This is a genomic window from Niallia oryzisoli (assembly GCF_043641075.1).
Classification (GTDB): Bacteria; Bacillota; Bacilli; order Bacillales; family Cytobacillaceae; genus Bacillus_BD; species Bacillus_BD oryzisoli_A.
In genome coordinates, this window is the sequence record NZ_JBHZRC010000002.1 from 233,126 (window position 1) to 348,468 (window position 115,343).

At 37.8% G+C, this 115,343-nt stretch carries 110 protein-coding genes and 3 pseudogenes (1 of these 113 cut by a window edge); 28 read left to right on the forward strand and 85 right to left on the reverse strand.

What is annotated here, in order from left to right; translation table 11 throughout:
* The first annotated feature begins 275 nt into the window (after window positions 1–275).
* Window positions 276–983 (forward strand): hypothetical protein, encoded by a 708-nt coding sequence (locus tag ACHUFV_RS10665; protein ID WP_394233884.1) that lies wholly within the window; start codon window positions 276–278, stop codon window positions 981–983.
* Between the two features lie 59 nt (window positions 984–1,042).
* On the opposite strand, the gene ACHUFV_RS10670 is transcribed toward ACHUFV_RS10665, so the two are convergent.
* The 5 genes from ACHUFV_RS10670 to ACHUFV_RS10690 form a co-directional block, all read right to left on the reverse strand.
* The gene (locus ACHUFV_RS10670; protein ID WP_394233885.1) at window positions 1,043–2,290 is read right to left on the reverse strand and encodes an L-lactate MFS transporter; all 1,248 of its coding nucleotides are present in this window, start codon (window positions 2,288–2,290) and stop codon (window positions 1,043–1,045) included.
* Window positions 2,291–2,426: 136 nt separating this feature from the next.
* Complete coding sequence (locus tag ACHUFV_RS10675) at window positions 2,427–3,209, reverse strand: LytR/AlgR family response regulator transcription factor (protein WP_394234457.1); 783 nt, start codon at window positions 3,207–3,209, stop codon at window positions 2,427–2,429.
* Between the two features lie 132 nt (window positions 3,210–3,341).
* Entirely contained in the window at window positions 3,342–5,000 is a 1,659-nt protein-coding gene (locus tag ACHUFV_RS10680) for a LytS/YhcK type 5TM receptor domain-containing protein (RefSeq protein ID WP_394233887.1), read from the reverse strand.
* Window positions 5,001–5,193: 193 nt separating this feature from the next.
* The gene (locus tag ACHUFV_RS10685; protein WP_394233888.1) at window positions 5,194–5,664 is read right to left on the reverse strand and encodes a tRNA (cytidine(34)-2'-O)-methyltransferase; all 471 of its coding nucleotides are present in this window, start codon (window positions 5,662–5,664) and stop codon (window positions 5,194–5,196) included.
* A gap of 121 nt (window positions 5,665–5,785) precedes the next feature.
* Entirely contained in the window at window positions 5,786–6,496 is a 711-nt protein-coding gene (locus ACHUFV_RS10690; RefSeq protein WP_394233890.1) for a DUF421 domain-containing protein, read from the reverse strand.
* 302 nt (window positions 6,497–6,798) lie between these two features.
* Here ACHUFV_RS10690 and ACHUFV_RS10695 point away from each other — a divergent pair, with 302 nt between their 5' ends.
* Complete coding sequence (locus tag ACHUFV_RS10695; protein ID WP_394233892.1) at window positions 6,799–7,137, forward strand: YmaF family protein; 339 nt, start codon at window positions 6,799–6,801, stop codon at window positions 7,135–7,137.
* 144 nt (window positions 7,138–7,281) lie between these two features.
* Here ACHUFV_RS10695 and modB read toward each other — a convergent pair whose 3' ends face one another.
* The 3 genes from modB to ACHUFV_RS10710 all read right to left on the reverse strand — a co-directional run bounded on the left by modB (window position 7,282) and on the right by ACHUFV_RS10710 (window position 9,944).
* On the reverse strand, window positions 7,282–7,962 hold the full coding sequence (modB, locus tag ACHUFV_RS10700; RefSeq protein ID WP_394233894.1) for a molybdate ABC transporter permease subunit: 681 nt from the start codon (window positions 7,960–7,962) through the stop codon (window positions 7,282–7,284).
* Window positions 7,940–8,749 carry a molybdate ABC transporter substrate-binding protein gene (modA, locus tag ACHUFV_RS10705; RefSeq protein WP_394233896.1) on the reverse strand — a complete coding sequence of 270 codons (810 nt, stop codon included), beginning with the start codon at window positions 8,747–8,749 and terminating at the stop codon, window positions 7,940–7,942. Before modA ends, modB begins: the two co-directional genes overlap by 23 nt.
* Window positions 8,750–8,837: 88 nt before the next feature.
* Complete coding sequence (locus ACHUFV_RS10710; protein ID WP_394233898.1) at window positions 8,838–9,944, reverse strand: ABC transporter ATP-binding protein; 1,107 nt, start codon at window positions 9,942–9,944, stop codon at window positions 8,838–8,840.
* A gap of 267 nt (window positions 9,945–10,211) precedes the next feature.
* On the opposite strand from ACHUFV_RS10710, the gene ACHUFV_RS10715 reads away from it, so the two are divergent.
* On the forward strand, window positions 10,212–11,987 hold the full coding sequence (locus ACHUFV_RS10715) for a GMC family oxidoreductase (protein ID WP_394233900.1): 1,776 nt from the start codon (window positions 10,212–10,214) through the stop codon (window positions 11,985–11,987).
* Window positions 11,988–12,111: 124 nt separating this feature from the next.
* Here the strand turns inward: ACHUFV_RS10715 and ACHUFV_RS10720 are convergent, their stop codons facing one another.
* Window positions 12,112–13,431 carry a GntP family permease gene (locus ACHUFV_RS10720; protein ID WP_394233902.1) on the reverse strand — a complete coding sequence of 440 codons (1,320 nt, stop codon included), beginning with the start codon at window positions 13,429–13,431 and terminating at the stop codon, window positions 12,112–12,114.
* 342 nt (window positions 13,432–13,773) lie between these two features.
* Between ACHUFV_RS10720 and ACHUFV_RS10725 the strand changes: the two genes are divergently transcribed.
* Window positions 13,774–14,643 carry an amidohydrolase family protein gene (locus ACHUFV_RS10725; protein WP_394233904.1) on the forward strand — a complete coding sequence of 290 codons (870 nt, stop codon included), beginning with the start codon at window positions 13,774–13,776 and terminating at the stop codon, window positions 14,641–14,643.
* A gap of 112 nt (window positions 14,644–14,755) precedes the next feature.
* Here ACHUFV_RS10725 and ACHUFV_RS10730 read toward each other — a convergent pair whose 3' ends face one another.
* Genes ACHUFV_RS10730 through ACHUFV_RS10740 form a run of 3 tightly spaced genes read right to left on the reverse strand, consistent with a single transcriptional unit; the run spans window position 14,756 to window position 18,634 of the window.
* Window positions 14,756–15,844 (reverse strand): GerAB/ArcD/ProY family transporter, encoded by a 1,089-nt coding sequence (locus tag ACHUFV_RS10730; protein ID WP_394233905.1) that lies wholly within the window; start codon window positions 15,842–15,844, stop codon window positions 14,756–14,758.
* Complete coding sequence (locus tag ACHUFV_RS10735) at window positions 15,844–17,058, reverse strand: Ger(x)C family spore germination protein (protein ID WP_394233907.1); 1,215 nt, start codon at window positions 17,056–17,058, stop codon at window positions 15,844–15,846. Before ACHUFV_RS10735 ends, ACHUFV_RS10730 begins: the two co-directional genes overlap by 1 nt.
* 19 nt (window positions 17,059–17,077) lie before the next feature.
* Entirely contained in the window at window positions 17,078–18,634 is a 1,557-nt protein-coding gene (locus tag ACHUFV_RS10740) for a spore germination protein (RefSeq protein WP_394233909.1), read from the reverse strand.
* 167 nt (window positions 18,635–18,801) lie between these two features.
* On the opposite strand from ACHUFV_RS10740, the gene ACHUFV_RS10745 reads away from it, so the two are divergent.
* Window positions 18,802–18,969 carry a hypothetical protein gene (locus ACHUFV_RS10745; RefSeq protein WP_394233911.1) on the forward strand — a complete coding sequence of 56 codons (168 nt, stop codon included), beginning with the start codon at window positions 18,802–18,804 and terminating at the stop codon, window positions 18,967–18,969.
* Between the two features lie 107 nt (window positions 18,970–19,076).
* Here the strand turns inward: ACHUFV_RS10745 and ACHUFV_RS10750 are convergent, their stop codons facing one another.
* A complete protein-coding gene (locus ACHUFV_RS10750; protein ID WP_394233913.1) occupies window positions 19,077–20,099 on the reverse strand; it encodes a DUF3231 family protein in 1,023 nt (340 codons plus the stop codon).
* A 176-nt stretch (window positions 20,100–20,275) separates the two neighbouring features.
* On the opposite strand from ACHUFV_RS10750, the gene ACHUFV_RS10755 reads away from it, so the two are divergent.
* Window positions 20,276–21,352: a LysM peptidoglycan-binding domain-containing protein gene (locus tag ACHUFV_RS10755; RefSeq protein ID WP_394233915.1), complete on the forward strand. Its 1,077-nt coding sequence runs from the start codon at window positions 20,276–20,278 to the stop codon at window positions 21,350–21,352.
* Between the two features lie 182 nt (window positions 21,353–21,534).
* Here ACHUFV_RS10755 and bphC read toward each other — a convergent pair whose 3' ends face one another.
* The 5 genes from bphC to ACHUFV_RS10780 form a co-directional block, all read right to left on the reverse strand.
* On the reverse strand, window positions 21,535–22,416 hold the full coding sequence (gene bphC, locus ACHUFV_RS10760; RefSeq protein WP_394233916.1) for a biphenyl-2,3-diol 1,2-dioxygenase: 882 nt from the start codon (window positions 22,414–22,416) through the stop codon (window positions 21,535–21,537).
* A 62-nt stretch (window positions 22,417–22,478) separates the two neighbouring features.
* Complete coding sequence (locus ACHUFV_RS10765) at window positions 22,479–22,808, reverse strand: non-heme iron oxygenase ferredoxin subunit (protein ID WP_394233918.1); 330 nt, start codon at window positions 22,806–22,808, stop codon at window positions 22,479–22,481.
* 79 nt (window positions 22,809–22,887) lie between these two features.
* Entirely contained in the window at window positions 22,888–24,066 is a 1,179-nt protein-coding gene (locus ACHUFV_RS10770; protein ID WP_394233920.1) for an acyl-CoA dehydrogenase family protein, read from the reverse strand.
* Between the two features lie 101 nt (window positions 24,067–24,167).
* The gene (locus tag ACHUFV_RS10775; protein ID WP_394233921.1) at window positions 24,168–25,016 is read right to left on the reverse strand and encodes an alpha/beta fold hydrolase; all 849 of its coding nucleotides are present in this window, start codon (window positions 25,014–25,016) and stop codon (window positions 24,168–24,170) included.
* Between the two features lie 218 nt (window positions 25,017–25,234).
* Window positions 25,235–27,115 (reverse strand): XylR N-terminal domain-containing protein, encoded by a 1,881-nt coding sequence (locus ACHUFV_RS10780; protein ID WP_394233923.1) that lies wholly within the window; start codon window positions 27,113–27,115, stop codon window positions 25,235–25,237.
* A gap of 274 nt (window positions 27,116–27,389) precedes the next feature.
* Here ACHUFV_RS10780 and ACHUFV_RS10785 point away from each other — a divergent pair, with 274 nt between their 5' ends.
* Window positions 27,390–28,400, forward strand: a complete 1,011-nt coding sequence (locus ACHUFV_RS10785; RefSeq protein WP_394233925.1) for a DUF3993 domain-containing protein — start codon at window positions 27,390–27,392, stop codon at window positions 28,398–28,400.
* 328 nt (window positions 28,401–28,728) lie between these two features.
* Here ACHUFV_RS10785 and ACHUFV_RS10790 read toward each other — a convergent pair whose 3' ends face one another.
* A complete protein-coding gene (locus ACHUFV_RS10790) occupies window positions 28,729–29,187 on the reverse strand; it encodes a hypothetical protein (protein ID WP_394233927.1) in 459 nt (152 codons plus the stop codon).
* A 4-nt stretch (window positions 29,188–29,191) separates the two neighbouring features.
* Complete coding sequence (locus tag ACHUFV_RS10795; protein ID WP_394233928.1) at window positions 29,192–29,980, reverse strand: hypothetical protein; 789 nt, start codon at window positions 29,978–29,980, stop codon at window positions 29,192–29,194.
* Window positions 29,981–30,214: 234 nt separating this feature from the next.
* On the opposite strand from ACHUFV_RS10795, the gene ACHUFV_RS10800 reads away from it, so the two are divergent.
* The 3 genes from ACHUFV_RS10800 (at window position 30,215) to ACHUFV_RS10810 (ending at window position 32,420) form a co-directional block, all read left to right on the forward strand.
* Entirely contained in the window at window positions 30,215–30,703 is a 489-nt protein-coding gene (locus ACHUFV_RS10800; protein ID WP_394233930.1) for a hypothetical protein, read from the forward strand.
* 157 nt (window positions 30,704–30,860) lie between these two features.
* Window positions 30,861–31,859: a DUF3231 family protein gene (locus ACHUFV_RS10805; protein WP_394233932.1), complete on the forward strand. Its 999-nt coding sequence runs from the start codon at window positions 30,861–30,863 to the stop codon at window positions 31,857–31,859.
* Between the two features lie 114 nt (window positions 31,860–31,973).
* On the forward strand, window positions 31,974–32,420 hold the full coding sequence (locus tag ACHUFV_RS10810; RefSeq protein WP_394233933.1) for a hypothetical protein: 447 nt from the start codon (window positions 31,974–31,976) through the stop codon (window positions 32,418–32,420).
* Between the two features lie 243 nt (window positions 32,421–32,663).
* Here ACHUFV_RS10810 and ACHUFV_RS10815 read toward each other — a convergent pair whose 3' ends face one another.
* From ACHUFV_RS10815 to ACHUFV_RS10870, 12 genes are all read right to left on the reverse strand, one after another.
* Window positions 32,664–33,143, reverse strand: a complete 480-nt coding sequence (locus ACHUFV_RS10815) for a DUF2231 domain-containing protein (protein ID WP_394233935.1) — start codon at window positions 33,141–33,143, stop codon at window positions 32,664–32,666.
* Between the two features lie 13 nt (window positions 33,144–33,156).
* Window positions 33,157–33,495, reverse strand: coding sequence for a hypothetical protein (locus ACHUFV_RS10820; protein WP_394233937.1), 339 nt, complete (start codon window positions 33,493–33,495; stop codon window positions 33,157–33,159).
* Window positions 33,496–34,352: 857 nt separating this feature from the next.
* Window positions 34,353–34,796, reverse strand: coding sequence for a GNAT family N-acetyltransferase (locus ACHUFV_RS10825; RefSeq protein ID WP_394233939.1), 444 nt, complete (start codon window positions 34,794–34,796; stop codon window positions 34,353–34,355).
* A gap of 305 nt (window positions 34,797–35,101) precedes the next feature.
* Window positions 35,102–36,331, reverse strand: a complete 1,230-nt coding sequence (gene pobA / locus ACHUFV_RS10830) for a 4-hydroxybenzoate 3-monooxygenase (RefSeq protein ID WP_394233941.1) — start codon at window positions 36,329–36,331, stop codon at window positions 35,102–35,104.
* A gap of 134 nt (window positions 36,332–36,465) precedes the next feature.
* Window positions 36,466–37,281 (reverse strand): AmmeMemoRadiSam system protein B, encoded by an 816-nt coding sequence (gene amrB / locus ACHUFV_RS10835; RefSeq protein ID WP_394233943.1) that lies wholly within the window; start codon window positions 37,279–37,281, stop codon window positions 36,466–36,468.
* 48 nt (window positions 37,282–37,329) lie between these two features.
* On the reverse strand, window positions 37,330–38,034 hold the full coding sequence (locus tag ACHUFV_RS10840; protein WP_394234459.1) for an ABC transporter ATP-binding protein: 705 nt from the start codon (window positions 38,032–38,034) through the stop codon (window positions 37,330–37,332).
* Window positions 38,027–38,782: an ABC transporter ATP-binding protein gene (locus tag ACHUFV_RS10845; protein ID WP_394233945.1), complete on the reverse strand. Its 756-nt coding sequence runs from the start codon at window positions 38,780–38,782 to the stop codon at window positions 38,027–38,029. Before ACHUFV_RS10845 ends, ACHUFV_RS10840 begins: the two co-directional genes overlap by 8 nt.
* Complete coding sequence (locus ACHUFV_RS10850) at window positions 38,779–39,753, reverse strand: branched-chain amino acid ABC transporter permease (RefSeq protein WP_394233947.1); 975 nt, start codon at window positions 39,751–39,753, stop codon at window positions 38,779–38,781. The genes ACHUFV_RS10845 and ACHUFV_RS10850 overlap by 4 nt, the downstream gene beginning before the upstream one ends.
* Window positions 39,750–40,619 carry a branched-chain amino acid ABC transporter permease gene (locus tag ACHUFV_RS10855; RefSeq protein ID WP_394233949.1) on the reverse strand — a complete coding sequence of 290 codons (870 nt, stop codon included), beginning with the start codon at window positions 40,617–40,619 and terminating at the stop codon, window positions 39,750–39,752. The genes ACHUFV_RS10850 and ACHUFV_RS10855 overlap by 4 nt, the downstream gene beginning before the upstream one ends.
* A gap of 79 nt (window positions 40,620–40,698) precedes the next feature.
* Window positions 40,699–41,892 (reverse strand): ABC transporter substrate-binding protein, encoded by a 1,194-nt coding sequence (locus ACHUFV_RS10860; protein WP_394233950.1) that lies wholly within the window; start codon window positions 41,890–41,892, stop codon window positions 40,699–40,701.
* Between the two features lie 11 nt (window positions 41,893–41,903).
* Complete coding sequence (locus tag ACHUFV_RS10865; RefSeq protein WP_394233952.1) at window positions 41,904–42,851, reverse strand: alpha/beta hydrolase; 948 nt, start codon at window positions 42,849–42,851, stop codon at window positions 41,904–41,906.
* A gap of 105 nt (window positions 42,852–42,956) precedes the next feature.
* On the reverse strand, window positions 42,957–43,364 hold the full coding sequence (locus ACHUFV_RS10870; RefSeq protein WP_394233954.1) for a RidA family protein: 408 nt from the start codon (window positions 43,362–43,364) through the stop codon (window positions 42,957–42,959).
* A 247-nt stretch (window positions 43,365–43,611) separates the two neighbouring features.
* Between ACHUFV_RS10870 and ACHUFV_RS10875 the strand changes: the two genes are divergently transcribed.
* Window positions 43,612–44,418 (forward strand): IclR family transcriptional regulator, encoded by an 807-nt coding sequence (locus ACHUFV_RS10875; RefSeq protein WP_394233956.1) that lies wholly within the window; start codon window positions 43,612–43,614, stop codon window positions 44,416–44,418.
* A gap of 118 nt (window positions 44,419–44,536) precedes the next feature.
* Here the strand turns inward: ACHUFV_RS10875 and pdxR are convergent, their stop codons facing one another.
* Window positions 44,537–45,931 carry a MocR-like pyridoxine biosynthesis transcription factor PdxR gene (pdxR, locus tag ACHUFV_RS10880; RefSeq protein WP_394233958.1) on the reverse strand — a complete coding sequence of 465 codons (1,395 nt, stop codon included), beginning with the start codon at window positions 45,929–45,931 and terminating at the stop codon, window positions 44,537–44,539.
* A 231-nt stretch (window positions 45,932–46,162) separates the two neighbouring features.
* Between pdxR and ACHUFV_RS10885 the strand changes: the two genes are divergently transcribed.
* A complete protein-coding gene (locus ACHUFV_RS10885; protein ID WP_394233960.1) occupies window positions 46,163–46,942 on the forward strand; it encodes an enoyl-CoA hydratase/isomerase family protein in 780 nt (259 codons plus the stop codon).
* Window positions 46,943–47,396: 454 nt separating this feature from the next.
* On the opposite strand, the gene ACHUFV_RS10890 is transcribed toward ACHUFV_RS10885, so the two are convergent.
* The gene (locus ACHUFV_RS10890; protein WP_394233962.1) at window positions 47,397–48,311 is read right to left on the reverse strand and encodes a LysR family transcriptional regulator; all 915 of its coding nucleotides are present in this window, start codon (window positions 48,309–48,311) and stop codon (window positions 47,397–47,399) included.
* 204 nt (window positions 48,312–48,515) lie between these two features.
* Between ACHUFV_RS10890 and ACHUFV_RS10895 the strand changes: the two genes are divergently transcribed.
* Together ACHUFV_RS10895 and ACHUFV_RS10900 are read left to right on the forward strand one after the other, a co-directional pair.
* The gene (locus ACHUFV_RS10895) at window positions 48,516–49,778 is read left to right on the forward strand and encodes an MFS transporter (protein ID WP_394233964.1); all 1,263 of its coding nucleotides are present in this window, start codon (window positions 48,516–48,518) and stop codon (window positions 49,776–49,778) included.
* Window positions 49,779–49,957: 179 nt separating this feature from the next.
* Window positions 49,958–50,209 (forward strand): NINE protein, encoded by a 252-nt coding sequence (locus ACHUFV_RS10900; RefSeq protein WP_394233966.1) that lies wholly within the window; start codon window positions 49,958–49,960, stop codon window positions 50,207–50,209.
* Window positions 50,210–50,292: 83 nt separating this feature from the next.
* Here ACHUFV_RS10900 and coaD read toward each other — a convergent pair whose 3' ends face one another.
* The 8 genes from coaD to pdhA form a co-directional block, all read right to left on the reverse strand.
* Entirely contained in the window at window positions 50,293–50,781 is a 489-nt protein-coding gene (gene coaD, locus ACHUFV_RS10905; protein WP_394233968.1) for a pantetheine-phosphate adenylyltransferase, read from the reverse strand.
* A gap of 30 nt (window positions 50,782–50,811) precedes the next feature.
* Window positions 50,812–50,982 carry a hypothetical protein gene (locus ACHUFV_RS10910; RefSeq protein WP_394233970.1) on the reverse strand — a complete coding sequence of 57 codons (171 nt, stop codon included), beginning with the start codon at window positions 50,980–50,982 and terminating at the stop codon, window positions 50,812–50,814.
* A gap of 569 nt (window positions 50,983–51,551) precedes the next feature.
* On the reverse strand, window positions 51,552–52,928 hold the full coding sequence (locus tag ACHUFV_RS10915; RefSeq protein WP_394233972.1) for an amino acid permease: 1,377 nt from the start codon (window positions 52,926–52,928) through the stop codon (window positions 51,552–51,554).
* Window positions 52,929–53,239: 311 nt separating this feature from the next.
* On the reverse strand, window positions 53,240–54,379 hold the full coding sequence (locus ACHUFV_RS10920; protein ID WP_394233974.1) for a Leu/Phe/Val dehydrogenase: 1,140 nt from the start codon (window positions 54,377–54,379) through the stop codon (window positions 53,240–53,242).
* A 193-nt stretch (window positions 54,380–54,572) separates the two neighbouring features.
* Window positions 54,573–56,012: a dihydrolipoyl dehydrogenase gene (gene lpdA / locus ACHUFV_RS10925; protein ID WP_394233976.1), complete on the reverse strand. Its 1,440-nt coding sequence runs from the start codon at window positions 56,010–56,012 to the stop codon at window positions 54,573–54,575.
* On the reverse strand, window positions 56,013–57,287 hold the full coding sequence (locus ACHUFV_RS10930) for a dihydrolipoamide acetyltransferase family protein (protein WP_394233978.1): 1,275 nt from the start codon (window positions 57,285–57,287) through the stop codon (window positions 56,013–56,015).
* Window positions 57,288–57,317: 30 nt separating this feature from the next.
* Complete coding sequence (locus ACHUFV_RS10935) at window positions 57,318–58,301, reverse strand: alpha-ketoacid dehydrogenase subunit beta (RefSeq protein ID WP_394233980.1); 984 nt, start codon at window positions 58,299–58,301, stop codon at window positions 57,318–57,320.
* Window positions 58,301–59,404: a pyruvate dehydrogenase (acetyl-transferring) E1 component subunit alpha gene (pdhA, locus tag ACHUFV_RS10940; RefSeq protein WP_394234461.1), complete on the reverse strand. Its 1,104-nt coding sequence runs from the start codon at window positions 59,402–59,404 to the stop codon at window positions 58,301–58,303. Before pdhA ends, ACHUFV_RS10935 begins: the two co-directional genes overlap by 1 nt.
* Window positions 59,405–59,667: 263 nt before the next feature.
* Between pdhA and ACHUFV_RS10945 the strand changes: the two genes are divergently transcribed.
* Entirely contained in the window at window positions 59,668–60,117 is a 450-nt protein-coding gene (locus ACHUFV_RS10945) for an Lrp/AsnC family transcriptional regulator (protein WP_394233982.1), read from the forward strand.
* 151 nt (window positions 60,118–60,268) lie between these two features.
* Here ACHUFV_RS10945 and ACHUFV_RS10950 read toward each other — a convergent pair whose 3' ends face one another.
* The 3 genes from ACHUFV_RS10950 to ACHUFV_RS10960 all read right to left on the reverse strand — a co-directional run bounded on the left by ACHUFV_RS10950 (window position 60,269) and on the right by ACHUFV_RS10960 (window position 63,390).
* Window positions 60,269–61,039 (reverse strand): IclR family transcriptional regulator, encoded by a 771-nt coding sequence (locus ACHUFV_RS10950; RefSeq protein ID WP_394233984.1) that lies wholly within the window; start codon window positions 61,037–61,039, stop codon window positions 60,269–60,271.
* A gap of 6 nt (window positions 61,040–61,045) precedes the next feature.
* Window positions 61,046–61,837: an IclR family transcriptional regulator gene (locus ACHUFV_RS10955; protein ID WP_394233985.1), complete on the reverse strand. Its 792-nt coding sequence runs from the start codon at window positions 61,835–61,837 to the stop codon at window positions 61,046–61,048.
* A gap of 170 nt (window positions 61,838–62,007) precedes the next feature.
* Window positions 62,008–63,390 (reverse strand): MFS transporter, encoded by a 1,383-nt coding sequence (locus ACHUFV_RS10960; RefSeq protein WP_394233987.1) that lies wholly within the window; start codon window positions 63,388–63,390, stop codon window positions 62,008–62,010.
* A gap of 278 nt (window positions 63,391–63,668) precedes the next feature.
* Between ACHUFV_RS10960 and ACHUFV_RS10965 the strand changes: the two genes are divergently transcribed.
* A complete protein-coding gene (locus ACHUFV_RS10965; RefSeq protein WP_394233989.1) occupies window positions 63,669–64,877 on the forward strand; it encodes a 4-hydroxybenzoate 3-monooxygenase in 1,209 nt (402 codons plus the stop codon).
* Between the two features lie 191 nt (window positions 64,878–65,068).
* Here the strand turns inward: ACHUFV_RS10965 and ACHUFV_RS10970 are convergent, their stop codons facing one another.
* From ACHUFV_RS10970 to ACHUFV_RS10995, 6 genes are all read right to left on the reverse strand, one after another.
* The gene (locus ACHUFV_RS10970; RefSeq protein ID WP_394233991.1) at window positions 65,069–65,917 is read right to left on the reverse strand and encodes a sialate O-acetylesterase; all 849 of its coding nucleotides are present in this window, start codon (window positions 65,915–65,917) and stop codon (window positions 65,069–65,071) included.
* A gap of 248 nt (window positions 65,918–66,165) precedes the next feature.
* Window positions 66,166–66,588, reverse strand: a complete 423-nt coding sequence (locus ACHUFV_RS10975; protein WP_394233993.1) for a VOC family protein — start codon at window positions 66,586–66,588, stop codon at window positions 66,166–66,168.
* A 367-nt stretch (window positions 66,589–66,955) separates the two neighbouring features.
* On the reverse strand, window positions 66,956–67,105 hold the full coding sequence (locus ACHUFV_RS10980) for a hypothetical protein (RefSeq protein WP_394233994.1): 150 nt from the start codon (window positions 67,103–67,105) through the stop codon (window positions 66,956–66,958).
* A 233-nt stretch (window positions 67,106–67,338) separates the two neighbouring features.
* Window positions 67,339–67,761, reverse strand: a complete 423-nt coding sequence (locus tag ACHUFV_RS10985; RefSeq protein WP_394233995.1) for a hypothetical protein — start codon at window positions 67,759–67,761, stop codon at window positions 67,339–67,341.
* A 414-nt stretch (window positions 67,762–68,175) separates the two neighbouring features.
* On the reverse strand, window positions 68,176–69,288 hold the full coding sequence (locus ACHUFV_RS10990) for a DUF4179 domain-containing protein (protein WP_394233997.1): 1,113 nt from the start codon (window positions 69,286–69,288) through the stop codon (window positions 68,176–68,178).
* Entirely contained in the window at window positions 69,285–69,851 is a 567-nt protein-coding gene (locus ACHUFV_RS10995) for a sigma-70 family RNA polymerase sigma factor (protein WP_394233999.1), read from the reverse strand. The genes ACHUFV_RS10990 and ACHUFV_RS10995 overlap by 4 nt, the downstream gene beginning before the upstream one ends.
* Before the next feature lie 314 nt (window positions 69,852–70,165).
* Between ACHUFV_RS10995 and ACHUFV_RS11000 the strand changes: the two genes are divergently transcribed.
* Both ACHUFV_RS11000 and ACHUFV_RS11005 read left to right on the forward strand, forming a co-directional pair.
* Complete coding sequence (locus ACHUFV_RS11000) at window positions 70,166–70,534, forward strand: hypothetical protein (RefSeq protein WP_394234000.1); 369 nt, start codon at window positions 70,166–70,168, stop codon at window positions 70,532–70,534.
* 125 nt (window positions 70,535–70,659) lie between these two features.
* Window positions 70,660–71,163, forward strand: coding sequence for a DinB family protein (locus ACHUFV_RS11005; RefSeq protein ID WP_394234002.1), 504 nt, complete (start codon window positions 70,660–70,662; stop codon window positions 71,161–71,163).
* A 79-nt stretch (window positions 71,164–71,242) separates the two neighbouring features.
* Here ACHUFV_RS11005 and ACHUFV_RS11010 read toward each other — a convergent pair whose 3' ends face one another.
* The 5 genes from ACHUFV_RS11010 to ACHUFV_RS11030 form a co-directional block, all read right to left on the reverse strand.
* Window positions 71,243–72,070 (reverse strand): ABC transporter permease, encoded by an 828-nt coding sequence (locus ACHUFV_RS11010; protein WP_394234004.1) that lies wholly within the window; start codon window positions 72,068–72,070, stop codon window positions 71,243–71,245.
* A 3-nt stretch (window positions 72,071–72,073) separates the two neighbouring features.
* Window positions 72,074–72,973, reverse strand: a complete 900-nt coding sequence (locus ACHUFV_RS11015; RefSeq protein ID WP_394234006.1) for an ABC transporter ATP-binding protein — start codon at window positions 72,971–72,973, stop codon at window positions 72,074–72,076.
* A 197-nt stretch (window positions 72,974–73,170) separates the two neighbouring features.
* Window positions 73,171–73,842: a GNAT family N-acetyltransferase gene (locus ACHUFV_RS11020; RefSeq protein WP_394234008.1), complete on the reverse strand. Its 672-nt coding sequence runs from the start codon at window positions 73,840–73,842 to the stop codon at window positions 73,171–73,173.
* A 266-nt stretch (window positions 73,843–74,108) separates the two neighbouring features.
* Window positions 74,109–74,774, reverse strand: a complete 666-nt coding sequence (locus tag ACHUFV_RS11025; RefSeq protein WP_394234010.1) for a GNAT family N-acetyltransferase — start codon at window positions 74,772–74,774, stop codon at window positions 74,109–74,111.
* Window positions 74,775–74,794: 20 nt separating this feature from the next.
* Window positions 74,795–75,655, reverse strand: a complete 861-nt coding sequence (locus ACHUFV_RS11030; protein ID WP_394234012.1) for a carbon-nitrogen hydrolase family protein — start codon at window positions 75,653–75,655, stop codon at window positions 74,795–74,797.
* A 259-nt stretch (window positions 75,656–75,914) separates the two neighbouring features.
* Here ACHUFV_RS11030 and ACHUFV_RS11035 point away from each other — a divergent pair, with 259 nt between their 5' ends.
* Entirely contained in the window at window positions 75,915–76,922 is a 1,008-nt protein-coding gene (locus tag ACHUFV_RS11035; protein WP_394234014.1) for a DUF3231 family protein, read from the forward strand.
* Between the two features lie 163 nt (window positions 76,923–77,085).
* On the opposite strand, the gene ACHUFV_RS11040 is transcribed toward ACHUFV_RS11035, so the two are convergent.
* Window positions 77,086–77,529 (reverse strand): carboxymuconolactone decarboxylase family protein, encoded by a 444-nt coding sequence (locus tag ACHUFV_RS11040; RefSeq protein ID WP_394234016.1) that lies wholly within the window; start codon window positions 77,527–77,529, stop codon window positions 77,086–77,088.
* A 369-nt stretch (window positions 77,530–77,898) separates the two neighbouring features.
* Here ACHUFV_RS11040 and ACHUFV_RS11045 point away from each other — a divergent pair, with 369 nt between their 5' ends.
* Window positions 77,899–78,390, forward strand: a complete 492-nt coding sequence (locus tag ACHUFV_RS11045) for an RrF2 family transcriptional regulator (RefSeq protein WP_394234018.1) — start codon at window positions 77,899–77,901, stop codon at window positions 78,388–78,390.
* A 214-nt stretch (window positions 78,391–78,604) separates the two neighbouring features.
* On the opposite strand, the gene ACHUFV_RS11050 is transcribed toward ACHUFV_RS11045, so the two are convergent.
* The 3 genes from ACHUFV_RS11050 to ACHUFV_RS11060 form a co-directional block, all read right to left on the reverse strand.
* Window positions 78,605–78,820 (reverse strand): Fur-regulated basic protein FbpA, encoded by a 216-nt coding sequence (locus ACHUFV_RS11050; RefSeq protein WP_394234020.1) that lies wholly within the window; start codon window positions 78,818–78,820, stop codon window positions 78,605–78,607.
* Between the two features lie 438 nt (window positions 78,821–79,258).
* On the reverse strand, window positions 79,259–79,663 hold the full coding sequence (locus tag ACHUFV_RS11055) for an OsmC family protein (RefSeq protein WP_394234021.1): 405 nt from the start codon (window positions 79,661–79,663) through the stop codon (window positions 79,259–79,261).
* Window positions 79,664–79,787: 124 nt separating this feature from the next.
* A complete protein-coding gene (locus ACHUFV_RS11060) occupies window positions 79,788–80,240 on the reverse strand; it encodes a hypothetical protein (RefSeq protein ID WP_394234023.1) in 453 nt (150 codons plus the stop codon).
* A gap of 397 nt (window positions 80,241–80,637) precedes the next feature.
* On the opposite strand from ACHUFV_RS11060, the gene ACHUFV_RS11065 reads away from it, so the two are divergent.
* On the forward strand, window positions 80,638–81,174 hold the full coding sequence (locus tag ACHUFV_RS11065) for a DUF1259 domain-containing protein (protein WP_394234025.1): 537 nt from the start codon (window positions 80,638–80,640) through the stop codon (window positions 81,172–81,174).
* Between the two features lie 56 nt (window positions 81,175–81,230).
* Here ACHUFV_RS11065 and ACHUFV_RS11070 read toward each other — a convergent pair whose 3' ends face one another.
* From ACHUFV_RS11070 to ACHUFV_RS11080, 3 genes are read right to left on the reverse strand one after another with little or no spacing between them, the layout of a single operon-like run.
* Complete coding sequence (locus ACHUFV_RS11070; RefSeq protein ID WP_394234027.1) at window positions 81,231–82,049, reverse strand: hypothetical protein; 819 nt, start codon at window positions 82,047–82,049, stop codon at window positions 81,231–81,233.
* On the reverse strand, window positions 82,042–84,528 hold the full coding sequence (locus ACHUFV_RS11075) for an FtsX-like permease family protein (RefSeq protein ID WP_394234029.1): 2,487 nt from the start codon (window positions 84,526–84,528) through the stop codon (window positions 82,042–82,044). The genes ACHUFV_RS11070 and ACHUFV_RS11075 overlap by 8 nt, the downstream gene beginning before the upstream one ends.
* Window positions 84,500–85,216, reverse strand: a complete 717-nt coding sequence (locus ACHUFV_RS11080; RefSeq protein ID WP_394234031.1) for an ABC transporter ATP-binding protein — start codon at window positions 85,214–85,216, stop codon at window positions 84,500–84,502. Before ACHUFV_RS11080 ends, ACHUFV_RS11075 begins: the two co-directional genes overlap by 29 nt.
* Window positions 85,217–85,636: 420 nt before the next feature.
* Here ACHUFV_RS11080 and ACHUFV_RS11085 point away from each other — a divergent pair, with 420 nt between their 5' ends.
* Window positions 85,637–85,885 (forward strand): PepSY domain-containing protein, encoded by a 249-nt coding sequence (locus ACHUFV_RS11085; protein WP_394234033.1) that lies wholly within the window; start codon window positions 85,637–85,639, stop codon window positions 85,883–85,885.
* A 155-nt stretch (window positions 85,886–86,040) separates the two neighbouring features.
* Here ACHUFV_RS11085 and ACHUFV_RS11090 read toward each other — a convergent pair whose 3' ends face one another.
* The 11 genes and pseudogenes from ACHUFV_RS11090 to ACHUFV_RS11140 form a co-directional block, all read right to left on the reverse strand.
* Complete coding sequence (locus ACHUFV_RS11090; protein WP_394234035.1) at window positions 86,041–87,321, reverse strand: alpha/beta hydrolase family protein; 1,281 nt, start codon at window positions 87,319–87,321, stop codon at window positions 86,041–86,043.
* 312 nt (window positions 87,322–87,633) lie between these two features.
* The gene (locus tag ACHUFV_RS11095) at window positions 87,634–88,284 is read right to left on the reverse strand and encodes a response regulator transcription factor (protein ID WP_394234037.1); all 651 of its coding nucleotides are present in this window, start codon (window positions 88,282–88,284) and stop codon (window positions 87,634–87,636) included.
* On the reverse strand, window positions 88,284–89,732 hold the full coding sequence (locus ACHUFV_RS11100; RefSeq protein ID WP_394234039.1) for a PAS domain-containing sensor histidine kinase: 1,449 nt from the start codon (window positions 89,730–89,732) through the stop codon (window positions 88,284–88,286). Before ACHUFV_RS11100 ends, ACHUFV_RS11095 begins: the two co-directional genes overlap by 1 nt.
* Before the next feature lie 371 nt (window positions 89,733–90,103).
* Window positions 90,104–91,573, reverse strand: a complete 1,470-nt coding sequence (locus tag ACHUFV_RS11105) for a PAS domain-containing sensor histidine kinase (protein WP_394234041.1) — start codon at window positions 91,571–91,573, stop codon at window positions 90,104–90,106.
* 493 nt (window positions 91,574–92,066) lie between these two features.
* Entirely contained in the window at window positions 92,067–92,423 is a 357-nt protein-coding gene (locus tag ACHUFV_RS11110) for a VOC family protein (RefSeq protein WP_394234043.1), read from the reverse strand.
* A 280-nt stretch (window positions 92,424–92,703) separates the two neighbouring features.
* Window positions 92,704–94,872: a transglycosylase domain-containing protein gene (locus ACHUFV_RS11115; protein WP_394234045.1), complete on the reverse strand. Its 2,169-nt coding sequence runs from the start codon at window positions 94,870–94,872 to the stop codon at window positions 92,704–92,706.
* Window positions 94,873–94,934: 62 nt separating this feature from the next.
* Window positions 94,935–95,171, reverse strand: a complete 237-nt coding sequence (locus ACHUFV_RS11120) for a hypothetical protein (RefSeq protein WP_394234047.1) — start codon at window positions 95,169–95,171, stop codon at window positions 94,935–94,937.
* Between the two features lie 805 nt (window positions 95,172–95,976).
* Window positions 95,977–96,950, reverse strand: a pseudogene (locus ACHUFV_RS11125) (Rpn family recombination-promoting nuclease/putative transposase).
* A 393-nt stretch (window positions 96,951–97,343) separates the two neighbouring features.
* Window positions 97,344–98,030 carry a cell wall hydrolase gene (locus tag ACHUFV_RS11130; protein WP_394234048.1) on the reverse strand — a complete coding sequence of 229 codons (687 nt, stop codon included), beginning with the start codon at window positions 98,028–98,030 and terminating at the stop codon, window positions 97,344–97,346.
* 318 nt (window positions 98,031–98,348) lie between these two features.
* Window positions 98,349–98,771 carry a DUF1801 domain-containing protein gene (locus ACHUFV_RS11135; protein ID WP_394234050.1) on the reverse strand — a complete coding sequence of 141 codons (423 nt, stop codon included), beginning with the start codon at window positions 98,769–98,771 and terminating at the stop codon, window positions 98,349–98,351.
* Between the two features lie 545 nt (window positions 98,772–99,316).
* Window positions 99,317–99,742: a MaoC family dehydratase gene (locus tag ACHUFV_RS11140; RefSeq protein WP_394234052.1), complete on the reverse strand. Its 426-nt coding sequence runs from the start codon at window positions 99,740–99,742 to the stop codon at window positions 99,317–99,319.
* A 240-nt stretch (window positions 99,743–99,982) separates the two neighbouring features.
* Between ACHUFV_RS11140 and ACHUFV_RS11145 the strand changes: the two genes are divergently transcribed.
* Window positions 99,983–100,273, forward strand: a complete 291-nt coding sequence (locus ACHUFV_RS11145) for a hypothetical protein (protein ID WP_394234054.1) — start codon at window positions 99,983–99,985, stop codon at window positions 100,271–100,273.
* A 212-nt stretch (window positions 100,274–100,485) separates the two neighbouring features.
* Window positions 100,486–100,650, forward strand: a complete 165-nt coding sequence (locus ACHUFV_RS11150; RefSeq protein ID WP_394234056.1) for a hypothetical protein — start codon at window positions 100,486–100,488, stop codon at window positions 100,648–100,650.
* Window positions 100,651–100,820: 170 nt separating this feature from the next.
* Here ACHUFV_RS11150 and ACHUFV_RS11155 read toward each other — a convergent pair.
* Together ACHUFV_RS11155 and ACHUFV_RS11160 are read right to left on the reverse strand one after the other, a co-directional pair.
* Window positions 100,821–101,528: pseudogene (locus ACHUFV_RS11155) on the reverse strand (FAD-dependent oxidoreductase).
* A gap of 131 nt (window positions 101,529–101,659) precedes the next feature.
* A complete protein-coding gene (locus ACHUFV_RS11160; RefSeq protein WP_394234058.1) occupies window positions 101,660–102,139 on the reverse strand; it encodes a GyrI-like domain-containing protein in 480 nt (159 codons plus the stop codon).
* A gap of 106 nt (window positions 102,140–102,245) precedes the next feature.
* Here ACHUFV_RS11160 and ACHUFV_RS11165 point away from each other — a divergent pair, with 106 nt between their 5' ends.
* Window positions 102,246–103,202, forward strand: coding sequence for a helix-turn-helix transcriptional regulator (locus ACHUFV_RS11165; RefSeq protein ID WP_394234060.1), 957 nt, complete (start codon window positions 102,246–102,248; stop codon window positions 103,200–103,202).
* A gap of 230 nt (window positions 103,203–103,432) precedes the next feature.
* On the opposite strand, the gene ACHUFV_RS11170 is transcribed toward ACHUFV_RS11165, so the two are convergent.
* Window positions 103,433–104,062 carry an excalibur calcium-binding domain-containing protein gene (locus ACHUFV_RS11170; protein WP_394234062.1) on the reverse strand — a complete coding sequence of 210 codons (630 nt, stop codon included), beginning with the start codon at window positions 104,060–104,062 and terminating at the stop codon, window positions 103,433–103,435.
* Between the two features lie 237 nt (window positions 104,063–104,299).
* On the opposite strand from ACHUFV_RS11170, the gene ACHUFV_RS11175 reads away from it, so the two are divergent.
* Window positions 104,300–105,085 carry a CPBP family intramembrane glutamic endopeptidase gene (locus tag ACHUFV_RS11175; RefSeq protein ID WP_394234064.1) on the forward strand — a complete coding sequence of 262 codons (786 nt, stop codon included), beginning with the start codon at window positions 104,300–104,302 and terminating at the stop codon, window positions 105,083–105,085.
* A 261-nt stretch (window positions 105,086–105,346) separates the two neighbouring features.
* The gene (locus tag ACHUFV_RS11180; RefSeq protein ID WP_394234066.1) at window positions 105,347–106,102 is read left to right on the forward strand and encodes a SurA N-terminal domain-containing protein; all 756 of its coding nucleotides are present in this window, start codon (window positions 105,347–105,349) and stop codon (window positions 106,100–106,102) included.
* A 442-nt stretch (window positions 106,103–106,544) separates the two neighbouring features.
* Here ACHUFV_RS11180 and ACHUFV_RS11185 read toward each other — a convergent pair whose 3' ends face one another.
* Window positions 106,545–106,730, reverse strand: coding sequence for a Spo0E family sporulation regulatory protein-aspartic acid phosphatase (locus tag ACHUFV_RS11185; RefSeq protein WP_394234068.1), 186 nt, complete (start codon window positions 106,728–106,730; stop codon window positions 106,545–106,547).
* A gap of 207 nt (window positions 106,731–106,937) precedes the next feature.
* Between ACHUFV_RS11185 and ACHUFV_RS11190 the strand changes: the two are divergent.
* Window positions 106,938–107,156 (forward strand): annotated as a pseudogene (locus ACHUFV_RS11190) (4-hydroxyphenylacetate 3-hydroxylase C-terminal domain-containing protein); the annotation flags it as partial.
* A 152-nt stretch (window positions 107,157–107,308) separates the two neighbouring features.
* On the opposite strand, the gene ACHUFV_RS11195 reads toward ACHUFV_RS11190, so the two are convergent.
* The 7 genes from ACHUFV_RS11195 to ACHUFV_RS11225 all read right to left on the reverse strand — a co-directional run.
* On the reverse strand, window positions 107,309–107,509 hold the full coding sequence (locus ACHUFV_RS11195) for a hypothetical protein (protein WP_394234070.1): 201 nt from the start codon (window positions 107,507–107,509) through the stop codon (window positions 107,309–107,311).
* A 752-nt stretch (window positions 107,510–108,261) separates the two neighbouring features.
* Window positions 108,262–108,582, reverse strand: coding sequence for a hypothetical protein (locus ACHUFV_RS11200; protein WP_394234072.1), 321 nt, complete (start codon window positions 108,580–108,582; stop codon window positions 108,262–108,264).
* Window positions 108,583–108,812: 230 nt separating this feature from the next.
* Entirely contained in the window at window positions 108,813–109,988 is a 1,176-nt protein-coding gene (tnpB, locus tag ACHUFV_RS11205) for an IS200/IS605 family element RNA-guided endonuclease TnpB (RefSeq protein ID WP_394234074.1), read from the reverse strand.
* A gap of 263 nt (window positions 109,989–110,251) precedes the next feature.
* Window positions 110,252–111,832 carry an FMN-binding glutamate synthase family protein gene (locus ACHUFV_RS11210; RefSeq protein ID WP_394234076.1) on the reverse strand — a complete coding sequence of 527 codons (1,581 nt, stop codon included), beginning with the start codon at window positions 111,830–111,832 and terminating at the stop codon, window positions 110,252–110,254.
* A 434-nt stretch (window positions 111,833–112,266) separates the two neighbouring features.
* A complete protein-coding gene (locus tag ACHUFV_RS11215) occupies window positions 112,267–113,439 on the reverse strand; it encodes an MFS transporter (RefSeq protein ID WP_394234078.1) in 1,173 nt (390 codons plus the stop codon).
* Window positions 113,440–113,772: 333 nt separating this feature from the next.
* Window positions 113,773–115,020, reverse strand: coding sequence for a Ger(x)C family spore germination protein (locus tag ACHUFV_RS11220; RefSeq protein ID WP_394234080.1), 1,248 nt, complete (start codon window positions 115,018–115,020; stop codon window positions 113,773–113,775).
* Window positions 115,007–115,343: the final stretch of a GerAB/ArcD/ProY family transporter gene (locus ACHUFV_RS11225; protein WP_394234082.1), read on the reverse strand. It continues 764 nt past the right edge of the window; the window shows 337 of its 1,101 coding nt (coding positions 765–1,101); the start codon falls outside the window, past its right edge — the gene reads right to left on this strand; it ends in the stop codon at window positions 115,007–115,009. The genes ACHUFV_RS11220 and ACHUFV_RS11225 overlap by 14 nt, the downstream gene beginning before the upstream one ends.

Consider the following 115,343-nt stretch of genomic DNA (forward strand, 5'->3'; position numbering starts at 1 on the left):
AAGAATGGCTCACTTCTGACAGATTTCCTTCATTATCCCTTACCGTTGTCGTTAGAATGGCTCACTTCTGGCAGACTTTTAATACTATTCCAGCAAACTAGAACCATCCCCTTGTTTCTAATAATCAATATCATGGAGTGTTTCTCTTAATAAACGAAAATAGCTTAGCAAAAAACAGAATAGTATAGGATGAAAAACATATGATGATAAAGAAATGCATCCTATTTCCCCTAACCACCTTAATCAAGTATTCTCTAACTAAAGGAGCTGTCAAAGTGAGTAAAGGAACCACTTGGGAAGAAAAGAATCGATTTCGGAAGCTTGTAGGTTTGCACGAACTAAAAATCGTAAAATACCAATACAAAAGAAGAAATCGGCTCGAATATGTATATTATGACGAAAAAACAGAGGAACAATATAAATACTGTCCTAGATGTGGGTATTTCAACCCGCTTTCATTTTTCCATTTTAGAAAAGACGTCGGATATCAAAAATATTGTAAATTACATCAAAAACTATATAACAGCTACACCAACGCAAAGTATCGCGTTTCTAAAATAAATACAGGCGAATTGTTTTATAGTAAACAAAAGCTTCCTTTTGAAATTGATTTAGACTTTGTGGAATGGCTATACGACCAACAAGACGGACGCTGCTTCTATACGAACCTTCCATTTCATCTTGATGGCGGTGACTTCGCCGTATCCCTGGATAGAATTAATAATGATGAAAGAGGGTATACCCTTTCGAACACCGTTTTGTGTTCTCTATGGTTCAACAAATTTAAGTCTAATTCTGATAGTAAGTTACTGTATGAAAAGATTCGTTCTGAAATAAAAGAATTGGATAAAAAACGAAAAGAAAGCGATAACATAAAGTACATAGGATATATGCACGCAAAAGAAGTGGTCGTACCAAGGTTAATGGCTGGAAACCATATAAATTTTGAAAATTTATATCTAGCAGAGCGTTCATTGAACTAGCAAAAAAAACGGCAGCTTTCCATTAACCGGAATCCACTGCCGTTCTTTTTTTATCGTGATTAACTTGCTTTTGTATCAGAAGTCAGCATGCCAATTTTCCCACGCTGTTTTTTATCCTTCTCTTTAGGTAAACCTTGATTTGGTGACTTAATCATCATTCCGATTAATACGGATACGATACTTAAAATAGCAATTAATTTAAAGGTAGGAATGAAGCCGCCTAATGCGGAGGCAATAAAGGAAGCAGAAATTGCTCCAATTCCAAAGCCCTGATAGATGATTCCATAGTTTTTGCTTTGATTTTTCAATCCAAAGAAATCAGCTACAATAGCAGGGAATATCGTAATATTTCCACCAAAGCAAAAGGCAATCGCAGCCACACAGGCAAAGAATAAACCATAAGTTAATTCCACAAAGCTTAGTACAGTTACGGCTGCGGCTGTTACTAGAAGTGCACCAGATACAACTCGTAAACGACCCATTTTATCAGACAATGCTCCGAGAATGATCCGGCCGCTTGTATTAAAGATAGCAACGAGTGCTACTGCGTTACTAGCTGTTGCCACATCAAGTCCGACCATTTTCACGCCAATATCCTTCACGATTCCTATTAAGAATAACCCGCTCATACAAGCTGTAAAGAAGATGACAAATAGTAGATAGGCTTCTTTCGTTTTGAGCATTTCTTTTACAGTATAATCCTTTTGACTGCTGCCCTTTAGAACAGTCTGTTGTTGATCCATTTTTGCTTCACGTACTAGGAATGAGCCACCAACTACCAATAGCAGCACAATCATTCCCCAGTATAGAAACGCATGTGTTACCCCAACTGTTTGGATTAATGATCCGTTAATATATTTAAATAGCAAACTACCTGTACCATACGCACCAACGGAAATTCCTGAGATAAGCCCTTTCTTCTCTGGAAACCACTTAATCAGATTGGATAAGGAGGTTATGTAGGCAGTACCATCTGCTGCCCCAACGACAACCCCTGCTAAAGCATATAGCATCCACATAGAATTAATTTGTGAGCTAAAAATCAGTCCTGCTCCTAAAATGATTCCGGCAATCCCGATTAAACGGCGAAGTCCTAGTTTATCCTGAAGCTTTCCTGCCACTAACGTAGATAATGCCAGTGCTAAACTTGTGATTGAGAATGTAAAAGCAACTGAATTTAATTTCCAGTGAAAAAGATCCACTAAAGGCTGGTTGAAAAGGCTCCAGGTATAGATGGAACCCAAACCGATTTGAACAATAATTGTACCCATAACGATCAGCCAACGGCGTTCATTTGTTGATTTCATGATCATTTCTCCTCTTTTCTTCTGTATTGGAAGGTCACGTATACGTTTTCTTTTGTTTACATGACGATCATACCACTGAAAAAAGGAAAGAAATCGTTTCCAGAATGAGATGACGAATATTCGGAATGAATGACAGTTAAAGATGCATTATCTGCTTGAACGCTTTCACCTTGCTTCTGCTAACAGGAACCTCGACGGTTAACCCATTTAACCTCAGCATATAGGTTTGATTAAACCACGGAACAATTTCCCTAATTTTTGTCAAATTAACCGTATAGGAACGATGGCAGCGGAAAAATAAATCCTCCGGAAGCTGCGCATGAAATTCCGATATACTCATCGGCATCGTGTATTCCTCCTTGTGGGTATACACCAATGTCACTTTTTCGTTGGCCACGGCATAATAGACGTCATTAACATCCGTCACAATGATCTTATCATTTTTCTTTAAATTAATCCGATTAGTGGATTTCGGCTGTCCTGCTTCCCCTTCAGCCTTCGAATGAACGTTAGGTGTAAGAGTCTGATTCGTAGGCAATACTGCTTCTTCCCGGCTTCGATTAAAGTCTGCCTCCAGCCTGCTTAGCATCCCGGCAATCCGCTTCTCATCATATGGCTTTAATATATAGTCAAAAGCCTCAAGCTCAAAGGCCTTGGCAGCATGCTCTTTATAGGCAGTCGTAAAGACAATATAGGGCTTTTTATTAAATTTACTGATGGTGCTGGCTAATAGAATCCCATCAAGCGATGGTATATTGATATCCAGAAAAATCACATCGGTTTGCTGTTCCTGTAAAAATTTCAGCACATCTAATCCATCATCAAAGGAATTAGTAATCTCAATTTTGCTGTATGTTTCAATTAAGTATTCCAGTTCCTCACGAGCTGGAATTTCATCTTCTACAATAATCGCTCTCATCATTTCACCTTTTTCCTATCATGGCTGTAAAAGTTACCAGTTGAAAAACGCCTGCGGGGTGTATGGTCCAGCGCCCCACCAGCATCTTAAAGGCTGAACAATCTAACACAAACAGTTGAAGCCTCAACACTATTATTTACTAGATGTAATATCAAAATAGACTTCAGTTCCAGGGTTTAGACGACGGATTACAAGCCCTTTTCCATAGATTAGTTTGACACGCTGGTAGACATTGTATAAGCCAATTTTATTAGCTGGAACATTATCCTGCTGCATTTGCTGAATGACTTCTTCCTTTATACCGGGACCCGTGTCCTTGACGCTAATCCTTATTTTATCTTCAAGTTCCTTGACTGTAATCGTTACGACACCCGGACCCTTTGTTTGTAAGATACCATGTTTAATTGCATTCTCCACTAATGGCTGAATCAGTAAGCTTGGCAGTTGAAGGTGGACATCATCAATATCATATTCCACCATTAATCGGTCGCCAAAGCGTACCTTCTCTATTGCTACATAATCACGGACCTGTGCTAGTTCCTTATGAATATCGATTAATTCGTCGGTTACCTCCAGGTTATACCTCAGATAACCGGAAAGGTTGATAATCAATTCCCGTGCTTTTTCCGGGTTCCTTCTTGTCGTGGAAGCAATCGCATTTAAGGCATTGAATAGAAAATGCGGATTAATCTTTGTTTGAAGGGCCTTCAGCTCCGCTTTATTGGCCTCCTCCCGAATCTGTTCAATCCGCGAAACCTCCATTAATGTCGAAATAATTTGCGAAAGCCCAATGGCCATTGTCTGAAGGGAGAAGGTCATTTTATTGGCCTTACGATAATAGATTTTTAATGTTCCTGAAATCACTTGGTGCTCCTCAAAGGGCACAATGAGAAGGGAATGAATTTGTGGTGTCTTTTCATCCTCCACATGGTTCCGGATGACAAATTCCCCGCTGCGAATGGCCTCTTTGGTAAAATCACTAATAATTTCTTGTCCAATTTTATATCTTTCCTCGCCAAAGCCTACATAAGCGAGGACATTATGAGTATCTGTTATGGCTACTGCATCTGCCTTTATATCCTCTTTAATAATAGAACAGATGGTTCTCAGCGATTCGGCATTAATAGAACGAAAGTACGGTAGCGTTTTATTCGCAATATCCAGCGCCAGCTTCGCATGTCTGGCCGCAATCCTTTCCTTTTCTCCTTCCACGCTCATGACTAAAAGCACAATCAGACCAATATTCACTTCCCCAATAATCATTGGAAGAGCAATCTTGGAAACAATATCTAAGCCGAGCTCAAAGGGATCGGCCATCGCCAAAATCAGCAGCATGGTCAATACTTCCACGAGCATTCCCGCGATGATTCCGTAGATCCAGCGCAAGGATCTTTTCACTCTTCTATTAATATAACCTGAGGTAATACCGGCGATGATACTGGTAATCAGGCATGGAACGGAGGTAATCCCGCCAATATCAATTAAATATCGGTGCACGCCGGAAACAATCCCGGTAATTACTCCGACCCACGGTCCAAAGAGAATTCCTCCAGAGACAATGGCAATGATTCGAACATTGACAAGGGAGCCTTCGACATTAATACCAGAATAGGTGCCAAAAATAGCAAACAGGCAAAACACGAGTATAATAATGAGACGCTCAACGGGTGAATGCTTTTCTTTTTGAAGGGATTCCTTAAATCGCGGGATTCGAATCATAAAGAAAAGGCTGATTAATAGTAAAGCAGCCCGTTCAAATAAATGGATAAGCATTTCTAATGATGTATTCATTTGTCTTCCTCTCTAACCAAGCTTGAAGTGAATTTCTTTATCATGCATGCAGCCGCAAGACAGCAATACTTCTAAAAAAACTACGAAACAGAATTATTATATCAGTTTCACCTACATTTTCATCCACACTCCAAAGTGCACAAAATTTCTCTATGAACAATCAAAACAAAAAACCTTCCATGAAGGAAGATTTTTATTTTAAATGGGGATAACCCTGCTGGCGTAAAGCCTCGTACACTAATATAGCTGCAGTGTTCGAAAGGTTCAGCGAACGAACATGCTCATTCATGGGTATTCGAAAAAAGTGATCTTTATTATTTTCTAGTAAATCCTTTGGGATACCCGTTGATTCTCTTCCAAACATAAAATAATGCTCTTTTGACTCATCACTGAAATCAAAGCCTGAATGTGTTTTTTCACCGAATGTCTCTATATAGTAAAATTCACCTTGATTCTTAGAAAAAAACTCCTCCAACGAGTCATAATACGTTAGGTTTACAGAATCCCAGTAATCAATACCTGCTCGTTCAATCATTTCTTTATCTGTTGAAAAGCCAAGCGGACGGATTAAATGCAGGGCTGTATCCGTTGCAGCACAAGTAAGTGCAATATTGATTGTATTAGCCGGAATTTCTGGTTGATATAGTACTACATGTATTGCCAAGAATGGTCACCTCTATCTTTATTTTCCCATTCAAATTATAGCATAAGGATTGCGGAGATATGTAAAAGCATAGGATTGGTTTTACTATTTCTATTGATTACGACTCATTTCTTTCAACATTTCATTTATTTTCTTTTCCGGGCGTATAGTAATAGGGATCATTTTCATGATTTGTAATTTCGTTATCATCTATAGATATAGTTCCATTTTCTAAAAAAGTAGCTAACATAATATCCCCTACATGTTTACCTGCTTTTTCTACCTCGCTTAGTAACCATTTTTGTTCCAGCTGTAGGTATTTTAAATTATGATCAATAATTTGACCATCCATGATTAGCGGAATAGGAAGATATGCTTTTTTCACCTTCAAATGTAAATCGTTCACTTGAACTGGTCTGTATTCCGACTTCGGAATCACACTAATACCTCCTGTTTCCTCCATCGTTGCCATCGCTATATGCTGGGTATATGTATACCCTTTTACCCTTAGATGTGACAATAATTCATGCATTGGCATACGTACCTTTTTCAAGCCTTCTCTATCGATATCACCATTTCGAATCAACACGGTTGGGCGTTCATACAGGATCCATCTTAATTTATTATGTAAGGATAAACGAATGAAAGCTTTATAAAAAATAACGATGAGGACAGCATAGTTTAAGGCCTTTCCTACACTTTCAACTTCAAGGGGTGAACTAATAATATTTGTAAGGACAAAGATATACAATAAATCAAAAGTATCCATTTGAGAAACGGCTTTTTTCCCAGTCACTCTTAAAAACAAATATCCTGCCATGAAAATAATAATTGCATGATAAAAGATTTCCAAATTAGCATCTCCCCTATATCACTACATATAAAGAAAAGATAAGTACTATCTTGTTTTTTAAACTTGCCACAATTCACCCCTTTAGTTAATACGTCTTGATTAATACCTCACTATTTTCCCTTGATTTTCCTAAATTATGATAGTGATATAAGATATTCCATTTTCACTACAATCTCTAATTATTTTATCTGAACAAATGACACTCACATTCTTTTCAGAGAATGATTTACTATTTTTCAACATATCTTTTACAAGGTTGTCCTATTTACCTATGTATCAAATTTTTCAATTGGGGTGATATGATGAAACGAGTAAGCAAAGATTCATTTGTACAGGGATTCGTACCAGATCATAATCATGGTTCTGTAGATTATACGGGTGTAGCAGATGGTCATGTTCATCAATGTTTAGATGTGACCTCTCCACCCATTCAAACTCATGATGGAAGTCATATTCATTATACGGAAGGTTATGTTATGTATGAAGATGGACATTTCCATTATTATAAAGCCTATTCAGGCCCTGCCATTGTAGTTGGAAATGGAATGCATGTGCACTACTATGACTTTTATACGTCAGAAAACCATGGACATAAGCATCACGTAAAAGGTGTTGACCAACCAGCTCCAGGTAATAAATAGATAACCTTACATGATGGTTGCCCATAGTGATGAGAGTATATAAAATGCACTCGTTTACTGAAAACAGATATGGACTGAGATCATTTTTTAATGATATTCATCAATGGCTTAAAGGCAGACAAAAATTTGTCTGCCTTTATTACATTATTCTTGTTTGACTCGGACAACCAATAGCATGATGAAGGAAAGTAGGACAATGGAAATCACCCACAGCCATGCCATTTGCATATTACCAGAATCAATTGCTATATAAATCGCTGTAGGAATGGTTTGGGTTTCTCCCGGAATGTTACCGGCGAACATTAAGGTAGCACCAAATTCACCCAATGCCCGTGCAAAGCTTAGGATACTTCCAGAAATAAGGGCCCTTGAAGCTAACGGAATCGAAATAAATAAGAAAATTCTCCATTCATTCGCTCCATCTATCCTCGCTGCATCTTCAATATCAGGGTCCACTCCTTGAAATCCTGATTTTGCGGACTGATACATAAGTGGAAAGGCTACAACAATTGAAGCAATAACGGCCGCCCACCAAGTAAAAATGATAGGCTGCTTAAAAAGCCATTCAATCGCCTTTCCAGCTAGGCTATTTCGTCCAAAGATGACAATCAGAAAAAACCCAACAACTGTTGGAGGAAGAACCATCGGAAGCATGAAAATCGTCTCCACCATCGCCTTCCCTTTAAAGGACTTTCTAGCTAATAATCGTCCTGACAGCGTTCCTAGCATAATAACAACCACACCAGCTATAGAAGCTATTTTTAACGATAGCCAAATGGGACTTAAGAATTCCTGCATAAAATCACGATTTAGCAGTAAATCCATATTCCTCAAATACCTTTACTGCTTCGTCACCTTGTAAATACTCGTAAAATTCTTTGGCTGCTTCGTATTGGTTAGAATCCTTGATAATCCCAACAGAATAAATAATAGGTGTGTGTGTGGCTGGGTCAGCGGTTGCAGCAATTTTTACTTTATCAGAAACCAATGCGTCTGTTTTGTACACAATTCCCGCATCAACATTGCCTGTTTCTACATATGACAAAACTTGACGGACATCCTTTGCAAAAACTGTTTTTGATTCTACAGCTTGCCAGATATCCATTTTTTCAAGGGACTCTTTTGCATATGTCCCTGCAGGCACCGTTTCAGGAGTTCCAATTGAAATGTTACCTACCTCTGCTTTTTTTAGAGCTTCGAATCCTTTAATCGTTTGATCCCCTTTAGGGACAACTAGTACGAGTTCATTTCCAAGAAGATCCGATCCGTCCTCTTTTGCAATGCTTCCTTCCTCTACCAGGAAATCGAACTTATCTTCTGCTGCTGAGAAAAATAGATCCACTGGCGCTCCTTGCGAAATTTGCTGCTGTAATGAACCAGAAGCGCCAAAGTTGAATTTCAGCGTTACTTCGGGATGTTCTTCTTGATAGCTTTGTTGAATCACATCCATTGCATCCTTCAAACTAGCAGCTGCTGAAATGGTTAATTCAACCTTTGCCTTACTATCAGATACTCTATTAGTCTGCTGCTTGTCTGACGGGTTATTAGAACACGCCACTGTCATCATTAGTAAAACTAACAGAATACTGACGGACTTAATCACTTTCTGCATGTATCCACCTCAAGCTTGAAAATCTCATTAATTATAACTATTTATATCTTATTATAACTACTTATCAAAATGAATGTTTTTCTTCTTTCTATCCTTCTAGATGAATGCGAAAGTTTGTTTTGCTATCAAAAAAATGCACTTTATTCATATCCACCGCTAGTTTGAAGACCTGTCCTTGTTTAACCTGTGAGCGTGTGTCGAGACGGACAATCAATGGCTGACCTGCAATTTGTGAGTGTAGAATATTTTCTGCACCTAGTAATTCAATAACGTCTATTTCCACTTCAATAATAGAAGCTGTTGAGGCTTCTACAAAGACATCTGCGTCATGAAGGTCCTCTGGGCGTATACCCATTATGATGTCTTTGTTCATATATCCCTGATTACGTAACTGCATCATTTTTCTTTCAGGAATTTGAATGAAGGCCTGTCCTATTTGAATTTTGCCATCTAGAAGCTTAGCATTAAAAAAGTTCATCGCTGGCGAGCCAATAAAGCTCCCAACAAAAATATTTTCAGGTTTTTCGTATACTTCCTTAGGCGCACCCACTTGTTGTACCACCCCGTTATTCATCACCACAAGGCGTGTTGCCATTGTCATTGCTTCTGTTTGGTCATGGGTCACATAAAGGACTGTCGGTTGTAAACGCTGATGCAGCTTCGTAATTTCCGTACGCATTTGAGCCCGAAGCTTTGCATCTAAGTTGGACAGCGGCTCATCCATTAAGAATAGTTTAGCATCTCGAACAATCGCACGCCCTAATGCTACACGCTGACGCTGCCCGCCAGAAAGAGCCCTTGGTTTACGTGCTAAACATCCTTCGAGATTTAATAGATGGGCAGTCTCTTTCACACGGCGATCTATTTCAGCCTTCGGAACGTGACGATTTCTCAAGCCGAATGCCATATTTTGATATACATTCATATGTGGGTAAAGAGCATAGTTTTGGAAAACAAAAGCAATATCACGGTCTTTTGGAGGAACATGATTCATAAGCTTGCCATCCATCAGAATATTTCCTTGTGAGAGCTCTTCAAGACCCGCTACTAGACGCAATATAGTTGATTTCCCACAGCCTGAAGGCCCTACCAACACAATAAATTCTTTATCCTGAATATCAAGAGTGAAATCTTTTACTGCCGTTATATCCTTATGGTAGGTTTTATATAGATGTTGTAGTTGTATTTCAGCCATAACGCCATCCTTTTAATAAGTGTTTTGTCCTGTGATTCAATAGCTTCTTCAAATACCTAAATCCTATCATTTATAACCAATTATAACTTATTATTATATAATCAATGATAGATTTTTCGGGAGTTAACTAAATGGTTAAGGCTCTCAATAGGAAGGGAATATGGCAGATTTAACAAAGTAAATAGCACAATTTCTTATAAATAGGTAACAATATCATTTCCTTTACTCTAAGTCATCATAACTTAATAGAAAAAAGGAGATGATTTTTTGAGTAAAAAAAAGGATAAGAATGTTTTCGATTATATTGTAATCGGGGCAGGAACAGCAGGGGGCATTGTTGCTAAAAAATTATCGGATGACCATCGTACGAGTGTACTTGTGCTTGAAGCAGGAACAAACATGACGGAACAGTTTAGTAACCCTAATGTTTTAGTTGCACTTGGAAATTCCACAGATAACAAATTTTCTTTCAATATCGCAACGAGAATTCAACAAAATATCGCACGTCAACTCATCACATCAAGCGGACGAGCCATTGGCGGGAGTTCTGAACATAATGCTATGTACGCTGTAAGGGGAAGCAGGGATCTATATGATACATGGGCAACTCTAGTTGGAAATCCTGCATGGAGCTACAAAAATGTTCGCTCATTATTTATTAAAAATGAAAACTATACAGGAATGACACAAAGCCCTGAAGAACGTGGGGATGAAGGGCCTATTTATGTAAGACAACAAAACATTCCAAATAAAGGATTAATCCAAACCTTAACACAAGCCACCTCGCAGGTTTTTAACATCCCAATTAAGGAAGATTATAATTCAGGGATAAGAGATGTCACATCTCTAGAAGGTCAATTTACTCAAAAAATGGAAAATAATAATCTAGTACGTTCTTCAACAGCAACTGGATATTTAAACGACGATGTAGTAACGCAAGGAAATGAATTTCAAGCTGACGAATTTGGAGTTGGCAAGAGAAAATTAATCATTTTAGCTAAAACGACAGTGAACAAAATCTTATTTCAACAGAAAAAAGGGGTTCAAATCGCTGTTGGTGTTGAATTTATAAAAGACGGAGTTTCACAAACCATGTTCGCACGGAAGGGTATTATTGTCTCTGCCGGCCAGTTTTCTTCCGTCATACTTCAACGATCAGGGATTGGAAAGACTGACGATTTAGTGAATGCTGGGATAACTACCTTAGTAGAAAGCCCTCAAGTAGGCTACAACTTCCAAACGCATTTTTATGTCGGTATGGGGGTCAGAGTGGAAACAAGCAGACTTACTCAGGTTTTGGATGCAGACCCTAATCAACCACTTACACTTAAAGCTTTTAAAAAGGTGGACAACCCTACAGGAGGAAGGCGCCTTCAATTATTAGGTGCGCCAGATACACTCTTTATACCTAGTCAGGTAGTGGCTATAAATGGTTGGAGATTTAATGAAGAAAATAAAAGTAATGTCATGAGTATTGGAATTGTAGATGTAAATCCAGGAAGCCGCGGCACCGTAATGGTTGCACATAGTGATCCAGAGGCGTATCCATCACTTGACTTAAACCCGCTGTCAAATCTAGATGACCTAAATTTCATGATTGATCGATATATTGAGGCGTACAAAATGATTGTCAGGGCTCGTAAGCTTGATAAAGAAGGTATCTATCAAGTAGTCTATCCTGATGAAAGTATATTTAAAATGGACGATGAGAATAAAAAACGTGCGATGTTAGCAGCTTTTGTTAGAGCTTCCTATTCTATTTTTACCCATTTCGGAGGACAATGTAAAATGGGAACGGACATCGGGAATGGGGTTGTAAATTCTTCTCTCGATGTCTTTGGAACCAAAAACTTGAAGGTAGCTGACCTTTCTATTGCACCTATTTTACCAGATGGTAATACTTCCTTAGCAGCACAAATGATAGGATTGAATGCAGTAAGGTTTATTCAAAATGATCCCCACCCTTATGTGGTTAACGACCATGAATTCGAGGATTTTGTTGAGGAAGAGTTAGACGAAAAGGATGAAAGTTCAGAGAGTTAAATGATTTCCTCTAAAAAACTAGTAAAACGCCGGAAGCACCGGCGTTTCATTTTTAATTAATCGAAACCTTTCATTGAATCTATCTTTTCTTCAACTGAAGCTTTGTACAAATGCCACCAACTCATTAAATCCCTAAGCCTAAAGAAAATAAAATTATCGCTAATATGGTTCCGAGGGCCGGCACAATAACGGTTAAGGCTCCAACTGGATTATAGGCATCTTGGTGGGATTCCCCGCAAATCGCTCTAACGGTTGTCACTACGTATCCGTTATGCGGCAGGGAATCCAATGCACCTGAAGATATCGAAACAACACGGTGCAAGGCTTCTGGATTGACACCCATATCCATATAGTGCGGTGCAAGCAGCGGCAAGGCAATAGCCTGACCTCCCGATGAAGATCCGGTCATTCCTGCAATCACGCTGACAGCAATAGCTCCCCCGATTAAGGGACTTCCCGGAATACTTGTCATGGCATTGACCGCCGTTTCAAATGCAGGTACTGCTTTTGCGACACCGCCAAACCCAACGACTGCAGCCGTATTACCGATTGCCACCAGCGCTCCCATCGTCCCTTCAGAAAGCGCTTCCCAGAAGGATTGAAAATAATTGCGGTTTAGGACATAGGTTGCAATGACACCGCCTAACAGAGCGATAATTAAGGCTGATTGCTGTAAAGAATCATGGAAAATAAACGAAATCACTAAAACGACAAGCAGTGGAATGAGGCTGACCAATGGATTTGGCAGCTTTCTATTTTCAAGCATAGGATCATTTTCTCTGGTAACGAACCGCTCTCCCTTGGCAACTGCCTTTGTAATCATTCGTTTTAACCACCAATAGCCAAAGATCATCATAAATACAGCAACAATTAAACTAACCTCCCACCCTGCATATGGAGTGGTACCTAAATATTCAATTGGAATCCAGTTTTGAATTTCTGGTGAACCGGCAGATGTCATCGTAAAGGTCACGGAGCCAAACGCCAGTGCTGCCGGAATAAATCGCCGTGGCAGGTCTGCTTGTTGAAATAAGCTTAAGGCCATTGGATAGACACAGAACGCCACAACAAACAGGCTGACGCCGCCATACGTTAAAACGGCACAAGCAATAACAATGGCTAACACCGCATGCTTCATGCCAAGCTTGCTCACAATCCACTGCGACACACTGCTCGCTGCCCCACTGTCCTCCATCACCTTTCCAAAAATAGCTCCCAGTAGGAACATAAGATACCATGAGGTCACAAACCCGGTAAATCCAGTCATATAATTACCAACAAAGTTTGCTTCCCCTTCTGCTGCTAATTGCGGAAATAATGGCATCCCGCTTAATACAGCAACAAATAAAGCACTCAGTGGACCCGCAATGAGAAGATTCATCCCTCTCATCGTTAAAACAATAAGGATTATGAGACCACCAATTAAACCAATCATGCTTAGCATTATGTTTTTCCTCCCCCCGGTTGTTAGAAATCGCTTACAGAGCTTACGGAACGAAAAAAGGATAAGCAGACCTCATTACTATTTATATAGATAAGCTAATTTTTTAGAATTAAATTCTTGGACATTAGGAGGAGTTCGAGCAAGTAAAATACAATGAAATGGAAGCTTCCATTTGAGGGAAAAGAGGATCATTTAGGTTCCTCCCACCCGAAAATAAATTGGTAATTCTTTAAAACTTCGTATGATGGTATTATGATCAATATAGTTTTATAGTGCTTGATATGTGAAACACCGAGTAGGTTATCCGGGGGTTGATAGAAACTTTCAGAGGAGAGGATGAATATGATTGTTGATTGCCATTTTCATATAGATGAAACGATGTTGACGCTCGAAAAAATGATAGAAGGCATGGACCAAAATTATGTAACAAAAACGGCCTTGATTGCGCCAATGAACGAGACGATGTTTGAAGTAGACAGCACCTTTCAATATTATGTACAAAATCTATTCCGCTCCCTAATCCTGCACGTCCCTCCTTTAGGTTTTCCTATTTATAATGGATTAGTTCGTGATGGCTTTTTTAACCTTTATGGCCAGTCTTATAAAATCTTTGCAAAACCAGACAATGATCTGGTAGCTGCGGCTATCCGCCGATATCCAGAACGTTTTTTAGGATGGGCAGCCGTGAATCCTACAATTCCTGAAACCGTGGAAGAACTCGAATACTATCTTAACCAAAAGGGATTTATTGGTGTTAAGGCACATCCATTTATGCATCAATATTCGATTAGGACACTTGATCCTGTTGCAGCGATGTGTGAAGCAAAAGGGATTCCCATGATGATTCATCTATCATCTGAAAAAAATTCCTTTAAATATTTGCCGGAGCACTACCCTAAACTGAAGGTCATTTATGCACATGCGGGACTCCCTTTTTGGAGAAAACTATGGAAATATGCAATAAATCAACCAAATGTATATGTTGACACCTCAAGCGATTATCTTACTCCATCAATAGTACAGAAGGCCGTGGAAGCGTTAGGCTATCGAAAAGTTCTTTATGGCTGTGATGGCCCCTATGGGATGAAACAATATAATCAATATGATTATGGAGAAAAGAGGAGATGGATTGATTCACTTCAAATTCCTGAACATCAAAAGGAAGGCATACTAGGAAAGAACTTTGGGGAATTGATTTCTATAATACAATAATTACCCTTCTAACTCTTTTTGAATTTGCATTTCTTCAATGTATCCATGGAGACGGTTCTGCCATTTCATTTTAAGGATTTTTTCAAGAAATGTAAAACCGTCCCTCTGTTTCCTAACGGTTGCCCTTTTTAAAGAAAGATCCTAAAATGATTAGTGTAATCGGAACCCCCATTGCTATCGATATAGCTACTTCCACCCAGATTGTTTCTAAAAATTCCATTGCTCTGTAGTGATCAAACACGATCCAACTTCCAAAACAACTTAAAATGAGGGCAACCGGAATAATCATGGGCCGGTAGTCTTTCAGCCCGAACACCTTTGAGGCAGCCGTCGAGGCACACAAAAAGCACATCATTATTTGAGTTAGAATCGATATGGCAAAAAAGGCAATCATAATCATTTCGTACCGATGAATAAAGTGTCCAATTTCAGCGCTTCTGGCCATTTGCATACAAGAAACAATATAGTGTGCGGTAACTTCCGCACTTAGCACACCAACCTCTAAAATTGGCCACATCACAATGACAACCCCACCAAACAAGACACCTACTGTACTAGATTTACCCCAATTTTTCAGGTTTTTTACATAAGGTAAAATAACCGCAACTGTCATGGTCGCCATTGCCCAATCTGCCGCGTGATGTCTACTAGCCCAAGCTGTATGGATGACACCGGATTGGAAGGTAGGGAGCAATTCACGGACATCAAACTGGAATAGGGATCCAAACATAAGCAGGATGTTCAATGCTAATACAGAAAACACACCGAATAGGGTCATTCTTCCAATCACTTCAACCCCATTGTAAGCCGCGTAGCAACCAACAATAAAGGCAATGATAATAAAGAGGAAAACAGGAGCCTCAGGCAAAAAATAATCCATTAGGTGATAGACGTAGGTTGTCATGATTGCCCCGTAGGCACATAGAAAAAAGAAAAATACAGTGAGACTAATAAATTTACTGAACCATTTACCTACTAACCTCAAGCTCTGATCCATTATATCGCCCGTTGGATAACGGCGCATCACCATGACGGTAAGCAACATCATCATCACACCTTCCAGTATAGCGATGATTGTCGATATCCACACATCACTTCCGACTTCCCTTGCCATTACTCCCTGTGTTAGTCCAATTGCTTTTGCATATACCGTATTGATAATAATCGCTATTAGCATCCCGGTTGAAATTTGAACTTTCATCAATACCCCTCGTTTTTCTTGCCAGATTGAGTAGGTTGATATAATAAAACTGAACTTTTAATTTGAACATCAGCCTCTACACTAATCTTTGCTTTAGTGAATTCATCTTCCCAATTTGGTACTATTTTTTTCCACTCGGCTGGAAAACGATTATTAAAGACTTTGCCCAACTCAAGAAAATCCACTTTATATTCCTTTTGAGCTAAATGAACGATCTTCTCGATTTTTCCCTTTAAGTTTTCTTCAATCTGTGTCTCCAGTTCTTTCACTTGTTGTCGATCCTTAAGAGAAAAAGGACAGCCTGCCTCTACTACTTGGACAGAAGATTTAAGTTTAACATCAAAGCCAACCTGGTTGTCTTTATAGGTTGGTGTGGCATCAAATTTTTGATATCTTAACTCCACAGTCATAAACTTATCAGGATTGGACGGACACTGTGCCGCAACTGCACCAGATTTAACGTTTTCAAGGAAAAATAGCAGTCCCTTTGTATCTTCTGGGCCAATCGTTCCTATGAGCTTGTCATTCTTAAAGACACCTGTTCCAACCAATTCAATTTGTTTAATATTTGCCTTTGCAGTTGGTTTCTTATTTGAAATGCCATGCTCCTCTAACGATAACCTAGCTAAGACTGGATGAGTACTGTCACTTAAGTAGGCAGATTGCAGGTCAATCATTTCTGTTTTGGGAGCTGCCATAGTAATGGAACTATATTGGAAAAGATCCTTGATCGCTTGCCCAGGAACAACCTCCAGGCCGGTAATCGTAGACACCAGCTTACTGGCAGGATCAGGTGTAACAACTACCAATGTTCGCATTCTAAGCTGATGGTTTCTGGTGAAAAAATCGAGAATATCCGCAATTCCTTCTTTTGCTAAATCCTCATTTATGACAATAACGAAATTGTGGGCCCAATAAATCCGGCGGGAGGAGTGCTTACCAAGATGGCGAATGGCTGTGAAAATAGAATCACCTGTTGCGGTTGATGACCATATTGGTTCACCTGTTTGACCAGATGGTGCTCCTGTCTGCCCCCGTGCATCAGCAGGACGAGCAACTTGTGCAGTAACCTGTATCGTCCCTTCCTCTTTTCCTTTGTCAAGGCCAACAGCCATAACCAGCCCTAAATCATTAATCTCTGTTTTACCAGCACAACCTGACGTAAGAATCACCATAAACGCAAACATAAGAACGGCCTTCCATCGAAAAATCATCATTCATTCTCCCGCCTCATCATTGTTTACCCTTTTTTGCTTGTTTCGAGTCAGGACTTTTCTCAGGGGGTTTTGGCTCTAAATTGTTTATTGCGCGATCTTCTGTTCCTTCAGCTAGATACGGCTGCTTATCCATTTTCCACCAAGGGAACCTTAGAATAATGTCCTTTTGATCTGACGGTTGAAAAGGTGCAGCTGGTGCAAGATAAGGTTCACCAAACGAGCGAATCGAAAGAGCGTGAATGGCAATAAGGGCAAATACTGCTGAGAAACCCATTAAACCTAATGTTCCAGAAGCAATTAATAACGGAAAGCGAATTAATCTAATGGAAATGGATGCTGAATAATTGGGTATAGCAAAGGAGGCAATTCCGGTAAGCGCTATGATGATAACCATAAATGGTGACACGACTCCAGCCTGAACGGCAGCCTGCCCAATTACAAGGGATCCAACAATGCTAACCGCTTGACCAACCGGTTTAGGCATCCGAAGCCCTGCTTCCCTCATTAGTTCAAAGGCTATTTCCATAATTAAAGCTTCCACAAGAACCGGGAATGGGACAACTTCCCTTCCAGAAGCTATTGTAAGAGCCAATTCGGTAGGAATCATCTCTTGATGAAAACTAACGAGCATAATATAAATAGAAGGCAAAGTAAGGCTAATGATAAAGGCAAGATACCGAACAATACGGAAGAAGGATCCAGCCATGAATCCGGAATAATAATCATCACTCGCTTGAATAAATTCCCAAAAGTAAGTTGGTACGATCAATACGAATGGTGTATTATCAACAAATATGGCAATTCGTCCTTCTAGGATACCCGCAGCTACCTTATCAGGCCTCTCTGTATTTTGGATCGTTGTAAACGGAGACCAAGGGCTGTCCCGGATTAATTCTTCTATGTACCCACTTTCAAGAACAGCATCTATTTTAATTTGTTCAAGACGTTTTTTGACTTCTTTAACCAGCCCTTCTTTCACTGTACCTTCCAAATAAACGATATTAATATCCGTTTTGCTTTTCTTTCCAATCTGCATACCTTCAATGCGAAGTTGTGGATCTCGGATTCTTCTTCGGACAAGCGCAGTATTCGTTCGAATACTTTCTGTAAAACCATCTCGAGGGCCTCGGACGACTTGTTCCGTTTGCGGTTCAGTAACTGACCTTGTATCCCAGCCTCTGGTGGTAATAAGAAATGCCTGCCTACTACCACTTAACAATACAACTGTATCCCCCATCAAAATGCCATTAATTCCTTTTTCAAAGTTATCGATAATCATAACCGATGCATTAATAAGGAGGTTCTTTTTAATAGTTTCAGCCATCCCGCCTTCCGAGTTTAAAATTTCATCCCCTTTGTATAACGACAATGATTTGATGATTTCTTCAACCTGCTGGGTGTTAGCAAGCCCATCGGTATAAAAGCATACACCTGGTATGCTTTTATTTTCATGAAAAAAAAAGTCGCGTTTTAACACATCTATATCATTTGCAAATACGCTTTCTATCGTCTTCATATTCGTTACAATATCACGAGTAAATGGTTGTTTTAGTTTTTCTTGCAAGGATGACATGTGCAGGCCCCTTTGCTGAAAAAAGTTTCTCCTTCCTTTTATTAACAAAGTATAAATGGTTTATTCAGTAGGGATTATGGTTTTTTAATTTCTTATATTAAGGGTTTGTATTGACCATAATTGGTAATTATGAAATCAGAAGCTTCAAGTAGGGGGAAATCTATTTTATGGATCTTTATCATTCTTGGATTTATGTATATGTATTAAATGCGAAGTGGTTTGTTTGGTCAACGGTTGTAATTGTTCTAGCCTTCAATTTCCTAGCACCGATGATTATTTGGATGGTTATGACCAGAAGAGGGTTTTCAATTAAATTAATAAAGAAGAAACCATGAATGAATGCGAGAGAAATCCTTCAAATTAGATATTTTAAGATCGATTCATAAATTCAAATGAAAATGCAAAAAGTCCTTTCATTTTACAGAAGGACTTTAATTATAATTTATAATTGATTCTTTTTCCTTATTAATTCATCTCTATCCGATGCCATTGGGGGCTGTTCCAACCATCCATTTTTAATCATAATATTAGCCCCATCTTCAGCATACAACTGAACTTCTAATGATAGCCTGTTATACATGGCACTAATATCACCTCTAGGACTTTGGCTAACAGCTGTACCGTAATACCCTACACTCAAGGTAATCAAACCAGATGTATAGAATATCATAAGTTTATCAGAAAATGTATAGGCTGTACTATTTGTTATTTCTGAATCCCATCCCATAGGTGCAGGGAGTTTACTTTCCTCTAACTTACTTCTAAATAATTTAATGTGTTTATTGCCAATTTCTAATCCTTTTATAAAGAATTGTTTTACATCCTTATCTTGTGCAACCTGACTAAATCCAGTGAGTGCCGCGACTCCCAATGCGTTTCTTTGGAGATTGGCAAATAAATTGTCTACTTCAGCGGCTGTTAATGGTCTTTTCTCTCCAAACACATCTAACATAAACCATTGCTTTTTCACAAACTCAACCTTCTCTATATTAGGTAAGCTGGGAGACCTGATAAATAATCCTTTAGACAATAATAAATCCGTTGATTTTTTATATAATTGCATGGTTTCGTCTAGGCAATCCATATAATAGTTCCTTATGTCCTCTCTTACAGATGCTGATACGCTGCCAGCATATGATGTGAGGCCAATCTTGGCCATTTGGTTGATGAAATTAAGGACAAAACTGTCAGAATAAAGTCGAGGAGCAGATAAGTCTACATCTTCTTTTATACTAAAACCATATGGAACTACATTTTTTTCCTCTTTTAAAATAGCTGTAATTTTTTCAATATGTGATTTGGATAACTCTAAAGCAAATTGAATAATTGGCTTAATTTCTTCATCCTCAGCTTTTTCTAAAAAAAACGAAAGAACACATATGCTGGAGCTATCATTTAGATATTGAATCCAAAGCTGCGCCATTTCACCTGCAGTTAGCCTGATTTGCTGTCCTTTTTCCTCCATAAGTAACCTCCAAAAGATATAACCTAAAAATACCTTACCCAAAAATTACCTAAAGTATTAATGGTTTTTGGAACAAGAAAGGACTAGTGACTACAAGTTATGATTTCACCAAATATTTTGGCTTTATCTGTAAACAATACTTGTTATGAATCTATAACAAGTTGGAGGAAGCGAAAATGGTGAAACACAAAAGAAAGCTGATTGTAAGTTTGACTATGGTATTTGGGATAGTATTTGCTCCAAGTGAATCCCTGTTAAAGGCGACTGCAAAGGAAAACAGTACTACCATCAACTATACGATCAGAAAAGATGATACCTTCTACTTTTTAAGTAAAAGATTTAATAGTTCTGTTCAGAATATCTCTTCAATAAATCCACAGCTGGATCCACTTAATTTACAAATAGGAAGCAAGATTAAGGTTCCTGTCGGTTCAGGGATAAGGATTCATCCTGTAAAAAAGGGCGATACCCTGTGGAAAATTGCTAATGCCTATAATAGCACGGTGTATACGATAGCTGAGAAAAATTATATCGTGAATCCGGACCTAATCTATCGGGGAGACAAATTAGCCATAACCTCGTCACCTGGGAATGACACGGAGTATCCAATAAAAAGTAATGTTCCACAAAAAATAATTAATGCCATTATTTCTGACTTAAATCAATCTGAGTTAAATAAATACGGGACACTCAACGCACGATATGAAAACGGCTGGATTAAAATAGACAACATCCTATTCAACTTAGCTGTTCATGAATGGTCCATGTCCATCGTGAATAGCATTTTAGAGAAATACAACGTCAAACAGATTGACTATACCGTGGAGAATGTTCAATATGAGCATCCGCAAGCAACACTCCACTGGGGAACAGTATGTATCAAGGTTGCAAAAAAAACCAAAGCGAATGCTGGTTATGCTGTCTACCCAGCGGATGCGAGACTTGATCGAATTGCACGCCAGGTTAACAATCTGTTACAAGCAAACAACGCAGGTTCTGTTCGATCGTTATCCTATTCGCACGGCTTTTCTTGTGCGACGTGTGAGAATGTGAACTTTAACTTTGACCCAGCAACAACGAAAGATACTGAGCGCTTTCTCGCAGCTGGCGGGGATCAGAAAATCTTTGAAATTGTGAACAAACACTTAAGCACCACCCATCCCAACACACACTGGGGTGCTGAAACCACTCGCTGGGGCGGAACACCTAATTTCTCAACAAGCTGGTTAATGATTTATACGGAACAGGATTAGAGACCTTGAAATAAAGTCTTTTTCTAAAATCGTTTACCCAATAATTATTATTAGTATCTAATTAATAAATTTCTTTCATTAGTCATCGATGTTTCATCCTAACTAAACAGGCAGGGCATGATTCAATTGTCTATCGAATCATGCCCTGTTTTTAAACAATGGCGCGGCCTCGTATCTTGAAATTATACTTTTAGGGTTAGCTTGAGTGGCTTATGCCCCCATGCACTGATAGTGTCATGTCTTACTACACTCCAAGCATCATCAACCGGTCTGCCATCCCAACCATACTCGACCTCGATTCCAGATGGTGTCATCGCATAGAAGGAAATCATATGATCATTGCTATGTTTTCCAAGTGATAGAGTAATAGCATCCTCTTTGTCAAGACGATCGTAAGCATGCCCCACATCATCCAGTGATTTCACTTCAAACATGAAATGCTGAATCCGCTTTGGCATCGGCATACTGGCAAGTGCAAGCGTATGATGACGTCCGTTACAATGTAAGAAGTAGATAGGAATAACCATCGGGCCAACAATCATCTCAATAACGTCGGATAACTTAAAGCCTAACATTTCCGTATAGAATGACATTGCCTCCTGTATATCTGGAACATTGCGCACAATATGTCCCAGCCCTTGTTCACTAGTAAGGAAACCCGACACTCCTGCCGGTGACACAAACGGTTTATTGAAGGCTTCGGTCGCACCGTAGTAGATTTCCAGCGGCTGACCATGTGGATCTGTTAATGAAATGATATCAAGTACGCCGCGTTGTTTTGCTAATCCACTATCACCTGTCCTAACTTCAATTCCTTTATGGATCAGCTTCTCCGTCAGCTGTTCTAAGCTTTGAGCATTGGCTACTTCAAACCCAATATAAGAGACATCATCTTCTTCGCCATAATCAACGGCAATTCTCCATGCTCTAGAATCTAAGCGAAATAGGGCCGTTTCATTATTGCTTTCCACTTCTTGCAACCCCAGCCCACTTGTCAATAATTGACTCCAAGCAGGTACGTCTTTTACTGAAAAACCTAAATAACCTAATTGTTTAATAGTCATTTTGATCATCCTTTCTTTTGTCCTATATTCACATTCTATCTATCCTATTTTTTATGCATATCCTATTCCGCCATGTATCCTTCATCAAAAGCAACATAAACGTCTTCCCCTTTAACGCGAGCCGGATATTTTTTCAGCGGCTGGTTAGGTGGTAATGATTTGACCTTGCCTGTATGCAAACAAAATTTCCCCATATGCAAGGAGCATACAACCTGGTTACCTTCCAAGTACCCAATTTCCGATAATGACCAGAGCCCATGAGAGCAAAGGTCCTGTGTTACAAATACATTTCCATCCCTTTTAAAGATGGCTGCAATAGTCTCTCCATTCTTCACCTTTAAACCTTTGTTTTCTGGTATATCCTGTAACGTACATACTTTTGTAAAAGCCATTTCCTTTTCACCCTTTGATACTTTATCGATTAATTATTGTATAAGGCTAAAAATTTTAGCTGCATACAACATTAATTCATTAACCATTTCGAGTTGTCTCATAACCAAAGAGATTTTTACCATAATCTGCAACGGAGTCTTCATATAACGCAGTAATGTGTGTGGCAACAGATAAGATATCTCTTGTCATCATTTCTACAATGTCCCCTTTAGAAAGGGCTGCTCCTCCTAATGTTAAAAGGATTCGATTTGCGATTTCTGTACAATGCTTGATTGCTGTTGCCCTGATAGCAAAGAACTCTTCTGCTGGTGTCGGATTATTTTCATCAAAGTTCTCTAGCAATTCAATATAATGGTTGACCAATAACTCTGCTTGTTTATACTTCATCGTTAGCTCTGAAAGCACCCTTTGACTGCGCGGGGATTCTTTTTCAGGTGTTCCGTCAAGACGAATCCTTTTTTCCGTCCGTTCTTTAAATTCTTTTAACAGACGCTCCGCTCCGCCAAGTGCTATGTTTTGGAATCCAATATAGAAGGCAGAGAAAAATGGTTTATGATAAAATGGATATTCTTTATCATAGTAATCAAAAGGCGGACGTTTCATTTCAACCGCTACTCGATCTAAACGCAAGATCCGCTCAATCGGTACATACACATGATCGGCAATGACCGAGTTACTTCCAGAACCTCTTAAACCAAAGGTATCCCAATTGTTTAAAATCTCCACTTCAGATGTTTTCAATAGAGGCATACAAAACTCTGGTCCTGTGCTATCCGGTAATTCCATGATGACCCCAAGACCAATCCATTCACTATGCAAAACACCACTGGCAAAATGCCATTTTCCTGATATGCGATATCCATCACCATCCTTCACTGCTTTTCCTACAGGAGCAAAGACATCAACGATTAATCCTCCAGATGTTGCAATTTCGTCCATCCCTTTTTCCGGTAGATACGATGGAAGTGAATTATGAAGCGGGTAAAGATATGTCAACCATCCTGCTGAAATATTATGATAGGAAACCTTTCGAATAATTTGAGCAAATGTTCTTAAATCAATTTGAGGGCCGCCATATTTCTTTGGAAGTAACATGCGAGAGATTTGCGTTTCTTTAATCGAATTGACAACGCTTTCAGATATAGTCCGATTTTGATCTGCTTCTACAGCTTCCTGCTCAGCAAGCTTACCGATTTTTTCTGCCCCCACTAGTAACTGTTCAACTGTCATTTCTGACTTTAATAGTTCGTTTGACATTTAAAAGCCTCCTCAAATTATATTTTTGTAATATTCAGAATTTTTACCTTAAGTATATGCCAGGCTTTCTTTTAACCTGACATACACGAATTTGATCTATATCAATCCAATTTCCCTTCAAAAAACTGAGTTAATAGGTTTAAGAATATTTCACGTTTTTCAATTTGCATCCAATGGCCGCAGCCTTTAATTAGATGCAACTGAGCGTTTGGCAGATACTGCAGCAATGATAAACTGCTCTCTTTTGCAACAAATCGGTCTTCTACGCCATGAAGTAATAGAAATGGCTGTTCCATTTGTCTTAAAGCATTTGGAGGAATAATACTCTCCCCTGGCATAGTTGGGAATGCATTACTTGTATAAGACTTTCTAATTTCAGGACGCATCACGTTTTCATAGCGCTCGTTAATAACCGCTTCCAGTTCCTCACCTAAACTCTTTTGGTCATGAACAAACCAAGTGGTTAAATTCTTGAGTGCAGAATAGGTTGGGTTTTTATAAAATCCTACCATTCTTGCAATCTCAGGAGTTGGAGCCGCTTCTCCCCCACCACTGCCCATTAAAAGTACTTTTTCAAATCGTTCTGGTGCCGTCATTACCAGGTTCATGGAAATGACACCGCCCATTGAATTTCCTACAAGCTTTGCTTTTTCGATATTTAAATAATCCATTAACTCTAGAACCTGCTCCACTCGGCAACTTGTCCACTCCCAAAAACTACTTGGCGGTGTTTCAGGGTGATCAGAGTTTCCAAATCCGTAATAGTCTGGTGCGATAACATGATAGCGATCAGTTAATGCTGGAAGAATATTTCGCCAATTTGTCTCAGAATTTGCTCCCGGTCCTGAACCATGAAGAAAAATGATTGTTTCGGAGTTTGATTCTCCACCTTCACAGAAAAATGTATGGTATTTTCCAGTATTGATTTTTTTAGTCTGATATGAACTCATTGAATAAAACTCCTTTCCCATGTATAAATCATGAACCTTTAAGATGAATTCACTTACAACCAATTGAGTTGAGCTTTCATATCCTCAGGTTCTATTTAAATGATATAAAATTCGGAATATTTAGTATATAATAAAAAACTGTTAAAATATGATTCGTTTTAGTAAATTTTTTGTAGTGTATAAATTAAAAACTACAAGAGTGAATCGTAATAACTTAACTAAAGACTAATTTCGCCTAATGCAATTAAAGATTCTATTAATAGTAATAATTGATAGGCATCAGTAGGATTACGTAAATCCTTATCTATTAGATTTTCAATTTTTTTAACTCTATACAGAAGACCGCTCATAGAAATAGATAGATCAAGGAGCGTTTGTTCAAGCTTTCCGCCATTTAGCAAGAAAATGTACAGAGTTTTCATTAACTCTCCCATTTTAGGATCTTCTTTATTTAGTAAGGGTCCCAGCTCTTGATTGGCTAACATTTTTATGCCGCTCCTATTATTGGAGTTAATCAATAGTCCGACAATCCCGAGAGATTTATATAACACCACTTGTCTTGCTGTATTCAGCCGTAAGGTCACAGAGGCCTCTTCATATTGCTGCTTCAAATGTTCTATCCTGTTTCCTTCATTACTGACGCCTAGTTTAAACTTAAAATTCGGGTATTTCTTATTTAGTTCTTGGTAGAGTCCCTGCATGTCGGACTCCATGCTTCTCTTTTCCTTTTCCTCTCTTGTGATAAAAAGAATAAAATTTCCTTCATAGAGCCCAATTAAACTATTTACTTCCTCCCTCTTACTATATTGAGAAATGGTTTCAAAGATTTTTTCCTGAAAATGAAATTCCTCCTCTAGAGCAAGAGATGGATTTTTATATTCCAAAATAGCTAAGTAGTATGGCAACTCCAAATTTACTCCTATGTATCTTCCTTTGACCAAAATTTCCTTTTTAGAGGAGATCGCACCATTTAATAACTGCTCAAGGAATATCCCTTTCATTCTAGTATAGGATTCAAATCTGGTTTTCTCATTTAATAGGATAAGAGACGCAGCATTTGCAATTCGAGCCAATAACATATAATCCTCTTCCGTATTCGCAGTATTTATATCGTTATAAAGAAACGTACAATAGCCAAAAACCTCTTTTTCTATAAGAAATGGAACAATTAAATGCCCATGATGATCCATTTGGATCATTTTTTTTCGAAAAGGCAGTTGGTGCTTCTCTTTTCGAGTTTGAGGGAATATTGAGCTATTTTCTTTCATGTAAAGGCCCATTTCATCCTGCACCTTATTAAATTCATCCTGTGATAATCCTGCATACGCGATGCTTCGAAGATCTATATCTTGAACGAGAATCGGAATTTGAATTAAGTTATATACTATATCGATAATCGTTTGTAAATTACTGCCATTCGCAATCTCTTCCGTTAAAACCTTTTGAAACTCCATCAATCTCGTCACCGTATTCTTTTGTTCAAGCAATTGTTCATACGTATACTGAAGCTCTTTGACAATGGGTTCTTCATTGTAGTACGGGAGTTCATCCTTTAGTTCCTCATCCCATTCATTTTGCGTCTTTAAGACCCAGCAGCATGTTGAATCTCCCTTGCCAATACAGGCTGTTTCCTTTGCCAAAACCCGCTGTCCACTAATGGTTGACATGAAACCACTTGCATAGCCAATTAGGGTATGGCAAACAGGATGCTCAGATTTTCCAAATCTCTTCAGATGATCCAATGCCTCATATGAATTCTCCCAAGTACCGGATCCCATTAAGGAAACAACCTGTTGATGTTCATCTATTTCAACACGACCCTCGTACTCTGCTCCGGAAATCTGTCCATTCATACAATGATAGATCGGTCCTTGTTTAAATAATTCCTCTATTGTGAGCTTTTCCTTGAGGGCTTGGTCCGCATCATACACTCCCATTTCCCAGCCAAAACGAATGAGGAATCCTTTTAATCGTTCTTGTCCAATATTTGAAATCAATGTTTTCCTCAGAAGGCCGAATGCTGATTCTGGAGTTACGATTTTCCGGTTAAGAAGATCTAACTCATGATTGTAGCTTTTTCCTGTTGTATGGATGATCAATAGAATTCCTCCTCCTATTTAATTGCAAATGCAAACGCCACCAAAATACCTTTTACAGCCTTAATAGATTGATATCAATTTATAGCTATTTCTATTATACGTGTTACTTTGGTAAATTTAAAAATTTCTAGTTATTTAGAATTATTCCTCGGAATGTTCCCTTGTGTGAGAATCGTTGATTTACACGAATGATTTCTTTGAAAAAACTGCCACAAATTGTATTCTCCATATAGGATATAATAGGAATTATTGTATTTTGAAAGGAGATGTGCTGATGAAAAAGATACTTTTTGCTATTATATCGTTCCTATTATTAATGACGCTCTCAGCTTGCAGTTCAAAGGAATATGAAGCTCACATTCAATCAGGAACAGAATCAGTAAAAGATGAGAAGTACGAGGATGCCCTACTTTCATTCCAAAAAGCAGCAGAAGAGAAAAATACGGATGACGTGCAGCAATTTATTACGTTTGCCAAGTATATGACAGACAGTCTTGATTTATTTGAAAAAGGAGAGTTTTCCGCTGCAATTTTAACAAGTGAAAAAATTACAAAGACAAAGAAAACAGATAAAGTGATTGATTTATTAAAGCCGAAAGCACTGAAATTACAGGAAGAAGCTGCTGGCCTTGATGAACAATTCAAAAGGTATACAGATGATTTGACAAAATCACAACTTTTATTAGAGCAGCAGCAATTTGATGAGGCCTATAACCTATGTAAAGCGATCACCGAAAACGGGTCACCACATCCTAAGTTTGACCAGCTGGTAAAGGAAGCGAACGAAAGGATGGCAGCAGCATTGGAGCAGAAGAATGCTTACTTGGCGGAAGCAGCGGCAAAAGAAAAAGCAGAAGCAGAAAAAAAACACCAGGAGGAGCTTGCCAAGGAAGCAGCAAAGACATCAACCGAACAGATATTCAGCTTTTTAAGAGAGGCGCGAACTAAACAATTGAATATGAATGGCTCCTATCCTAGTAAAGCAGCCGTACAGGAAGAATTATCACCCTACCTCACTTGGGAATGCAGCAGCTATTTCTTCGATAAGATGTTCTGGCAGCAAAACGGGATGTGGGAAATTAAACCAACCGATTATTTAGTAGGATATGTTCCAAATTTCAGCTATTCAAGCGAAACGAAGGTAGAGCAAAACGGCAGCAACTTCATTGTTTCAGAATGGATTCCCGCTGAGAATGAAGGGCCCACTACCTGGGATGCGCATACCATATCTGCAACAGTTGTCAAAACGGGGGATAGCATGGTTATTAGCAACATTAGCGAATAATTTGAGTGAGTTCGGATAGGGAATGTCTCAAATCTTGCTGACTGCCGTTTCATCTACCATTATTTGAAACGGCAGATCCGTCTGAGATTGCTAAAAAAGTATTAAAATGAATCTCAAGTGGTAATATACTGTGGGTATTGTATGAATATGACAAACCTAGTAGTATTTTAGGAATATTTGTCCGCCCTTTTGACAACTTGAATGGAATTACCTTTGTACCCTTTCAAAAGGTTGCCTATCTTTTGACTTCCGTAATGGAATCTTTTGCAACTCTGTCAGAAGGATTTTGATAGCTTAAATCAATTAATTTTTCCTTGTCTTGTTTATTTCATTTTACCTTTGCTATTCCTAATGCAAAATGGCTCCAAAGGATATCTTCCACTAATTCAGCCTTTGATTCTTCGCAATCAACAATTAAGATGACTTCAGCGTGTTGTCCTTTTAAAACTCTTTTCTTTTTCTTTATAACCAATTCCATAAAAAGCCGAATAGCAAATCCAAGAACAAATCCACCAAACGCACCAATCAGTCCCCAATAAATGGGTCCCCAAGCTAATTTAAAACCAATACTTGCCCCAATAACTGCAAAAGCAGTGGCAAGTGCCATTCCAATATCAATCAGGCTGGTACCGTCTGAGCGATGAAGGTTATCGAAAATTTTCCGTTCTTCTTGTCGGTTATCTAGGGGGACAGCAAATATGCTTTCTTTTTTAATCCCTTTCTTTTCTAGCGTTGAAATGGCCATTTCTAAAAATCCAGTGGTTTCAAATGTTGAAAATAGCTGCATGTCTTCACTTCACTTTTTGTCCTTTTAGTATTTTGAAGCCCTCCGATTGATAATTCTCAACTAAATGATTCCGTAACTCTTTTTCGAAAAGCTTGTTATTCTCAACCGTATTAATATATGAATCATAAGCTGCAAACCCATAGTGTGATGGAATAAAAAGAAGCCATTCTGCCTTAATTACCGAAGTTGCTTCCTTTACTTTACCTAAAAATAAAAGGACAACAGCTTCTTGGACATGAGATTGATAATAAAAAATCACTAACCATATGATGACAAAAAAAGCAGTTAAAATCCTATGAATATAAAGCTGCCCTAGTCCAGGGATAAACAATGTCCACATAACGGAAAGTATGGGATTTCGCTTATCTAGGTAGTTAATCTCAAATGCTCCTAAGGCAAATGAATTAAAACGGTGTTCCTCTCGCTCGGCTAAAAGATAGACCCTATTCATATCTACAGTTGTCCGATAACTATCCCAAATACCAAAAAGGTAAACAGGGATATACATGAGAAGCCATCTTGTGTCTAGTACCTCTTTTGCCATATCAATATTCCCTTGAAAGGAATAAATCATGGAAGAATTAACATGAGCCTTTATATTGACCACAACTTCCCAAATAAATAATACATATCCTCTAAAATATTTAGATAAAAGCAGATGACCGAATCCGGGGAATGCTGCGGACCACCATGCAATAATATACGGATTTCTTAAATGCAATTGAGTTGTTCCTAAAATACTAACATGAGCTTTATACCTTCTGGCAGTATTATCATTTGTATAGTTGTTCATTTCATCCACCTTATGGAACGATTTATCATATATTTCCAAATGTGGAGTCTATTTATACACTTCCTTACTATACACTTCCCTTACTATGCACGCTCTTTAATAAGCTGTCTGCATTATTTTAGCAGGCAGTGGCTGTGTGAATAGCACTTTAGCCTTGAAAACCAATTTTAGGTTTTATTTTCATTTTTTTGCTACACAATAATAACACTACACTTAGTAAAGGCAGGTTTTTTTATGGTTAATCTCATTCGAGTTGGACTGCTCACTATTTCATGGTTGTCGCTTGTTTTCTTGCCGAAACGGTCCTTTAGAAAATACCTGCCAGTTGCAAATTTGGCAGTAGGTTTAATCCTTTTAACAAGCTTATTTTCTCTACCCTTCAAGCTGTGGATCGTAGAGAAAGGCGGAATAAAGGAAAAGATTTATACTGATTTAAGTCTCATTTTAGGACCTTTCTTTTCTGGTACTTTATGGATTTTTCATTTAACCTATGGTCGTTTTGGAGCCTATTTACTATTGAATATGATCATGAACTTCTTACTCGCTTTTCCTTTATGTACAATCTTTCAAAAGCTGAAGTTATTTAAATTGGTTCATTTTAGACCGATTCACATCTTTGTTACCTATATTTTTTATTCAATTATGCTTTATGGATATCAGATGTTTTTAACTAAACCTAAGAAGATGCTATCAAAAAGGAAGATAAGAAGGAGTATTTTTTAAGTGAAAATGCGTTGGTTTTCGTGTTTTTCCTGGAACAAGTAGTTTTTCAAAAAAAAATCCATTTAAGCAAATGATTCCTACCTTTATTAAAACAATGGATTTATTTCATTCTTCTTTGGGGAACATAGTTAACAGCTATTAAACAGGAGGTAAGAGTATGGAAACTCATCATATTCGTTTAACTTCATCTGAAGTAGGCGGTCTATGGGCAAATTATATATCGGATTCTATGTTCATATGTGTTTATAAGTATTATTTAGCTAAAGTCGAAGACGCAGAAGTTAAAAAGATTTTGGAGCATGCCTTAGATTTATCTCAACAGCATGTAGAAGTTATTACAAAAATTTTTAAAGAGGAAGGTCATGCTATTCCTCTTGGATTTACTGAAAACGATGTGAACGTAGATGCTCCGAGACTTTTTTCCGATGAATTCTTTCTCATCTATACTAAACAAATGACAAAGGGTGCATTAGTTACATACGGAGCCATTTTACCACATACCTTTCGAAATGATATTCGAGAACACTTTATGTCTTGTATTTCTTCCACAATGGAATTATTTAATGATACTACAAATGTCCTTCTTTCGAAAGGCATTGAAGTTAGGTCTCCTTATATTCCTTATCTGGAAGGAGTGGATATGGTTGAAAAGCAGCATTTTTTAGCGGGTTGGTGGGGTGATCAAAGACCACTAACTGCCGCAGAGATCACTCACCTCTTCTCTAATATTCAAACGAACCATATGGGTACAGCAGTTATCACTGGGTTTGGTCAAGTTGCAGAACTAAAGGCTATCAGAGATTATTTTTTAAGAGGGAAAGAAATTTCAAAGAAACAAATTGAAGTTTTTAGTAAATACTTACATGAAGATGACCTCCCTGCACCTGTAACCTGGGATGCCCAGGTCCAGGACATAACGGAATCCCCATTTTCAGATAAATTAATGTTATATCAGATTTCTATGATGACTGCTGCTGGAATGGGAAACTACGGAACTGCACTTTCAGCTAGCCCAAGACGTGACATTGCTGCTGATTACGTTCGATTACAAGGTGAGATTGGACTCTATGCAGAGGACGTTTTAAACCTCCAAATTAAACATGCGTGGCTGGAAAGACCGCCACATGCAGCTGACAGAGATCAGTTAATGAAATAAAGAACCTTGAGATTAAGCAGCAAACAGCAAAAAAAATAACTATTAAATTATCATTTTGCTTTTTACCTGTAGCTTTAATTGATATAAAAAATCTATAAAAAGGGTTAGACAAATGTGAATCCAAAAGAAAATTTGTTATGGAGTATTGCATTTCCAGGCTTCGGTCAATTACTTAACGGAAAATATCTAAAAGGAATATTATTTATCCTATTGGAAATTACCATTAATATACAATCCCATTTTAATCAGATTATTTTCTTTAGCTTTAATGGGAGAATTCGTGAAGCAATTGAACTTACCAATTACCAATGGCTCATGTTTTATCCTTGTGTTTACTTCTTTGCCATGTGGGATTCTTATAAGGAGGCAGGTGGAGGTAAAGAACCTTATTCCTATTTACCATTTGTTATTTCTGCGTGTTCTGTTACTATTGGACTTATGTATGCAGCCAGGGTAAAGTTATTGGGGATATATCTAGGAACAGTCTGGTTCCCTATGTTATGTGTCATTCCAGGGTTGGTTGTGGGGATTCTACTAAAAAAATGGTTAAGACATGAATAGTGAGTGTTTACCTTTTTAGTGTACAGCAAAGCAATTTAGGACTTTTCTGAGGGTGTAACATCTAGAAAATGCGAATTTACAAGATCTTGCAAGATAAAAAAGCCTAATCTCTCTTTATTATTAGCGAGGAATTAGGCTTTGATATTCCACAATCACGCTATATTATTGAAGATCATACAAATATACTTATTAACCAAGCAGCTGTATATGGATATTGTACAAAAATCCTCTATTTTAAATGAATTAAGATTTCTCTGATTTTGATTTGTCTATTACTGGATCGCTACCTATTGCGTATCGGTAAACAAGTTGTCCGCCTAACCATCCCCCGATGAAAAGAAAAATTAGACCCAGCAAGGAGAGGGAAATGGCACTCGTTAATCGCCACCCAGAGAGTATTTCAACACCAAAACGAATAAAAAAACTGCCCATAAACATCATGATTGCGACAATCATTATGGTCATATGGTGCATCGCTACGTTTTCTGCATTCCCATCCTTTGAAATCGCTAAAAAATCAATCATACCTGTAATTAACGCAGGTAATGATAAAACAAGCCCTATTGCAAGATTATAAAATGAAAAACTCCACCAGAACGATGCATCTGTCCAGACTCCAAGTAAATCACCTAGAAACGATACCGGTAAAAGTGCCATTGGAAAATGCGTAACGACCGGGTGTAATGGATGTCCGAAAACCCTCAATTTTCTCCGTTGCTTCATAAAATGTCCTCCCTTATAAGATTTCTATAAGCAAGAGGACAAATCCAATTACAGCAGCTAAAGCATGAATAACAATTAGACCTTTAGGATGAGGCTTTTTGCGTAAATGGAAGGAGAAAAGCACGAATCCCCCAAGCGCAGCGATTAGGAAAAGTACTAAAGAAATAATGGCAAGTGTTCCCGCATTTCCTTGTAGGACTACAAGGATTAAAGTTACAAGTCCAGCAGCTGCTACGAGGCCATGTATAAGTGATAGCCACATTGGCAATTCTCTCTGACGAAGCCCTGAAACCCCAAGTACCAAACCACCAAGTGCGGCAATCGCAAAAAGAATAACAGATAAAACCAGCATAATCATTCCCTCCTTCAATAGGTTGGAAAATCAAATTACAAAAACCTAACTAACCATGAGATGATCGGTTAATTAGGTTTTTACATTTATATTTTTGAATAAATAAAAGAATGACTAATTAATGTATCTAAAATACATCTTTTTTAAAAAATCAGTATAGTTGATGGTCCAGTTAAAGGAGGGAATCGAAATATCTATTGACTTCTTTAACAAAAAAAGTTAATTTGTATGCCTTTTGAACGTAAGTACCCATTTGAGCATGAAAAAAGACTGCAATAGATTCTGCAGTCTTGTATGTAAAAATGATTAATCACGACTCTTTAACGTTAGTTGTATGTTTGCAATGATGATTAATATGAAAATGACCCCTGTTGCTTTCGTAGCAGGCGTGTCGATTATTATGAAATTATAAACCGTTATGAGTAATGCTATTGCTAGGCATACTCTACTTATCCAGTTTTTGGTCACTCCATTTCCACTCTATTCTCCATATCTTAGACCGATCGAATTACCAGGCTTTCTTTTCGTAAAAAAGATCCTCTGATTCAATAACCGACCGTTAGGATTTTCGGTAGATTTATGATTTGTTAGACGATCTAGAAAGCTTAATAAATACGCCCAAACCTGCTAAAAAGAACCCTAAACAAAATAAACTAGCAGGACTTCCCCAAACAATTTCACTCATTTCATATCCCTCCAATTTTATACTTAGGAATACATTACCATAAATTCAATATATTCTGAATTTTTTAAATTTATATCTTAGCGGAAAAATATAGGTTAGTTTTAGAAAGCCTTTTATTAAGAAAAAAGAATTCAGCCATGATTCTTGTTTGACCATACAGATAGCTGATAAATTATAAAGACTTTGACATATAGACACGGTTGAAGCCATCTTCTATCCGGCGATCTACTTCAACAAACCCGAACTTAGGGTAATACGTAAGATTTTCAGTCATTAACTCATTCGTATATAAGCAAACCTCTTCTAAATTTGCTTTCCTAGCGTACTCAATACCGAATTTAATTAATTCACCTCCAATACCTTGCCCTTGGAAACCCGGATGGACAGCCACATTTTCTATTAACAAGTAATTTTTCTTCGGTATTAGCACAATAATGCCTTTTATCTCCTCCCTTTCCACAGCTACATGTACAAAACCTTTCAAAATCGGTTCCGTATAATCAGTTACCATAGGTGCAGGTTTTTTTCCAATTCTCTCAATGTACATAGCATAAGCCGCATCCACACACTCGGAAATCGCTTGCTTATGGCTCATTTTAGCAACTTGAATATTCATTTATAAAATCTACCTCCATGATTAGCTTATTACAACTTCTGATAAAAATTTCGATAAGTATGAAAAAAACACCTTTAAAAAGATGTTTATTTTAACCTATCTACTATCATTCTCGCATCTATTTCGGCACCTTTCTTACTATTGGAAACGGCAGCAAGTTTTGAATTTAACTCGCCCGTTTTTCGGTCTTTATAGAAATAGGAATATCAAAATCGTGCCAGATTCATCTAGGTCTAGAATGAATCCGGCACGTTTTTTATACAGTCTACCAAGTTTCTATATCGTGGAGGTGTATCTAGCATATTTTATTTGTGTGAAACAAGATTTTTCAAGACGTCCTTATGACTTTCCATTTCCGGCCATTCAATTGGCAGGCCGGCATAATTCTCTGCAAGACTAGTCATGGATGCCTCTGATGTCACTAAATATTCCAATTCTGCAAGCTGCATACGATGGTTAAATGGTGTATGCTGTGGATAGCGATGGAGCGCTGATGTGATCCAAATCGAGAAGCGCTGCGCCTTCCAGATACGACGTAAACAAGTTTCGGAATACTCTTCAAGAAGATCCTTGTTTCCTTCATTATAAAAATTAGAAAATGCTTTCGCTAATACCTGTACATCAGAGAATGCAAGATTTAATCCTTTTGCACCAGTCGGTGGTACGATATGTGCAGAATCACCTGCAAGGAATAACCTTCCATACTGCATCGGGTCACATACAAAGCTTCTCATTGGAATGATGGATTTCTGTATGATTGGGCCTTCAAGTAATTTCCAATCATGCTCTGTCTCCAGTCTTTGACGTAGCTCAGACCATATTCGATCATCACTCCAATTGGCAATATCATCATCTGGCGGGACCTGTAAATATATTCTTTGAATTTCAGGCGTACGTGGACTGATTAATACAAACCCACGTTCATGATGGACATGCAATAATTCATCTACTGATGGAGGTGCCTCAGCTAGAATACCGAGCCAGCCAAATGGAAGATTTTCTAAATACTCCGTTTTGTACTTATCTGGAATAGTGGGTCTACTTGGACCATGGAATCCATCACAGCCTGCGATGTAATCGCAAGAAATTTCCTGCAGTTCGTTATCCAAACTAAAGCGTATTTTAGGCTCCGAGGTTTCTACATCATGCAAACTCACATCTTCAACATTATAGATAATTTTACCATCATCCGCTAACCGGGCAGCAATTAAATCCTTCGTCACTTCCTGCTGTGGATAAAAAATAATCCTTTTTCCACCCGTTAGCTCGTTCATATTGACCCGATAATCCTGTTTATTAAAACGAAGTAATATACCATCCGTAATTCGGCCTTCTTTATTCATTCTTTCTCCGACACCAGCTTCATTCAGCAGATCCATTGAACCCTGCTCCATAACGCCTGCACGAATTGTTCCTTCTACCTTTTCCCGGCTGCGTCTCTCAATAATAATGGAATCTATTCCTTGTAAATGCAATAGATGTGAGAGCATAAGACCTGCTGGTCCTCCACCAATAATCCCAACTTGTGTCTTCATCATCTTATCCTCCCTAATAGTGTTTTCTCTATCCATGACTATCAAGATATCATTAACTCAATTCTAAATATTCAGTGTATTATGCACATCATTAGATTTAACTGATATTAATTAATACAGTTGAACCTTACTCATTACTTTGTCGGTGTAAACGTCATACAAGCATTTCCAGTTCCCGAGGATGGACCATAAACAAGCAGACGAGATTCATGCTCTTCATGCTTAAGCCCTTCTAGTACACCTAATAATGCTGCTACATGGTAGCCAAACCCTTCCATACGTACAGCTTTTGCGATTTTATCTAATCGATCTCTTAGTTGATTAAACCTTCCAGTTTCGAGATAACCTAGTAATTCTCTATCGAGCTTTTGTTCTTCTTCAGTTGGCCAATCCTCTGGTTTTCTCGAATGATAGTGTGCTAGAGAACCACTTCCAACAAACGCGACCTTCTTCCCACTCTTTTCAAATGTTTTAGCGAGTGAGTTCCCCAGTTTGATATATTCTTCCACACTACTATTCAAGCTTACGGATAACGAAACGACAGGGATTTTACTTTCTTGATCAAAATACTGAACGGGTACTAGAGTCCCATAGTCAACCAACATTGTTTCATCATTTGCTATCTTACATGGTAATCCGTCTTGCAAACCATTTTCTACAATTTGATGCGCTAATTCTGTATCCCCTTTTAGCTTGTAAACCATTCGATTAATTGTTTCTGGAGCTTCAGGAGCTGTATAAATTCCCGCTTGGATAGGGGTTGCATTTGCATAGATATTAAAGGTTGTGAACCAATGTGTAGTAAGAACGACAAAAACATCGGGTTTAAACCGTTGAACCTCTTCACCACAAGCCTTCATTCCCTCATACAATCCTTGAAAAGGTTCCTCAATACGATCCTGGTGAATGATTCTAGGTGAATGTGTAGCTAAAATGCATAAAGTTGACATACTTTCTCTCATCTCCTTTTTCATGATAAAACTTTATCTCTTCAGAATTTAAACCCCTAAATATTGATGCTGAATGTCTTCATTTTGCATCAAATCATCAGGACTTCCACTCCATACGATTTGTCCTTTATTCATGATGATTACTTCATCCGCTACACGGCATGCCAGGGAAATGTTTTGTTCTACCATTAAAATCGTTAAGCCTGATTCTTTCAGCTTTACAATCACATCGCCGATATACTCTACCATAACAGGAGCTAACCCTTCTGACGGTTCATCCATAATAATGAGTTCCGGATTTGTCATTAAGGCTCTTGCTATTGCAAGCATCTGTTGTTGACCCCCGGATAATTCATTTCCCATATTATTTTCTCGCTCTTGTAAAATCGGAAAAAGGTTATAGACTGATTCTAAATCCCATTCCTTTCTATGTTCGCTAGTCCCTTTTCTTGAAGGCATAGTTAAGTTTTCTTTAATAGAAAGAGAAGGGAAGATCCGTCTTCCCTGTGGTACAAAACCGATCCCTTTCCTAGCTATTTTCCATGAAGGCAAGCCATTTATCGCTTGATGTTCAAAGGATATGGCCCCTTCTTTGGGTGATAACAGCCCTGCAACGGTATTGACAGTTGTGGTTTTCCCCACACCATTTCTACCAAGAAGTACACAGCATTTTCCTTTTTCTAAAGACAACGATACACCCTGAAGAATATGGCTGGTTCCATAGTACGTATGCACTTCATCGAGTTCAAGAATCACGTTTCGCACCTCCCCCAAAATAAATTTCTCTTACTTTCTCGTGTCCTCGAATTTCCTCTGGCTTTCCACTTAAATACACCTCACCATGATGGAGAACCGTAATCCGGTCTGCGATTGAAAAAACAACTTCCATATCATGTTCAACAATTAGCAGGGTCATCGTTTTTGGCAAACCTTGAATCACCTGTATTGTCTGCTTTGTTTCAGCCGGCGACATTCCCGAAGTCGGTTCATCCAGTAACAAGAGACGAGGTTTTGAAGCAAAGGCCAGCAGCATTTCCAATAATCTCTGTTCACCGTACGATAGATTTTTCACCAAAACATGCCGTCGATCCTCAATATCCCATTCTTCTAATAATTTATTAACCTCCCTATCAATCTCACGGTATCGAAATAGAGGCTTTAAGAATTGAAATCGATAGCTTTTTCCATACAAAAGGGCCATTTGCAGGTTCTCTTCAATCGTCATTTCTTCAAATAAATTATTTTTCTGAAATGTACGTGACATTCCATGTGACACCCGTTTATGCTCAGGTAAATCACTAATAGTTTCCTCTTCAATCTTAATGGTACCAGAGCTAATTGGCAGAGCCCCGGTAATACTATTAAAAAGAGTCGTTTTTCCAGCACCATTTGGACCAATAAATACATGCCGCTCACCGGGTTGAACTTCAAATGATACATCTCTTAAAATATGAAGGCTACCATAGGATTTATTTAACGCTTCTACTTTTAATAGACTCATGTGATTTCTTCCTCTACTTTCGGCAATTGTTTTTTAGGCATCGGAACCATGATTTTTCTTCTAAGGTCCATCAAAAGATGGATGACGCCGCCACGTCCCAAAAGCACAACTATAACAAAGATTGCGCCCATGATCATTTGCCAGTAGTCAGTATAGGAACTCACGTAATGCTGAATCACAATGTATATAGCAGCTCCAAGTGCAGGACCAAGCAATGTTCCTACTCCACCAATAATGACCATAAGCATCACTTCCCCCGAGAAAACCCAGTTCACAAGATCGGGACTGACATAGCTATTGAAAAAGGCATAGAGGGAGCCTGCAAACCCGGCCATCATTCCTGACAAAGTATAGGCAATTAATTTATAAAAGCGGATATTATGACCCAAAGCTTTCATTCTTGATTCATTTTCCTTTACTCCACGAATGGCCGAACCAATCGGTGAGGATATGAAGAAATATAAGAAAATGACAGACAGTATAAACGCGATAGCCATGACATAATAATAGGCATTGGTCTCACCAATAGCTCCTGCACCGAGGTTAAGTGTGGCTATTACGGACATTCCATCTGCCCCGCCTGTAAAAGACTCGAATTGCCACAGGATAGCAAATAATAACTGACCAAATGCTAATGTAATCATTAAAAAGTAAAAAGCAGAGGTACGTATGAATATAGCACCTGTTAATAAGGCAATTATGCCCGAAATCAATACGGCCATTAGAATGAGTAAATAGGAGTTAGACATATGCTCACCTAAGATGGCAATGGTATAGGCTCCTATTCCAAAAAATGCTGCGTGCCCCAACGAAACTAAGCCAGCATACCCCATGATATAGCCTAAGCTAAGTGCAAATATAGCCATGATAAAAATCTCAGTCGTGATATATACCCCATAGTTCGGAAATACGAAAGGGACAATCAGCAATAGAAAGGAAAAGATGGACATCCCGATCAAAAAGCGTTTCACAATGACCCCCTCCTGCTAAACAACCCTGTAGGCTTGAATGTTAATACCCCTAACATGAGTAAGAAGATAAGGATCATACTGAATGATTCAAACAACACTTGACCCCAAGTCTCAATTTGGCCAATGAGTATGGCCGCAAAAAAAGCTCCTTTCCATGAACCAAGACCGCCAACCACCAGTACAGTTAAAGATGTCACTAGAATTTCAAAGCCTATAGTAGGATAGATTCCAAGTATCGGGCCACCTAAGACGCCTCCAAAGGCTGCCAGCCCTGCCCCAAACGCAAATACACCGGTAAATACTAAGCCAACATTAATACCAAGCGCACTAACCATTTCTTTGTCGTCTACTCCCGCTCGCAGGATCGCCCCAATTCTTGTATGGGATTCAAAATACCAAAGAATTAAAGCAATAATCAGCCCAACAATCACGACAAATAGTCGATAAGATGGAAACTCAGACCCACCAATGTTTATAGAAAAGTCTAAGATTTTAGGGAAATTAAGCATATGGGTTTGCGTTCCCCAAAATAATCGTATGACGTCAACAAACATAAACGTGATTCCAAATGTTAACAGCACTTGATTTAAATGATTACCATGTATTTTTTTCAGCAAAAACTTTTCTACAAGAAACCCGAATGCCGCCACAATTAAAACAGAAAGGAGTAAAGCACTCCAAAAACCAAGGTTTTGGTTCATCATTGAAAACGCTAAATAGGAACCAAACATGAAAAAGGATCCATGTGCTAAGTTGACTATATCCATAACACCTAAAATAATTGATAACCCAACGGCAATCAGAAAGAATAACATTCCATAGGTTAGGCCTGTTATCGTATAGACAAGTAAAGTTGATATCGTCATGATTTACTGTTACCCCCTCTATGAAACAATGAAATATGGAAAAATCCCCTACCCCTGCTCGTTTCCTCTTTTATTAAAATCACTTAGTTGGATTTTTCTCAGGGACATTAATTGGTCCAAGATTTTCAAGTACCTCAAAGGTTAGCTTTCCATCTTTGAATACATTTTTCACCATATAGAAATCTTGAACTGGATCATGTGTCTTTGCATCAATAGTCAATTTTCCTCGTGGACTTTCAAATTGAAGACCTTTGAACACCTTAACTAAATTTTCAGTCTCCTTATTTCCTGCTTTTTCAATGGCAATAGAAATGGCTTTAGCCGCATCATATCCATAAACAGCAGAATAGTCTGGTTTCTCACCGTATTTATCCTCATAGTCTTTGACAAACTTTTTATTAACCTCATTATCAAATTCAGTCGAGTAATGCTGTGATGCAATAACTCCATCAACACTATCTAATATCGATCCGACAATGGCCATATCATTTGTAAGATACGGTGTACCTAATGGCATTACATCCTTTAACCCATACTGATCATACTGCTTTAAGAAGCGTGTGCCATCAGACCCAACAATAAAGATGGAAACAAAATCCGCACCGGAATCTTTAATTTTTGTCATAAAGGAAGAGAAATCCTTTTCCCCTTGCTTTGGCCATGCACTTCCAACCACTTCTCCACCCGCTGCAGTAAACGTATCTTCAAATGCTTCCATTACCTCATGTCCTGCAGGGTAATCAGAACCAAGAATAAACACTTTCTTTCCAACATTTTCTGCTAAGTATTTCGCTGGGGAGGTTCCTGTCTGCCAGTTCGAAATAGCTGTACGATAGATATAGTCACTCTTTAATTCCCATGAAAGATCATTCGCTCCAGCATTAGGATTCACCATGATGATCTTATCTTTTTCTACTTCTTTTGTAAGAGAATATAAAACAGAGCTAGAAACAGGTCCAATTAATAGATCAGCGCCAAAACCATCGACTAAATTTTTATATTTTCGTAAGGCAACCTGTGGCTTTCCTTCAGAATCCTCAAATTTTAATTCTACTTTGCTATCATTGATCTTATAATCATGTTGTTCAAAATATAATTCCACACCCTTTTTAATATTTTCACTTAGGGGTGCTAGTGGACCAGTCAGGGCTAATAGCCCTCCGATTTTAATCGTTTCCTCTTTATTGCTAGAAGCGCTTGAACTACATGCCGTCAAAAACAGTGAAAAAGTAATTAAGATAATCAGAATTTTTAAGTTTAATAGCTTCTTCAAGCAAAAACCCCCTATTTGTTTAAGATGTTTTCATTATGCTTATGAAACGTTCTTTTTAGCGAACTAGAAATTTGCAGTGCGGCTTCTCTTCCTTTATCCCACTTATCCCACATACTGAGAAAAGGATGAATCATCCCTGCATAACATTTGTATTCAACCTGTACACCTGCTTTCTTTAATCGGTCTGCATAGATTTCTCCATCGCTCGTTAAAGGATCATATTCCGCCGTGATAACTAACGCCTCAGGGAAACCACTTACATCCTCAATTTGTAATGGACAGGCTAACGGGTTATTTCGATCTTCCTTCGAGTTAAGATAGTTTTCCCAGTAAAACTCAACTTGTGCAGATGTTAAATTATAACCAGTAGCATATTTTTGCTGGGAGGGTGTTTGAAAGTTATAATCTAACATTGGATAGACCACAATTTGTTTGACAATGGGAATGTTATTTTCTTTGGCCAAATAGGACATTGCCACTGCTAAATTCCCACCAGCGCTTTGTCCGCCCACAGCAATACGGGTGGTATCGATTCTTAGTCTGTCTCCATTTTGATGAACCCATTTTACTACTGCAAAGGAATCGTTAACTGCTGCTGGAAATTTATGTTCCGGCGCTAATCGATAATCAACGGAAACAACGACGCACTGTGCTTCCTTAGCGATCAACCGGCAAAGGCCATCATTCATATCTAAATTTCCAAGAATGAATCCGCCGCCATGAAAGAAGATCAACGCCGGAAACTCCCCTTCTCCATCAGGTGTATAAACCCTAGTGAGGACGACTTCATCCATATAGGATATTGTGAAGTCTTCTACTTTACCGATAGGGATGAACTCTGATTCTGGCGGTCTATTACTTGCAAATGCTTTTCGTGCCTTTTCCAATGATGTAGTATCCATCGCTGGTTCACTATTCATTTTCCCTATCACTTTTTCCACTTGCGGGTCTAACGACATTTACTTCCCCCCTATAAAATACAAACGTTTAAAAGAATTGGATGATTATTCAATCCAGTAGTCACTATAAGTTAGAAACTACTGGATTTTATCAAGAGTTACTTGTTATTGATTATCAGGTACATAGGCAACCGCTTCAATTTCTACATCTACACCTGCACGTGGCGGTGAGGCTTCAACCGTTGTTCTCGCAGGCTTTTGGTTTGGAAAGTAGGAATTATAGATCGCATTAAATTTCGGGAAATCCTCGATTCTTCTTAAATAACAATTCATTTTAATCACATGATCTAAACTACTACCAGCTGCCTCCAATACGTTAATAATATTTTTCATTACGGCGTGCGTCTGAGCTTCTACATCTGTTGGAAATTCATTTGTTTGTGGATCTAAAGGCCCTTGTCCAGATAGATAGAGTAGGCCACCGTACTGTACTGCTTGTGATAAAGGAGATTTTACTCCTTGCGAAAATCCTGGTTTAGCTGCATTATCTGTTGTAATTACTTTTACTTCCATTCCAATTCCTCCTCATAATTTCAAATGATTGTCACCAAACTTTTTTACTACTATATTGGAATTGTTTTATGAGATCAGCTATCCTACCATCCCCTTTAAGGTCTTAGTTCTTTTGCTTGAGATTAATTTACTTGAAAAACAATTCATTCTCAACTTAGTTATTGCAAGATTTGCAATATTCTATAAAATTTGATAATTCTATAAATTTTTATTATGATTGAGCTTAATGAATGGAAAGGGTGACAAAATGATTAGTCGGATGGATGGAGAAAATAAAACCAACTACTATAGTTCAGTTACTAATGCATTAAGGATATTGAAATCTTTTTCTGAAGAGAATCCTGAGGTGACGGTCAAGCAACTTTCAGAAACGTTGGGACTATCTACCAGTGTGACAAGTCGATTATTATCTGCCTTAACAAAAGAAGGATTTGTGTATAAAATCAAAGGTACGCAAAAATTCCGCCTAGGTACTTCTGTATTATCCATTGGAGGGGTTCTTATTTCTTCATTAGAAATACACAAAGAAGCCATGCCACATTTGGAACGGCTTGTAAGTTTAACTGGTGAAACCTCTCATTTATCATTTTTAGAAAATAATCATACTGTTTACCTTTGTAAAGTAGATTGTGGAAATCCCGTACCAACAAAAACACATCTTGGACGAAATAATCCATTGCATTGTACAAGTACCGGAAAAATATTAATGGCTTATGATCATTATGACGTCTTCGATACGGTCATAACTGAAGGTCTAGTGGAATACACACCCTACACCATTACAAATCCAGAAACCTTGAAAGCTCAGTTAAAGAAAATCCGAATGGAAGGATATGCTGTGGATATGGAAGAACATTCTTTAGGTGTAGCATCTGTTGCAGCTCCAATTCGCGATTACACAAATCGTGTGATTGCAGCTGTTAATATTGTCGGTCCAATCCAAAGGGTCAATTCCAAAACCATCCCACTTCTTTCAAAACATGTAAAATCGATTGCAGAATCAATTTCTCAAGAAATGGGATACTTTAATAAAAATCACGCAAGAAATGGGTGATATCTTGAATAAGAGTACATGGGGGAAGCTTCATTAGGTGTTTACCAATTCTTTTTGGTAGTAATACTCCAGCCTATGTGCTAAAGCATTACACAACCGCACGAAACTCCCCCATGTTCTAGTTAATTTCACTCCAGGCCTGTTTCAATAACTGTACGCCAAGCTGGATTTCATCCAAGGTAAGATTGGCAAAACCAAGTCGAATCATTGGTTGATCAGGGTGATGATGGACATAGTATATGGATGTTGGATATACTTTTACACCATTAAGGAGAGCCTGTTCAATGAGCCACTGTTCTGAGTGCTCTGTTAGTACCTTGATTAGTAAGTACAGACCAGATTCCTCGCCTATTATGGAGATGCTGTTCGGAAATTGCTTTTGCAATTCGGTTACGAGATATTGTACTTTTTTCTTATAAACAACACGCATCCGTTTAATATGACGATTCCACTCCCCTGCTTCCATAAATAGAGCCATCGTCAACTGACTGACTAAGGAAACCGTGCTTTCAAAATGACGGAATCTGTGCTTATAGTGTTGTAAAAGAGGTTGTGGTAATACCATGTAACTTAACCGAAGTCCTGGAAGAAAGGATTTCGAGAAGTTTCCTAGATAAATCACTTTTTCTGAATCAATGGAAGCAAGTGCAGGAAACGGATGCTGCGTATAGCGAAATTCACTGTCATAATCATCCTCGATTAAGTACCCCTCCCTTTTCATGGCCCATTGAATCAGCCTTTGCCTTTGTTGAACGGACATGCTTATCCCATATGGACAATGGTGGGACGGAGTTATGTAGATCATTCTTGATTTCATTTGCTCAAGTATGGAGAAATCAGCACCCTCTTCAGTAATAGGCAAGGTCTCGAATGCAAAATCATGTAGCTGAAAGGCCTCTCTCACACCGTCATACCCAGGGTCTTCTACAATCATGCTTTGGAATTCTTCTCTTAAAATAAATCCAAGATTCATCAGCAATTGCTGCGTATTACTTCCGATAATAATAGCATCTTCCTCTGTTTTCACGCCGCGGGATTGAAGTAAGTAAGCAGCTATTTGTTGACGTAAACACTCTTCACCAAAGCGGTCTCCGTATTTATAGGTTTCCTTTTGGGATAATACTTGATTTGAGTATTTTCTCCATGCTTTTAGCGGGAAATACGATTGATCCACTGCCCCTGCGCGAAAATCAACCTGAACCGGAATTTGTACTTTCTCTAGTTGATTTTGTTGTTGGAAACCTTTGCTGGCTGCCTGCGCGAAATCAGGTTCTAACTCGTTGGCAAAGTAGCCACTACGCCCTGCACTACGAATATAGCCTTCCGCAACAAGCTGTTCATAGGCTGTTAAGGTGGTATTCCGACTAACCTGTAACGAATCTGCCAGTTCACGAATAGAAGGTAATGGTTCATTTGGAAGGATAACCCCCTCCTCAATAAATCCTCTAAATTGCTCATAGATTTGCTTGTATTTTGGAGTATCCTCTTTGAATGCAAATATCGTTTTTTTCATTCCTTCTCACCTTTGACATGTGAATTTATTTGAAACTGTACCTTTTAAGATGTCAGTTGATATCATACTATACATGTATAGTAGAAATCTATTGTCAGGGGTTCATAGGACTAGAATTTAATTTTATTGGAATCACTTTTTTTCAGAAAAAATTTCTGTATTCTCAGAAATCAACTAACAAGAAAACAAGTTTTACGAAGAAACACAACCAAATAGTAGGAGGATTTAATCATGAATCAAAAAAATTTACTTGTATCGATTGAAAATAAAGTAGCCGTTGTGACAATCAGCAACGATCCTGGCAATAAATTAAATACAGAGGTCTACCTCGAATTCACCCGCTTAATGGACGAATTAGAAGCCAATGATCAGGTCAAAGCCATTGTCATTACAGGTGATGGGGAAGAAGCCTTTGTAGCTGGTGCGGATATCAATGAAATGGCAGACTTGGATACCGTTGGAATGATGGATTTAACACAAATTACACGAATTTCGTTTTCTAAAATTGAAAACATTAGAAAGCCGGTAATTGCAGCGATAAATGGAGAGACACGCGGTGGCGGCTTTGAGCTCGCTTTATGCTGTGATATGCGTATTTCCTCTGAGAGAGCACAATTTGCCTTTACTGAAATCAATTTAGGCGTAATTCCTGGAGGCGGCGGTACACAGCGAATCCAGAAAATAGTCGGACAAGGCATCGCAAAAGAGTTATTGTATTTTGGTGAAATGATTGACGCCAAGCGTGCTTACGAATTACAAATCGTCAATAAAGTGGTTCCACAGCATGAACTTTTATCAACAGCAAAAGTATGGGCAGAAAAACTTGCAGAAAAAGCACCTGTCGCCTTACGAATGATGAAATTAGCTGTAAATACGGGCTCCAATGTTGACCTTGAATCCGCTTTAACGATTGAGGCCACTTGTTATGACGGTGCCTTTGCCACAAGGGACTGCAAAGAAGGTATGGCCGCACGTCTTGAAAATAGAAAGCCGCATTTTATTGGTAGATAAAAGCAATAGGACATTTTTAGGTTTTTTGAATTTTTTCTCCCTCGATGAGAAGGGTTCACCGTTTCAGCTACCGCAAATGAAACGGTGAACCCTCCTTTTGTTTTCCCAACTGAATGTTGATTTTACTGTGTTTGAAAAATAAACGGTAAAATGAAGTTGAATAAATTTCTGAAATATATGAACCACGTTACTGACCAATCAGATTTAAATAACTTCATGGATTCATTGTAATTATCCACAAAGTAAGAACTACAACAGCTCCACATCCCTCATATCTTAACAAATAAAATATAACTAGTAATTACAAGTGACAATTTATGAAAAATACAAAAGGTATATAAATACTCTGACCAAATCCCAAATATAACTAGAGCTGCAGATGCGCATTATGGATGTGTCTTTTCTTGAAACAAATGACAAGTGACTATCCTCAACATTACTTCAATCTATATTCCTAGCCTTCAATTTCAGAAGCAAGGTATTTTTCTACAAAACTCAAAAAAATCTTAGCACAGGGTGATAGATAACGTCCCTCACAGTAAAAGACAGAAACCCAGCGTGAAAGAGGTGGATCCAAGGAGATAATAGAAATGGATGGTCCCGGAGACTCCGCCATTAAACGCGGTAAAACTGAAACTCCTAATTTCTCTGCCACCAGCGTACGTGGAGAGGCACACTCGTATGCAATAAACGGCTCAAAGCCTTCTCTACGGCACGCTGCAATTAATTGCGAACGAATTCCGGACCCCGCCTTAAAGGATACAAATGATTCTTCCCTAAGCTCATTAATGGAAATGATCTTTTTCTTTTCCAGTGAATGCCCTTTGGCAACAGCCAAAACCAATTCATCTCGATAGAGCGTTTTGGAGCCTATCCTCTTTGGCGTCACTAAATTGATTAAATGCGGTGAGTATTTAACATCTAATGTGTGGGCCAAGGCAAGGTCTAATTCTCCCTTCTTGAGAGCATCCAGCAACGGTTCGGTAGTATTCTCCCTTATAAGCACGTTAATTCCAGGGTACTCTTTCCCAAACTCTACGAGCAACTTTGGCAGCCTAGTTTGTACAAGGGATTCTAGCGCTCCTACCATAATGTTGCCGTGCGGGTAGTTTATGACCACTTTCACTGAGTCTTTTGCCTTTTGCGCTTCTGCTAAAGTCTTTTCAGCACCAATATAGAATTGTTCCCCAGCCTCTGTTAAGGTTACTCCTCTTCCGGTTCGTTTAAATAGTTTAACGCCAAGTTCTTGTTCCAAATTACCTATCTGTTGCGATAGGGCCGGTTGAGCTATGCTTAGCTTTTCGGCTGCTCTTGTAAAATTATTTAATCTTGCTACTTCGATAAAGTAAGTTAACTGTCTAAGTTCCATTTATTTTAAACCACCTTATGATATAAGCAAATCTTATACCTATCATAATATATATATATTTTTCTTATTAATTATACAGTATTATAATTTCTTCTAAAGTAAAGGGAAATGTTAAAACATTTATTTATATAAAGGTGGTTATTGGGTTGGCTAGAAATCAAACATTACTCTCTTCCTGTAACGAAAAAGAAAGAAGTATTGTACATGGATAACAACAAACGTCCTTATTATGGTTGGTATATTGTTCTATCTGCTACAATGATTGTTTTGCTTTCGAATGGAATGCGGATGGGAATTGGCCCTTTTATTGAACCCGTTATGGATGATTTAAATCTGTCTCGAACAGAACTATCGATCATTATTGCGATTGGGATGATTGTTTATGGGATTGGGATGCCAATAGCGGGACTTCTTCTGAAAACTTTTAGTACGCGCTTTATGATATTAACGGGATTAACGATTATTTGTTTATCGATCGTGTGGACGGTCAACGCCAAAGGCCTTATTTCTTTTCTACTTTCTTTTGGTGTTTTCCTATCGCTTGGGCTTTCCTTTTTAAGCAATGTCGCTTTATCCCCTATTATCAGTAAATGGTTTGTTAGGCAAAGAGGCAAAGCCCTTTTTTATCTCGCAACAGGTGGAATGGCAGGTATTGCAGTAATGACCCCACTAGAAACATGGCTAATCCAACTTGTAGGGTGGCAGGACACACTTCTTCAATTTGCAGTCCTATTCATCCTTATCTCGGTTCCTTCTGCCATTTTTATTATGAAAGAGAATGTTCCAGATGGGGCTGACATGATAGGGAATGTCGGCAATCCAGAAAAACAAGAACCACCAGGTATTCATGTGAAAGATGCAATAAAGACAAATGCTTATTGGAAAATCGTTCTCGGATTATTCGCTTGCGGGTTTGGGATGAACCTTTTAGGTTCTCATGGGGTACCTATGTTGATAGATCATCAGTTTGAGCCAATGGTTGCTTCTTTTGGTGTTGGATTGATTGGGGTTGTTGCCATGTTCAGCACATTTGCCTTAGGTCATATCGCAGATCGTTTCCCTAGAAAAAAGTTATTATTTTTAGTGTATCTGGTTCGTGGCCTTGGATTTTTAGGTTTAGTTTTAGCAGCTACGAATTGGCAGCTCTTTATGGTAGCATTTAGCGGCGGATTAGTGTGGGCAGGCTCTGTTGCTATGTCCACTGCTATTTTAAGTGATCTTTTTGGAACACGTTTACTTGGCATCCTGAATGGTTGGGCATACTTCGCTCATCAAATAGGTGCAGCCTTGGGTTCGTTGCTTGGCGGCTGGTTATATGAAGCTTTGGGCACTCATTTCTATTCATTTAGTACTGCAGCAGCACTTGCGATTATCGCTAGTCTAACTTCCCTTACATTGCCAAGCCATTTATCATTCAATAAGCAAATGAATCTAGATGAACGACATTCTATAGAGATAAAAATATAAGATTTTATTACTGGATAAAAGAACATGCAGAATTGAATAAGGGTTGGATAAATCTTTCTTCGTAAGACTCTAAGTAAAACTATACTTACATTAATTCCCAAAGACTTTATAGGTATAATGTACTATACTAACCAAGTGAAAAGTCATAAAACATTCATAAACTATAAGGGGAAATGAATATGAAGAAAACTTCTACAGCCTATATCTTATTCTTCGTCGCTATATTTGGCATCGCAGGTCTTCACCGTTTCTATACTGGAAAGATTGGAACAGGTGTCATCTACTTATTTACGTTCGGACTTTTCGGTATCGGCTTACTCTATGACCTATTTACTATTCCGTCACAGGTTAAAACATATAACGCGTTACGCAATGCATCACACCATCAACAGGTTGTCGTAAATGTTGTAAATAATAATACAGTGAACTAAGAGATTGCCATAAGGCAGTCTCTTTTAACTATTGAAGCTGTTAGGCATGTTAGTATGTTGGCTTTTGCTTCCTTATTTATAACTTATTTATTTCTCGCAGCTGGAATCTTTTCTAAAAGTGCTTTTTCTACATGATTTGGAATAAAACCGGATAACCTGCCCCCATTAAAATAGACTTCTCTAACTATACTTGAACTTAGAAAGGAATATTTTTCTGCGGAGTGAATAAAGAAGGTTTCAGCCTCTTTATATAGATTTTTATTGGTCAAGGCCATCTGTGCTTCATACCCATAATCTGTTAGTGTTCTCAAACCTTTGATAATGGCTCGATAATGGTGCTCCCTCATATAATCTACAAGTAATCCTTCAAATGTATCGACTTTGATTTTTTGATTGTTCTTAAAAGACTCTTCAACAAGCCTTCTCCGCTCTTCAAGTGAAAATAAGTATTGCTTATTTGAATTAATCATCACGGCTACGACAATTTCATCAAAAAATTCACTCGCCCGTTCGATAATATCGATGTGTCCATTTGTAACAGGATCAAAGCTGCCTGGATAGATTGCTTTCATTTCGTCACCTCAATTTTCCATGTTTTTTCTTTATCTTTCCCTTAATTTCTTAGAAGATAACGGCCGCGGAAATGAACCGTTTAAGCGGATCTTCTGTTTGGAGCGGCTTACACAATGAAAGAATGGAACGACATCCGGCTTTAATTTACATACCAATTTTTCAACCGCATATAGAAAATACGCGAATCTTATCTTCTTCATAATTTCGGTAGTATAACGGCATTTATCGCTACTTAAGCAAGATTTTTAATCCATCTTCAGTAACTATCACTTTCAGATTGGATGCTTGGTTCCCTTTTGTCGTTTAAGTACAGCTCCGCGGGCATCAGATTGGGTCTTTGGTTCCCTTTTGCCGTTTGAGTACAGCTCCACGGGCATCAGATTGAGTTCTTGATTCCCTTTTGCCGTTTGAGTACAGCTCCACGGGCATCAGATTGGGTCTTTGGTTCCCTTTTGCCGTTTAAGTACAGCTCCACGGGCATCAGATTATGGTCTTGTGATTCCCTTTTGCCGTTTGATAGGCTACTTTTTATCCACTTTCAGTAGCCTATTACCCTTATCAAAATTGATTATGGACAGCACCAACGGATTTCGTACAATACCTATAAAGAATTGCAAACGCAGAAACATTTTCAGCAGTTAATGCTCTGAGAGTCTTCCATAAAATTCAATATGGTCATCATTCAAATCTATCATACCAAATTCATCTAAAACAAAAGGGACACCGATGTGTCCCTTTAGAAGCAATCAAAAACCACTTTTAATATCTGTTAGATTGTCATTTTTTCCTCAACCTTTTGCTCCGGTTCCTCTACATTTCTAAATTTAAAAATGGAAATCACAGTTAACATAGCTACAATCACAAGGCAAGTAATGATACTCACACGATTCTGTTCATTAAATACGAACATGACACAAATAATGCTTAACGTAATGGCTGTTATTGCCGTTATATATGGAAAGCCCCATAATTTAAAGCTTGGCTCTTTCGGATAAGATTTGCGAAGCTTAAGCTGCGCTAGACAAATACTAATCCATACTAATGATACGACAAAGCCAGGAAACGCCATCAATAAAGTAAATACCCGATCCTGGTCAACTAAGGCGATCAAGGCTCCGCAGAATAGGATAACGGCACTAAACAATAAGCTGTATAGTGGTACACCGTTTTTTGATACATAGCTAAAGGATTTTGGAGCTTCTCCTCCTGTTGCTAAAGAATGCAACATCCGCGTACAACCATATAACCCAGAGTTAGCTGCGGATAAAACGGCTGTAATTAAAATAAAATTCATAATGTGAGCTGCTCCCGGCAGACCGGTCATGGATAATACTTGGACAAAAGGACTTGACTGATCGCTAAGCTCATTCCAGGGAATCAAACCGCAGATAATGAGGATTGGCAGCGTGTAGAACAGAACCACTCTTACGATAAAGCTTTTAATCACCTTAGGTAACACACGTTCCACATCTTGTGCTTCTGTTACGGTTACTCCGATTAATTCAGAGCCTCCGTATGAAAACATAACAATTAATAGTGCCGGAAAAATGGACATCCACCCATTAGGAAAAAAACCGCCATGCTCTGTAAAGTTTTGCAAATAGTTCGATTCGCCGCTTGGAATTATTCCAAATAAAATAGCTGCTCCCAAGACGATAAATAGCATGATCATACCAATTTTAATTCCAGCAAACCAATATTCAAACTCCCCATAGTTTTTTACATTCAACATATTGATTCCAATGACTAAGGCTGCACAACCTAAGCTTAATATCCAGAGCGGAACATTTGGAATCCAGTATTGCAAGAAAAATCCTGCCACGACTACCTCAATGATGCATACAGCCAGCCACATGACGCAGTACATCCAGCCTACAACAAAGGAAGCACGGCTGCCCAATCCTTTTTGAATAAAGCCTTTCATATTTGTATTCGGATACACAATCGCCATTTCCGCTAAAGCTCCCATGACAACAAGAAGTAATACCCCTGCGAACATATAGGTTAAAACAACTCCCGGTCCTGCTATCGATACGGTTTCAGCACTCCCCTGAAAAATTCCAGTACCGATCGCTCCCCCCATTGCCATCATACTTATATGCCGCGGCAACAGGTTCTTTTGAAGTGATGCATGATTGGATCCCATTACGTATTCCCCCTAAACTTTATCGATCAAAAAGTTTGCTTTTTCGATTTCCTTGTTACCCTATTTTTAGTAATTAAACAGTACTAATGTTCAACCGGGAAGACTTTTTTAGTAAGCGCTCGCATATTCTGTTTATAACAACCCATGCAGCATGAGCGATATTTGCCTAAGTTGCATGGGTTATATGAATGGGTCAATTTCTGCTAGTTAACTGTCCATATCCATGGATGTTCAATCCATTGCTGTAGGAATTGAATGGACAGGAAGGAAAGGTCCCATAGAGCTTTACGGAGCAGTCGCCTTCACCTTTCCTATTTACGAACATCCCATTTAGGGCGCTGATTATGAGTGAAAAAGCTATTTTGTTTTTTTGCGGCTTCTATGCGCATGTCGCAAAGTCGGTTCGCCGCTTGAGCAGTTGTGATGTCATCCAATTCTGCCTGCCGGTAAACCTCTAATAATGATGTGTAAATCGATTTTGTTTTCGTTAAAACACGTTCTTTGTTATAGCCGTATAGCTCATCTGCTACTTGAATGAGACCTCCGCCATTCACGATATAATCGGGTGCATAAACAATGCCTTTGTTCTTTAGCACTTCTCCATGTTTTTCAGCTAAAAGCTGATTATTAGCCGATCCTGCTATCGCCTTTACCTTTAGCAGGTCGAGCGTATCATCGTTGATAATTCCACCGAACGCACATGGAACAAATACATCCGCATTCGCTGAATACACTTCATCACTGCTTACTACACGCACGATGCCGCCCAATTGTTTCGCACGTTCTTGAATCGCTTGAATGGCATTTTCATTAATATCCGTTACGTACAGGTCTCCACCTGATTCAAGCAGCTGTTCGGCTACTTTGAATCCTACTTTTCCAAGACCTTGAATGGCGTACGATTTTCCAGATAAATCGTCAGTGCCAAACACGACTTTACTCGTTGCTTTTATACCATATATAACTCCAAGCGCTGTGGGGATAGAAGAATCACCACCGCCCCCGTAAGCTTCAGGAATTCCGACGATGCATTGAGTTTCCTTTGAAGCATGAATGAAGTCATCGATTGAAGTTCCCATATCTGTACCTGTATAAAAACGGCCGTTTAACGAATCAACAAATTTACCGAATGCTCTAAACATAGCCGGTGTTTTGTCTGTTGCAGGGTCACCAATGATGACTGCTTTTCCTCCTCCAAAGTCCACATCAGCAGCCGCACATTTATAGGTCATCCCTTTCGATAGACGCAGTACATCTTCTAATGCCTCATCCATCGTACGATATGGGCGCATCCGACAGCCGCCCAATGCCGGACCTAGTGTTGTATTATGTATGGCAATAATCGCTTGCAGCCCTGTCGCAGGATCATTGCAAAAAACGATTTGCTCATGTTCATGCATTTTTTCTAACACGGTTTCCTTTGCCTGTACAGATTGTTTGATTGCCTTCATCATTATACCTCCTCATTATCATTATGACTATATTGGAAAACTTCTTTTGGGTTTCCTTGTAGTCAAACTATTCCGATAATTATTTTTATCTATTTAGATAAGTTTTTATTTGCATGAATTTCCAAACAAACTTATCGTTTTCAATAACCGTAGCCTATAGAGCGATAAATGATCAAGCCATGTTAAAAATACTTTAACTATACTTTTTTTGTTTGTTAACTATATGAATGGCATGCCCTAATGCTGCCTCCGCTGCCTCTAACCATCCCTCACTTAAGGTCGGGTGCGGATGGATAGTTAATGCTAAATCTTCAACACGGGCCGCCAATTCAAGAGCCAATACTCCCTCTCCAATTAAATTAGACGCATCAGCACCAACGACATGCATTCCAAGTAATAGATGGCTCTTCTCATCCACAATAACTTCCGCAAAGCCTTCGCTTTCATTCGTAGCCAATGCTCGGCCATTCGCACGAAATGGGAATGATCCGACCTTCACCTTATATCCCAGCTTTACTGCTTCCTCACGCGATAAACCAACTCCAGCAATTTGCGGATCTGAAAAGATGACGTATGGTATAAAGGATGTGTCAACTGCGCTTGGCAAATGGGCAATTACTTCAGCAGCTACGATCCCTTGTTTAGAAGCCCGATGTGCAAGAGAAGGACCTGGTGTCACATCCCCAATGGCAAAGATATGTTCAACATGGGTACGGCATTCTGTATTTACAGTGATGTACCCTTGTTTCTCTACCCTAATACCAGCCTGATCCAAACCAATGTTAGTCGTATTAGGAACTCTTCCAATTGTAACTAAAGTTTTGTCACTAACAAGCACTTCAGATCCTGATTTTTCAGAGGAGACAAAAAGATGTACTTGACCGTTTTCAACCACTGCTTTTTCAACCTTCGTTGCCGTTTTAAATGCCACCCCTAGTTTCTTAGCTTTTTTCACCACTTCTTTTACAAGATTTTCTGAAATCTGTGGAAGAATTCGAGCAGCCATTTCGATAATCGTTACTTTCGTTCCTAATTTGGCAAAGGCTATTCCCATTTCGATCCCAATGTAACCGCCGCCAATAATGGATAATGTTGAGGGAACTTCCTGTAATTCTAGTATCGCAGTCGAATCTAGTATAAATTCGCCATCCACTTCTAGAAACGAAGGGATGAACGGTTTTGAGCCTGTTGCGATAATCGCATTCTCAAATTTATAGATTTGAAAGTCATGATCTGTTTGTACGCCAATACGATGTTCAGATAAAAAACTCGCTCCCCCTTTTACAACGGTCACTCCGTTTTCAGCGCATAAGTGATCAATTCCTTGATTTAATTGAGAAACAATGGTTCCTTTCCACTCTTGCCATCTACTTAAATCAAACGCTGCATCTTCAATGGAGCCCTTAATTCCCATTTTATGCAATTGGGATAACCCACTAAATTGTTCGGCAGTATGAATTAGGGCTTTAGAAGGAATACAACCTCTATTCAGACAAACTCCGCCCAGGCGTTCTTTTTCAATCAATGTAACCGATTTTCCTAACTGACCAAGTCTTATCGCAGCGGCATATCCACCTGGTCCACCTCCTATGATTACAACATCTGTTTCAATTGCTACTTCTCCTACTACCATTTATCTCATCTCCAATAATAATAGATTTGGATTTTCTAATAATTCCTTTATCCGATTTGTAAAGCGTACAGCTGTTACACCATCGATTAAACGGTGATCAAAGGATAAGGACATATACATCATCAAACGAATAACCCCTTCCCCTTCACGCACAACCATACGTGGTTCCATTTTATGCAGTGCTAAAATGGCCGCTTCCGGGTGATTAATAATAGGAGTTGCATGCAGTCCTCCGACCGGACCAACATTGCTGATTGTAAACGTTCCTCCCGTAATTTGTTCCAAACCAAGTGTCCCTTCCCTAGCCTGAGAAGCTAACTGCCTTATTTCTTCTGCAAGCTGGAATATGCTTTTCCGATCTGCATCTTTAATAACAGGTACAATCAAGCCTTCATTTGTATCCGTAGCGATCCCGATATGATAATAGTTTTTTAGAATGATTTCATTTGTCTTTTCATCAATCGAGGAATTCAACATTTTGAACTCTTTTAATGCAATGACAATGGCTTTGATAAAGAATGGCAAAAAGGTTAGCTTAATATTCTTTTCTTCAGAGTACCCCTTAAATTGGTCTCTTAATTCTTTTAATACGTCCATTTCTATCTCATCCACATGTGTAACATGAGGAATGGTTGAAACAGACTTGGACATATGTTCAGCAATTCTCTTACGCATACCCTTTAATGGTATTCTTTCAACTAATTCCTTTTCGGTGCTGGAGATTACCTCCATTTTGGCCTGATTATTCTTTTGCGATTGGGCATGTGCATTAGGTTTAGGATTTTCGACTAGAATCTCTTCCTGAATTGGCTTATTTTCAACAAAAGCCTTTAAATCTTCTTCCGTTACTCTTCCAGCAGGCCCGGTACCCATCACTTTTTCAATATCTACTTTCATTTCTCTAGCCATTTGACGAACATATGGAGTAGCAAGAATACGATGACCGTCAATCTTTACGGAATTGTTTTTACCTTCCAGATTTTCCGTTATTGGTTCTACCTCTTTTTCATTAATCATTTCCATTGAGGTCCCGTCGTTCTCCGTTTGTATAGTGAATATGGTTCTGCCTACTTCGACCGTTTCTCCCTCGGAAAAAAGGATTTTATTCACCTTCCCTGTTGTTGGAGCAGTTAATTCGGCATTCACCTTATCGGTTTGCACTTCCACTACTGGTTGATCTTGCTCTACCCAGTCTCCTTCTTGAATCAACCACTGAATAATTTCCCCTTCATGCATCCCTTCCCCTACGTCGGGAAGTTTAAACTCAACAACCATCAGAATTCCTCCTTGTTTCTCTTCTGTTTCTTAAAATAAAGCGGTTTCCACTATTCCCTGTTTGATACGTTCGACCGTTGGTTGATAATAATCTTCTACAGAAAACTGTGGTACCGGGATATCAAATCCTGTTACTCTCTTAACAGGTGCTTTTAAATAAATAAGTGCTTCATCATTAATAATAGAAATAATCTCTGCACCCAATCCCGCCGTCTTATGGGCTTCATGAACAACTAATGCACGACCGGTTTTTTTAATGGATTCAACAATCGTATCCCGATCAAGCGGGTACAGTGTACGAAGATCAATGACCTCACACTTCCACCCTTTTTCCTGTTCTATTTTATTTGCAGCATGTAAAGCTTCTCTTAACATCGATCCCCATGAAAAGATGGATAAATCACTGCCCTCTTTCACCACTTTTGCTTTTCCAATCTCTATTCGATACATTTCTTCAGGCACTTCTTCCTTAAAGGCTCGGTATAGTTTGGTTGGTTCCAAGAAGATAACAGGATCTCGGTCTTCAATTGCTGAAATGAGCAGCCCTTTCGCATCATATGGATTACTCGGTGCAACTACTTTTAATCCAGGTGTATGGGCAAAAAAGGTTTCCACGCTTTCTGAGTGAAGTTCAGGACCACGAATGCCGGCCCCATATGGAGTGCGGATAACCATTGGAACCTCGAATTGGCCACGTGTACGATATCTCATTCTGGCCGCATGTGAGACAATTTGTTCGAATCCAGGGTAAATAAATGCAAGAAATTGAATTTCAACTATCGGAAGCAGTCCATTGAGTGCCATCCCTATGGCAGAACCAATAATTCCTGCCTCAGCAAGTGGTGTATCTACCACTCTGTCCCTGCCAAATTTCTCAATTAGTCCATCTGTTGCCCGAAAAACCCCGCCATTTATTCCTATATCCTCTCCTAAGAGAAGAACCCGTTCATCTTCCTCAAGCTTTTGATGTAAAGCTTCTGTAATGGCTTGAATCATTGTCAATTTTCTACTCATTACTTTCTCTCCCCTTTCCTTAAGCTTTGTTTTAGCTCTTCTTGCTGCTCTAAAATTTGCCATGGAGTTTGGGCATAGACATGGTTAAACATATCCAGCGGATCTGCCATTGGATAGCTTTCTGCTTTGTTTAAATGGATGTCAATCTGATCATTGATACGTTTTACTAATTCTGCCTCTTTTTCATCATTCCAAAGTCCATTTTGATTCATGAACTTTTTCAGACGATCTAACGGATCATAATGTTCCCGCCATAAATTTGAAAGATCTTCCTGGTCACGATACTTTTTTGGATCATCTGCTGTCGTATGAGCCCCATAACGGAATGTAACCGCTTCAATTAACGTTGGGCCTTCACCCTTAAGCCCTCTTTCAATGGCATCCTTAACGGTTAACCAAACAGCGAATATATCATTACCATCCACGCGGACGCCTTTGATATCATACGCTAGGGCCCGTTGGGAAATCGTCTTAGAAGATGATTGACTTTCAAAAGGTACACTAATCGCATATCCATTGTTTTGACAGAAGAAAATGGTTGGGGTTTTAAAGACGCCAGCAAAGTTCAGCGCCTCATGAAAATCTCCTTCTGAACTAGCCCCATCACCAAAATAAGCAATACTAACATTCTGTTCATTTTTTATTTTACTTGCCCAGGAAGTACCAACTGCATGAATCATTTGCGTAGCAATTGGAACACTTGGCGGCATAATTTTTTTCCCTTCAGGACTTATCGAACCTTCTATATGTCCTTTCCAATAGAGAAAGACCCGATACATGTCCTGACCATGCACAATGGCTGCAGCATGATCACGATAAGTGGGAAACAGCCAATCATTTGAAGATAACGCTAAGGCGCTTCCAACCTGGGACGCCTCTTGACCTTCAAAAGGAGAGTAAGTCCCCATTCTGCCCTGACGTTGCAAGTTAACCGATTTCCGATCAAACGCTCTGACTAAAAGCATATTTTCATACATTTTAAGAATCACTGATTCATGTATTTTTGCCTCAATGGGTTCGAGAATGTCCCCATTTGGAGTTAAGACCTGATATACTTTTGATAATTCACCTTTATTAACTATCTCACTATTCACGGATGTCATTTTCATTTCGTTAGTTACATGTAAAACCATACCAAATTTCTCCCCTTTCAATAGCATGAGTTTTGGTTCCTTTTTCTCTCAAACTAAAATATAATTTTTATAAATAAAAACTTTTTAAATGAAAACGTTTTATTTATATATAAAATGATATTATAATATTGTTTTGTTAGATATATAATATTGAATGAAAATTCACCGTTATATATACAATTTGAATTTTCTGATAAATATATTCTTGCATTTTGAAATTGGAGGTATTATGAATGGATCAAATTGATATTCATTTATTAGAACTACTACAACATGACGCTAGACTGTCAATAAGTGAACTATCAAAACAGTTATCTTTAAGTCGTCCAAGTGTATCCGAACGATTAAAACGGTTACAAGAAAAAGGCATTATTGAAGGTTTTACTGCACGGGTTAATCCTTCTACTGTAGGACGAAAAATACTAGTTTTTATTCAATTAAGTGACCTTACAATAAAATCTTATTCAGAGTTTGAAAAGAGGATCCTCGAAGATCCTGCGTTTATTGAATGTCACCGTCTTACTGGTTCTGTCGGTTATTTACTCAAGGCCGCCGTCCCAAGTATGAATCAATTAACGAAATTGATAGATTCATTACTCCCTTTTGGCAGTGTGAATACATCCATCGTCTTATCATCTCCGGTCCCTTTCAAATCAATTGTACCTGATATGGTAGATTCCTAATGAAAGAGTAAAAGTTGATTGATGCAATAGTGTCAGCGTACTTTTTTATATCAATGTGGGAGATTATTTACTATTAATGAGGCTGCCTTCCTGTTAAGTGATTGAATACATAAAAATAACCACAGTCCAATGACTGTGGTATTTATCTTTTTCAACTGAATAATTTCTTTGACACTCTATCAGATGCTTCTTGAACCTGTTTGATTAATTTTGGAATGGTTTGCCTGTTTAATCTAAGGGTGGGTCCAGCAATGCTCACAGCTGCTATCACCTTCCCTTTAGCATTTTTCACAGGAGCTGCTATTGAGATAACCCCTTCGTGAAGTTCTTCTTGACTCACGGCATATCCTTGCGCGCGAATGGTTTTTAGCAGATTCTTTAGCTTAGTAGGATCTGTTATGGTTGTAGATGTATAGCATGTTAGCCCCTTATTAATTACCTGTTCAATGGTTTCTTCGGATTGATAAGCTAACAATACTTGGCCCGTACTCGTACAATGAACCGGATTTTTCCTTCCTGCATGTGATAATAGATGAACGGGATATGAGCTATCCATTTTTAGTAAATACAAAACCTGGTGATTTTTGAAAACGCCGATATGAGCAGTTTCACCTGTTACCTCTGCTAGTTTTTCTAAAATCTGGATGGACAAATGACAGAGTTGCATTTTTGTCATGATGGTATGACTCAAGGCCAAAACGGATGCAGCGAGGCGGTAAGATTTTGCAGATGGATCCCGTACAATGAAGCCTTCTTCTATCAACGTATGTACTAACCGATAGGCGGTACTTTGTCCAATTTCTAATTTACCTGCAATATCCTCTAATTGTAATTCAGGTTCATCAACGGAAAATAAATGAAGAAGACGAAGAGCATTTCTTAATGATGAATGATGATAACTATTAACAGCAGGATATCTCACTCCAAGTCAACTCCTTTCCAAAAGGCCTGGAATATATCCTAGTCTAATCGACACTTCATTTGCCGCCTCTATGATCATTTCGATCAACCGATTAATTTTAAGATCATCGATTCGCTCCTTTGTCCCAACAACTGCGACAGCAGCAACCACTTCATCGGTATAGTCCCTAACCGGCGCGGCAATACTCACCACATTCTCATGCATTTCATCAATACATACGGCATATCCTTGTTTGTTAATTTGGCTTAATTGTTGTTTCAATACCTCTGGGTCTGTCGGACTGTTTGGACCCATCCGTGGAAGTCCCTCGTCGATAATGCGATCAACGACTGATTGTTTTTTCTGAAAAGCCAATAAAATTTTTCCTGCACTAGTACAAGTAGCAGGGTTCTTTTTACCAATAGAAGACAGTAAAGGTACAGGATCGACACATACCATTTTATGAACGTAGGTAATCTCTTTGCCTTCTAAAATCGCAATATGCCCAGTCTCCCCTATATCAGCAACGAGTTTTTTTACTATATCCTTCGATTCTCGGTGTATTTCTAAATGGGAGGTAACCACCCCACTAATGGAAAGTAATGAAAATCCAAGGGTATACTTTCTCCCCTCTTTTTGTAGGAAACCTTCCGCTTCCAGATCACTCAATAGCCGACTAGCGGTACTTTTATGTAACTGAAGAACATTCGCTATTTCTGTTAATCCCCATTCTGGTTTTTCTATTGTAAAAAGCTTTAAGATCTGGAGTCCTTTTTGAACGGATTGTAAAACAGCCGTTTTCTTTTTTGTTAAAACCAAATCCATCACCTCAACCGATTTTACATGCTAAAAATATTTTTATAAAATTTATACTATTTATATATATTTCACTATACCAATGAACCTTATAGTTCCTCAAATTTTTTACACAAAAAGAAAGTTTTAGAGCTTGTTTCTACTAAACCTTTCTTTCATAGAATGTCTATAGACTAAGATTGAATGATTTTTTTATTCTCACTTTCCATGAATTCTTCATAAGTCCCATTTTCTTTGACCACTTTATCAAATGACCCGAACTTCTCTTGGACTAAAAGATACCCTAAAGCGGCTAAAATACTTGGCACAGCAAATGTAGCAAACGCCATCTTTGGTTCGATTCCCGTTACAAGCAGCATCGCAATTAAGGTCGGAGCAAGAATAGAGCCAATTCGTCCGATTGCCTGGGCATAGCCCATTCCAGTAGCTCGAATTTCACGCGGATAGAATTCGGTAATGTACGGGTTTCCCAAATTCATGGCGCCAACGGTACTGGCACCGCCCAAAAAAATTAAAAAGTAAACAAGAGCAACATTCGTCGTGATACTTAATGCAATGAATGTCACAACACCCATTAGATATAACGTAACAAGTACTTTTCGATATCCTATTTTCCCAGCCAAGTAACCGCCTATCAAGGTACCAGCGATCTGACCAATACACAGCATAATATTAAATGAAAGGCTTGATGTAAGACTAAAGCCTGAACTTTGCATAATTTTTGGCAGCCATGTATTTAAGCCGTACGCCATCATCATGGTACAGAAGATGGCAACCCAAAAGGCAATCGTTGTAAAGGCTCGTTTGCTTGTAAACAGCTTTTTAACTGGAAAGCCCTTCCCTTCTTTCTGAGCTGTATGTAGCTGATAATCATCCTTTTCCGAAAAATCCCCATTAGGATTAACCTTATTAAGAATCTCTACCACTTTTCCAACCTGTTTTCTTGCTAGATAATAAGAAAGTGACTCAGGAAACTGTTTGATAAACAATGGAATGGTTAGTATAGGAATCGCACCAATATAGTACAACACACGCCAACCTGTATGTGGTACCAAATACATGCCAATTAACGAAGCTAAAATACCGCCAAGAGCATAGCCAATATAGATGGCTCCCACAAGGAGGGCACGTTGTTTTTTCGGCGAATATTCTGTCATGAGTGAGATACAGTTCGGCATCAACCCACCCATCCCAATCGCAGCGATAAAGCGCATGATGGTAAACACCGTAATATTAGGAGAGAGACCTGCAGCTAATGTAAATACAGTGAATAAGAACATACAAATACTAATGACGTTTTTTCGGCCAAACTTATCTGCTACTGGAGCTAAAACAAGAGCACCAACCATCATCCCGAACAAAGAATAACTGCCGACAGCTCCAGCCTGAAGAGCAGATAAATTCCACTCCTCCATCATCCATGGTAACCCCACACCATACATAGCAATATCAAAGCCATCAAAACCGATTGCATAGAAGCACCACAGAAAAACTAGTAAATGAAAGCGATTAAATTTACTTGCAGAAACAACATCTTGGGCAACTATTGTGCGCATCAACATCTCTCCTTTACGTTTACATTGTTATCATTTTCATAGTGAAAATAGTATATTAGGAATTTTCTGAATAAAACCAGTAACTTCTTTCATGTGAAACTTTTTGAATTTTTTTATAAATTTTACATTCCATAGATTCGAATCATCTATAACCCAGCTTTTTTCGAAAAGTTATCATTTGTTTCGTATATAAGAAGTTGGAAGTTTTATTCAGAATATTTTCATAATAACATTAGTCCTATGAATAACTTAAAAACGCTTACAAAGGGGATGGGAATATGCGTACACAAGTAGGGATTATTGGGGCTGGACCAGCAGGACTTATTCTTGCACAATTATTACACCAACAAGGAATTGATTCAGTTATAGTAGAACGTAAATCAAGAAACAATATCGAAGGAACGGTAAAGGCCGGTATTTTAGAACAAACGACCATTGATATTTTAAGAGAAATCGGTGTTGGAGATCGTATGGATCGTGAGGGTCATTTTCACGATGGCAACTACTTTCAATTTAATGGAGAAAGACGCCGAATTGATTTAAAAAAATATTCCGGTGGAAAACAAGTGGTCGTATATCCACAGCATGAAGTCATTATCGACCTAGTCAACGCTCGCTATGCAAATGGCAAAGACATTATCTTTGACGTAGAGGACGTCACTTTACATGATATGGATACCAACCAACCAAAAATAAAATATCGTAAAAATGGGATGGATGAGGAATTGATTTGCGATTTTATCGCAGGATGTGATGGATTTCACGGACCAAGCCGTCAAGCGATTCCTGATAAGATAAGAAAGGAACATATTCATTTGTATAAGGATGGCTGGCTAGGTATTCTATCTGATTCTGCTCCAGCAGCAGATGAGCTTGTCTACGCCAATCATGAGAGGGGATTTGCTTTATTAAGTACACGTACCCCGATTTTACAACGTCACTATCTACAAGTGGATGCAAACGATGATATTGCTAATTGGTCTGATGATCGAATTTGGACAGAATTAAACGAAAGAACAAAAACCCATGATGGCTGGCAAATACCGGATGGACCCATTAATTCAAAAGGAATTATCCAAATGCGCAGTTTCATTTGTGAAACGATGCAATACGGCCGCTTATTTATAGCAGGAGATGCCGCTCATACCGTGCCTCCTACAGGAGCAAAAGGATTGAATTTAGCTGCTACGGACGTCAAGGTATTGGCACGTGGAATTTCAGAATTCTATCAAACGGGCAGCAACGATCTATTAGACCGTTACTCAGAAATATGTCTTCGTCGTGTTTGGAAAGCAGAACGCTTCTCTTCTTTCATGACAAAGCTTCTCCATGCAAATCCAAGCCTTGACTCCTTTGAACGCGGGATTCAATTGGCCGATCTTGATTACTATACTTCATATGAAGCAGGATTAACGATGATCGCAGAAAATTATGTAGGCCTGCCAATTGAATGGGAAAAAGCAGGAGACTCAGTTATTATACGGTAATAATTGAACCGGCAAGTCTCATACGAACAACGGAAGCATTCATAGGGGGTATGTGCAAGGCGGCTGGCGTACCGGCCCCTTCCCTCCCCCAAATAGTTTCCAAATGACTATTCCTTATTTTTGTTTTTTCCCACTATCTCCTGAAACAATCCGTTATTGATTTCTCCTTATTAAATGAGATTCATTTTGTCTTACTTACCTTCATTAATATTTGAGACATTACTATAAAACTCCTCAAAACTCGATTGTCCTAGGGCAAACTTCATGGTTTGAACAAAAATACGTTCATTTTTCGTCAGTTCACGTTTTGCTTCCTTTTCAATCCATTCCTGCTCGATGTCCAAAGGATCTAACACATGCTTTCCTTTTGAAAAAGCTTCATAGTATCTTAGGCCAAATTTTCTTTGGGAAACAGCATCAATATGTATACCATCTGGATTGGCTGTTAAGCCTTTTGCTGTGACAAAATAGCAATTATGTTCGGTATGAGCCACGTTAGATAGTAGTTGGTTGATTTGTTTATATTCTACAGCGCTTTTGCCAAATCCGACCTCGCCAAGGAAATGTCCCAACTCACCAATCATAATCGGAATATCTGGTGCATTTAATTCTTTTCTCAGGAGTTTAAACAATGAACGTAATTTATCTTCATACGTCTTGTACCGTTCACCATAGCTGTCGCTTTCTCCTTGATGCCACAGAATTCCCACTAGTTCACTTGTTTCCATAGCGAATCTTGCTTCAGAAATTGCATGTCTTGTCAATAGTCCATCACTTGCCCATTCATCAATCGAGCTTCCTCCTTCGGCACATGGAATGAACCCAATGGACTCACCTGGATGGTCCTCAGTCCAAGCCTGAGCAAAAGAAGCTGCTGGCCCAACACCAGCTACATGACGATCAAAATTAAGAGGTTCTGCCATCATTTGCCATCTACCGTTCCGCAGCATATGTACATGCTCATTATAAATCGGCGGTACATCCTCAATAAATCCTCTGCCTGCCATATTTGATTGTCCGATTAATACTATTGATTTCATAGAAAAACCTTCTTTCTTTGTTTGCAAAGAATTAATTAGTCTAAATAGGATTATGACTATACTCAATTAGGCTTTTTTTGTCAATTTGATTTTGTTTTTAATTTATTGATTGGAACTAAAATGGAGAATGAGCACTTTTCCTTGCTATAGGAAAGCCCCGTTTGCTCCTTATTTTTATACAAAAAGAGGCATTAAAAAACGACTTTGTCATTCATACAAAGCCGTAATTCTACTATTTATTATATGTACTAACCTCGATATCCTTCCGTGTAGATTTGAAAGGTGACACCGAATTTATCTTTGATAACTCCGTAAGCAGAACTAAAACTTGTTTCCATTAAAGGCATTTCAACTTGTCCGCCCTCCTGTAAAGCTTCAAAAATTTGACGAGCTTTATCTGCATTGTCGAACGTGACACAAATAGTCACTAGGTTTCCTTCTTGAGCTGGTTGACCTGGGAATGTATCTGAAAACATAATTTCTGACTCTCCAACCTTTATTGTAGCGTGTGAAACAAGGTCTTTCGCATCTTCAGGAAAAGGAAAATCTGGGGTAGTAGGCATTTCACCAAATGTAATAACTCCTAAATTTTCTGCATGAAATACCTTTTCGTAAAATCCAATGGCTTCTCTTGCATTTCCGTTCAACTGTAAATAAGGAATACATTTCAATTTATTCAGCTCCTCTGATTTTATTGGGAGTATGTACTCCAAATAGTATTATAACCAATAAATTTATTAATTACATTAATATTCTGATAATTTAATTATATTGTGATACACATGCCCTGGGTAATTGTTCCACATCCAATTAGTTTCTACGTTTTAACGGAAAATGGTCACTTAATTTAATCCACTCTCCGCCTCTATTATGGCCAACGATATATCCTTTCAATAAAAATTATCCTAACAATTCTCCCTATTTTTATCAAAATCCTTTTCAACTTTCTGCACAAATCTCTAACAACACCACCTGCGCAAGTCCCAGTCAACTAAAAAAACATAGGAAGATTTTATTCTTCCTATGTTTTCAATCCTTTTATTTATCTGTTTGTTTTTGCTTCTTTTTCAAATACTCTGCACGTATTTTTTCAAGTTGCTGCTTTTTATCAAATTTGGCAGGCGTTTGTTTTTCATGAAATTTTGCCACAGCTGCCTGACCTTTGTAATCCAATTGATATTTTCCCACTTTGTTCACCTACTTTTCTTGTCTTTAAAGAAAATCTATTCAACAAATATAATACCTTATTTTACAGAAGTAAACCTTATTATATTTGTGGACCGCTAATCTTGCATATATCAGTAAAAATAGTAAAAACTTAGCAAAATAATTCATCGCCAAATCGTATTTATTTCATTGCTTTAAGACACCTATAGCTTCTATATATTCAATCGAATCGAAAGTTGTATGATTTTGAAAACCTATGTGTCCCAAAGTTTATCCAATTCACGTACTTGATCATATGCTTTTAATAGATATTCGGGCACCAGTGTTCTTCCACATTCCCAAGAATTCTCTTCGACTTCTGCTAAAAGCTGTCCCTTTTCTTCTTCTGTACCATAATAGAGAGTCTTTAAAACTCGAGTATTTTTCCTAAATTCTAAATAATAACCGAGCTGATGATAAAAAATAATCTTCACAAAGTTTTCATCTGTTTCTTTAATTTTAAAGTTAATTTTAGCGTTATATCCATTAATTTGTATATAGTTAAACTTTATCGTATTTGTCGAAACATTATAACTCATCGGAGCAGTGAGTTCATTGTTGAATTCAACATTAATATTTAGTTTGAGCTCTTGTAATATATTTTTAATTATCTTTTCAATATCCCATATATAAAGCATTTTTCTTTACCCTTTCTAAAAAACATTAATCCGCCGCATTTCCCCACAATGATGTCATTCTAATTTTAAGTCTTCTATTTGTGTAACCCTCCTAATGAATTAAACTATATAAACAAAGCAAATTAAAATTGTCACGTTGACGTCGTTTTAACATTATAATACGCTCCATACTGTAACAAGAGCCATTTATCATAATTTGTTATTGAACAAAATTGCTCCTTTCGTTCAATAACAATGACCACCGTAATGGCAGCTAGATTTCTAGGTAAAGCCCATACAGTTTAAGGGATATTCACAATCTTTTGTTAGGAGCATTATAAAAAGACGCCTTCTTACAAAAGAAAAGCGCTCGATTGTTGAGCAACATTAAAATAACTGGCTTTTGTCAATAAGCCAGTTATTTCATAGATTACGTTATTTCTCTAATTCAATAACAATATCCTCTAATACAAATTCTTCTCTACCCTTACCAGGCTTCGTTGGAATAGGAATTTCCCTATGTTCACCATTCTCGGTGATTTCAACTGAACCAAAATTTTCAGAAGTATACTCTCTTAAGGTGATGGATGGGGTTATGATGAGCTTCTTTGCCTTCTCGTCTAATTTTCCGAATGTTTTACTCCAACGAATATTATATCCCTCACTATCACCTGTTCCTCCGTTACCTTCACCTGAATACCTATTTCCTAAGTCATCTTTCACTTCTATCTCGACGTCTACTCCGTGCCATTTGTTTCTTATCTCTTCGGAAACCACTTGTTCATAATAAATAATAAAAGACATCGGTGTGATAGATACTTCTCCAACATTTACTTGTACTCCATTCCGCTCTGCGCTATGATCACTTAATGGTTGCGTATGGCTTTCCGTTGCATCTAGTGCAAGGGCAAAGTTCCATTTTCCTTTAATTTCTTCCTGTTTTTCCGGAATGGTTATACTTTCTATCATCCATTTTATTTTTACTCTTTCTTCATTCGTAAGATTCATGCTACTAGCGGTTATAAGGCCCACATAATGATTTTCATCTACCTTTGAAATGGTAGAGCTTCCTGCTTGCCCTGTTGAACCCTTTATGTCTAGGGATCCAAGAATGATCGGATCATTTCCTAAATCTTGTTCACTTTCGATTGAATAAGTGACAGAAACTGTTTTTCCATCATAAATAGCGTCATTGATTGTAACGATAATCCCCTTACTTTCCTCTGCCATGTTTATCTCAGTGGAATATTCCTTATAATCATCGTAAAGGCCCGTTCTTCCATTATCCAAAAATCTAAAAATATCTCCTATGACAGGAATATTGCCAGCATAAGCAGGAAACGATAATCCAAAAGCTGAGGCTGATAAGCCGATAATAATGGCTGATGCAGCAACGTATCTTTTCCAGCCCTTCATTTTTTTCTTCTGATTTAATGATTTTTTTAAAGCCTTTTTTACTTTAGTCTTTTCAAATTCACTTACTTCCATTTCCTCAAATTCATTTTCATCTATGTCTATATCATTTAATAATTCATAAATATCCTTCACAATACACTGCCTCCTAGATTAAGATTCGTAGCTTGGTTATGTAGTTTCTTTTTCCCTCTATAAATTCGATTATCTATCGCAGAATTGGTTAACCCTAGCTTTTTAGATATATCCTCGGTTTTTAAACCTAGAAAGAATTTCATGATAAAAATATCTCGATCCACAGGCTGTAATAGATTTAGTAACTTAATAAGTTCCGCTTTGTCTTCGATCATAATGAGTTCATCTTCTGCTGATTTTTCAGTATTCAACTTCATATCATCTGAGGTGAATTCCACTTTCTTACTAGCCTTTCTGTAGTAATCAATCGCTTTAAACTTAGCAATTGCACAGATCCACTTTTTAAAATCTGCCGAATCTCCATGGAACTTCTTTGAATGGTTCCATATTGAAAGAAAAATATCGTTTATACATTCTTCTATGACTCCATCATTCTCAAGTGGAGAAAGAACTTTATAAGTGATCCCTTTTATTAATGGCAAATAGTTATCAACTATAAATTCTAATGCGTCTTCCTTTTGTCGTTGTAATCGCTGTATGTAATTTTTTTCATTAGATTTCATGTACGACTCCCCTTATTTTTTTCTAAAAGCTTTTACACCTTATACAACGTTTTGAAAAAGTTATTCTCTCACATTTACAATAAATAATTTTGTCAATCGATCATAGTCCAAAGAAAGACATCATCTACTGAGGATTTCTTTCGCGAAAAAACAAATGGGAGGCGTTTGTTGTGCAGGACAAATAAAAGTCTTTGAACAAGGAATCTGGATACAAAGGACACACGATGGAGAAAATGTTATTTATTAATAATATTTTTTGTATTTGTTTTAGAATACACAAATTACTGAATATTCAAAAATACAGGATGGTCATCATGAGCAAACACAACTATGATAGATGGCTGCAGCACTTGCCCCTCCATGTACAAATTTCAAGCATGTCAGATTGCTCCGCAGAGTTGTTCTTTTTAACGGGGAGCATCATTCGGTTTATGCAGAAGCATGTTATGTCCGATCTTAAAGCAGCCATCGTGAAAAGAAAATGGCTCAATCAAATGGAGGATTTTGATGAAAAAGAAGTCATCACCTGGTATATCAATACAGTGGCACCTACGATGGAATTAGGTAAAATACAGGTGAATTGTAATCTTTTGAATCTGATCTTCGATTTAGAACATTTTCAAAATGATCAACATTTCAAGGAGTTCGTTGAATCGACTTGTCGTTTTGTGATGGCATTATGAACAAATCAAAGATGGAAACGAATGATAGGTTCTCTGCTTCCCTTTTGACTTTTTTGCTAAATTAGCAGGTAACTTTAGGAAAATGCAGAATATATTTGTGAAGTATTGAAATGAGGAGGATGAGTATGTTTCAAACGTTAGATGGTTTCTTTACATTATGGAATTTTGAAGCAGATGCAACTCAGAAAATGCTTAATCAACTGACAGATGAATCCTTATCCCAAGAAGTAACACCCCAAAATTGGACATTGGGAAGAATCGCCTGGCATATAACAACTGCAATTGGCGTGATAACATCTAGCACAGACCTTTCCTTTGATGCTCCTAAACAGGATTATCCTGTCCCAACCTCAGCAAAGTTCATCTCTGACAGCTATCAAAAAGCAAGGAACGCATTGTCTCAAGCAATAAAAAATCAATGGACTGATAAAAGTCTTAGTGAAGTAAAGGATTTTTTTGGACACAAAATGTCAAATTCCGAACTCTTATTATTTATGATTCAGCATCAAATTCACCATCGAGGACAAATGACCATTCTTATGCGCCAAGCAGGCTTAACCATACCCGGTCTTTATGGCCCAGCAAAAGAAGAGTGGGCCATGATAGGGATGGAAGCTCCTAAAATGTAAGCATGGGGACGGTTCTAATGCTTCCGTAATTCCTGTTAATGAAGCGTGAGAACCGTCCCTCTGCTTCCTGTGTCCATCGTTAATGGATTTGTTTTTCAAATAGCACATATCTGTCATTATGTTTTGATATGATGCTCCATAGTACTAGGTTCACAATTAATATCCCTACTGAAATCAGGATGATTAGCTGAACTCCTAGTAAAAACAGTCCACTCACTTGGCCAATCATCAGGGCAATGACAGGCAGTACGATAATGCCACCAATATTCTGCGCTTCCTGATACGTCTTCACTCTTGCTGATATTAGGATATTCAGCAATACCGTTAGTAGGATAACCATTGGGGAAAGACAGATGATTAATGCTAGCCAGTTACCCGATGGGAAGATCAGCTCGCCAAACAAAGGATATCCCAAAGAATTGATAATGACTCCACAAATGACAAAACTGATAATAGAAACAAATAATGGCGGTATGAAAGATGCTATGATCTTGCTCAGAAATAACGTTTTAATGGAAATCGGTGAAAATAATAGGCTTTCCAGCGTTCGGTTTTCCTTCTCTCCCACAAAGCTATTAGCGGCCACTGTCATGGCAGTGATAATTGGAACTAGTAAAAATAAGTTTGGAAGCATAAAATTAATGAACACATAAATCATTTGCTGCTCAAGATTATAAGAAGAGAACTCATCACCCGTTGTACTTTTAAGAAAAGCATCAATTAGTTTTTGTCCATCATTTCCGGCAATTTTTTCAGCATCAAAAAGTAGGGCCCCTCCCAATATAATTGAAGGAAAAATAATAGAAAAGAGAATTGGGATGATAATCATCGTTACCATTAATGTTTTACTTCTAAAAATATCTTTAAGATCTTTTTTAATCAACGCTTTACTAATAGTTGTCCCCATTATTTATACCCCCCTTACCTTGAAATAAATCGATTGTAAATCATTGTTCATGATCGTCAGCGAATATACAGGATCATTCTTAAGTAAGCTACTTAGCAGCTGAGGGATATCATTTTTAGACGGCAGCTCAAAAACCACTATGGATTCTCCCACCACACTGCAAGGAAACCCTAAATATTGCTTATCCTGTGGCTTAAAGGTCGTATTCACTTTCACGGTGACGTTTTGAACATATTTATTCTCTAATTCTAGTAACGTTCCTTGTTCCGCTATCGTCCCATTTTCAATGAAAGCAAACGAATCGCAGATGGTCTCCAATTGATGCAGGACGTGTGAACAAATGATCATCGTGGTCCCTGTTTCCTGATTATATTTTTTCAAATAAGTTAAGACCATCTCAATACCATCAGGGTCCAATCCATTCGTCGGTTCATCCAAAAATAGAATGTCCGGTTTATGCAGCAGCGCTTTCGCCAATGCCAACCGCTTTTTCATACCAGTACTATACTTTCCCACTGGTTTATCCTGATGCTCTTTCAAATCAAACAGATCCAGCAGCTCTGCCACCCTATTCTTATCCTTTACCCCATATAGTTCAGCGAATAATTCGAGGTTCTCTTTTCCGCTCATCTGATGATAGAGTCCCGCACTTTCCGTCACAATGCCAGATATTTTTCTGATCCTATCTCCCTCTGAAGCAGGATCCATTCCGTTTAATGTAATCGACCCTTTTTCCGGCTTGATCACTCCATTCAATATACGGATAAAGGTCGTTTTCCCTGCGCCATTTGGACCCAATAACCCAACGATTTCCCCTTTTTTCACCTTAAAGTTTACATTTTCTAATACGGTTTGCTGACCAAAGGATTTAGACAAACCTTCTACATGAATAAAACTCGTCATTTTTCACCATGCCTCTTTTATTATTAAAAACAGAATTTTACCATTATATGTATTCCCTATCAAAATCTTAAATCCCTTTATTTGCAACAGTAAAAAAGAAGCTGACTCAAAAGGTCGTTACTAACACTTTTTGGGGTCAGCTTCTTGTTTTTTCTTCTATTCTTTCAAGTTAATAAATCGGTAGGAATTCCCTGTCATTAAAGCGGTAATAGCTGAATCGATTCCTTTGCTCCGATCGTTTCAATCATTTCAAGCCATTCCTGAGGTTTATTTGATAGGACGGTATAATAGGTAGTTAGAAAGCTCTTTACCAGGTGTGCCAAAAGTTGATCCGTTTCATCATTTAATGGCATGAAACATAAGTCCAAGCCCTTTACAGCCTCTCCATTATTCTCCCATGAAGGATGGACATACTCTAGATCTAGGCGTTTATAGCCCAAGTGTGACAGGACTTCGCGTCGAACATAGGGATCCATGACCTTAACGCCGCCAAATTCGTGGTGCTCCACTCGGTATGGGTCATAAATTTCTGCAAACATTCCAGCTAATTCTTTCCCATTGGCTTGAGCCAGCTCCTGTAAATCGTTTAACCGGTTCTCCGCCAAAAAGCGGCCTAGGCTAAGTCCAGGTTTGCTGATAATCGTAAAATCCGTCATCGCAATATTCCAATCCGGGTAGTAACGGTATTCCGTTGCACCCACCACCTGATCATCGAGAACCGCAACAAACACGCGAATACCCGGATCCTCCAGCGGCTCCTTCCAAAGCTCATATTCCAACACCTCTTCAGGAGGAAAAATTTGTCCCATTAAGTCGTGAAGCTTTTTAAAATTTGGGTCATCAATGCTTGTGATTCGTTTATATTCCATATGTCGATCATTCTCCCTTTTTAATTTTTACCTCTGTTATACTTTCTGTAAAATAAACGGAGGAATTCCGCTTGAACTGGGAAATACACTTATTTCCTTCAAAATAAAGGAGGTTTTTCCGTTTATATGATTGAAATCGTTGAATTTTGCCTTATTTAAAGCCGTTAATCGGAATTTCTCCGCTTATATCTGATTCTTAAGCTTCTTTTTACACATTAGCCGGAAATTCTCCGTCTTACGCATTCTCAGCCTACACGAAAATCAGCCTACTGTTTAAAAGGATTTCTCCATTCCATGAGTGCGGCGGAATTACAGGATTCTTTATCCTCGAGATAATTTTTTGCCACACCTATTGGCACGCGCCCGCATCGCAGCAGGAACGTAATCACAGGATCCTTACGTTTTCCATGTATAACCTCCGTCAAATACTCCTCAGGCGGCATTTCATTGGCTACTTTATAATAACCCGGCATCCGTCCGCCGCCAAGCAGTCGGTCATATCCTTTTTCAATCACGATATGATACATCGCTTGAATCAATAACTTTCCAAGGCCCAGCTTTCGGTACTTCGGCCTGACACTGATATCAACAATATACAAGGTGTTGCCATTTGGATTATGGTTGCGGATGTACCCATTATCCGTGATTTCCTCCCACGTATGGTCTACATGATTTGGATCAAAATCTACACAAAGGCTTGTCACCGATCCTGCCAACTCGCCATTGGCCTCTACACATAAGGCCCCTTCCGGGAATTTTGTCACATGATTTGTTAATTGCTCTTTATTCCACCATAATTCGGACGGAAAAGGAGGTGGAAAGCATTCGGATTGAATAGCAATGAGTTGATCAAAATCGTCTTTTGTATAATTACGGATACAAATTCGCTGCGGCCGATCCTGCTCATAAACGTAAAATTCACTTCGGTACATTTTCCACATCCCCTTACCCATTATTTTTCCCAATCAATATATAAATCGGTTCGGCGGTCACGCCAGGTGGTTACCGCTCCACGCTCCCGTACTTCGTATAACAGACTTAAATCAAGGTCAGCCGTTACGACCATATCATTATTAATCTCTCCCTCGACCAAAAGGCCTTTCGGAGGGAATGGAATATCGTTTGGCGTGATAACGACAGCCTGTCCAAAGTTCGCACGCATGAAATCAACCGTTGGCAGCGCACCGACTGTTCCAGTAAGAACGACATATACTTGATTTTCGATGGCCCGGGCATGACTGGTATAACGGACCCGATGAAAGCCATGACGGTCATCGGTACAGGATGGGCAAAAAATGATGTCCGCCCCCTTCGCCTTGGCTATGCGAACGATTTCTGGGAATTCAATATCATAGCATGTTAGCAGAGCGATTTTACCTTTATCCGTTTCAAAAATCTGAAACGAATCACCCGGTGCCATGCGCCATTCATTCACTTCTGTCGGTGTAATATGAAGCTTCGCCTGCTCACCTATTCTCCCATCCGGATAAAATAGATGGGCAGTATTATATAGCTTGCCATCCTTCTCAAGGACGTGCGTACCTGCAATGATATGCATATTGGTTTTCTTAGCAAATTGAGTAAACAGCTCAAGATATTGTTCCGTAAAGCTTGGCAAATCATTAATCGTCAGGCTTTCTCCCCTATCGTTCCCGATTGATAACAGCTGGGTTGTAAAGAATTCTGGGAAAAGGACAAATTCAGCACCAAATTCCTCAGCGGTTTTTATGTAATGCTCACATTGATGGGCAAATTCATCAAATGATGTAATCGTATGTAAATGGTACTGTACAGCAGACACTCGTATTTTCATTTTTCTCCTCCAAGTAAGTTGTTTTAAAAAAACACACCATAATTAGAATTATCTAATAGCAGCCATTTAAATTCAAATATTATAGATTTAATCATGAAAGGGAATTTATATCATATCGAGATATCCATATTGTTAAAAGATTGAATACTCAGTGCATATTTAACACTGTATAAAGAGTAGGCTTTTTTATTTTACATATTGTTACAAAAATTAGGGAATATTGTATAAAAAGGATTGTTGGTTAGATGGAGGTATATTTATGGAGGTAGGAAATCATGTACAGCTTACATCAGCAGAGATAACAGCTCTTTGGACATCCTATATGAATGATACTGCCATTGCTTGTCATTTTAAATATTTTTTAACCAAAGTTGAGGATGAAAAGATTAAAGCATTAGTCAAACATGCTTTTGAAATGGCTCAAGGAAATCTTAAAACACTAACTGAGATTTTCAACAAGGAAAAGTATCCAATACCTTATGGATTTAAACTTAATGAGGATGTAAATGAAAATGCTCCAAGGTTGTATTCAGACACCTATTTTTTGAATTACCTCCATCAAGCAGCACAAATTGCTCTGCAAGGATACAGTCTGAATCTGTCAGTATCAGTTAGAGCAGATGTTTACAGTTATTTTAATGAGTGTATTTCACAATTATTGAATATTCTAAGGGAGATAAAAGAACTTTTATTATCTAAAGGTCTTTATATGAGATCTCCTTATTTGCCTATACCAGAAGATATTGATTTCGTTAAAAAACAAAATTTCCTTAAAGGCTTTTTTGGAGAAAAGAGACCATTAGTAGGTACAGAAATATCAAACCTCTATGTTAACTTTCAAAGAAATGCTTTTGGCGTTGCAACCTTAATAGGATTTAGTCAAGTTGCACAGTCAAAGGAAATAGCTAAGTTTTTATTTAGAGGTGTAGAAATTGCAAGAAAGCATTGTGATGTTTTTGGAACTATCCTTAGAGAGGATTACCTTCCAGTACCTATGTCATGGGATTCAGATGTAACTGAGTCTACCGCTTTTACTTTTTCAGATAAACTTATGATGTTCTATACTACAGCCCTTGTTGCCCTAAGTATTGGATTTTATGGTACTAGTATGGCAATGAGTCCTAGAAGGGATATTGGTCTGCATTATGTAAGGCTTACTGCTGAAATAGCTCTGTATGCTGAGGATGGGGCTAATATCATGATCAAAAATGGATGGCTAGAACAACCTCCTATGGCTCCTGATAGGGACGAATTAATAAAAAAATAGAATCAATTATAATCCATATTCAAGTCCTTCTGTATAAAAACAGAAATTTCACCCATTAGTGGTTAGTGTTGATTTTATTTAATGTGAAAAAACATGTGCGTCTCTTGGATCTGACATAATGCGAACAGTGCCAGGCACTGTTCGCTATGTCCGTTTTGAATAATTAATTTTCAGTTGCTGTATTCCCCATTGCAATAGAAATTCTATTCCAATTGTTGATTTGGTTAATTATTATTACAAGGTCTACATATTGTCTCTCGTCATAATGTTTACGTACTCGTTGATAAAGATCATCTGGCACACGTTTTGTTGGGATTAATGTTACGTATTCTGCCAACTCCAATGCTACTTTTTCTGCATCTGTGTAAAATGTGCACTCTCTCCAAGCACTAACACAATATAAACGTTGTTCCGTTTCTCCCATTTTTCTAGCATCAGCCGAATGCATGTTAAGGCAATAGGCACAACCATTTATTTGAGAAACTCGAATTTTTATAAGTTCACGAAGTTTACGGTCAATACCTGTAGTTTTCGCATACTTCTCCATTTCCATCATAATTTTAAGTGCCTCTGGTGCTACATTGTAATAATCAACCCGTTGTTCCATCTTATTTCCTCCTTCAATCTCTTTTCTTATTTAAGAGTCTGTTCCATAATTTCGCTGTCTAGAATTTATTCTTTATAACTTTTGAATAAATGGGTAAAAGCCTGCAAACTTACCGAAGAGTATCACCTACGTCTATGTGTGCGTTAATGATAAGTGTTATGTTCATTTTTTATTCTCCTTTTCAAAATGAAACCCAACAATTAAAGACTAAGTTAATCGACAATTAACATTGTCTATAATACGCACTATAATTAGTTTTGTCAAATGAATATCATTTGCCTAAAATGAGACGTCTTTTATTTGACTTAAACTGTAAATACTCCTATGATACAAATTGATAACCCTCAAAACAAAAGCAGGTGAGTTTATTTGCAGTATAGTGTCGGAGTTGAGTATGCTTTACATTGTCTGGTTTATTTAATTGATGTTCCCTCCAACGAAAGTATTGGGATTAAGGATTTGGCAGAGTTCCAAGGACTTCCTGAGACATTTCTGTCAAAGGTTTTCGGCAAATTATCTAAAGCTGGAATTGTAAGTTCTGTTCCTGGGGTCAAAGGAGGATATAGATTATCTAAATCTCCTGAAGATATTTCCTTTTGGGATGTAGTTGAAGCGGTCGAAGGTTCTAAGCCTATTTTTCAATGTAAAAACATTAAAGACAATGGGTATTTATATAGAGAGAATTGCTGTTCGGCTCCATCCTTTTGCACCATCAATTTAGTTATGCTCTCTGCTGAAGAAAAGATGCGTGATGAATTACGTAGTAAATCACTTGCATGGCTAAATGACGAACTTGGTAGTGTCTTATCCAAACAAATACGTGAAGATACACGGAAATATTTTTCGAAAAGTAATACATAAAACAAACCTCTCATGAAATTCCTTTATTCAAATGAATTCAGAGAGGTTTTTTCTATGGAATTATTTATAAAAATTATACTTAAATAACATTCGTTCCCTTAATGTTATTTTTTAAGATTATGCGTGATAGCTAGACCGGGGTTCTATACATGTTGAATACTAATGCTACTCGAATCGTATAGTGTGAAAGTGAATGGGTTGATATTGAAAAGCTTCATTTATCCTTGGAATTAGGATAAGTCCATTTAATGGAACTGAACTCTCCATGAGGATGGCTCTCTAATTGAAACTTCCTATATTCATATACTAGTTCTGGAAGCGATAATTCATATAGTTTCTTATCATCTTTATGATATACATTAAAGAAAATCAACTTATTTATTATGTTTTTACGTTTTTTTTCGATACCTTCCTGAAAGAATTTCCCCATCTGAATCACTCCTCCTTATTATTTATATAGTCTTCTAACATACCTTTTTACATTATTGGCAACATCATATAACCTGTTGTGAATGATTAAGTGATTTTAGAGTGAACATGGAACCCTTCACGTTTTGCAACCAATACTAAAGGCTCTAAAACAAATGCCATTTTCGCATCTATTTTAGAGCCTTTGGTTGACCAATTAGCTCATATACTATTCATAGTCATCTTTTATTAATTATAGAATTACAAAATTATTCGAAAACTAAGATTTATCCTATTGAAAATCCTGTTTAATCAAAAGCGAATTCATCCTTCACCCGATATTGAAAGAAATGAATTCTTTCTGCAATAGCAATAGTTGATCTGCAGCTTGTTTCATGTCTTTGAATGTTTAACACTTGATCAAGACATACTGTATAAAATTCACATATTAAACTGTCTATTATTCGACAGTTACTGTACTTTCTCTGATTTCAATTGTTTCTTCAATTGTAATAGCATCTTTGACAGACTGTACCATTGCACAATTTTTCGATGAGACTTTTAGTGACTTTTGAAGTTGATCTAGATTTAAACTTTTTCCTTCTATTATGAAGTGAAGTCTAATTTTTGTTACTTTATTTGCTTTCTGTTCATCACGCTCTACAGAAGCGTCAATTTCAATCGTATCATATGAAATCCTTTTCTTATCGAGGACTGTTCGAAAAACGCTGCCACTGCAGCCTACAATAGAGGAAACAAATAACTGAAAGGGACGAAAGCCGATTTCTGAATTTCCTGAAACAGATAATTCACCAAATTCAAAGTTACCCCGAAAAGCTCCTGATTCAGAAAGCTTAAATTCCATTTACTCCCATCTCCTTTTACACATGATAAACAAATCCAGCATTAACTATTGGCTCTGTAATATTGTAATGTCGATTTGCTCACAAAATATCGGAACTACTAATTATAATGGAGTTCCTACATATTCAATCCCAATAATTAAAGATTATTTGCCCTACCGTTTCTGGCTTCCAATGAGCAATTTGTTCTAATTCTGCACGATTTAATTCAGTTTTCTTTATAAGCCCCTGATTTAAAGGAACATGTAGCTCTCCTGTACCTATTACTTGGTAGAAAGAAGAAAAAGGTTCATTAAGAACAGGTCGGTCGATGAAATGAATGTTTTCAAATTCAACAACCGAAGCAAAAGCAAGATAAGGATAATGTTCATTTAGCAAAATAAAAAACAGATTACCTAACATCTCAACTTGTGCATAATAAAAATTTGTTGGGTATTGCGGGGTTACGAAATCCATAACTTTTCCACGATTACGAGAGGCAAAGTCGAAGCATAACTGTTTAAATTGCTCCCCATCTACTTGTGGGGGCTTATTTAGCTTTGAATCATAAAAACCTGTTACTTCATTAGGAAGTTTCATCCTGTGTTCACCATCCGTTACACACTGAATTAGAAAAATAAACCACTAACTTTTAGGGGTCATTTCACTAATTGGTTTTGAACTACTTTTTTTATTAGAATGTGCGATCTTGGTACATCCTACTTTAGATGAACTTCAATATAATCCTTTTAGCTCTACTTTTTTATATAGTCATCCTTTAATAAGCCTAGAATAAAAGTTATTATTCATTTCTACATATTTTCTGCTTATTTACATCCAAAAAGCATATCGCCATAAACATTTTTTTATTGCCAAATACACTTGTATAATTTATAAAAATTTAATATTAAAGGTTACGTTCCTAATTTATCAGTCTATACTTGTCCAAACATCTCCGAATAAGCTAATTAATGAAAATGGAGAAGGAGATGTTTATATGAACAGAAATGAATTCGACAATTTTGGAAATCAAAATTACTATCGACGTTCAAAAACCAATAAAAGGAATGAAGAATTTGATCATGAATCTGAATCAAATTCAGAGCCCCAAATGAGTCATCCAAAGAGAGATCCTGGTAATGTTGGTGGAGTAAATGCGTCAACTTGTCAAAAGCTTGCAGATATTATTGGCGGTGAGGTAGTCACCGCCACTCCTGTTTGTGTTGTTATGCGACTTAGAGATATCAAAGCATCGATTTTAGGACGCCGTACCCGCTCCCCATTAGCACTTCCATTTATGTTATCGTTTGAAAATAATGGCCTTAACCTAGGCGAAACAGTACTTCTTCAAAAAGAAGTGAATCCAATGCTCGATGCATTACGAAGAAGAGGAATTATCGTAACAGCATTTCATAACCATTGGCTGTTTGAAGAACCACGGTTAATGTATATGCATTGGGAAAACGTTGGAATGGATCCATTTACATTTGCCAGAAATAGTATTGAAGCTGCAAAAGAAGCTGGGCTTTTTTAAATTGCAGTACTTTGACCTTCATTAGAAGGTCTTTTTTGTTTATCTAACTAAATAAATTATTCGGGAGGTAACTGAACCACAAAAGCTACAGTAAACACCTCGCCGTCCTTTTGGAATTGCCCCCATATTTTATAGATCCCACTTTCTGGAAAAGTAGTCTCGAATAAAGCATCGGGGCCACTGCCTTGATCTTCCAACGCATGAACATGTAAATAGCGCTCACCGTCCTCAGAAAATACCACTACATGCCCGATCGATCCTAAATAAGGTTCAAGGTCCGTAATAGGCTGATTTGTACCTTCATCATTTACGGTAAACTTTAGCGTCGTCTCTTTCCCTGCTTCAAGCGGAGAATCAAACGATAACGATACGTTCTTCCCATCAACTGACTTTTCGAGAATATCATCAACTGTAACAGCTTCTGTTTCTGCAGTCTCCCCTATTACTGTTACCCACTGCGTCTTCGTCATAGAACTAGCATCAGCTGGTTTGAAGTCTGCAGCCAGTCGATACTCTCCTCCAGCAGGGAACTCATTTATAATTTCAAAAACACCCTTGCCTTTGTATTCAGGATGAACATGATTAAAATACGATAAATCTTTGCTTACAATAATTAAATGCAGTAATTTTTCATGACTTATGTCAAAATCCTCAATCGGCTTCCCATTGTTTGTCATGTGAAGACGAATCAGCGTTTCCTTGTCGGAAGCTTGATTGTCATCAAGCTCCCATTCAACCTGTACATCTTCCGTTACTATCCGGTCACTCATTTGAATGTCTTTCTCTTCTTCCCAAGAAGCGTTCGTCCCACAGGCAGTGAGCAGAATTGATAATATTCCCGACAAAATGACCGTTAATAATACTCGTTTATTCATAACGTAACGCCTCGTTCAATGGAGTTTTGGCTGCTCTTCTTGATGGAGCAAAACTTGAAAATAAACTAATCAAGATTCCAAACAAGAAGATAATTAAGATAATGAGAGGTGAAACACCAAATTCAAAGGTTAAGGAATTGATTTCTACAAAACCTGAAGTAATGTAGATTAGAAGAATCCCAAATAAAATTCCAATGACCGTTGCTGCAAGACCGATCCCAAAGCCTTCCAGTAAAATCATTCCAATGATCTGCCTCCGGGTAACCCCTACTGCACGCATCATCGCTATTTCTCTGACCCGCTCCATGATATTAATCAGCAAAGTATTAGTAATCCCAATACCAGAGACAATAATCCCAAGGACAACAAGCGCGTTAATAATGCTAAAAGATTCTGTGATGGTACCGCCGATCATCGAAACCCAATCCTCAGGTCCCCACATTTCTTCAATCCTTTCACCAAATTGATCGTATATATTTTCTCTCAATTGAAGCGGACTCGTCTGCTCATCTTTAATTACCAAAATATTTCTCTCATATTTCACGCCAAAATTCTTTTTGAAATGCTCCTCTTGCATAAAGGCGCTATAACCGCTGTTTTTCATTGTGTCTACCACACCAGCAACTTTAAAGGATTTTTCCCCGTCTAGCGTTTCAAGAGAAATGCTTTCCCCAATGTTTCCTCCCCAGACTCCATAAGAAATCTGATCAAGGATGATTTCATTACTTTTTAAATTCTTGATGATTTCACTATGTGTGCCAATTGGAACTGAAAACAGTGGGAATTGATCGATCCATTCCGTCCCTACTCCAAATATTGGGAGCATCCGCTTTTCGCCTTCCATATTCCATACAATCCCTTGCATGGAATATGCAGCAGCATTTGCGACCCCTTCTGTCTGTTTGATCTTTTCAAGGTCCTCTTTTTCAATGTGGTGAAACATGATATCTAGGTTCCCGCCATAAGAATCGTGAATCACTCTTTCATAGGACTGTAAAATCGCTGAATTTAGAGAACTCATTAACACAATCATCGCAATCCCAAGAGAAAGAATAACTGAAGTCATGGAAGTACGACCAATATTGCGATTTAAATTTCGGATCGCCATGTCTCCTAAAAATCGGAAGGCTAGACGATAGATCCCTTTCAACAGAAAACTAAACAGTGTAAAAAGATAAGGAAATACCAAAACAATTCCAATCATCAGTGGGAGTACTAAAATCAGATGCTTAATAAAAAAGCTTGATAATATGAGGAGAACGCCAATCATTCCAAACCACTTGTTTTTAACATTTGCTTTTGCTTTGTTCTCTTTTAATGTTTCAATTACACTTACCTTGCCAACCTGATAAATTGGATACCAAGAGGCAAGAATCGGAATAAGTAATCCAGCCATAACGGATACGATTAAACCAGTTGTAAGCATCATACCACTGTTGCTTTGGACACCATAAATCATGAAAATAAGTGTCTTTAATCCGAGCGCAAGACCGTACCCAACCAAGAGCCCAAAAACCGTTCCGATAATGGCAAGAAGGAAAATTTCCGTTAGCACCATGGACTGCAGCTGTCCAGGGGTATAACCAATTGTCTTCAATACAGCAAATTCACTTTTTCTTTCTTTAATGCTTACATATAGTGAATTAAAAATGATAAAGGCACTAAGTGCGATTCCTAGGAAACCAGCCAGATAGAGGGCTAAAAAGAATGTATTCAGATCTTTAAATACAGTGTCAAAATTAACAACGATAGGCTGCATATAAATCCCGCTATTACTTTTAACGACATGATTCAATTCTTGCTCTACCGTATCCAATTGATTTGGATTTTCTGCTTTCACCTGGATCGCTTGGATCTTCCCGTTTAAATCAAACCAATTTTGAACAATTGGCAGTGGAACCGCTACCGCCCAGTGGTGGTATTTGGCCATATTCCAGCTGGAAGGCCCCATTAAGTCTTTTGCGTATTGAACAATGGCCGTTACTTTAATCTTTTTTACGCCACTGTCTGTATCAAAAGAAATCGTATCGCCAACTTCGGAGCCCCATACCTTTGCAGTTCTATCCGTAATGACTGCTCCGCCTGCATTTAAATCACCTTCCATGACTTTAAAGCCAGTAACCGGTGTATTAAGCTGACTATAGCCAGTGATCATGACTCTTTTTTGAATTTCAGAAATCCCTTTTTCTTCTGTAATAAGCTTCGTACTTTCCTTTAACAACGAGATAGCTGTATAATCCGGACTCGAGGACATCCTTTTGTGAATATCCTCTGAAAAATAAGCTTCAGTTCCTGCAATATTAAAATCTGCCTTTCCAAAGGCTTCCTTTAAGTAAATGGGAAAGGCCTTTTCAGCTGTATCCACAGCCGCAATGACTCCAAATGTAGAGGCAACCCCTATCACGATCGACATAATCGTGAGAAACGTCCGCATCTTCCGCCGCATTAGATTACGCCATGCGATTAGCCATTGTTTCATGTCGGTTTCCTCCTTTATTTTCATCTGTCACAACTACACCGTCTCTTACAAGGATGATTCTATCTGCCACTTGTGCGGCATGTGGATCATGTGTCACCATAACCACTGTCATTTTTTCTTCTTTATTTAACTCTGATAATAGCTTTAAGATATCTTCTCCATTTTTTTGATCGAGATTTCCGGTAGGTTCATCTGCTAAAATTAAACTTGGCTTCATCGCTAACGCCCGAGCAATCGCTACCCGCTGTTGTTGGCCGCCGCTTAACTGGGAAGGGAATGCTGACTCTTTTTCTTGTAGGTTTACATCTGATAACAGTTTTTGTACAACTGATTTTATTTCCTCCTTTTTCGCGTTATTAGCAGAAAGTGCAAGGGCAATATTTTCTCCAACCGTCATCATCGGTAAAAGCTGATAGTTTTGAAAAATAAAGCCAACCTTTGTACGTCGGAATAAGGTACGTTGTTTTTCATTTAAATGGTTTAATTCAATCCCATCCACTTCGATATTTCCAGACGTCGGAAGATCCAGTCCGCCTATCAGTTGTAATAGCGTGCTCTTTCCAGATCCACTCGGCCCCATAATGGCAACAAACTCACCTTTACTTACCTGGATAGTCGTATTCTTTAACGCAAAGAAATCTCCTGACTCTAACGCATATACTTTTGAAACATCCGAAACTGAAATCATATGTTCTTCCCTCCAAATGATATAAGTCATTTTCCATAGGTTATTGATTTTCTATATTCTCATTGTACTGAGTACCCCCCCTTATCAAACCGCACTCTTTTTGGAGGAACCCCGCACAATTTCATGAAACAAACCGCATGTAATTTGGGAAATGACCGCAGGAATTTGCGGGTGCCCGAAAAACGTTTGCGAATAGGAGCAAATTGTACATCCAAATGTATGACCAATTTTAGACAGGAGATTGAGCTTAATACGAAGCAAACTTGTTTTTAGAAGTAAAATTAGAGTTTTACGCTAAAATGAATTTTAGATTGCAAAATGATGTTCTTAACTAACGTAAGCAGTATAGTTCAGGAACCTTGAACTTGTCAGAAGTATATAGATAAATGAGTTGATTTTCTTATGAGGGGGGAATTCTAAGTGTATCAAGATTTTTCTTATGGCAACCAGGTACCTATGCATAGACAAAGGATTACAATGCAACAAGCCCAAGAAATAGCTCTTCAAAGGGTACCAGGGAAAGTTATGCATGTGGATATGGATTTAGAAAATGGTGTTTTAGTTTATGAGGTATTTATTATGACACCACAAGGCATGATATTTGAAGTAGAGATACTCGCAAAAAACGGTAAAATCTTAAAAATTGACCAAGAAAATGATCATGACTAAAATAAGCTATTCCTAGAACCGGAGCATTAATTAAGTTAGGATAATAAATTATAAAAAAACGCTCAGATTTAAAACTGAGCGTTTTTGCTTGCTATTTACATTACCAATTTGGTATTTATTATTTTGCATTCCATTTGGTCAATTAGGATCATTCACTATTGCTCAATCTTTAAATTAGGTATATTGAAATTTTTACGATCAAGAATCGTTTTTTTCTTCCCATTAAGTGTCTTTTCAAGAAAATCTACAATTACTCTATTAGTTACTTCATAAATCGGCTCTGGATTCGCAGGAAATATACTGTCATTATCATACATTGTTCCGGAAAGATAAGGTCTTAATAAAGGCATATCGGTGAAGCTATTGTGTATAGCACCGCCGTATATGGTAATATCATAGGCTGGACCTGTAACTACTTGTTTGTATCTGTCATTATATACATGGAACATCTCTCTTAATTCTTGCTCCGTCTGTGGGTCTAGTCCTGGCGGCAGTGGCTGTTCCACTTTTCCCGTTAAGAACATCTCTGACATTTCCGTTTTAATAAAGGCAAACGGCTTTGTCATTGTTTCTGTGTCAGTAAGACCCATAAACGACCCATCAATATTAATGGCTGATTTAATTTTAGGTTCAACCTGCAAAGCACGCGCTGCTGCAGCTCCACCCATTGAATGCCCTACTGCCGCAATGTTTTTTAAGTCTAGTTTGTTCTTAAAGATCTTATCCTTTTTATTCAAGGTACCCAGCTTCTTAATAACAAATTGTATATCCTTTACCCAGATATTATTGACGTAATCATCGTATTCTTCGAGCTGCGGGATGCTATTTCCAGGTAAAAATTGAGAAGCAGTTGGGATAAACCGCCCATCTTGAAATTCAGTGCCGAAGCTAAAGTGAGAGTGGTCAATACTGACTACAATGAATCCTTGACTTGCCAGTTCACGTGTCAGCCATTGATAATTCCAATTGCTCACACCCAGACCATGTGAAAACAAGACAACAGGATAGATTTTTTCCTTAGTAGATAATCGTCCATCCTTATACACTTGTGTATTGATATCATTCACATCAGCAAAAAGTTCACCAAAGCTAAAAGTGGAAATGATCTGATTGATCCCCTTCTCGGTCATTGGAAGATAGGGCTCCTTTTTCTTTCCTTTACTGCTAGCTTTATCGGACGGATACCATACTTGAACCTTAAGTTCCCTCTTGTTCTTCGGGTCAAGCAAGTCTTTTCTGGAAGTGTCTACCCAATCATAGGTGGTAGATCCAACTTTGTACTCTCCTGTCGTTTTCGGTAAGTTTACTAGAGCCTGTTCCGACTTAATGGAAGTTTCAATGGGTACCTCCTTTCCATTGCCCTCTTGGGCACTTGCTGAAATGGCACCCGTAAGTAATGTAATTGCCGTTAAGGTACTGATCATTAGTTTTTTCATTTCTTATTCCCCCATTTATCAATTTGTTTGTTCATATGAACCAATACTACAAATCTTTGATTAACAATCAGGATGGCATGATTCTTAGATACCTAGCCAAATTGTTTCGTTGTTTTCTATAATCACATTGTACTAAGGTTCGCCCCTACTCAAACCGCACACTTATGAAGGACCCCCGCACGATTTATTGAAAAGCACCCCACTATTTTTCGAGAACCACCGAAAGATCTTTGCGGTGCTTCAAACAATATTGAATGACAACAAAAAAACCACCAAGGGGGACCTCCCTGGTGGTTCTAATCCTATTAGTCATTATTTCAGTTCTTCCTCTGGAATCAATCCAAGCTTTTTTGCCTTAGCAAGCGTATCAACCCTCGTTCGAACACCAAACTTTTGATAAAGAGTGGTTAAACTGTACTCTAACGATCGTTGACTCATGGCCATTGAGGAGGCGATTTCCTTCGTGCTTTTTCCCTTTGAAAGCTCTAAAAGGATTTTTTCTTCGTTAGTGGTTAGGACGACTTTTTCATTTGAATTGGAATTGTCAGAAATGACGCCCGGCCTTCTTAGTTCTCTAACCAATGAAAGCGGAAGAACGACCTGCTGCCTTAAGGCACATCGAATCCCCATAACTAACTCATCCCTCGAGGATGTCTTTGATAGAAATCCAGCAACACCTGCATCCACTAGCAGATTAAAATGAGGCTTGATATCAAATCCAGTATAAATTAACACAGTCAGATCCGGATTATAGGCCAACGCTTGTTTGGCTAATTCGAGGCCATTTAAGTGTGGCATGTACAAATCAAACAGCAAGACATCATAATGATTTAGTTTGATTCGATTCATCGCATTCAACGAGCTGTTTTCAACCGTTATCTTAAAATCGGGTTCTTGTTCCAAAAGCATTTTGGTCCCTTCGATAATAGATAAATGGTCATCTACAATCAGAATATTAACCATCACACGAAGCTCCTTTCAAGCTTAATGGGGAATTCCAAAATAGCTTCTCCCCCTATGCCCTTCTTCGGGAGAATATGAAGCTCCCCACCTAGACTTTGCGCTCTTTGGCTTACGGTTGTTAATCGTATATTTCCCGTTTCAGGACTCTCCTCTATCCCATCATCATTATAGACTATTCGTAGTCGTTCTTTATCATGATAAAGATGAAATGTAATCGTCTTGGCTTTGGAGAAGTCTTCTGCATAATGAAGCAATTCCTGAACGATTCGGTAAATTCCAATGGTTTGTTCCTCACTTAACCAAGGCTCCGAGATAGCCTCTGATGTAAAAAGTATTTTATAGGTGGACGTAAGCTGAATGTGCTCAAACAAGTTTTCCAAGGATTGTTCCAGACCTAATTCCCGTAAAAGTGGGGGCCGCAGGTTATTACACGTCGCACGGATGGCATGAATGATATCCAATAATCCTTGTTCAATATCGATTAGCTTCGCTTTCGTTTCACCTTCTATTTCCTTCTGGTTTAGCAGGGATTCTACTCTTCTATATAATTCAATTTGATCCTGCAAGACGGTATCATGTAAATCCGTTGATAAGGTTAATCGCTGCTGCTCTTGCAGATTAAACATCAATCGCAGCACCCATTGAGGGGATTCCCTACTCTGTGAAGCTGTTTCTAGCTGCTCCATTAAGTTTTCTATCATATTTATATTCTCAAAAATCATCATGGAATGGTGTGCGAGTGTTTCCAGCCAAATGGACTCCATCGGTTCTTGAATAGAACTTGCAGCTAGTGAGAGGATGAAAGGACGCCGCTGTCGCTCTCCCAATTTAATGTAAACCCTGTCGGATATCCTCACCAATTTCCCGTTTACGATTGTTCCTTCCTCTTTCGGCTCACTACCTGCATTTTCTGGAAATGATTTCATAATCATAGGATTCGAACTTGGCAGAATAGTTACCAGCTCTTTCACCATTCTCTCCTCTAATTCAGCTAGTTTCATAACTGAAATAAGGTCCTGCGAAAAGTTCTTAAGACTATTTTGTAGCTCTTCATGGCGATTTTTGTGGTATGCAAGCTCCATTTCCATTAGCTTTCGGTCTGTAATATCCCTAGTCGAAACGACTTGAAGATAATTCTCTGTATCAGGGAGCGGGGTGGTTTTACACTCACAATACCGCACTTCTCCATTCTTTTTCACAAGTCGATACTCCGAGGAATTCGTTTGTTTTGAAGCAAGTAAATTTTTGTGCCTTTGGATCATATAGTCCCGATCATCAGGGTGAACCATAAAAAAGGTATCTCGATTTATAAGTTCCTCATGGCTATAACCGGTATACTCGTATGCATTTGGGGTAATATAAACAATGTGACGATTTCGATCCACAATCATAATGATATCACTTGTATGATTCAGGATCGTTTGAAATAATTGCTGGTCGTTATTCATAGTAATCACCACCTGTGTTTTCATTCTATTCTTAGTTTACCTGATTCTAAATCAAGCGAACCGCAAGAATCTTGCGTGCTTGGATTTCTGTCTTATTTGAAAAACTTCTTTCCTTTTCATCCTCTAAACATAATCTTTTTAAAAGCCTCTTCTAACTAAACTGAATTTGTTTTATCATACTCGTAAACTTACCAGTAAAAACCGCAAAACAGCTGCTTCCTACCGCAAAGATTTTGTTACCTTCCACTTATAATAAAATGAAGAGCTTGGAAACCTATCCTTCTTGACATATTACAAGCTCTATTTTTGTATTATTCAAAAAATATGTTTGGTGGCTGCTTTTTTTTACTCTATATCTGTAAGCCCGTACCTCAACCAATAATGGGTATTTGCAAGGTAATCTGCAGTCCATTTCCAGGCCGCGAATGATACTCAATCGTTCCGTTTAAGCTTCGAATTCTCTCTCCCATACCTGATAGACCCATACTATTAAAAGAAGGTCTCAAATTTCCAGCATCTAACCCAATGCCGTCATCTGTATAGGTAAGATGCAGGGCTTCATCTGATCGGTATAGATGAAAATGTAGATGAGCAGCTTGGGAATGTTTCGTTGCGTTGTTTAGCAGCTCCTGAGCGATACGATATAGACCAATGGTTACTTCTTCATTAAGACCCTCTATATTTTCTGTGGTAAATGTGATGGTAAAAGTTGAGGAAGCTTGAGTATCATGAAATAACTGCTCTAAAGCACGAATCAGTCCTAATTCTTTTAATAGTGGTGGACGAAGCTCATGACAGGTCACTTGAATTTGATGAATCGTGTCCGTTAGTCCTTGTAAAATCCCCTTCAGTTGAAGAGCCAGTTCATCATCAATTTGTTTATCCTTTACCATGGTTTCCAAACGTTTCAATAACGACATTTGATCCTGTAAAACCGTGTCATGTAAATCACTGGATAATTCCATTCTCTGTTTCTCTGACAAATGAAACAGTAATTTAATGATCCATTGGGGTCTTTCCACTTTTTTAAGAGCAGTATCCAATTGAACCATAAGACTTTCTATCATCGTTAAGCTTTCAAATACCATACTGGTGTAATGAACCAATGTCTCAAACCAGATACGATCCATTGATTCTTTAATGGAAGCTGCCATAATCGTAAGAATATAGGCCTGTTCCTTATGGTCACCAAGTAAAACATGAATCTGCTTGTCATCAACCTGAAGTTTACCAACGGTTAATAGTGGCATATATAAAAGCAGCCCTGTAGTAAAATCACCTTCAAACCTAAGCGTTTCACGATTATAGACAACGATTTTTGGATGAGAATCTGGAATAACGGTCGTAAGCTCCTTCATAAGCCTCGCTTTAAGGTCTTCTATCCTCCTAACAGAGGATAAATTCTGTGAATAGTGCTTTAATTTATTTTGAAGCTCTTGATAACGGTTCTTTCGATTCTCGAGTTCCAGCTCCATCCTTTTCCTAGATGTAATATCTCTAATGGAAACAACCACAAGATTGTCCGGATGATTGGGCATCGGCATGACCCTTGATTCAAAATATCTTATTTCTCCATTTTTATGAAAGACGCGATATTCATCAACCATAGATTCTTTTGTCATGGCTTCCCTATGTGAAGCCATCAGTTTATCACGATCTTCAGGATAGACAGGGTCAAAGGCATTTTTCCCAACGAATTCCTCAGGACGATAGCCTAATATGGATTCGAGGGATGGAGTACAAAATTTTACGATTTGATTTTTGTCAACGATGAGAAGGATATCGAGTGTATGCTTTGCAATCGTTTCAAACTCCCAGTTTATGTGGTCTGTATTTTCCAAATTTTCACCGCCTATTTGGGTCAATTCCTCTATCTTACATTTTACAAGCTAAAGCTAAAAAGTGAATAGAAAATTCTGACTAATTACTATATATAATATTCCCAATCATTAAAAATTCAAGAATTGTAAAGTAATGAACTGGTATTTTTAAATTTGAATATTTGAATGGAAGGTTTATCCCACTTTTAACGGGGGGAAACTTGGAGATGAAATGAAAAATCCTAGGAAGCATCCAATTAAATTGCCAATCGATTTACCCCTTTATCCAATACTTTTACACGTGGGTGTCGTCAGGAAAGTGCAGATTAAAAGCGTAAGGATTTTCAAAGAAAAATAGCCTAATCCTCGTATTTTTAGCGAGGAATTAGGCTGATCATCTTCCACAAACGCCCGATTACTGAAGATTGAAAAAATGAATAAGAGTTTCAACAATTGCTCTTTCTATCCGCTAATGTTGCCAGTTAGCGAAAGAAAGAGCTGAATGTACGGTGACTCAACCCTCAAGATCGTAGGCGATAGGATGGCGTGGCTGGTAAATTGAGAGATCAGCGCCACTTGGAAGCTTGATGGAGATGAGACGACCCCAACCCTGCTCGCTGATTGGCTTCGAGATCGTGATTCCCTTAGCAGTTAATTCTGTGATTGTCTTCTCGATATCGTCGCACATCAAGTAAAACTCGTGTTTATCAGGGCCTTCTGTAGGATGCACGGCGATTTCAGCAGGAGGCAGTTTGAAGATTAGCCAACCCTCGCCGGCGTCAACCCCAGCCAACCCGAGTACATCGCGGATGAATACCCGGTCTGCCTCCGCGTTTGTACTGTAGAGAATAATGTGTGCTGCATTGATCATGATTCTTCTTCATTCTCCTTTCCTTCGACTGTTTCGTTTATCGATACTTTGCTCTTTTTGAGTGTGTCTAATACTTTATTTTTGATCGACCACTTTATTTTCCTTCAACATAACGGTTTCCGAGACTGAACCATCTCGAATAGTACGATTCGATTTTGTTTGAGATTTCCCCTCCAAATATTGTAATAAAACAAAGCGAACAGTGCCAGGCACTGTTCGCTTTCCTTAATTGTGGAACATCTTGTGAAACAAGAATATTCGGGTGGTACCTGGCACCTACTTAATGCTTTTGCTTCTCTTCCTTTTTTCGGTGCTTCTCTTCATTTTTTTTCAATTTATGTTCTTCTTTTCTGAATTTCTCTTCTCCTCTATTTCCGCCATTATTAGGAGAAACGATAACATTGTCGTTCTTAGGTGGTGGTGGAACCTCTGCAGAATCTATTCCTTTGATATAAAGTTCATTATTCACTGTATAAACACTATCCGGTTGTTGAAAATTTGCTGTGTCCGTTCCGAGTGCTTCCATCATTGCTTTAAACATTACCTGTGAGATTTTCGTCGTATCTCCACTCATATAGTTACCCTGTCCGTTTTGAGCGTAACCCGTCCAGACAGCCATAGTGTATTGAGGGGTATACCCTGCAAACCAGCTATCATTTGTAGCAGTGTCTGGGTATCCATATTTTGCTCGAGTCTTTTCATCAAAATTGGTTGTACCTGTTTTCCCGGCTACATCCAGTCCGGGAACATTTGCAGTTGTTCCTGTCCCAGCATCTACGACTGTGCGTAACATATCCGTTACCATATAGGCAGTGTAATCCTGCATCACACGTTTTGATTTATCCGCAAAATTAACGACTGCGCCATCCGACAAAATAACCTTTTGGACGAAATGCGGTTTATTGTATAGACCGTTGTTCCCGAAAGCACTATAGCTCCCTGCCATGTCTAAAGGACTAACGGCATTGCTACCGATCGAGTAGGATTCATGCACTTCATTATTTTTAAACGTAATGCCAAGTTGTTCTGCAAAAGTCTTAGCCTTATCCATCCCAACTTCTCTCAATGTGAGCAATGCTGGGATATTGTATGAATTTTGCAATGCCGTCCGTATTGTCAGCATTCCATGATATTGATGATCCCAGTTGGAAATGGGCTGACCCGTTGAATAAGTTGTCTCCTGGTCATTGATCAAATGAGCAGTGGACCATTTTAGGTTTTCAATCGCTGGTCCATAATCAAAAATTGGCTTAAAGGCTGAACCTGGCTGACGTTTGATATCGACGGCAAAGTTGTGACCTAAAAATTGAGCTTTATAGTCATTCCGCCCACTCCCAATTGCCCTGACTTCACCCGTTTTGGTATCCAATAAAACGAAGGCTCCCTGAAAATTCTCATCCGGATAGGCAATGATTTCACTGGTATTCATCATTTTGTCCGCATAGTCCTGTGCTTGAGGATCCAGGGTTGTATAAATCGACAATCCGTCCTTGCTAATGTCCACATCCTTTAGTTTTCCCTTTACCTCTTTCACAGCTGCATCCAAAAATGCTTCATAAGGCATACTTTGCTCTGTGTTTTTTGCTACAAGTCCCTCTGTTACAGGAACCTTTTCCGCTTCCTTCATTTGATCTTCCGTGATATATCCATCTCGAAGCATCGAGCTTAATACGATGTGACGGCGCTTCGTGGCTGCTTCTTTGTTTTCCGGTATAGTTGGATCATAATTGTTCGGACTCTGTGTTAGTCCGGCTATCATCGCCGCCTGCGCAAGCGTCATTTGTTTCAAATCATCGGACTCAATACCGTAGTAATTCTTCGCTGCTGCAGCCACTCCGTAAGAGCCGTTTCCAAGGTAGATTTTATTTAAATACATCATTAAAATGTCGTGCTTTGAATATTTTTTTTCCAACTGATACGCTAAGTCCCATTCTTGCACTTTACGTTTCAGTGTTTTCTCTGGAGACAAAATAGAATTTTTAATGACTTGCTGTGTAATCGTACTTCCACCCTGAGATCCGAAATCTCCGGTTACGTTCACGAAAATCGCCTTGGCTGTCCTTTTGAGGTCGATCCCAAAATGTTCGTAAAAATGGGAATCCTCAGTGGCAATAAAGGCCTGTTCCAACACTTTTGGCACTTGATCGTACGCCACTTTTGTCCGTTTTTCCTTGCCGTATTCATAAAGGAAGTTTCCGTCTTTATCATAAAATTTAGTAGAAAGCGGATCTATTAGCTTCGAAGATTCTAAGGTAGGTGTACCCTTAATCATGGAAGCAAACGTAATGGCTCCTGCTCCTGCTGAAACAAGACCAAGTACTAAACAGACAATGACCATTTTTTTAAACAACGATCCTTTTTTCAATATACCAATACTTCTTTGTTTCTTTTGGTTTGTTTTTTTCGCTTTATTTCGTTCCTCACGAGTTTGATATGCTTCTTCTGACATTCATATTCTCTCCCATTTAAAGATAATTCTAGTTACTATAAGTTAAAAAGCCTCAGTTGATATTATCGTTTCATGAGATTACATTTTGGGTCAGCTTTTTCATGAACCCCTATATAACGGATGGACGAACAATCGATCCAATCATCCCTATGGTCACCTTTCATAAGAAAGTATTTGCGCTGTTCAATCTTTTCTACTATTTCTTGTATTACTTGTTCCTTACTAATATCTGCCTCTTTCATTATTCTTTCTCGTTTAATATCATTCTCTAACGTATAACAAACGATAAATTCCTTCATACTAACTCCTTTATTTAAAACATTACAAAGTTGCTCAAGCTCTACCAATCTACAGTTGGATATTAATTAACTTGAGCCCATTATATAGATTCGTAACCACTCCTCACTTTATGGGGGTATATGCGGAAATATTTTTTTACAAAAATAAAAAAGAGCTGCCACAGTAGCATACCTATTCAATAAACCTACTCTATAGGTTACGTGTATTTTTCACAAACTTACATTATTTAAACAAAGTTGTAGTGTGTTAATTGGGTTGATAGTAGGTTAGTAACAGAGATAAGTTGAAATAAACGGAGATTTTTCGGTTATACTGTATATTAGAGCTCGGTTCGGGGTAGATAAGCGGAGGTTTTCCGATTAAGCTAAACAAAATGACCCACTTTTACGTTTTTCGAGTCAATAATCGGAATCCTTCCGTCTATTTGAGCTATTTTCAGTGTGAATTCCTAAATAAGAGAAATTTCTCCGCTTATCTATCAAACTCGATTTAGCGTCTAATGAACTTGTCCAGCAGCTCCTTTAATTAAACAAGAAAACATAGTAAAGACAAAAGTTTTACATGTAATCGGAACTACTGTATATTCGGTTATGAATTCCTATATGAAACCTTAAAAAGTGTAACCCATCTTTTTTCACTTGATTCACCACATTCCTCGGCAACGTAAGTGAGGCATGTATTTCAGTATGGGAAATCAAAAAAAAATCTTCCAAGGCGGAAGATTTTTCTTTTTTAATCAATAACATAGCACCCATTATTCTTGCTTTTCATTAATACATTCTCTTCGGGACAGTTGACTGTCTCCTAATCTGTATTTTTTAACAACAGTATTTCTTTTTGAGTCAAGCCAGTCAATTCCATGATTTCATCAATGGACTTACCATTGTTTAACATATTTTTGGCAACTAAATTTATGCCTTCCCCTATGCCTTCTGCTCGTCCTTCTGCTCGTCCTTCTGCTAGCCCTTTTGCTCGCCCTTCTGCTAAACCTTCTGCTAAACCTTCTTCTCGAGCGGCTTTTCGTTCGCCTCTTACTAAGGATAATTGATCCCGTAAAAATTTTAATCTTGACTCATACAGTATTTTATTTTCTTTATTACTGCTTAACGTTTCCCATTCAATTAAGGCTTCGCGAATTTCTTGTTCATTCATCGCAAATTCCTCCAATTCTGGAATCATTTCTTGATTAACGGTTTTATTTTCATGATTGGCTGCCGTCAACATCATTAGCCATGGGTATTCCGAAGATCGATTTTGTTTCATTTCTCGTTTGTATTTTTTCCATTTTAACATAAATTGTGAAAGATCAAGAACATGAAATTCTAAATGTTGGCACCAGTGAAAGTGTTCTTGAACTTCCATTAGCTTGAATTCATTATGAAAGCTGTCTGTTTCTTGAGGGAATAGAGGGTAATTTAAGATGGAAATCATGATTGTTGGGACTAATTTAGAATATTCATCACCAGACCCGATCGAAGAAGAGTATAGTTTAGACCAATAGTAAAGAACTCGTTCTGGAAAATCAGGTGCTTTCGTATTTGAATTTCCACATTAATTCTTTCACCATTTGATATAGACACAAGTACATCCAGTTTACTCGTGCCGTCATATTCTTCTTTTATTCGTTCTGTGTTTTAGTAATGCACATCAATGATCATCTCATCTTTCCGTTTGAGTATGTTGTTTAAGAATGCGATTGTAATTGACTTTCTGCGAGGGTCTCCAAAAAACTACTTAAACATGAAATCCATTTTTAAGTCGAGGTATTCTTTTGTCATATTGGGGATTCCTTTCGAGGTTTTTAGTAAAGAAAGGAGAATCAAGATTAAATGCTATGAAGGTACAAGTACATTATATCATTTTGTTTAAAAATTGATTTATAACTACCTACTATTCACAGAATGTTTATAATTAAACAAAAAGGGCAGGGTATCCTACTATATTTCATGCAGGAAATTCAAGATTTTTTGCTGACTAGTTCTCTATTCTAGAATTTTTATTGATTGACTAGCATTTACTATCATAGTCTGACTTTTTACAGTTTCCAAACATGAAAAACCCCCTAAATGGTAAAATGGGACCATAGGGGGTTTTTGTGAGAAAACGATTCGGGACCATTGAAAACAGTGGATTTTTCAGTGACCTCGAACGGTTCCCTTATTCCTTATTCCTTATTTCGCAAAGACATGGTTTCCAATTGTTTGTACGACTTCACGGCTGCGAATCCAAGTATCTGTTGCAATCTCTGGGTTATAGAAGTAAATAGAGTCCTGTAAACGATCGTTTCTTGTTAATGCTTCTTCCACTGCTCGAACGGACTCCTCTGACGCAGGTTTGTTAATTGCACCGTTTTGGACTGGAGAAAAGGCATAGGCATCTCCGACTACTTGATTAATGACATTTGTCACTGTATCTGGAAACTCGGGTGACTCCACTCGATTTAAGACAACCGTCGCAACGGCTACTTTTCCTTCATAGGATTCACCTTTTGCTTCTGCCTCTACTAATCTAGCAAAATAGTCCTTTTCTTCATTAGAAAGAGAAATGGCCGGTTCCACTGTTTCCTCTTCTGTTACTTCTTCTATTGGCTCAATCGGCTGATCAGCTTTATTCTGCATAAGTGTTGACAATGGTACGCCGGCTGGCTGTGGTTCTGGTTTTTGCATAATTTCGTCTAGAACAATCAGATCAGTAGAAGGATCATTTTCAGTTTTCACACCATCCTGTTGACCTAATTCTAAAAGAGTGTCTGCATTGACAATATTTTCTTCGGCCGCAACCGTCGTATTATTTATCCCTATAATTGCAAATACAGCTGTACAAGCTGTAATGAATGTTTTCATGTAAGTGTTCTTCATGCGTGTACAACCTCCTAGTAAACTCGTATGCTATAACCCTAACATGAGCTTGTACACATGTGACAGAACGAGAAGGTTACATTTCTTTAGGCTTTCATGAACAACATTACAGCTGAGGTAAGTTTATGACATATTCCCTATGCTAATGTTACAATAGGACCATTTTTATATAATGGAGGAATATTTTGTCGTTTATTTTTCCTGATTATTCCTACCTACTTTTAAATCAAGATTTTTTAAAAATCACCACCGGCCAGTTAAGCTTGGGCAGAAAATAAAACGCCAGTAAATCATGGATTTAGATCAATGCTAAGTACTTTATTCATTCGGATAGAGATTCTGATAGGTTTCGACTGAATGTTTAATTAAATCCTTTAACACATTGATATCGATATCAGCTAATTTATTTACATAAATACAAGCCTTACCCTTTGTGTGTTTACCAAAGCTTTCTAATAATTCTTCTCTTTCCTTACTTTCATAGGCCAAATAAAGACTAATTTTCGCCTTTCTTGGTGAAAAACCCGCTAAAGGCGCATCCCCTTCATGTCCTGATGCATACTTATAGTGATAGCTACCAAAGCCTATAATACTAGGACCCCACATTTTTGCCTTGTAACCAGTTACCTCTTCAAAAATTTCTAATAACTGATAGGCATCTGCCTTCTTCTTCTCATTTTCCACACATTCAATAAACTCAATTACACTATTGTCAGTTTCTTTCGTCTTCGGTTCATACATAGATTTCCTCTCTCCTATTCACTCATTCATTATTTGTTTACATTATGGTCAGCAATTTTACATTCTAGAATACAAATCCAAATTCCTTCACCCCATACTCCCATCTTGAAGTACGGCACACCATAAGAACGTGAATAGTAGCCAATACACACAGCAATATCCAGTTTATTTTAAGGTGTTGTTCAATTAGATTGCCCTAAAATGCAAAATACGCAATAATTCGTATGATAGATAAGCGGAGAAATTTCTCTTATTTAGGAATTTACACTGAAAATAGCTCAAATAGACGGAAGGATTCCGACTATTGACATAAAAAAGGTATAAATGGGTCATTTTGCGTTGCTTAATCGGAAATCCTCCGTTTATATTCCCCAAACAGTGCCTTATTTTGCAGTCTAACCGGAAAATCTCCGTTTATTTTAATTATCGCTGGTTACCTACTTACAGTAAAACAACACAGCAGATTGGAAACGAATTAACATAGTAATCCCAATCCCACTCAGATAAAACCCTGCTCATAAATAAAATTGCTTCCAACTAACCCTTTATCGCTTTATCAACACGGATAATTCACCCTCAAAAACTTTTTCTTCCTTCTCATTGAATGTAGATAACAAGACAGTAAGGATCCCCGTATTATGTTTTGTTGCTTTCTTATCAAGAACCTCAACAATGATATGTAATTCATCCTCAGGATACACTGGCTTCATGAACTTAAGATTATTCATTCGTGTTCCAGCAATAATATCCTCGCCATATTTCCCTTCTTCAACCCACAGCTTAAATGAAATAGCTAACGTATGTATTCCAGAAGCAATGATTCCATTAAATCTTCCCTGATTAGCTTTTTCCTCATCTACATGCATATATTGAGGGTCAAATTCACCTGCAAACCTCATAATATTCTCTTTTGTTAATTTGTATGATTTCGTTGCGAACACCTGTCCAATTGTAAATTCATCAAACTTCATAAATACACCTCTATTTATTCGTTAATCACTACTTATTCTAAGTTTAACATCTGTAATTACTAGTTGGTAAAATTCTCTTATCATTTTCTGACAGAAAAATATAGAGAATGACTCGAAAAAGCATCCATACCCCTTTTAGAATCAACCTCTGAGTAAAACTACTTCAACTGGGCAGTATATGTTTGAGATGGTTTACTTTCCTAATTACCAAATTCCTATTAATAACAAGGAAGTGACTAAATGAATCAGGATAACGAACGCAATAACTTTGATGGAAATGCAGAAGAAAGTGGCAATATTCAAGCCGATAATGTTAATCAAGAAACCGATGATTATGGTGAAACAGCTGGAGCTTTAACTGATGCCGTCACGGGTGCTATGATTGGTTCTCAATATGGACTATTTGGTACGGTTATTGGCGGTCTTTCAGGCGCTGTTATTGGTAGTCAGATGGTAGATGGTGATGAAGGAGAAAACGATACAGCTTCCAACAATGGTGATGTGAGAGATAATAGTAACTCTATGGAATAAACTTTTCTATTGGTGCATTAGGGTTACCTAATGCCCGTTTTTTTGTAAAAAGGGCCAAGTCATAATTGATATGATTACCTAACTGCTGTTTGTCTCCCTATTCCAATTTCCTTTGTGAACACTTTTTAACATTTCCATAGTATCTAGTGTTTCTATATTATTAATAAAGTATGATTAGGATGTTCAATCTTACATTTTGGGAGGTAACAATAATGGAACCATCTAGAGATGAAAAAGCTATGCGATTACATGATATGCTTCAAGAAGCATTGAAACCAATGATCGATCAATTAGCAAAATTGGAACAAGAGATAAAAGCACTTCAAGAAGGCCAAGAAGAACTAAGAAAAATGGTAGCAGAAAAGAAAAATACATAATCCATTTTTAACTACCGTTTATTATATTTTTTGCTTGTCAAATACAAATATACCTTTTTAAAATTGGGCGATAGTTTTCGCATCAAAAAGGCAGTGTAGTTATCACACTGCCTTTTATGACTGATTAATGGTTATATATCACAACCAATTCCATCTCCATCACTGATTAACTAATATCCATAGAAGGCATCTTTTTTAATATTTCGTTTTGAAATATTATTATTTAGTAGATACGTAGAAATAGAATCTACCATTGACTTCGATCCTGCAATAAAGTAGTTGCCATCATTATTATTCAAGTTTGCAAACTTATCTATCTCTTGATGTAAGTTTTCCCTTGTATCGAGGTAAGTGACACTGATTGAAGTTTTGTTAGCAACTTCATCAAATTCATTTTTAAATAGATATGACTTTTTGCTATCTATATAAAGAAGTTTTATTTGTTTCTCTACTCCATTCCACTCTGCCTCTACTTGTTTTACCATTGAACGAAAAGGTGTTATTCCGATTCAGCCTGTTATTAAAAGTGAAGGATGGTTATCTTTTAAATAAAAACTACCTACTGGCCCACTCATTTTAACCTTCATACCCTGTTTTAACTCCAACATTGCTTTCTTAAAATCGCTTGGGTTATCACCAATACGCATTGTTAGTCTAACAACATTCTCAGCAGGTGCAGAGGACAAAGTAAATGGTTTTGTAGGATTTTTTATTTTCTTATGGGTAATGCTAAACAAACCATATTGCCCTGCTTTCCAAGTTAAATCGTTCTCTTTTTTAAAAAGAAAGGAATAAACACCATCTGACTCTTTGTAGCTTTCTATAAATAATAACTCTCTCTTTTTAAATATGGATAATGTATCTTGAAAAAAACTCATTCCTTTTTCCCCTTTATTGAAAAATTTCAAAAGAATAAAACAGATCACTTATTGGCAACTGTGGCCATTTGTGATCTGTTTGATGATGTCATTTATAAACAATCCATTTAGTAAGTAGGAGGATTCTTTCTTTATTTTCTAACAACAGGGATCCACATTTCACCATATACGGAGCCGTCTTGCTGTCCCATCACAACCGCTGCATTTGGAGCACCCACATAGGATACATCCGTTACTTCCATCAGGACTTCACCAAAAGCAATACCCGTCAGTTTGTTACTCAACTCTTCATCAGTATTCGCTTCCCCTTTCACAACGATGTATTCCCCTTTAGGAAATTGAATCAGTCTAGATGCTTCTGGCAAGGACTCCTCCGTCATAACACCAACGTAATGCATCATCTTATTATTTACTGCTTCGTTTACGACAAAAATGTAGTCATTTGATGCAACCTTTTTTAGTTTATCAAGCCTTCCATCTTGATTAACAGCTTGCCAAAAGTCTGCCTTTTCCTTATTAATACCAACAAAGTCTGTGTAATCACTCGTAAGTTCTGTTCCAATGCCTAAAACAGTAAAGCTGTCCTTTTCTTCTAACGTATAATTTGCCACTTTAAAATTCCTCCTTTTATATGAAACAAAAGATTTGTTTTTTTACTTGCTGGATTTATAATAGCATTAAATCATGTCAAAAAATGATACTGTTTAGGAGGTTCCCATGAAAAAAGTTGAACGGATTAATACCATCATGCGGTATATCAACAATCGCTCCTACTTTACAATTTCTGAAATCATGCGGGAATTTAACATCTCTCGTTCAACTGCTATTAGGGATATCAGAGAAATTGAAGCGATGCCTCTTGAAGCTGAAGTTGGAAGAGATGGGGGCTATTCTGTCATGAACAACTCTGTCCTGCCTTCAATTAACTTTACCGATAATGAAGTGAAAGCACTTTTTATTGCCTTTATGGCCTCAAGAAATCAACAACTTCCCTATTTAAAAAGTCGACAGTCTTTAGCTGAGAAATTACTAGGCCTCATCCCAGAAAACCACCAAGAGACTCTAGTTTTATTAAATCAAATCTTGCTTTTCGAGGGTACTAATCCAAAGAATCCTGATTTACTTGATCTGTCAGATCTCCCTCATCCTATGTTAGAAAAGCTTATCCAACTCATTCTTTTGGATAGCCATTTATTAATAACCATCAAAGAAGGAGAGATGATAAAATCTTATCCAATTTATCTCTTGCACCTTTATCGTGAAAAAAGCCTATGGCAAATTGAAGGATTTGACTTAAAAGAAGAAAAGAGGAGGTTTATTCCTGTCGACAACCTCACAGATGTAAAACTATATCCCACGAAAAAAAGAGTAGATAGGAAAAAGGTTTTAGAAAAACTAAGTAAGCAAGAAGAAGCATTCAATCTTGTCATCGAATTTGGTCCAAAGGCAATTGCCCAGTTTAAAAAATACCATCCTTTTAAATATACAATTTCCTATACCAATCCGTACCAAGCTACAGGCATCCTCAAGACTTTTGTCAATAGTAATATGCCCGAAGAATTGACTGATATAACAAATTGGCTTCTCTTCTTAGGTGATGATATCAAGTTTAGGGAAGTGCCAGAGGAAGTCTTAGAATGTATACGAGAGAGATTATGCTTATACTGCCAATAAGCAGTGGCTAGTTAAATCTGAAGGTTAAAATGCTTCAGCCAGAAAACTAGTTAAAAACAAATACCCTGTAGCAAAATACACGAAATCGTGCAGGATAAACCGTTACTTTACTCATTTTCATTCTCTAATTCCACATCAAAGACAGCGTTTTTAATCACACTGTCTTTTTTAACATATTCAATCGTAACTGTATAAAATTCAGTATTTGGAGTAGCTTTTACTCAAAATGGCTATTTATCACAACCAATTCCATCTCCATCACGGTCGAGATGTTTACCGTAACCTGGTTCCCCCATTCGAATGGGTGCAGCGCCAGCAGCACGTGCTGCATCACAATTTTTATAATATACATTAGCCGGTTGTTCTTGCTCTTCTGCTAAACGGGCCGTCTCTTCTTGTTTACGTTGTTCTTCTGCTACACGAGCGGCCTCTTCTTGCTTGCGCTGTTCTTCTGCTAAGCGATCCGCTTCTTCCTGTCTGCGCTGTTCTTCTGCTAAGCGATCCGCCTCTTCTTGTTTACGTTGTTCCTCTGCTAAGCGATCCGCTTCCTCCTGTTTTTGTTTTTCTTCTGCTGCTTGCTTTTCAGCTTCCTCTTGTTTTTCAGTTTCTTCTTGTTTTAACTTAGCTTCCTTTTCCTTAGCTACTTTTTGTTCTTGCTTTTTATCTACTTTCGTTACGACTTTTTCTGATGGTTCTACTAAGGCAAATGCCGAAATCCAACTAACCAGAAATCCGGCCAAGATAATAATCCATGGTTTTGGGAAGGCTGCTTTCCCTTTTGATTTTTTTATCTGCTGATATACTCCAAAAATCAAAATAATAATTCCGATCCAAGCTACAGGTGTTATGATTGCAGCCATTAAACATATTAAAATCAATAATATCAATAGAATCAATATCAATCTGGACACCTCACAAAATGAAATATTTTTTTCTGTATGAAACTTTTTTAAAGTTCCCGTTCTTTTACTAATTAACTGTTCTAGGTTTATTATCTGCCTACTTCAAAGGTAATATTATTTTTATTGCGAACTGTTCTCTAAAGTTGAAGAAGGATTCCCCCATTATTAAGAGAAATTAATAATGATATTTGTACAATGGCAAGGAAATGGGGAATTCTTTTGTTGTTACTGATTATGGCGGTTTTATTTTTTCTAGGGATTACTACTATTTCCTATCAACTGGAGGTTTTTTCCTTCTTTGTGTTTATGGGATTAGGGATTTTATTACTTGCCAATAAAGAAAAACGATTCGTTATATCACTTCTGTTATCGTTTCTAATCGGTTTTGTGATATTTATGGCTTCTAATGATTTCGTTGGAACGATGAATATTCCAAAGGAAATAAAAATCATTCTTAATCGCCTGTTTCTAGTTTTTATCATAATCGGAATCGTTATGAATCATCTTTTCTTTCATAGAAAGGTTTCTTGGTACAACAAAAAACCTGACTGGAAAAATCCTATCGTCTTACCATTTCATAAAGTGAATACATTTTGGTTTTGGATGATTGGAATCATGATAAATGTCATGATATACATGTCTTTCATTGTTCAAAAGGATATCGAGTATATTCAAACTCTATTAGTGTTTTGTTTAATCTTTTCACTTGTGAATGCCGTTTTTGAGGAGGTTATTTGGAGAGGGATATTGCTTTCGACTCTTAAGGAACACACCTCTACAGGGTATGCGGTTCTTGTGACTAGTGTTGGTTTTGGGCTTCTCCATCTTTCCATTGGTTTTTCTCTTGCTCTCAGTCTGTTTATTTCAATTGCAGGGGTCATTTACGCAATCATCACACTGAAAACAAACAGCATCTATCCTAGTATTGTTTTTCATATCGTCATTAATATTGGCATGGTATATAGCGGATTTATCATCTAACAAAGAATTTTGTGATGGTAATATAGGTTTTTAACGGAACTTCATAATGCAAGGCATATCCTTTAAGAAACCTTATATGCTTTATCGTGTTCAAATTTGCTTTTTTTACAGGATTTCATTTTCATTTTCAAATGTTTCAATCCTATTATTAATATTAAATAAGAGCGCATAAGGTTTCACTATCGTAGAATCTCCTTTATAATGCGCACTAGATGATTTTTTAAAGGAACATCTACTTCTACCATAAGGAGGAGATCGATGATGAAAAAAGTGATGTTTACCTTAATAACCGGTCTAATGGTCGTTGTTTTAGCAGCTTGCGGAGGAAAGGAAGAAAGTACAGAAGCTAAAAATGATGATAAAGCAAAAACAGCGGAAACCGAACAGCAAAAGCAAATGGAAGAAATGCAGAAGAAATTAGAAGCACAGCAGGTAGATGAAAAGAAAACGGTAGCCATTGTGAATGATAAAAAAATTCTAGGAAGCGACTATAATAGCGCTTTAGCCTCGACACAAGGGCAAATGCAGCAAATGGGACTAGATCCGACAGCTAAAGATCACGCAGAAAATGTAAAAAAGCAAACCATTGACAGCATAGTTGGAAATACTCTTCTTCTTCAAGAGGCTGATAAAAAAAACTATAAGGTTTCAGAGGCAGATGTTACTAAGCAGCTGGACGAAATAAAAAAACAGTTTCAAACGGAAAAAGACTTCGAAGCCGCTCTTAAAAATTTGGGTATGGATAGGAAAACACTTGAAACTCAAATAGCTGATGATATGAAACTTAAACAGTACGTGAAGGAAGAAGTGCCCGCTGTTGAATTAACTGATGAAGAAATTCAAAAAACGTATAATCAATTTGTAGAACAAGGAAAGAGTACTGGACAAGAGGTTCCAAAGCTTGAAGAAGTAAAACCGCAAATCGAACAATCTCTGCAACAGCAAAAACAGCAAGAAAAACTCGCTCAGCAGGTTGAAGAGCTAAAGAAACATGCAAAGATTGATATCAAGATCTAATAGGTTACACACATCATGAACACGAAAAAGAAGTTGAATCTCTACTAAATGTAGTGTTCAGCTTCTTTTTTATTATATTTTACACCTTCCTATTTAAGGGGTTTGTATTTTCAAATTTTGCAACTTGGCTGTTGCCTGGCTCCCCCGCCATAGTAGTAGACCGAATTAGGTAAGATTTATTATAATGCAAAAGCTAATATTATACATGTTAAAAAGGACCTTTTATAACGTTGAGTGACTCGCAATAGTACGCTTTTACGTGATTTTCTAGTAAAGATGAGTTTATAAATTCTGGGGATAGATAAATCCAAGTGTAGAAAAATGGTGGGTTACAAGATCAATGGATTACCAACCAAATCTCGTTGACTACATGGCAGAAAAAAATATGAGGATTCTGAACTGGTTAAGCATTTATCAAAATGTAAATCCTTTGTCATTCTAATTAACTAACCTTACTAGTTAGCTTTTGGTATTCAACAATGTAATAGTCAAGTTCCTGACTTGCATGAATGGTTCGCTTATGATGAAAACCATATGTTAAACCTAGACGAATTAACTCTTCTCTCAAGCATTCAATATATGTTAAAAGTTCATTAGGTTCTAATAAGGAAGAAGGATGCTTTTTCACGGATATACCTCTTTTACAAAAAAATACAAAAATTTTAAAACACAAAGAATATTGTACCAATTTGGAGGTGGATTTGGAATAGGTTATTTGTGAATAAATAGTTAAATATGCTAAAAGCTCCTTTTACCAATTCGCTTATCATCAAGTGAAAATCAAACAAATTGTAAAAACCGAATTTATTCATGGAATGACTAAACTACTTATTTTGACCAATATCTTCAAGCATTTAGTATGAACTCTTTGGACCGTGTGAAACTATTTCGTTTGGCGTGGGATCTGACAATGAGTTCCTTTGGTACAAGGCAAATCCAGTATGAAAGATACTTTTTTGGTGATCCTATTCGATTAACCAGTAAACTATACAAAAACTATCAAAAGGATCATCATGTTGAAGAAATTATCCAATTTTTAAATTTAAAAAAGTAAGAGCGTCTGAAGAAATTGTCATTATATGCAGTATCCTTCCGCAATAAATCAAAAACGTTCTCCATACCCAACATGAAACAGACATGTCTGCTAATGCAGAAACACGCCTGTTTAACAGAAATTTCTGTTCCTTTTTATTTTAACGGCAAGTTTTAATAATGGTAGTGATGGTACGGATGGTGATGGTGATGATAGTACGGATAGTGATGATGGTAGTATGGGTAGTGATGATGATGATAGTCCGGGTAGTGTGGGTGCGGATAGCCTGGTGCTCCAAATCCAAGTCCTGGTGCAACACCAAAACCTGATCCTGGTCCACCTAAACCAACCCTCTCATAATAGGCATTCATCATATAAGCATTCCTCCTCCTTATTTAATTTACATTAAGCATATGCATATTTGGGATAAATTCCTGGGTATTCGTCCTGATGCTAAACTATTATCTGACAAATGCGGATAGGGAAATTTTTTAAGCTAACTTAGGGCTCCTAGGCATACATCCAATCCACGCTTTGACGTGAGCATAAACTGGTTATATGTCTAATTTCAATAAGGAGTGAACTCGAGTTATGGTAAATATGCGACAAATGCCACTCTCTTCCCTGAGTTCCTGGGGTCTTGAAAATTGTATCTTTCGTTTCACATATTTGTGGCTTAGAAACGGCGATAATTTCTGGTTTTATTTGACGACTGTTGGGCATCACAGAGCATATGGCTATAGGTTTTTCGGCGGAAGATGGAATCAATATTCAGTTGCTTTAAGAGATATTGTTAACTTCCATTGTTCTCCTCCAACACCAACTCTATATTAAACACTGTGTCAGACCTTCGTAATCGTATCGTCTAATCTTACTTTAGAAGGTTCTGGACTTCACATTAACGATTTGAGCTTTACATTAGGACTTTTTTTGGAACCATCCTGATTTTCGTTTTACATTCGGATGGTTTTGATTACCTTTAAGCCAAAACACATCTTTTTCACTGCCATTTGCTATACCCTTTTCATTTATGGCTTCCAATTATTCATAACTCATAAAAAAATCCAGTAAATCTGGATTTTTTTTCTTACCGAAGGCTTTTATAGCAAAAATAAAAAGGAGCTAATCAAAGCTCCTCTTTTAAATACCTTACTGTTATTTTACATCCGTAACTAGATCTACTACCATCATCTAATTTATTACCGCCATATATATCAGCCGTAATATTCTCTCTGTGATGCGCGCTTTCAAGCTCTAAAAACTCACTTACTTTATTAGCTGGTACATTACCTACTACCTGATTATTTAGTTTCACGTATACAGCTGGCTTTCCCTCATACTCATAAGTCTCAAAGTTTACAGACTCCATAACCTCATCTCCCCACTTTAAGGCTCTAAGGATTGCCTGTCTAGTTTTACGTCCATTTTTAAAAGTAACTCCAGCCACCGTAAAAGTTAAAAATATGTATTTAGAAGCAGCAACCTCCTCTACTTTATCAAAAACCTCAACAGGAACAGAGCAGCTGCTTATAGTTCTTATTAGTAGAATAAGCTAGAAATACTAACAGGCCTCCTACTATTAAAAACACTGGCTTGAACTACTCACCGCCTAACACTCTTACGAGTTGTTTGAGGCGGGAGATTCCTAAGAACACCGGTGTATCCACCAGTTATTGATTAGGCTATCCCCGCAGTCCCTACGGTTAGAAGTCTTATTGCTTCATTTTTAAGATTGATTGCTGCGTTAATATCCCGATTATGTTGAGTATGACATTTAGGGCATTCCCATTCACGTAAACCGAGATTTTTAACGACTTTATTCTGATAACCACAACATGAGCAAAGTTGACTGGAAGGGAAATTTTTCGCTACTGTCACAACTTGTTTTCCATACCATTTTGCTTTGTACTCCATCATGGTTTTGAATTTTGACCATGATACTTCACTGATGGCTTTCGCAAAATGATGATTTTTAAGCATATTCGATACTGACAAATCTTCCATCCCAATGATGTCGTGGTTTTTGACAATCTTGGTAGAAATCTTGTGTAAGTAATCATTTCTTACGTTCGTCATTTTTTCATAGAGACGGGCCACTTTCATTTTTGCTTTATACCAGTTCGTACCTCCAGCGCTTCTTCTACTCATGATTCTTTGTGCTTTTGCTAATTTTTCTTCTAATGTACGGAAGAATTTAGGGTTCGAGTAGGTAGTTCCATCTGAAAGAGTAGCAAAGTCTTTTAAACCTACATCTACACCAATACTAGATTGTGTTTTAGGTAGTTCTGATACTTCTGCTTCTGCGCCTATAGAGACGAAGTATTTTCCTGATGGGTTACGTCTTATCGTAGCATTTAATATTCTGCCTTCTACCACACGACTTTTCGCAAAACGAACTAAGCCAAGTTTAGGAAGTTTAATATAATTGTCTATTACCGCAATATTTCCGTTCGTATGTTTTGTTGTATAGGATTGTACAGGATTTTTTTTCGACTTAAAACGTGGATAATTGTTTTGTTTTTTGTAGTAACGATCATAAGAATCAGCTAAGTTTTCAACGGATTTTTGCAAGGCAATACTATCCACTTCTTTTAAAAAAGAATACTGCTCTTTTAATTCTCTAACAGACTTAACGGTTTCGTATTTCTTGAGATATCCACCTTTCCAGGTATTCGCTTGAAGCTGACCGTTTTGAACCATCTCTTCGACAATATACCAGTAGGCCTCTTTGTCTTTCTGTTTTTCTAAAAAGAAGTTAAACACGAATCTTGAACAGCCAATCGTTTTATTAATCAGTTCAATTTGTTTCTTGTTTGGATAGATACGAAACTTATAAGCCTTGTTGACTAGCATCGTACTATACCTCCATCATCGAACATTTGTTCTAATTATATCATATGAGGAACATTTTGGCTATCGCCAACCGACATTCTTCTTCCACCTTTTCACTGGGCTACTTCCTTCTCGTTCCTTGAGGTGAGAGTCTTCCGTCGGAAAAAGATAAAAAAGCCAAAAAATATAAAGATAATACCAGTTACCAAAAATGTAACTCTGTTAATTTTCATATTCTGTACTTTTTTATCCATAACTACCCACCAATGTGAAAGATAAAAAACCTATAGTTTTTCCATGATTTTTTCTAAAGGAATGACCACGCCTTTTTCATCCTTAAACATGATATGTTTTGGTTCAAAATGAACTGGAGAATCCAAACCAGCAGCTGCTGCTGCACGAAAAAGTCCCTTTCTAAGAGTAATAAGATAGTTGGCAACACGGTGTTTCTTTTCGTCAATGACGAGTGCATCCTGTAATTCAGGGTCAGTTGTTGCCACGCCCACAGGACAGCCATTGGAATGACATTGTAATGTCTGAATGCATCCCACTGTAATCATAAAAGCACGTGCGATATTGACAAGATCGGCCCCCATCGCCAAAGCGACCGCAATCCTGTCAGGAGTAAACAGCTTCCCAGAAGCAATAATTTTCACGCGATCACGAACGCCGTATTTCTGAAGGGTGTTATGAACGATTGGAAGAGCTGATTTGATTGGCAGGCCAACACTATCTATCAGTTCTTGATAGGAAGCACCCGTTCCTCCTTCACCGCCATCCACTGTGATAAAGTCAGGACCTTTTCCTGTCTCTTTCATGTATTTGGCGAGATCTTCCACACTATCTGTGCCTCCGACAACAATTTTCATTCCGACTGGGATTCCCGTATGATTACGGATTTCTTCCATAAATTCAACCATTGATGGTACATCACCAAACTGAACAAAACGGTTAGGACTGTCAATCGATTTATATGGTTCCACTTTACGAATCTCCGCAATTTCAGGATTAACCTTCTCGGCATCAATATGCCCCCCGCGTGTTTTAGCGCCTTGGGCCAATTTGATTTCAAAGGCTTTTACTTGAGGAATTTCGCTTTTCTTTTTTAACTCATCCCAGTCTATGTTTCCATTTTTATCACGCACGCCGAACATGGCTGGTCCAATTTGCATAATGATGTCTGCTTCACCTTTTAAATGGTAAGGAGATAACCCTCCCTCTCCTGTATTCATCCAAGTACCTTTCGCTATTCCAAGCCCTTCCGATAAGGCTGTGATGGCATTAGGGCCAAGTGCACCGTAACTCATCCCTGACATTCCGATTAATCCCTTAAGGACAAAAGGATATTTGGTAGTAGGACCAATCACAACAGCATCGTCATCATGTAATAGGTAGGCAGCTGATTCTTCATCCTCTAACTTTTCCTTTCTTTGAGTAAAAAGCGGATCATTCAGCAACAGATATCTTTTGGTTAAAACCTTTACAGCACGATCGAACTTTAACTCCTCGTTTAACTTCGGAAACATATCATTTCGAATGAAGAATCCTTCCTCCTCAAAATCACGTTTCGAACCAAAGCCGACAACATTCCGTTTGTATTTTGCCGATTTGACAATATGCTCATAATCGTCCCTTGAAAAGGGCTTCCCTTCGTTATCACCGTTAAACCAATATTGACGGAACTCAGGTCCGATATTTTCTAGAAAATATCGCATCCTGCCAAGCAAAGGATAATTTCGTAAGATAGAATGCCGCTTTTGATTTTTGTCAAAAACAAATAAAAAACTTAGATAAATGACGATGATGATAAAAAGCAATATGAGCAAAAACCCTCCAGCAATAATAAAAAAATCTGCGAGAATCATCAGTATCCCCCTTTTTAACTGTATATGAATCTAATTTTCATCTTGGGGGATAAATTTATACTGTGCAGTCAGATTATTTTCTTCGGAAACGCGGGGGCGGTTTTGATGCTTCATAGAAGTCTTTTATAGGTTTCTCTCCATGGAGCCTTTCATGTCAATGAAACACGAGAATGAAGTGAACCCATGTCTCGGAAAACACTTGAAACTCAAATAGCTGACGATAAAAAATGCGAAGATTGATATTAAGATATAATTGGTTACACACATCATGAACAGTTCAAGGGACAATAGACAAATCCCCCTTCAAACAAAAAAGAAGTTGAATCGCTACAAAATGTAGTGTTCATCTTCTTTTTAATTTACTGTCTTTGTATGAGGCTTAATACATTTCACAAGTAAGGATTTCCTGTGTTGTAGAAATCCTAGATACAAGTCTAAATAGAAATTAACCCTTCCTGTCTAAGCTCCACTTTTCGATAGAACAGCGCAAGCAACATGGACGGTATGGTGCAAACAATCATTCCGAGAAAGGCATAGCTTGGCTCAATTTCGTATAAATAGCCACCAAAAAAGGTGAATATGGCAGTACTCCAACTAAGTGCAAGCGCCGAATACATGCCTTGTGCTTTCGGAATCTGTGCAGGTGCAATATTTCTGACCAAATATTTCATAAAGGCATAATGCCCCATGGCAAATGAGCAAGCATGCAAGGTTTGTGCCATACTGAATACAATCACAGTAGGAAAGGAAAATACCAATAACCATCGTACAGTAGAACCAAGTGCCGCCAGTGCCAACAAGGAGCCTACTGAAAACTGCTGAAAACGCTTGTCGACAATAGAAAAGAAAATGATCTCTGCTAAAACGGCAATGTTAAGAATTAGACCAATCAAGTACTTAGGTGCATGGATCTCTTGTAAAAAGATATAGCCATAGTTGTAATAAGAGGCGTGTGCTGCTTGTAAAAGAATCACGATAACAAGCACTAACCCAAAGTGTTTTACACGGAATAAGCTCATCATTCCGAGTTTTTTATTAGGATCCATTTTCGGTTTCTCCGATAAAATAACCGGTGAATTCATAAACCCTAGAAATAGGAATATCAGTGCCCCAAGTAACATGGCCCATAGGATGACTTCATCACCCCATGCTCCTGTGAACAAGGTTAAGATTATTCCGGCCACAACAAATCCGATCGAACCAAATGAACGGCTCTTGCCGTAATCCCCTAATTGTTTATGTTGTACAAGTGTACCGGCTACACTATCTAAAGCTGGCATTAATGCTGGATAAAAGAAATGTAAAAGCAAGGTAGCCAACAGTAAGCCAATAAAAGAGATTGCCGGGATATACGTCAAAAGGCTGATGATGGTACCAATGGCCATTACATGTAGTAATGTTTTACTACTGAATTTTTCCGAGAAATAAGGAAATACAATCAATGTAGAGAGACCTCTAGCAACCAATCCAAGGCTCATAATCAAACTAGCTTGTGAAACGGTAATCCCTTTTGTATGAATCATCCATCCGGTCCAATACGGTAGAAAAATACCCCAGGTCATGAAAAAACTAAAAAACTGACTACTCATCCAACGTTGTGTGTTCATTTTTGTATCACCTCATTGTTGCATCATAACATTTAGATTTTTACAATACTATGGCATCGATGCAACAATCATGAATCCCATATCCACCTTCTGGAATCATTTCCGTCCACATATCATAGTGAAAAACATCTTAGGATAATCCCGAATTCGATACCTGGAACATTTTACTATAATCTACTTAAAATGAAAGGAGACGCGATAGTACCTATTAATAACAATAATATTGCAATACCACCAGGTTTGTTTTTTTCCTTAAAAAAAATCCTAAGAAGATATTTCCACGAATAGATGACTATCAACACACTAGCTACATGAAAAAGCAGCATTAACATATTAATCCCTCACTTGCGACAAATTTGTTGCCTTAAGATTTTTACCAAATCTGATTTTCTCCAATTTTACGTCAACATCTATATTAGCGTTAGGATAAATCTTTTGGCTCCAGTTTGCTTCCTCATAAGCAGAAATGGTTGTAAAATATTTTCTAATATAAATAGACCAATAAAAAGGGTCCGTTTTATATTCTTCCTGTGTTTTTGCTATAAACTTTTTGTATTTCGTTTCCAAGTCATTTTCTAAGTTTTTTATTAACAGTTCTTTATTTTTATCATTTGAGGAATAATCAACCAAACTAGGAACGGACAGTATTTCAATCTCAACTGGGACAAGGACATTAATTTCTGTAGTCTTTTCCTTTTGATAATGGATATCGACTTTGGTTTTCTTATTCTTTACAAATTTTAACGTTATTTTGTACTTATTTTTTATGGGGTCTGGGTATACAGCTAAGACATCTGTCATCTGTTTAGTATTGTCTAAAACATTACATATTCGTGTTTCATCTCCCGTTATAACATCAATTAATTTACCTTCCTTGAAAACGGCCGACCCGATAAATTGTATCTCTTTTTTCCCTTTTTGTGGAACTTCACCTGCAATATATCCATCCTCATTTTTTCTTAATTTTCCTTCTCTTTGTGATGTTGCATACATGGCTAGATACAAATCAGCGTCCCCTTCTGTTATTTGAAAAAAATTATGTATATCTGCTTTGGGAATAATTCCTATCTCTGTAGCCCTATTAATGATAAATTGAAAATATTTATGCGGCCTTGTCTCTAACTCGGATTTTATGTTCCCTAAAAATTCTTGAGCCCGTTCTTTTGAAACAATTATGTTGACGTTACTTTTTAATGTTTTTGTTCTTGATGCGGTCTCCATAATATTCATGAATTCATCTGACCGGGCCAGTTCCTCAGAAACCACTAGTATCTTTGTAAAATCAAGTGTAATTTCCCTGCTTATAAAGGAATTTGCCGTATTTTGAGCACTCAAAAAATCAGTAGCCGATAAGGTATAGGTATATTTTGGTTTTTCTTGAGTTCCGCCACCCGTTGCTTGAGTACCGACTTCCGGGTTTGATATTTGATAAGTGATATCAAATAAGCCTTCTTCCCCTTCTGTTTTATCTAATCCTAAAGCAGCAACATACCCCTGTTGTTCCATTTCCGTTTTGTCGTAACAGCCTGATAAAAGGAATAAAGATAAACATACAATAATCAAATCCCTAAAATATCTCATCTTTTATCAACCTATCTTTTATTTTATCTACTACCCATAGTAATAACGGAAAAATAATAAAAAAAGGTGTTAACACGTTTAAAAACTCACCTTTGATAGCCATCGTCTCGAATATTGGACCTTCAGGAATCATACCTACCGTGATAGAGAGAAATCCCAATATCAAAATGAGTGGTTCAAATTCTTTTAAACGAAAGGTTTCTCCTAGCAGCCACGATGCAACATATAGATAAATCATGAAGCGCAATAATGCAGCAAGTACCCAGAACGTCATAAAATAGGTTTCAACATGAGTAAAAAACATACCCAAACTAACATATTGA

What these genes read in the sequence shown, in the direction of transcription:
- ACHUFV_RS10670 (WP_394233885.1), bottom strand. Translation starts at nt 2,290, where the DNA reads ATGAAATCAACAAATGAACGCCGTTGGCTGATCGTTATGGGTACAATT.
- ACHUFV_RS10675 (WP_394234457.1), bottom strand. Translation starts at nt 3,209, where the DNA reads ATGAGAGCGATTATTGTAGAAGATGAAATTCCAGCTCGTGAGGAACTG.
- ACHUFV_RS10680 (WP_394233887.1), bottom strand. Translation starts at nt 5,000, where the DNA reads ATGAATACATCATTAGAAATGCTTATCCATTTATTTGAACGGGCTGCT.
- ACHUFV_RS10695 (WP_394233892.1), top strand. Translation starts at nt 6,799, where the DNA reads ATGAAACGAGTAAGCAAAGATTCATTTGTACAGGGATTCGTACCAGAT.
- modB (WP_394233894.1), bottom strand. Translation starts at nt 7,962, where the DNA reads ATGGATTTACTGCTAAATCGTGATTTTATGCAGGAATTCTTAAGTCCC.
- modA (WP_394233896.1), bottom strand. Translation starts at nt 8,749, where the DNA reads ATGCAGAAAGTGATTAAGTCCGTCAGTATTCTGTTAGTTTTACTAATG.
- ACHUFV_RS10710 (WP_394233898.1), bottom strand. Translation starts at nt 9,944, where the DNA reads ATGGCTGAAATACAACTACAACATCTATATAAAACCTACCATAAGGAT.
- ACHUFV_RS10720 (WP_394233902.1), bottom strand. Translation starts at nt 13,431, where the DNA reads ATGCTAAGCATGATTGGTTTAATTGGTGGTCTCATAATCCTTATTGTT.
- ACHUFV_RS10725 (WP_394233904.1), top strand. Translation starts at nt 13,774, where the DNA reads ATGATTGTTGATTGCCATTTTCATATAGATGAAACGATGTTGACGCTC.
- ACHUFV_RS10730 (WP_394233905.1), bottom strand. Translation starts at nt 15,844, where the DNA reads ATGAAAGTTCAAATTTCAACCGGGATGCTAATAGCGATTATTATCAAT.
- ACHUFV_RS10735 (WP_394233907.1), bottom strand. Translation starts at nt 17,058, where the DNA reads ATGATTTTTCGATGGAAGGCCGTTCTTATGTTTGCGTTTATGGTGATT.
- ACHUFV_RS10740 (WP_394233909.1), bottom strand. Translation starts at nt 18,634, where the DNA reads ATGTCATCCTTGCAAGAAAAACTAAAACAACCATTTACTCGTGATATT.
- ACHUFV_RS10745 (WP_394233911.1), top strand. Translation starts at nt 18,802, where the DNA reads ATGGATCTTTATCATTCTTGGATTTATGTATATGTATTAAATGCGAAG.
- ACHUFV_RS10750 (WP_394233913.1), bottom strand. Translation starts at nt 20,099, where the DNA reads ATGGAGGAAAAAGGACAGCAAATCAGGCTAACTGCAGGTGAAATGGCG.
- ACHUFV_RS10755 (WP_394233915.1), top strand. Translation starts at nt 20,276, where the DNA reads ATGGTGAAACACAAAAGAAAGCTGATTGTAAGTTTGACTATGGTATTT.
- bphC (WP_394233916.1), bottom strand. Translation starts at nt 22,416, where the DNA reads ATGACTATTAAACAATTAGGTTATTTAGGTTTTTCAGTAAAAGACGTA.
- ACHUFV_RS10765 (WP_394233918.1), bottom strand. Translation starts at nt 22,808, where the DNA reads ATGGCTTTTACAAAAGTATGTACGTTACAGGATATACCAGAAAACAAA.
- ACHUFV_RS10770 (WP_394233920.1), bottom strand. Translation starts at nt 24,066, where the DNA reads ATGTCAAACGAACTATTAAAGTCAGAAATGACAGTTGAACAGTTACTA.
- ACHUFV_RS10775 (WP_394233921.1), bottom strand. Translation starts at nt 25,016, where the DNA reads ATGAGTTCATATCAGACTAAAAAAATCAATACTGGAAAATACCATACA.
- ACHUFV_RS10785 (WP_394233925.1), top strand. Translation starts at nt 27,390, where the DNA reads ATGAAAAAGATACTTTTTGCTATTATATCGTTCCTATTATTAATGACG.
- ACHUFV_RS10790 (WP_394233927.1), bottom strand. Translation starts at nt 29,187, where the DNA reads ATGCAGCTATTTTCAACATTTGAAACCACTGGATTTTTAGAAATGGCC.
- ACHUFV_RS10795 (WP_394233928.1), bottom strand. Translation starts at nt 29,980, where the DNA reads ATGAACAACTATACAAATGATAATACTGCCAGAAGGTATAAAGCTCAT.
- ACHUFV_RS10800 (WP_394233930.1), top strand. Translation starts at nt 30,215, where the DNA reads ATGGTTAATCTCATTCGAGTTGGACTGCTCACTATTTCATGGTTGTCG.
- ACHUFV_RS10805 (WP_394233932.1), top strand. Translation starts at nt 30,861, where the DNA reads ATGGAAACTCATCATATTCGTTTAACTTCATCTGAAGTAGGCGGTCTA.
- ACHUFV_RS10815 (WP_394233935.1), bottom strand. Translation starts at nt 33,143, where the DNA reads ATGAAGCAACGGAGAAAATTGAGGGTTTTCGGACATCCATTACACCCG.
- ACHUFV_RS10820 (WP_394233937.1), bottom strand. Translation starts at nt 33,495, where the DNA reads ATGCTGGTTTTATCTGTTATTCTTTTTGCGATTGCCGCACTTGGTGGT.
- ACHUFV_RS10825 (WP_394233939.1), bottom strand. Translation starts at nt 34,796, where the DNA reads ATGAATATTCAAGTTGCTAAAATGAGCCATAAGCAAGCGATTTCCGAG.
- pobA (WP_394233941.1), bottom strand. Translation starts at nt 36,331, where the DNA reads ATGAAGACACAAGTTGGGATTATTGGTGGAGGACCAGCAGGTCTTATG.
- amrB (WP_394233943.1), bottom strand. Translation starts at nt 37,281, where the DNA reads ATGTCAACTTTATGCATTTTAGCTACACATTCACCTAGAATCATTCAC.
- ACHUFV_RS10845 (WP_394233945.1), bottom strand. Translation starts at nt 38,782, where the DNA reads ATGAGTCTATTAAAAGTAGAAGCGTTAAATAAATCCTATGGTAGCCTT.
- ACHUFV_RS10855 (WP_394233949.1), bottom strand. Translation starts at nt 40,619, where the DNA reads ATGACGATATCAACTTTACTTGTCTATACGATAACAGGCCTAACCTAT.
- ACHUFV_RS10865 (WP_394233952.1), bottom strand. Translation starts at nt 42,851, where the DNA reads ATGTCGTTAGACCCGCAAGTGGAAAAAGTGATAGGGAAAATGAATAGT.
- ACHUFV_RS10870 (WP_394233954.1), bottom strand. Translation starts at nt 43,364, where the DNA reads ATGGAAGTAAAAGTAATTACAACAGATAATGCAGCTAAACCAGGATTT.
- ACHUFV_RS10875 (WP_394233956.1), top strand. Translation starts at nt 43,612, where the DNA reads ATGATTAGTCGGATGGATGGAGAAAATAAAACCAACTACTATAGTTCA.
- pdxR (WP_394233958.1), bottom strand. Translation starts at nt 45,931, where the DNA reads ATGAAAAAAACGATATTTGCATTCAAAGAGGATACTCCAAAATACAAG.
- ACHUFV_RS10885 (WP_394233960.1), top strand. Translation starts at nt 46,163, where the DNA reads ATGAATCAAAAAAATTTACTTGTATCGATTGAAAATAAAGTAGCCGTT.
- ACHUFV_RS10890 (WP_394233962.1), bottom strand. Translation starts at nt 48,311, where the DNA reads ATGGAACTTAGACAGTTAACTTACTTTATCGAAGTAGCAAGATTAAAT.
- ACHUFV_RS10895 (WP_394233964.1), top strand. Translation starts at nt 48,516, where the DNA reads ATGGATAACAACAAACGTCCTTATTATGGTTGGTATATTGTTCTATCT.
- ACHUFV_RS10900 (WP_394233966.1), top strand. Translation starts at nt 49,958, where the DNA reads ATGAAGAAAACTTCTACAGCCTATATCTTATTCTTCGTCGCTATATTT.
- coaD (WP_394233968.1), bottom strand. Translation starts at nt 50,781, where the DNA reads ATGAAAGCAATCTATCCAGGCAGCTTTGATCCTGTTACAAATGGACAC.
- ACHUFV_RS10910 (WP_394233970.1), bottom strand. Translation starts at nt 50,982, where the DNA reads ATGAAGAAGATAAGATTCGCGTATTTTCTATATGCGGTTGAAAAATTG.
- ACHUFV_RS10915 (WP_394233972.1), bottom strand. Translation starts at nt 52,928, where the DNA reads ATGGGATCCAATCATGCATCACTTCAAAAGAACCTGTTGCCGCGGCAT.
- ACHUFV_RS10920 (WP_394233974.1), bottom strand. Translation starts at nt 54,379, where the DNA reads ATGAAGGCAATCAAACAATCTGTACAGGCAAAGGAAACCGTGTTAGAA.
- lpdA (WP_394233976.1), bottom strand. Translation starts at nt 56,012, where the DNA reads ATGGTAGTAGGAGAAGTAGCAATTGAAACAGATGTTGTAATCATAGGA.
- ACHUFV_RS10930 (WP_394233978.1), bottom strand. Translation starts at nt 57,287, where the DNA reads ATGGTTGTTGAGTTTAAACTTCCCGACGTAGGGGAAGGGATGCATGAA.
- ACHUFV_RS10935 (WP_394233980.1), bottom strand. Translation starts at nt 58,301, where the DNA reads ATGAGTAGAAAATTGACAATGATTCAAGCCATTACAGAAGCTTTACAT.
- pdhA (WP_394234461.1), bottom strand. Translation starts at nt 59,404, where the DNA reads ATGACATCCGTGAATAGTGAGATAGTTAATAAAGGTGAATTATCAAAA.
- ACHUFV_RS10945 (WP_394233982.1), top strand. Translation starts at nt 59,668, where the DNA reads ATGGATCAAATTGATATTCATTTATTAGAACTACTACAACATGACGCT.
- ACHUFV_RS10960 (WP_394233987.1), bottom strand. Translation starts at nt 63,390, where the DNA reads ATGCGCACAATAGTTGCCCAAGATGTTGTTTCTGCAAGTAAATTTAAT.
- ACHUFV_RS10965 (WP_394233989.1), top strand. Translation starts at nt 63,669, where the DNA reads ATGCGTACACAAGTAGGGATTATTGGGGCTGGACCAGCAGGACTTATT.
- ACHUFV_RS10970 (WP_394233991.1), bottom strand. Translation starts at nt 65,917, where the DNA reads ATGAAATCAATAGTATTAATCGGACAATCAAATATGGCAGGCAGAGGA.
- ACHUFV_RS10985 (WP_394233995.1), bottom strand. Translation starts at nt 67,761, where the DNA reads ATGCTTTATATATGGGATATTGAAAAGATAATTAAAAATATATTACAA.
- ACHUFV_RS10995 (WP_394233999.1), bottom strand. Translation starts at nt 69,851, where the DNA reads ATGAAATCTAATGAAAAAAATTACATACAGCGATTACAACGACAAAAG.
- ACHUFV_RS11000 (WP_394234000.1), top strand. Translation starts at nt 70,166, where the DNA reads ATGAGCAAACACAACTATGATAGATGGCTGCAGCACTTGCCCCTCCAT.
- ACHUFV_RS11005 (WP_394234002.1), top strand. Translation starts at nt 70,660, where the DNA reads ATGTTTCAAACGTTAGATGGTTTCTTTACATTATGGAATTTTGAAGCA.
- ACHUFV_RS11010 (WP_394234004.1), bottom strand. Translation starts at nt 72,070, where the DNA reads ATGGGGACAACTATTAGTAAAGCGTTGATTAAAAAAGATCTTAAAGAT.
- ACHUFV_RS11015 (WP_394234006.1), bottom strand. Translation starts at nt 72,973, where the DNA reads ATGACGAGTTTTATTCATGTAGAAGGTTTGTCTAAATCCTTTGGTCAG.
- ACHUFV_RS11020 (WP_394234008.1), bottom strand. Translation starts at nt 73,842, where the DNA reads ATGGAATATAAACGAATCACAAGCATTGATGACCCAAATTTTAAAAAG.
- ACHUFV_RS11025 (WP_394234010.1), bottom strand. Translation starts at nt 74,774, where the DNA reads ATGTACCGAAGTGAATTTTACGTTTATGAGCAGGATCGGCCGCAGCGA.
- ACHUFV_RS11030 (WP_394234012.1), bottom strand. Translation starts at nt 75,655, where the DNA reads ATGAAAATACGAGTGTCTGCTGTACAGTACCATTTACATACGATTACA.
- ACHUFV_RS11035 (WP_394234014.1), top strand. Translation starts at nt 75,915, where the DNA reads ATGGAGGTAGGAAATCATGTACAGCTTACATCAGCAGAGATAACAGCT.
- ACHUFV_RS11040 (WP_394234016.1), bottom strand. Translation starts at nt 77,529, where the DNA reads ATGGAACAACGGGTTGATTATTACAATGTAGCACCAGAGGCACTTAAA.
- ACHUFV_RS11050 (WP_394234020.1), bottom strand. Translation starts at nt 78,820, where the DNA reads ATGGGGAAATTCTTTCAGGAAGGTATCGAAAAAAAACGTAAAAACATA.
- ACHUFV_RS11055 (WP_394234021.1), bottom strand. Translation starts at nt 79,663, where the DNA reads ATGGAATTTAAGCTTTCTGAATCAGGAGCTTTTCGGGGTAACTTTGAA.
- ACHUFV_RS11060 (WP_394234023.1), bottom strand. Translation starts at nt 80,240, where the DNA reads ATGAAACTTCCTAATGAAGTAACAGGTTTTTATGATTCAAAGCTAAAT.
- ACHUFV_RS11065 (WP_394234025.1), top strand. Translation starts at nt 80,638, where the DNA reads ATGAACAGAAATGAATTCGACAATTTTGGAAATCAAAATTACTATCGA.
- ACHUFV_RS11070 (WP_394234027.1), bottom strand. Translation starts at nt 82,049, where the DNA reads ATGAATAAACGAGTATTATTAACGGTCATTTTGTCGGGAATATTATCA.
- ACHUFV_RS11075 (WP_394234029.1), bottom strand. Translation starts at nt 84,528, where the DNA reads ATGAAACAATGGCTAATCGCATGGCGTAATCTAATGCGGCGGAAGATG.
- ACHUFV_RS11080 (WP_394234031.1), bottom strand. Translation starts at nt 85,216, where the DNA reads ATGATTTCAGTTTCGGATGTTTCAAAAGTATATGCGTTAGAGTCAGGA.
- ACHUFV_RS11090 (WP_394234035.1), bottom strand. Translation starts at nt 87,321, where the DNA reads ATGAAAAAACTAATGATCAGTACCTTAACGGCAATTACATTACTTACG.
- ACHUFV_RS11095 (WP_394234037.1), bottom strand. Translation starts at nt 88,284, where the DNA reads ATGGTTAATATTCTGATTGTAGATGACCATTTATCTATTATCGAAGGG.
- ACHUFV_RS11100 (WP_394234039.1), bottom strand. Translation starts at nt 89,732, where the DNA reads ATGAATAACGACCAGCAATTATTTCAAACGATCCTGAATCATACAAGT.
- ACHUFV_RS11110 (WP_394234043.1), bottom strand. Translation starts at nt 92,423, where the DNA reads ATGATCAATGCAGCACACATTATTCTCTACAGTACAAACGCGGAGGCA.
- ACHUFV_RS11115 (WP_394234045.1), bottom strand. Translation starts at nt 94,872, where the DNA reads ATGTCAGAAGAAGCATATCAAACTCGTGAGGAACGAAATAAAGCGAAA.
- ACHUFV_RS11120 (WP_394234047.1), bottom strand. Translation starts at nt 95,171, where the DNA reads ATGAAGGAATTTATCGTTTGTTATACGTTAGAGAATGATATTAAACGA.
- ACHUFV_RS11130 (WP_394234048.1), bottom strand. Translation starts at nt 98,030, where the DNA reads ATGAAGAACACTTACATGAAAACATTCATTACAGCTTGTACAGCTGTA.
- ACHUFV_RS11135 (WP_394234050.1), bottom strand. Translation starts at nt 98,771, where the DNA reads ATGTATGAACCGAAGACGAAAGAAACTGACAATAGTGTAATTGAGTTT.
- ACHUFV_RS11140 (WP_394234052.1), bottom strand. Translation starts at nt 99,742, where the DNA reads ATGAAGTTTGATGAATTTACAATTGGACAGGTGTTCGCAACGAAATCA.
- ACHUFV_RS11145 (WP_394234054.1), top strand. Translation starts at nt 99,983, where the DNA reads ATGAATCAGGATAACGAACGCAATAACTTTGATGGAAATGCAGAAGAA.
- ACHUFV_RS11150 (WP_394234056.1), top strand. Translation starts at nt 100,486, where the DNA reads ATGGAACCATCTAGAGATGAAAAAGCTATGCGATTACATGATATGCTT.
- ACHUFV_RS11165 (WP_394234060.1), top strand. Translation starts at nt 102,246, where the DNA reads ATGAAAAAAGTTGAACGGATTAATACCATCATGCGGTATATCAACAAT.
- ACHUFV_RS11170 (WP_394234062.1), bottom strand. Translation starts at nt 104,062, where the DNA reads ATGGCTGCAATCATAACACCTGTAGCTTGGATCGGAATTATTATTTTG.
- ACHUFV_RS11175 (WP_394234064.1), top strand. Translation starts at nt 104,300, where the DNA reads ATGGCAAGGAAATGGGGAATTCTTTTGTTGTTACTGATTATGGCGGTT.
- ACHUFV_RS11180 (WP_394234066.1), top strand. Translation starts at nt 105,347, where the DNA reads ATGAAAAAAGTGATGTTTACCTTAATAACCGGTCTAATGGTCGTTGTT.
- ACHUFV_RS11195 (WP_394234070.1), bottom strand. Translation starts at nt 107,509, where the DNA reads ATGATGAATGCCTATTATGAGAGGGTTGGTTTAGGTGGACCAGGATCA.
- tnpB (WP_394234074.1), bottom strand. Translation starts at nt 109,988, where the DNA reads ATGCTAGTCAACAAGGCTTATAAGTTTCGTATCTATCCAAACAAGAAA.
- ACHUFV_RS11210 (WP_394234076.1), bottom strand. Translation starts at nt 111,832, where the DNA reads ATGATTCTCGCAGATTTTTTTATTATTGCTGGAGGGTTTTTGCTCATA.
- ACHUFV_RS11215 (WP_394234078.1), bottom strand. Translation starts at nt 113,439, where the DNA reads ATGAACACACAACGTTGGATGAGTAGTCAGTTTTTTAGTTTTTTCATG.
- ACHUFV_RS11220 (WP_394234080.1), bottom strand. Translation starts at nt 115,020, where the DNA reads ATGAGATATTTTAGGGATTTGATTATTGTATGTTTATCTTTATTCCTT.